General features: G+C 70.4%; 95 protein-coding genes and 2 pseudogenes. 53 read left to right on the top strand and 44 right to left on the bottom strand.

All coding sequences use genetic code 11. The features are described 5' to 3' along the window. Nucleotides 1-471 precede the first annotated feature (471 nt). From ACIQD6_RS13505 to ACIQD6_RS13490, 4 genes are all read right to left on the bottom strand, one after another. The gene (locus ACIQD6_RS13505) at nt 472-1,161 is read right to left on the bottom strand and encodes a response regulator (protein WP_401881534.1); all 690 of its coding nucleotides are present in this window, start codon (nt 1,159-1,161) and stop codon (nt 472-474) included. Continuing rightward, entirely contained in the window at nt 1,158-2,477 is a 1,320-nt protein-coding gene (locus ACIQD6_RS13500) for a sensor histidine kinase (RefSeq protein ID WP_401881532.1), read from the bottom strand. Before ACIQD6_RS13500 ends, ACIQD6_RS13505 begins: the two co-directional genes overlap by 4 nt. A gap of 423 nt (nt 2,478-2,900) precedes the next feature. Beyond that, complete coding sequence (locus ACIQD6_RS13495) at nt 2,901-3,182, bottom strand: hypothetical protein (protein WP_401881530.1); 282 nt, start codon at nt 3,180-3,182, stop codon at nt 2,901-2,903. 9 nt (nt 3,183-3,191) lie between these two features. Beyond that, on the bottom strand, nt 3,192-3,980 hold the full coding sequence (locus tag ACIQD6_RS13490; protein ID WP_401881528.1) for a PspA/IM30 family protein: 789 nt from the start codon (nt 3,978-3,980) through the stop codon (nt 3,192-3,194). Between the two features lie 294 nt (nt 3,981-4,274). Here ACIQD6_RS13490 and ACIQD6_RS13485 point away from each other — a divergent pair, with 294 nt between their 5' ends. The 4 genes from ACIQD6_RS13485 (at nt 4,275) to ACIQD6_RS13470 (ending at nt 8,880) form a co-directional block, all read left to right on the top strand. Continuing rightward, a complete protein-coding gene (locus ACIQD6_RS13485) occupies nt 4,275-4,871 on the top strand; it encodes a DUF3043 domain-containing protein (RefSeq protein ID WP_401881526.1) in 597 nt (198 codons plus the stop codon). A gap of 41 nt (nt 4,872-4,912) precedes the next feature. Further along, nucleotides 4,913-5,665: a class I SAM-dependent methyltransferase gene (locus ACIQD6_RS13480; protein WP_401881742.1), complete on the top strand. Its 753-nt coding sequence runs from the start codon at nt 4,913-4,915 to the stop codon at nt 5,663-5,665. 247 nt (nt 5,666-5,912) lie between these two features. After that, a complete protein-coding gene (locus ACIQD6_RS13475; RefSeq protein ID WP_401881740.1) occupies nt 5,913-7,643 on the top strand; it encodes an ABC transporter ATP-binding protein in 1,731 nt (576 codons plus the stop codon). Between the two features lie 121 nt (nt 7,644-7,764). Continuing rightward, nucleotides 7,765-8,880, top strand: a complete 1,116-nt coding sequence (locus tag ACIQD6_RS13470) for a S1C family serine protease (RefSeq protein WP_401881738.1) — start codon at nt 7,765-7,767, stop codon at nt 8,878-8,880. Between the two features lie 305 nt (nt 8,881-9,185). Here the strand turns inward: ACIQD6_RS13470 and ACIQD6_RS13465 are convergent, their stop codons facing one another. After that, complete coding sequence (locus ACIQD6_RS13465) at nt 9,186-9,395, bottom strand: hypothetical protein (protein ID WP_401881524.1); 210 nt, start codon at nt 9,393-9,395, stop codon at nt 9,186-9,188. Between the two features lie 92 nt (nt 9,396-9,487). On the opposite strand from ACIQD6_RS13465, the gene ACIQD6_RS13460 reads away from it, so the two are divergent. From ACIQD6_RS13460 to ACIQD6_RS13450, 3 genes are all read left to right on the top strand, one after another. Continuing rightward, nucleotides 9,488-10,825 carry a bifunctional adenosylcobinamide kinase/adenosylcobinamide-phosphate guanylyltransferase gene (locus tag ACIQD6_RS13460; protein ID WP_401881522.1) on the top strand — a complete coding sequence of 446 codons (1,338 nt, stop codon included), beginning with the start codon at nt 9,488-9,490 and terminating at the stop codon, nt 10,823-10,825. A gap of 88 nt (nt 10,826-10,913) precedes the next feature. Beyond that, on the top strand, nt 10,914-12,068 hold the full coding sequence (cobT, locus tag ACIQD6_RS13455) for a nicotinate-nucleotide--dimethylbenzimidazole phosphoribosyltransferase (protein ID WP_401881521.1): 1,155 nt from the start codon (nt 10,914-10,916) through the stop codon (nt 12,066-12,068). Nucleotides 12,069-12,169: 101 nt separating this feature from the next. Further along, nucleotides 12,170-13,939 (top strand): phosphatidylglycerol lysyltransferase domain-containing protein, encoded by a 1,770-nt coding sequence (locus tag ACIQD6_RS13450; protein WP_401881519.1) that lies wholly within the window; start codon nt 12,170-12,172, stop codon nt 13,937-13,939. Between the two features lie 74 nt (nt 13,940-14,013). On the opposite strand, the gene ACIQD6_RS13445 is transcribed toward ACIQD6_RS13450, so the two are convergent. Next, on the bottom strand, nt 14,014-14,766 hold the full coding sequence (locus ACIQD6_RS13445) for a hypothetical protein (RefSeq protein WP_401881517.1): 753 nt from the start codon (nt 14,764-14,766) through the stop codon (nt 14,014-14,016). 138 nt (nt 14,767-14,904) lie between these two features. Here ACIQD6_RS13445 and ACIQD6_RS13440 point away from each other — a divergent pair, with 138 nt between their 5' ends. The 8 genes from ACIQD6_RS13440 (at nt 14,905) to ACIQD6_RS13405 (ending at nt 27,306) form a co-directional block, all read left to right on the top strand. After that, nucleotides 14,905-15,717, top strand: a complete 813-nt coding sequence (locus ACIQD6_RS13440; protein ID WP_401881515.1) for an adenosylcobinamide-GDP ribazoletransferase — start codon at nt 14,905-14,907, stop codon at nt 15,715-15,717. Between the two features lie 182 nt (nt 15,718-15,899). Continuing rightward, the gene (locus ACIQD6_RS13435) at nt 15,900-17,432 is read left to right on the top strand and encodes a leucyl aminopeptidase (RefSeq protein ID WP_401881513.1); all 1,533 of its coding nucleotides are present in this window, start codon (nt 15,900-15,902) and stop codon (nt 17,430-17,432) included. Between the two features lie 618 nt (nt 17,433-18,050). Then, complete coding sequence (gene lpdA / locus ACIQD6_RS13430) at nt 18,051-19,439, top strand: dihydrolipoyl dehydrogenase (protein ID WP_401881511.1); 1,389 nt, start codon at nt 18,051-18,053, stop codon at nt 19,437-19,439. 54 nt (nt 19,440-19,493) lie between these two features. After that, nucleotides 19,494-21,266: a 2-oxoglutarate dehydrogenase, E2 component, dihydrolipoamide succinyltransferase gene (gene sucB, locus ACIQD6_RS13425; protein WP_401881509.1), complete on the top strand. Its 1,773-nt coding sequence runs from the start codon at nt 19,494-19,496 to the stop codon at nt 21,264-21,266. Between the two features lie 385 nt (nt 21,267-21,651). Further along, on the top strand, nt 21,652-22,275 hold the full coding sequence (locus tag ACIQD6_RS13420; RefSeq protein WP_401881507.1) for a GntR family transcriptional regulator: 624 nt from the start codon (nt 21,652-21,654) through the stop codon (nt 22,273-22,275). 216 nt (nt 22,276-22,491) lie between these two features. Next, complete coding sequence (aceE, locus tag ACIQD6_RS13415; protein WP_401881506.1) at nt 22,492-25,164, top strand: pyruvate dehydrogenase (acetyl-transferring), homodimeric type; 2,673 nt, start codon at nt 22,492-22,494, stop codon at nt 25,162-25,164. A 101-nt stretch (nt 25,165-25,265) separates the two neighbouring features. Next, entirely contained in the window at nt 25,266-26,231 is a 966-nt protein-coding gene (locus ACIQD6_RS13410; protein WP_401881504.1) for a helix-turn-helix transcriptional regulator, read from the top strand. Between the two features lie 115 nt (nt 26,232-26,346). Continuing rightward, entirely contained in the window at nt 26,347-27,306 is a 960-nt protein-coding gene (locus ACIQD6_RS13405) for a winged helix-turn-helix domain-containing protein (RefSeq protein ID WP_401881503.1), read from the top strand. A gap of 45 nt (nt 27,307-27,351) precedes the next feature. Here ACIQD6_RS13405 and ACIQD6_RS13400 read toward each other — a convergent pair whose 3' ends face one another. After that, entirely contained in the window at nt 27,352-27,567 is a 216-nt protein-coding gene (locus ACIQD6_RS13400; protein WP_401881502.1) for a hypothetical protein, read from the bottom strand. 263 nt (nt 27,568-27,830) lie between these two features. Here ACIQD6_RS13400 and ACIQD6_RS13395 point away from each other — a divergent pair, with 263 nt between their 5' ends. Continuing rightward, nucleotides 27,831-28,697, top strand: a complete 867-nt coding sequence (locus ACIQD6_RS13395) for a winged helix-turn-helix domain-containing protein (RefSeq protein ID WP_401881737.1) — start codon at nt 27,831-27,833, stop codon at nt 28,695-28,697. 86 nt (nt 28,698-28,783) lie between these two features. Beyond that, complete coding sequence (locus ACIQD6_RS13390; RefSeq protein WP_401881736.1) at nt 28,784-29,305, top strand: DUF4240 domain-containing protein; 522 nt, start codon at nt 28,784-28,786, stop codon at nt 29,303-29,305. A 24-nt stretch (nt 29,306-29,329) separates the two neighbouring features. On the opposite strand, the gene ACIQD6_RS13385 is transcribed toward ACIQD6_RS13390, so the two are convergent. After that, nucleotides 29,330-29,827 carry a GNAT family N-acetyltransferase gene (locus tag ACIQD6_RS13385; RefSeq protein WP_401881500.1) on the bottom strand — a complete coding sequence of 166 codons (498 nt, stop codon included), beginning with the start codon at nt 29,825-29,827 and terminating at the stop codon, nt 29,330-29,332. Between the two features lie 35 nt (nt 29,828-29,862). Here ACIQD6_RS13385 and ACIQD6_RS13380 point away from each other — a divergent pair, with 35 nt between their 5' ends. Then, a complete protein-coding gene (locus tag ACIQD6_RS13380) occupies nt 29,863-30,756 on the top strand; it encodes a TIGR01777 family oxidoreductase (RefSeq protein WP_401881498.1) in 894 nt (297 codons plus the stop codon). A gap of 864 nt (nt 30,757-31,620) precedes the next feature. Then, entirely contained in the window at nt 31,621-33,012 is a 1,392-nt protein-coding gene (locus ACIQD6_RS13375) for an NAD(P)/FAD-dependent oxidoreductase (RefSeq protein WP_401881496.1), read from the top strand. A gap of 125 nt (nt 33,013-33,137) precedes the next feature. Here ACIQD6_RS13375 and ACIQD6_RS13370 read toward each other — a convergent pair whose 3' ends face one another. Further along, nucleotides 33,138-34,709, bottom strand: a complete 1,572-nt coding sequence (locus ACIQD6_RS13370) for a regulator (protein WP_401881494.1) — start codon at nt 34,707-34,709, stop codon at nt 33,138-33,140. Nucleotides 34,710-35,006: 297 nt separating this feature from the next. Between ACIQD6_RS13370 and lipB the strand changes: the two genes are divergently transcribed. The 4 genes from lipB (at nt 35,007) to ACIQD6_RS13350 (ending at nt 38,318) form a co-directional block, all read left to right on the top strand. Continuing rightward, a complete protein-coding gene (lipB, locus tag ACIQD6_RS13365) occupies nt 35,007-35,834 on the top strand; it encodes a lipoyl(octanoyl) transferase LipB (RefSeq protein WP_401881492.1) in 828 nt (275 codons plus the stop codon). Between the two features lie 174 nt (nt 35,835-36,008). Further along, nucleotides 36,009-36,977, top strand: a complete 969-nt coding sequence (gene lipA, locus ACIQD6_RS13360) for a lipoyl synthase (protein WP_401881490.1) — start codon at nt 36,009-36,011, stop codon at nt 36,975-36,977. Between the two features lie 419 nt (nt 36,978-37,396). Next, a complete protein-coding gene (locus ACIQD6_RS13355) occupies nt 37,397-37,609 on the top strand; it encodes a hypothetical protein (RefSeq protein ID WP_401881735.1) in 213 nt (70 codons plus the stop codon). A gap of 10 nt (nt 37,610-37,619) precedes the next feature. Continuing rightward, the gene (locus ACIQD6_RS13350; RefSeq protein WP_401881488.1) at nt 37,620-38,318 is read left to right on the top strand and encodes a DUF4191 domain-containing protein; all 699 of its coding nucleotides are present in this window, start codon (nt 37,620-37,622) and stop codon (nt 38,316-38,318) included. 188 nt (nt 38,319-38,506) lie between these two features. Here ACIQD6_RS13350 and ACIQD6_RS13345 read toward each other — a convergent pair whose 3' ends face one another. Then, nucleotides 38,507-38,974: an RDD family protein gene (locus ACIQD6_RS13345; RefSeq protein ID WP_401881486.1), complete on the bottom strand. Its 468-nt coding sequence runs from the start codon at nt 38,972-38,974 to the stop codon at nt 38,507-38,509. 267 nt (nt 38,975-39,241) lie between these two features. Between ACIQD6_RS13345 and glnA the strand changes: the two genes are divergently transcribed. Beyond that, entirely contained in the window at nt 39,242-40,651 is a 1,410-nt protein-coding gene (gene glnA / locus ACIQD6_RS13340) for a type I glutamate--ammonia ligase (RefSeq protein ID WP_401881484.1), read from the top strand. 111 nt (nt 40,652-40,762) lie between these two features. On the opposite strand, the gene ACIQD6_RS13335 is transcribed toward glnA, so the two are convergent. The 3 genes from ACIQD6_RS13335 to ACIQD6_RS13325 form a co-directional block, all read right to left on the bottom strand. Beyond that, nucleotides 40,763-42,487, bottom strand: a complete 1,725-nt coding sequence (locus ACIQD6_RS13335) for an alpha-L-fucosidase (protein WP_401881482.1) — start codon at nt 42,485-42,487, stop codon at nt 40,763-40,765. Nucleotides 42,488-42,509: 22 nt separating this feature from the next. Continuing rightward, the gene (locus ACIQD6_RS13330; protein ID WP_401881480.1) at nt 42,510-44,486 is read right to left on the bottom strand and encodes a family 20 glycosylhydrolase; all 1,977 of its coding nucleotides are present in this window, start codon (nt 44,484-44,486) and stop codon (nt 42,510-42,512) included. Between the two features lie 273 nt (nt 44,487-44,759). After that, a complete protein-coding gene (locus tag ACIQD6_RS13325; RefSeq protein ID WP_401881478.1) occupies nt 44,760-45,035 on the bottom strand; it encodes a hypothetical protein in 276 nt (91 codons plus the stop codon). Nucleotides 45,036-45,190: 155 nt separating this feature from the next. Between ACIQD6_RS13325 and ACIQD6_RS13320 the strand changes: the two genes are divergently transcribed. Beyond that, entirely contained in the window at nt 45,191-45,556 is a 366-nt protein-coding gene (locus tag ACIQD6_RS13320) for an arsenate reductase family protein (RefSeq protein WP_401881476.1), read from the top strand. Between the two features lie 262 nt (nt 45,557-45,818). Then, the gene (locus ACIQD6_RS13315) at nt 45,819-46,577 is read left to right on the top strand and encodes a hypothetical protein (RefSeq protein WP_401881474.1); all 759 of its coding nucleotides are present in this window, start codon (nt 45,819-45,821) and stop codon (nt 46,575-46,577) included. A 65-nt stretch (nt 46,578-46,642) separates the two neighbouring features. Here the strand turns inward: ACIQD6_RS13315 and ACIQD6_RS13310 are convergent, their stop codons facing one another. Continuing rightward, nucleotides 46,643-47,536, bottom strand: coding sequence for a Gfo/Idh/MocA family protein (locus ACIQD6_RS13310; protein WP_401881472.1), 894 nt, complete (start codon nt 47,534-47,536; stop codon nt 46,643-46,645). Between the two features lie 218 nt (nt 47,537-47,754). Here ACIQD6_RS13310 and glnII point away from each other — a divergent pair, with 218 nt between their 5' ends. The 3 genes from glnII to ACIQD6_RS13295 all read left to right on the top strand — a co-directional run bounded on the left by glnII (nt 47,755) and on the right by ACIQD6_RS13295 (nt 51,023). Then, on the top strand, nt 47,755-48,774 hold the full coding sequence (glnII, locus tag ACIQD6_RS13305; RefSeq protein WP_401881470.1) for a glutamine synthetase: 1,020 nt from the start codon (nt 47,755-47,757) through the stop codon (nt 48,772-48,774). A gap of 108 nt (nt 48,775-48,882) precedes the next feature. Then, complete coding sequence (locus ACIQD6_RS13300) at nt 48,883-49,812, top strand: DUF6891 domain-containing protein (RefSeq protein ID WP_401881468.1); 930 nt, start codon at nt 48,883-48,885, stop codon at nt 49,810-49,812. Nucleotides 49,813-50,258: 446 nt separating this feature from the next. Next, nucleotides 50,259-51,023: a winged helix-turn-helix domain-containing protein gene (locus tag ACIQD6_RS13295; RefSeq protein WP_401881466.1), complete on the top strand. Its 765-nt coding sequence runs from the start codon at nt 50,259-50,261 to the stop codon at nt 51,021-51,023. A 103-nt stretch (nt 51,024-51,126) separates the two neighbouring features. On the opposite strand, the gene ACIQD6_RS13290 is transcribed toward ACIQD6_RS13295, so the two are convergent. Together ACIQD6_RS13290 and ACIQD6_RS13285 are read right to left on the bottom strand one after the other, a co-directional pair. After that, nucleotides 51,127-52,761: a PepSY-associated TM helix domain-containing protein gene (locus tag ACIQD6_RS13290; protein ID WP_401881464.1), complete on the bottom strand. Its 1,635-nt coding sequence runs from the start codon at nt 52,759-52,761 to the stop codon at nt 51,127-51,129. Between the two features lie 66 nt (nt 52,762-52,827). Further along, on the bottom strand, nt 52,828-53,673 hold the full coding sequence (locus ACIQD6_RS13285; protein ID WP_401881462.1) for a hypothetical protein: 846 nt from the start codon (nt 53,671-53,673) through the stop codon (nt 52,828-52,830). A gap of 115 nt (nt 53,674-53,788) precedes the next feature. Here ACIQD6_RS13285 and ACIQD6_RS13280 point away from each other — a divergent pair. Then, nucleotides 53,789-54,776: pseudogene (locus ACIQD6_RS13280) on the top strand (NAD-dependent epimerase/dehydratase family protein). 55 nt (nt 54,777-54,831) lie between these two features. Here ACIQD6_RS13280 and ACIQD6_RS13275 read toward each other — a convergent pair. Further along, complete coding sequence (locus ACIQD6_RS13275) at nt 54,832-55,290, bottom strand: DUF4259 domain-containing protein (RefSeq protein ID WP_401881460.1); 459 nt, start codon at nt 55,288-55,290, stop codon at nt 54,832-54,834. Nucleotides 55,291-55,704: 414 nt separating this feature from the next. On the opposite strand from ACIQD6_RS13275, the gene ACIQD6_RS13270 reads away from it, so the two are divergent. Next, nucleotides 55,705-57,276, top strand: a complete 1,572-nt coding sequence (locus ACIQD6_RS13270; protein WP_401881459.1) for a DUF1996 domain-containing protein — start codon at nt 55,705-55,707, stop codon at nt 57,274-57,276. A gap of 126 nt (nt 57,277-57,402) precedes the next feature. On the opposite strand, the gene ACIQD6_RS13265 is transcribed toward ACIQD6_RS13270, so the two are convergent. Beyond that, the gene (locus ACIQD6_RS13265) at nt 57,403-57,873 is read right to left on the bottom strand and encodes a hypothetical protein (RefSeq protein WP_401881458.1); all 471 of its coding nucleotides are present in this window, start codon (nt 57,871-57,873) and stop codon (nt 57,403-57,405) included. Between the two features lie 182 nt (nt 57,874-58,055). On the opposite strand from ACIQD6_RS13265, the gene ACIQD6_RS13260 reads away from it, so the two are divergent. Beyond that, nucleotides 58,056-60,308: a hypothetical protein gene (locus tag ACIQD6_RS13260; protein ID WP_401881456.1), complete on the top strand. Its 2,253-nt coding sequence runs from the start codon at nt 58,056-58,058 to the stop codon at nt 60,306-60,308. Nucleotides 60,309-60,376: 68 nt separating this feature from the next. On the opposite strand, the gene ACIQD6_RS13255 is transcribed toward ACIQD6_RS13260, so the two are convergent. Continuing rightward, nucleotides 60,377-60,691 (bottom strand): hypothetical protein, encoded by a 315-nt coding sequence (locus ACIQD6_RS13255; protein WP_401881454.1) that lies wholly within the window; start codon nt 60,689-60,691, stop codon nt 60,377-60,379. 52 nt (nt 60,692-60,743) lie between these two features. Between ACIQD6_RS13255 and ACIQD6_RS13250 the strand changes: the two genes are divergently transcribed. Next, nucleotides 60,744-61,523, top strand: a complete 780-nt coding sequence (locus ACIQD6_RS13250; protein WP_401881452.1) for a TetR/AcrR family transcriptional regulator — start codon at nt 60,744-60,746, stop codon at nt 61,521-61,523. Nucleotide 61,524: 1 nt separating this feature from the next. On the opposite strand, the gene ACIQD6_RS13245 is transcribed toward ACIQD6_RS13250, so the two are convergent. The 6 genes and pseudogenes from ACIQD6_RS13245 to ACIQD6_RS13220 all read right to left on the bottom strand — a co-directional run bounded on the left by ACIQD6_RS13245 (nt 61,525) and on the right by ACIQD6_RS13220 (nt 70,962). Continuing rightward, nucleotides 61,525-62,211, bottom strand: a complete 687-nt coding sequence (locus ACIQD6_RS13245; RefSeq protein ID WP_401881451.1) for a DUF4230 domain-containing protein — start codon at nt 62,209-62,211, stop codon at nt 61,525-61,527. 142 nt (nt 62,212-62,353) lie between these two features. Beyond that, entirely contained in the window at nt 62,354-64,786 is a 2,433-nt protein-coding gene (locus tag ACIQD6_RS13240) for an ATP-binding protein (protein ID WP_401881449.1), read from the bottom strand. Between the two features lie 115 nt (nt 64,787-64,901). Next, nucleotides 64,902-67,571, bottom strand: coding sequence for a pullulanase-type alpha-1,6-glucosidase (gene pulA / locus ACIQD6_RS13235; RefSeq protein ID WP_401881733.1), 2,670 nt, complete (start codon nt 67,569-67,571; stop codon nt 64,902-64,904). A 23-nt stretch (nt 67,572-67,594) separates the two neighbouring features. Beyond that, nucleotides 67,595-68,995: pseudogene (locus ACIQD6_RS13230) on the bottom strand (alpha-amylase family protein); the annotation flags it as partial. A gap of 90 nt (nt 68,996-69,085) precedes the next feature. Beyond that, nucleotides 69,086-69,247: a hypothetical protein gene (locus ACIQD6_RS13225; protein ID WP_401881448.1), complete on the bottom strand. Its 162-nt coding sequence runs from the start codon at nt 69,245-69,247 to the stop codon at nt 69,086-69,088. Beyond that, a complete protein-coding gene (locus ACIQD6_RS13220; RefSeq protein WP_401881446.1) occupies nt 69,235-70,962 on the bottom strand; it encodes an alpha-amylase family glycosyl hydrolase in 1,728 nt (575 codons plus the stop codon). The genes ACIQD6_RS13225 and ACIQD6_RS13220 overlap by 13 nt, the downstream gene beginning before the upstream one ends. A 12-nt stretch (nt 70,963-70,974) precedes the next feature. Here ACIQD6_RS13220 and ACIQD6_RS13215 point away from each other — a divergent pair, with 12 nt between their 5' ends. Then, nucleotides 70,975-71,154, top strand: coding sequence for a hypothetical protein (locus ACIQD6_RS13215; RefSeq protein WP_401881444.1), 180 nt, complete (start codon nt 70,975-70,977; stop codon nt 71,152-71,154). A gap of 184 nt (nt 71,155-71,338) precedes the next feature. On the opposite strand, the gene ACIQD6_RS13210 is transcribed toward ACIQD6_RS13215, so the two are convergent. From ACIQD6_RS13210 to ACIQD6_RS13200, 3 genes are read right to left on the bottom strand one after another with little or no spacing between them, the layout of a single operon-like run. Further along, complete coding sequence (locus tag ACIQD6_RS13210; protein WP_401881442.1) at nt 71,339-72,244, bottom strand: sugar ABC transporter permease; 906 nt, start codon at nt 72,242-72,244, stop codon at nt 71,339-71,341. A 22-nt stretch (nt 72,245-72,266) separates the two neighbouring features. After that, entirely contained in the window at nt 72,267-73,331 is a 1,065-nt protein-coding gene (locus ACIQD6_RS13205; protein WP_401881440.1) for a carbohydrate ABC transporter permease, read from the bottom strand. A gap of 55 nt (nt 73,332-73,386) precedes the next feature. After that, the gene (locus tag ACIQD6_RS13200) at nt 73,387-74,664 is read right to left on the bottom strand and encodes an extracellular solute-binding protein (protein ID WP_401881438.1); all 1,278 of its coding nucleotides are present in this window, start codon (nt 74,662-74,664) and stop codon (nt 73,387-73,389) included. Nucleotides 74,665-75,022: 358 nt separating this feature from the next. Here ACIQD6_RS13200 and ACIQD6_RS13195 point away from each other — a divergent pair, with 358 nt between their 5' ends. The 3 genes from ACIQD6_RS13195 (at nt 75,023) to ACIQD6_RS13185 (ending at nt 77,457) form a co-directional block, all read left to right on the top strand. After that, nucleotides 75,023-76,054 (top strand): LacI family DNA-binding transcriptional regulator, encoded by a 1,032-nt coding sequence (locus ACIQD6_RS13195; RefSeq protein WP_401881436.1) that lies wholly within the window; start codon nt 75,023-75,025, stop codon nt 76,052-76,054. A 166-nt stretch (nt 76,055-76,220) separates the two neighbouring features. Further along, on the top strand, nt 76,221-77,261 hold the full coding sequence (locus tag ACIQD6_RS13190; protein ID WP_401881434.1) for a phosphatase PAP2 family protein: 1,041 nt from the start codon (nt 76,221-76,223) through the stop codon (nt 77,259-77,261). A gap of 28 nt (nt 77,262-77,289) precedes the next feature. Then, nucleotides 77,290-77,457, top strand: coding sequence for a hypothetical protein (locus ACIQD6_RS13185; RefSeq protein ID WP_401881433.1), 168 nt, complete (start codon nt 77,290-77,292; stop codon nt 77,455-77,457). Between the two features lie 289 nt (nt 77,458-77,746). Here the strand turns inward: ACIQD6_RS13185 and ACIQD6_RS13180 are convergent, their stop codons facing one another. Together ACIQD6_RS13180 and ACIQD6_RS13175 are read right to left on the bottom strand one after the other, a co-directional pair. Next, nucleotides 77,747-78,316: a hypothetical protein gene (locus tag ACIQD6_RS13180; protein ID WP_401881432.1), complete on the bottom strand. Its 570-nt coding sequence runs from the start codon at nt 78,314-78,316 to the stop codon at nt 77,747-77,749. A gap of 138 nt (nt 78,317-78,454) precedes the next feature. Beyond that, nucleotides 78,455-79,684, bottom strand: coding sequence for a helix-turn-helix domain-containing protein (locus ACIQD6_RS13175; protein ID WP_401881430.1), 1,230 nt, complete (start codon nt 79,682-79,684; stop codon nt 78,455-78,457). Between the two features lie 161 nt (nt 79,685-79,845). Here ACIQD6_RS13175 and ACIQD6_RS13170 point away from each other — a divergent pair, with 161 nt between their 5' ends. After that, a complete protein-coding gene (locus ACIQD6_RS13170; protein ID WP_401881428.1) occupies nt 79,846-80,778 on the top strand; it encodes a glutaminase in 933 nt (310 codons plus the stop codon). Nucleotides 80,779-80,864: 86 nt separating this feature from the next. Here ACIQD6_RS13170 and ACIQD6_RS13165 read toward each other — a convergent pair whose 3' ends face one another. The 3 genes from ACIQD6_RS13165 to ACIQD6_RS13155 all read right to left on the bottom strand — a co-directional run bounded on the left by ACIQD6_RS13165 (nt 80,865) and on the right by ACIQD6_RS13155 (nt 86,439). Further along, nucleotides 80,865-83,903 (bottom strand): bifunctional [glutamine synthetase] adenylyltransferase/[glutamine synthetase]-adenylyl-L-tyrosine phosphorylase, encoded by a 3,039-nt coding sequence (locus ACIQD6_RS13165; protein WP_401881426.1) that lies wholly within the window; start codon nt 83,901-83,903, stop codon nt 80,865-80,867. Nucleotides 83,904-84,179: 276 nt separating this feature from the next. Beyond that, nucleotides 84,180-85,541 (bottom strand): glutamine synthetase family protein, encoded by a 1,362-nt coding sequence (locus tag ACIQD6_RS13160; protein WP_401881424.1) that lies wholly within the window; start codon nt 85,539-85,541, stop codon nt 84,180-84,182. A 313-nt stretch (nt 85,542-85,854) separates the two neighbouring features. After that, nucleotides 85,855-86,439, bottom strand: a complete 585-nt coding sequence (locus tag ACIQD6_RS13155; protein WP_401881422.1) for a MarR family winged helix-turn-helix transcriptional regulator — start codon at nt 86,437-86,439, stop codon at nt 85,855-85,857. 146 nt (nt 86,440-86,585) lie between these two features. Between ACIQD6_RS13155 and ACIQD6_RS13150 the strand changes: the two genes are divergently transcribed. The 5 genes from ACIQD6_RS13150 to ACIQD6_RS13130 all read left to right on the top strand — a co-directional run bounded on the left by ACIQD6_RS13150 (nt 86,586) and on the right by ACIQD6_RS13130 (nt 91,289). Beyond that, a complete protein-coding gene (locus ACIQD6_RS13150) occupies nt 86,586-87,047 on the top strand; it encodes a hypothetical protein (RefSeq protein WP_401881420.1) in 462 nt (153 codons plus the stop codon). Between the two features lie 93 nt (nt 87,048-87,140). Next, complete coding sequence (locus ACIQD6_RS13145; RefSeq protein WP_401881419.1) at nt 87,141-87,788, top strand: DUF3105 domain-containing protein; 648 nt, start codon at nt 87,141-87,143, stop codon at nt 87,786-87,788. 74 nt (nt 87,789-87,862) lie between these two features. Then, complete coding sequence (locus ACIQD6_RS13140) at nt 87,863-88,591, top strand: DUF305 domain-containing protein (protein ID WP_401881731.1); 729 nt, start codon at nt 87,863-87,865, stop codon at nt 88,589-88,591. Nucleotides 88,592-88,797: 206 nt separating this feature from the next. Beyond that, nucleotides 88,798-89,235, top strand: coding sequence for a CBS domain-containing protein (locus ACIQD6_RS13135; RefSeq protein ID WP_401881417.1), 438 nt, complete (start codon nt 88,798-88,800; stop codon nt 89,233-89,235). 290 nt (nt 89,236-89,525) lie between these two features. Continuing rightward, nucleotides 89,526-91,289 (top strand): NAD+ synthase, encoded by a 1,764-nt coding sequence (locus tag ACIQD6_RS13130; protein ID WP_401881415.1) that lies wholly within the window; start codon nt 89,526-89,528, stop codon nt 91,287-91,289. A gap of 150 nt (nt 91,290-91,439) precedes the next feature. Here ACIQD6_RS13130 and ACIQD6_RS13125 read toward each other — a convergent pair whose 3' ends face one another. The 4 genes from ACIQD6_RS13125 to ACIQD6_RS13110 all read right to left on the bottom strand — a co-directional run bounded on the left by ACIQD6_RS13125 (nt 91,440) and on the right by ACIQD6_RS13110 (nt 96,803). After that, entirely contained in the window at nt 91,440-92,663 is a 1,224-nt protein-coding gene (locus ACIQD6_RS13125; protein WP_401881413.1) for an MFS transporter, read from the bottom strand. Between the two features lie 253 nt (nt 92,664-92,916). Continuing rightward, nucleotides 92,917-93,876 (bottom strand): endonuclease/exonuclease/phosphatase family protein, encoded by a 960-nt coding sequence (locus ACIQD6_RS13120; RefSeq protein WP_401881729.1) that lies wholly within the window; start codon nt 93,874-93,876, stop codon nt 92,917-92,919. 396 nt (nt 93,877-94,272) lie between these two features. Next, nucleotides 94,273-94,962: a TetR/AcrR family transcriptional regulator gene (locus ACIQD6_RS13115; RefSeq protein WP_401881412.1), complete on the bottom strand. Its 690-nt coding sequence runs from the start codon at nt 94,960-94,962 to the stop codon at nt 94,273-94,275. 218 nt (nt 94,963-95,180) lie between these two features. Beyond that, entirely contained in the window at nt 95,181-96,803 is a 1,623-nt protein-coding gene (locus ACIQD6_RS13110; protein WP_401881410.1) for an MFS transporter, read from the bottom strand. A 261-nt stretch (nt 96,804-97,064) separates the two neighbouring features. Between ACIQD6_RS13110 and panB the strand changes: the two genes are divergently transcribed. Further along, nucleotides 97,065-97,970, top strand: coding sequence for a 3-methyl-2-oxobutanoate hydroxymethyltransferase (panB, locus tag ACIQD6_RS13105; protein WP_401881409.1), 906 nt, complete (start codon nt 97,065-97,067; stop codon nt 97,968-97,970). A gap of 210 nt (nt 97,971-98,180) precedes the next feature. Here panB and ACIQD6_RS13100 read toward each other — a convergent pair whose 3' ends face one another. Continuing rightward, nucleotides 98,181-98,942, bottom strand: a complete 762-nt coding sequence (locus ACIQD6_RS13100) for a TioE family transcriptional regulator (protein ID WP_401881407.1) — start codon at nt 98,940-98,942, stop codon at nt 98,181-98,183. A 58-nt stretch (nt 98,943-99,000) separates the two neighbouring features. Between ACIQD6_RS13100 and ACIQD6_RS13095 the strand changes: the two genes are divergently transcribed. The 3 genes from ACIQD6_RS13095 (at nt 99,001) to ACIQD6_RS13085 (ending at nt 102,270) form a co-directional block, all read left to right on the top strand. Next, complete coding sequence (locus tag ACIQD6_RS13095; protein WP_401881405.1) at nt 99,001-100,218, top strand: erythromycin esterase family protein; 1,218 nt, start codon at nt 99,001-99,003, stop codon at nt 100,216-100,218. A gap of 82 nt (nt 100,219-100,300) precedes the next feature. Further along, on the top strand, nt 100,301-101,329 hold the full coding sequence (locus ACIQD6_RS13090; protein ID WP_401881403.1) for an ATP-binding cassette domain-containing protein: 1,029 nt from the start codon (nt 100,301-100,303) through the stop codon (nt 101,327-101,329). Further along, nucleotides 101,326-102,270: an ABC transporter permease gene (locus ACIQD6_RS13085; RefSeq protein ID WP_401881402.1), complete on the top strand. Its 945-nt coding sequence runs from the start codon at nt 101,326-101,328 to the stop codon at nt 102,268-102,270. The genes ACIQD6_RS13090 and ACIQD6_RS13085 overlap by 4 nt, the downstream gene beginning before the upstream one ends. A 33-nt stretch (nt 102,271-102,303) precedes the next feature. Here the strand turns inward: ACIQD6_RS13085 and ACIQD6_RS13080 are convergent, their stop codons facing one another. Continuing rightward, nucleotides 102,304-105,894, bottom strand: coding sequence for an AfsR/SARP family transcriptional regulator (locus ACIQD6_RS13080; RefSeq protein WP_401881400.1), 3,591 nt, complete (start codon nt 105,892-105,894; stop codon nt 102,304-102,306). Between the two features lie 159 nt (nt 105,895-106,053). Here ACIQD6_RS13080 and ACIQD6_RS13075 point away from each other — a divergent pair, with 159 nt between their 5' ends. Continuing rightward, on the top strand, nt 106,054-106,857 hold the full coding sequence (locus ACIQD6_RS13075) for a site-2 protease family protein (protein ID WP_401881398.1): 804 nt from the start codon (nt 106,054-106,056) through the stop codon (nt 106,855-106,857). A 69-nt stretch (nt 106,858-106,926) separates the two neighbouring features. On the opposite strand, the gene ACIQD6_RS13070 is transcribed toward ACIQD6_RS13075, so the two are convergent. Together ACIQD6_RS13070 and ACIQD6_RS13065 are read right to left on the bottom strand one after the other, a co-directional pair. Then, a complete protein-coding gene (locus ACIQD6_RS13070) occupies nt 106,927-107,127 on the bottom strand; it encodes a ferredoxin (RefSeq protein ID WP_401881396.1) in 201 nt (66 codons plus the stop codon). Between the two features lie 142 nt (nt 107,128-107,269). Then, nucleotides 107,270-108,523, bottom strand: coding sequence for a cytochrome P450 (locus tag ACIQD6_RS13065; protein ID WP_401881394.1), 1,254 nt, complete (start codon nt 108,521-108,523; stop codon nt 107,270-107,272). A 171-nt stretch (nt 108,524-108,694) separates the two neighbouring features. Here ACIQD6_RS13065 and ACIQD6_RS13060 point away from each other — a divergent pair, with 171 nt between their 5' ends. Then, nucleotides 108,695-109,153, top strand: coding sequence for a MarR family winged helix-turn-helix transcriptional regulator (locus ACIQD6_RS13060; RefSeq protein WP_401881393.1), 459 nt, complete (start codon nt 108,695-108,697; stop codon nt 109,151-109,153). Between the two features lie 43 nt (nt 109,154-109,196). Here the strand turns inward: ACIQD6_RS13060 and ACIQD6_RS13055 are convergent, their stop codons facing one another. Both ACIQD6_RS13055 and npdG read right to left on the bottom strand, forming a co-directional pair. After that, nucleotides 109,197-109,397 (bottom strand): hypothetical protein, encoded by a 201-nt coding sequence (locus ACIQD6_RS13055; protein WP_401881391.1) that lies wholly within the window; start codon nt 109,395-109,397, stop codon nt 109,197-109,199. 181 nt (nt 109,398-109,578) lie between these two features. After that, entirely contained in the window at nt 109,579-110,295 is a 717-nt protein-coding gene (npdG, locus tag ACIQD6_RS13050; protein ID WP_401881389.1) for an NADPH-dependent F420 reductase, read from the bottom strand. Between the two features lie 94 nt (nt 110,296-110,389). Here npdG and ACIQD6_RS13045 point away from each other — a divergent pair, with 94 nt between their 5' ends. Beyond that, nucleotides 110,390-111,109 carry a hypothetical protein gene (locus ACIQD6_RS13045; RefSeq protein WP_401881387.1) on the top strand — a complete coding sequence of 240 codons (720 nt, stop codon included), beginning with the start codon at nt 110,390-110,392 and terminating at the stop codon, nt 111,107-111,109. Between the two features lie 107 nt (nt 111,110-111,216). Continuing rightward, the gene (locus tag ACIQD6_RS13040; RefSeq protein ID WP_401881385.1) at nt 111,217-112,566 is read left to right on the top strand and encodes an MFS transporter; all 1,350 of its coding nucleotides are present in this window, start codon (nt 111,217-111,219) and stop codon (nt 112,564-112,566) included. A gap of 215 nt (nt 112,567-112,781) precedes the next feature. Here ACIQD6_RS13040 and ACIQD6_RS13035 read toward each other — a convergent pair whose 3' ends face one another. Further along, entirely contained in the window at nt 112,782-113,042 is a 261-nt protein-coding gene (locus tag ACIQD6_RS13035) for a hypothetical protein (protein ID WP_401881727.1), read from the bottom strand. Between the two features lie 82 nt (nt 113,043-113,124). On the opposite strand from ACIQD6_RS13035, the gene map reads away from it, so the two are divergent. Together map and ACIQD6_RS13025 are read left to right on the top strand one after the other, a co-directional pair. Then, nucleotides 113,125-113,982: a type I methionyl aminopeptidase gene (map, locus tag ACIQD6_RS13030; RefSeq protein ID WP_401881383.1), complete on the top strand. Its 858-nt coding sequence runs from the start codon at nt 113,125-113,127 to the stop codon at nt 113,980-113,982. A gap of 189 nt (nt 113,983-114,171) precedes the next feature. Further along, nucleotides 114,172-114,843, top strand: a complete 672-nt coding sequence (locus ACIQD6_RS13025) for a heme oxygenase (biliverdin-producing) (protein WP_401881381.1) — start codon at nt 114,172-114,174, stop codon at nt 114,841-114,843. The last annotated feature ends 80 nt before the right edge of the window (nt 114,844-114,923 follow it).

Genomic DNA, 114,923 nt, shown 5'->3' with positions numbered 1-114,923 from the left:
AGGCTTTGGTGGTGTACGCGGCAGGTGGGCGCGGTGGCCCGGTCGCGGGCGGGCCGCGGTGGTCGGGTCCGCGGTGGTCGGGTCCGCGAGTGGTCCGGACCGCAAGTGGTCCGGACCGCAGGTAGTCAGGTCCGCAAGTGGTCAGGTCCGCAAGTGGTCAGGTCCGCAAGTGGTCAGGTTCGCGGGTGATCCGGACCGCACGTGGTCCGGACCGCAGGTGATGAAGTCCGCAGGTGATGAGGTCCGCAGATGGTCTTTCGGTACGGAACGCCCCCGGTCGGCCCATGGGGGGGCCGACCGTCTCGGGTCTGTCCGTCGCAGAGTTTCCCCGTTACGGATGACCCGTTGGTGGAACGGAGGGGAACAAACGCCCCTCTATACGATCAGCCATCCGAGGCGGCCGAATCGTAGGTCCCAGGTCCAGTTCCTTATACGCCGCATACCGCGCCTGTAGTACGTGAGGGCGGGCCTTCACTCCACCCTTGGACGTACCAGGCCCGATTCGTACGCGATTACCACCAATTGGGCGCGATCACGGGCGCCGAGTTTCGCCATCGCACGGTTCACATGGGTCTTGACGGTCAGCGGACTGACCGCCAGACGCTCCGCGATCCCGTCGTTCGAGTGGCCGCCGGCGACCTGGACGAGGACCTCGCGCTCCCGCACGGTGAGGGCCGCCAGCCGCTCGGAGTGCCTCGCCGCCCCGGAGCCGTCTTCGGCCGAACCGCCGCCCTGGGCCAGGAAAGTGGCGATGAGACCCTTCGTCGCGACGGGCGACAGCAGCGCCTCGCCGGCCGCGGCGATCCGGATGGCGTTGAGCAGTTCCTCCGGCTCCGCGCCCTTGCCCAGGAAGCCGGAGGCCCCCGCGCGCAGCGACTGCACCACGTACTCGTCGACCTCGAACGTCGTCAGCATGACGACCCGTACCCCGGCGAGATCCGGATCCGCGCTGATCATGCGGGTGGCGGCGAGGCCGTCCGTACCGGGCATCCGGATGTCCATCAGGACGACATCCGCGCGGGCGGAACGGGCGATGTCCACGGCCTGCGCGCCGTCGGCTGCCTCCCCGACGACCTCCATGTCGGGCTCCGAGTCCACCAGCACGCGGAACGCGCTGCGCAGCAGCGTCTGGTCGTCGGCGAGCACCACCCTGATCGTCATGTGTCCTCCCCCGTACGGGTCTTGACCGGCACCGGCAGTATCGCCTGGACACGGAAGCCGCCGCCGAAGCGGGGTCCCGCGGTGAGGGTGCCGCCGAGGGCGCCGACGCGCTCGCGCATGCCGATGAGGCCGTGGCCGCCGCCTTCGGTGTGGTCGGTGTGGTCGGTGTGGGCCGCGGTCGCTCCGAGGGGGGCGGGCCCGCCCGCGCCGGTGTCCAGGACCGTTATCTCGACCGTTGTGCCGACCCGTACGACACTGACCTCGGCCTTCGCCGAGGGACCCGCGTGCTTGCGCACATTGGTCAGCGCCTCCTGGATGATCCGGTACGCGGCGAGGTCGACAGCCGCGGGAAGCCGGCGAGCGGTATCCGCCGCCTCGTCCACGGTCCCGTCCGCGGTCTCGTCCGCCGTCTCGTCCACGGCGAAGTCCACGGGCAGTCCCGCGTTACGGAACGTGTCGAGGAGCCCGTCCAGATGCGCCAGCCCGGGCGCCGGTTCGGTGGGTGCCTCCGGGTCGCCGGACTGACGCAACAGCCCGACGGTGGCGCGCAGTTCGTTCAGCGCCGAACGGCTCGCCTCCCGGACGTGGGCCAGGGCCTCCTTGGCCTGGTCCGGCCGCTTGTCCATCACATGGGAGGCCACCCCGGCCTGGACGTTGACCAGGGCGATGTGGTGCGCGACGACATCGTGCAGATCGCGCGCTATCCGCAACCGCTCCTCGGCGACCCGGCGCCGGGCCTCCTCCTCACGGGTGCGTTCGGCGCGTTCGGCACGTTCACGTATGGCGTGGACGAAGGCCCGGCGACTGCGTACGGCATCACCCGCGGCGCTCGCCATACCGGTCCAGGCGAAGATCCCCAGATTCTCCTGCGCGTACCAGGGCCCCGGGCTGAACCCCATCGGGATCACGGACAGCACGGTCACGGTCGCGAAACCGACGCGCCAGGTGGTCGGGCGGTCGGTGTGCCCGGCGACGGTGTAGAGCGCGATGGCGGCGGTGAAGACGACGGGGGCGGGCGGATAGCCCGTGAGGAGCTCGGTGAGGGTCAGCCCGCTGGCGCAGAACAGTACGGGCATCGGGGCACGGCGACGGAAGACCAGCGAGGCGGCTCCGAGCACCATGAGTACGACGCTGAGGGTGCTGGGGGTATGGGAGCCGAAGGACGGGCCGGGGCGGTGGGGACCTTCGCCGTGACCGCTGAACGATCCCCCGAGCATGCAGGCGAGGACGACTACGGCCATGGCCGCGTCGGCCGCGAGGGGGTGCGTGCGCACGGTGTGGCGGGTGCGGGCGAACGCGGTTCCTAGGGGGGTCACGTCTGGCAACGGTACGGTGTCGCCGTCCGGCGGGGGTGCGGGGCGCCGTCCGGCGGGGGCGGGGCGGGCGCGGGGTGCGGTGTCGCCGTCCGGCGGGGTGCGGGGGCGGGGCGTGCCGTTGTGGGTGCGGGGGCCGGGGGCTCCGGAGGCGCATGTCCGGACTGCATGATTTACGCCGCGTGCGGGTTTCGTGGTCGGCTTACGGGCCGGTGTGCGGCACAAATCACGCTCTACGTCCGGACACGTCACTTCCTGCGCCCCCGTCCCCCTACCGCCGGTCACCCGACTGCGGGCCGCCTCTCGGTTCTGTACGGCCGCATCCCGGGTGGGGGGTGGGGTGATCTCTTCGTATGCGGGCGGACACAAGCAACCCCCCGCCTGTGGCGGGGGGTTGCTTGTGGAGTGGTGGGCGTCGGGAGCGCGTCAGATCGAGGGGATCAGGCCCTCGTCGTTCAGCAGCTCGCGGACTTCCTCAAGGGTGGCGTCCGGAGCGGGCAGGATCAGTTCGGACGGCTCCAGGGAGTCGTCCGGCAGCGGCTCGCCGAGTTCGCGCACCTTGGCCAGGAGCGCGTGGAAAGTACGGCGGAAGCCGTCCCCGTCCCCACCCCTGACTTCGGCCAGCAGCTCGTCGTCGAGCTTGTTCAGGTCGGCGAAGTGGCTGTCGGCCAGCTTCACCTGGCCCTCCCCCATGATCCGTACGATCATGACGAGTCCCTACTGTTTGTCGAATTTGTGCTGGCTCGGCGGTGCGTCCTGGGTGTCGGACTGACCGCCCTCGATCGCCTGCTTCGAGGACTCGCCGCCCGCCAGCTCCGCCTTCATACGCTGGAGTTCCAGCTCGACATCCGTACCGCCGGAGATCCGGTCCAGCTCGGCGGCGATGTCGTCCTTCGCCATCCCGGACTGGTCGTCCAGGGCGCCGGAGGCGAGGAGCTCGTCGATCGCGCCGGCCCGTGCCTGGAGCTGCGCGGTCTTGTCCTCCGCCCGCTGGATCGCCATGCCGACGTCGCCCATCTCCTCGGAGATGCCCGAGAAGGCCTCCCCGATCCGGGTCTGCGCCTGCGCGGCGGTGTAGGTGGCCTTGATCGTCTCCTTCTTCGTACGGAAGGCGTCGACCTTGGTCTGGAGGCGCTGCGCGGCGAGCGTGAGCTTCTCCTCCTCGCCCTGGAGGGTCTGGTGCTGCGTCTCCAGGTCGGTGACCTGCTGCTGAAGCGCCGCGCGGCGGGAGAGCGCTTCTCGCGCCAGGTCCTCCCGGCCGAGCGCCAGTGCCTTGCGGCCCTGCTCCTCCAGCTTGGACGACTGGCCCTGCAGCTGGTTCAGCTGCAACTCCAGCCGCTTGCGCGACGTCGCCACATCGGCGACACCGCGGCGTACCTTCTGCAGCAGTTCGAGCTGCTTCTGGTACGAGTAGTCGAGGGTCTCGCGCGGATCCTCAGCCCGGTCAAGGGCCTTGTTTGCCTTCGCGCGGAAGATCATTCCCATACGTTTCATGACACCGCTCATGGGCTTCGCGCGCCCCCTTCTGACGGACTCCAGCTCCAGCACTCCAACAGAACCCACAGTACGGGCCCTGCCTCTATTACCGCACTGTTCCAGCTCGGATGCGCTCCTCCCCAAGGACGACTGCGATGCCTCCGTGATCCGGCGCAGGGAGTAGATGACCATCAGGGAAAGGGGCGGCGACGTCCCCGTCTGTCCGGGGTGGACACACGGTGTCCGGATAAAGGCACAGGCCGTTGCGGGATCGTTCCCGGCGGGGGTGGGGTCCAACCGCGGCACCCCGTATCCTTGGGCTTTGTGTTCCGTAGCCGTTCCAAAGAAGAGAAGGCCGCCGCCACCTCGGTGAGTGCGGACCTCTCCACGCAGCCCCGCAATCCGCAGGCCCCCAAGGGCCGCCCGACCCCCAAGCGCAGTGAGGCGCAGACGCAGCGGCGTCGCGCCTCCACGACGCCGACCGACCGCAAGACGGCCATGAAGCGCCAGCGTGAGGCACGCCGCGCGGACATGGCCAAGCAGCGCGAGGCGCTGGCGAGCGGCGACGAGCGCTATCTGCCCGTCCGCGACAAGGGGCCGGTGCGCCGCTTCGTCCGCGATTACGTCGACTCCCGCTTCTGCATCGCGGAGTTCTTCCTGCCGCTCGCGGTGGTGATCCTGGTGCTCAGCATGGTCAGGGTGGGCCAGCTCCAGAACATCGCGCTGTTGCTCTGGCTCGGTGTGATCGTGCTGATCGTCGTCGACTCGATCGGCATCTTCATCCGGCTGAGGAAGCAGCTCGCCGAGCGCTTCCCGGACTCTCCCAAGCGCGGTGCTGTGGCGTACGGCCTGATGCGTACGCTCCAGATGCGTCGGCTGCGACTGCCCAAGCCGCAGGTCAAGCGCGGAGAGCGGCCCTGAGCACGGACGTCTCCGGTTTCGCGGGCGGCTCGGCCACCTGGCTGGCCGGTCTCGGCGGACTGCGCAATGTCGTACGTCAGGAGCTCGTCGCGCGCCAGCTCGACGAGCAGATAGCCGGTCGCTTCCCGGTCGGGCAGCGGCTGCGCGTCCTGGATGTCGGCATGGGGCAGGGCACCCAGGCCCTGCGGCTGGCCCGGGGCGGGCACGCGGTGACCGGGCTGGAGTCCGACGCCGGGATGCTCGCCACGGCCCGCGAGGCGCTCGCCACCGAGCCCGCGGGCATACGCGAGCGGGTCCGCCTGATCGAGGGCGACGGCCTGGAGACCGGCGTGCACTTCCTGCCCGGAAGCTTCGACGTGGTCCTCTGCCACGGCGTACTGATGTACGTCAGGGAGCCGGACGCGCTCCTCGCGGGCCTGGCCAGGATGCTGGCGCCGGGCGGCCTGCTGTCGCTGCTCGTACGGAACGCGGACACGCTGGCCCTGCGGCCCGGCCTGAACGGGGACTGGGCGGGGTCGCTGAGCGCCTTCGACACGGACACGTACACCAACCGGCTGGGGCTGCGGGTACGAGCCGACCGGCTGGACACGCTCACCTCGACGATGGCGGGCATCGCCGCGCCCCTGCACACCTGGTACGGCGTGCGCGTCTTCACGGACGGCGCCGCCGACGGCGCGGAGCCGCCGGCCGGGGACGAGCTGGAACAGCTGCTGACGGCCGAGGACCGGGCGGGGCGGACGGAGCCGTACCGCAGGGTCGCGGCGCTGCTGCATCTGTTCGGGGTCCGCGGCTGAGGCTGCCGAAACATTGAGTTGACGGGCCGGGTGGGAGGCGGAAGCCGATTCCCGCCCGGCCCGTGTCAGATCCCACGCGGCCCGTGTCAGATTCCACCCGGCCCGTGTCAGGTGGCCGGCCTCCGTATGCGTCCCCTCCGTCGTGAGCAGAAGAGAGACCGACGGCAGCGGTGGCAGTGGCGACAGACCCGACGGCGGGCGGAACGGTGCGCCACGTGCGCGGGAGAGCGCCCGGCAAACGCCCAAACTGTCCGCCCGGGAGACCTGGCAGGCGCTGTACCTGCATTTCCGGCCGCATCGCGGGACGGTCGCCCTCGGCGCGTTCCTCGCCCTGATCGGCGCCGCGAGCGGGCTGGCCCAGCCGCTCGCCGCCAAGGCCCTGGTCGACCGGCTCGACGAGGACGGTTCGATCGCCGGAATCCTGCTGCTGCTCACCGGTCTGGTGCTGTTCGGTACGGCGATCGAGGCGGTCGCCTCGTACCTCCTGGAGCGGACCGCCGAATCCGTCGTCCTCGCCGCCCGCCGCACCCTGATCGGGCGGCTGCTGCGGTTGCGGCTGCCCGAGGTCGAGCGGACCCAGCCGGGCGATCTGATGTCCCGGGTCACCTCGGACACCACCCTGCTGCGCGCGGTGACGACCCAGTCGATCGTCTCGGCGGGCACCGGAAGTCTCGCGTTCCTCGCGACGATCGTGCTGATGGGCGTGATGGACCCGGTGCTGCTCGGGGTCACGCTCGGTGTGATCGTGCTGATCGGTGGCGCTGTCGCCCTGGTGATGCCCAGGATCTCGGAGGCGACGAAGCGCTCGCAGGAGGCGGTGGGTCATATGTCCACCGTGCTGGAGCGGGCCTTCGGAGCGTTCCGTACGGTCAAGGCCTCGGGCGCCGAGGAACGGGAGACCGCGGTCGTGGAAGCGGCGGCCCTGGACGCGTGGCGGCACGGGGTGAAGGCCGCGAAATGGCAGTCGCTGGCCGGGACTTCGGTCGGACTCGCCGTACAGGTGTCGTTCCTGGCGGTGCTGGGGATCGGCGGGGCGCGGGTGGCCTCGGGGGCCATCTCCGTATCGACGCTCGTCGCCTTCCTGCTGTTCCTGTTCTATCTGATCGACCCGGTGTCGAAGCTGGTGGAGGCGGTGACGCAGTACCAGGTGGGGACGGCGGCCGTCGCCCGGATCGCGGAGGCGGAGCGGCTGGAGACGGAGACGCTGGGGGCGGAGACGGACGGGACCGGTGGTGGTCCCGCGTCCGTGGTCTTCGAGGACGTCACCTTCCGGTACCGCGAGGAGCTTCCGTACATCCATCACGGCGTCTCCTTCGAGGTGCCGGGGCCCGGGATGACGGCCTTCGTCGGGCCGTCGGGCGCGGGCAAGACGACCGTCTTCGGGCTGCTGGAACGGTTCTACGAGGCCGTCGGCGGCCGGATCCTGGTCGACGGCAAGGACATACGCGACTGGCCGCTCACCGAACTGCGCGCCGCCATCGGCTACGTCGAGCAGGACGCGCCCGTACTGGCCGGGACGCTGCGCGAGAATCTGGTCTTCGCCGCCCCGGGCGCCACCGACGAGGAGATCCGGGAGGTCCTCGTACGGGCCAGGCTCGACGCGCTCGTGGAGCGGCTGCCGGACGGGCTGGAGACCCTGGTCGGCCATCGCGGTTCCAAGCTCTCGGGCGGGGAGCGGCAGCGCGTGGCGATCGCGCGGGCGCTGCTGCGCAAGCCCCGGCTGCTGCTCCTGGACGAGGCGACGTCCCAGCTGGACGCGGTCAACGAGATGGCGCTGCGGGACGTGGTGGCGGAGGTGGCCGGGGAGGTGACGGTCCTGGTGGTGGCGCACCGGCTGTCGACGGTGACGCTCGCCGACCGGATCGTGGTGATGGACGCGGGTGTGGTGCGGACGGTCGGGACGCACGACGAACTGGTGGCGAACGACCCGCTGTACGGGGAGCTCGCGGCGACCCAGTTCCTGGCGGCCGCGCGCTGAGCCGGATGCCTGCCGGCGATGGGTTTGTGCCGCACCGCCGATCAGGGGCGGGGCACCCTGATCGGCGGTGCAGCACAGGCCATACCAGTACGACAAAAGGGATACTCCGGCCATGGATGCCATGGATGCCTCCCTTCCCCGCCGCCGGACGCGCCGCCCGCTGCTGTCCCTGTCGGCCGGAATCTGCGCCATCGCCCTGATCGGCGGCTGCTCCGGCGCGGGCTTCGGCGCGTCACACTCCGGCATCGGCGGCTTCGGCACCACGGGGTCGGAGATGTCCGACGCGGCGGCACAGGCCGCCGCACGGCGCTCCGTCAACGACCTGCAGACGGACTACGAGACGGTGATCAAGAACGTACTGCCGTCGGTCGTCCAGATCGAAGCCGGCGACAGCCTGGGTTCGGGCATCGTCTACGACGGGCGGGGCGACATCGTCACCAACGCCCATGTGATCGGACACCACAAGACCTTCTCGGTGACCGTCGCAACCGGCGAACAGCCGCTCCGGGCCAAGCTCGTCTCCAGCTACCCGCAGCAGGATCTCGCCGTCATCAAGCTGGAGAAGGTCCCGAAGGGCCTGAAGGCCGCGGTTTTCGGCGACACGTCCAAGGTCGCGGTCGGCCAGATCGTACTGGCCATGGGCTCTCCACTCGGCCTGTCGAGCAGCGTCACCCAGGGCATCGTCTCGGCGGTCGGCCGGACCGTCAGCGAGAGCCAGGCGGGCGGCGGGACGGGCGCCACGATCGCCAACATGGTGCAGACCTCCGCCGCGATCAACCCGGGCAACAGCGGTGGCGCGCTGGTCAATCTGAACAGCGAGGTGATCGGCATCCCGACCCTGGCCGCGACCGACTCGCAGATGGGCAACAGCGCCGCGCCCGGCATCGGCTTCGCGATCCCCGCGTCGATGGTGAAGACCGTCGCCGACCAGATCATCAAGTACGGGAAGGTCACCGACTCGGGCCGGGCGGCCCTGGGCATCACCGGCCGTACGGTGCTCGACCACAACCTCCGGCCGGCCGGGGTCGCGGTCGTCTCGACCAAGAAGGGTGGCGCGGCGGCCGACGCGGGGATCAAGGCCGGAGACATCATCACCCGGCTCGGCCGCACGCCGGTCACCACGATCGCCTCACTGACGGAGGCCATCGCGACGAACAAGCCGGGGCAGAAGACCAAGCTGACGTATGTGCGGGACGGGGCGAAGAAGACGGTGGAGATCACGTTCGGCGAGATGTGAAACGCGCCCCCAACCACCACCGGCGCGCAGGCGGGCAACCGTCGGGAGGGGGACGGGGGCGCAGGAGGTGACGTGTCCGGACGTAGAGCGTGATTTGTGCCGCACACCGGCCCGCACTCGACCACGAGACCCGCAGGCGGCGTAAATCATGCAGTCCGGACATGCGCCTCCGGAGCCACCGGCCCCCGCACCCACCACACACCGCGCACCCCGCGCCCGCCCCGCCGCACGGCGACACCGCACCCCGCCGGACGGCGACAAGGCGCCCACGGAACCGTTCCGTGGGCGCCTCGCCTCGCGTACGGTCAGCTCCCGTCGGCCCGCAGACTCATCGGCCCGTAGATCTTGCTGCCGTCGTCGTACAGCGAGACCTGCTCCGCGCCTCCGTCCAGGAGTTCCTTCCACACCTCGCCGACCCAGGACTCCGCGTCCCCCTGCGTGGTGAACTCCTCCGGCTCCACCGCGGGTGGAACCTCCGTCCCGTCAGCCTTCTCGAACCGCCACATCCACGCCATGTGCGCCTCCCGGGTCCTACGGACTGATCAATTTCCTGCCCGCAGCGTAGCCGGACGCGCACCGTACGCGGCGGCGCGGGAGGATCGTCTCCGTGGAACTGACTCTGCTCGGCACCGGAGCCCCCTCCGGACTCCCCCGCCCCCACTGCCCCTGCGCCGCGTGCGCCACCGCTCGCGGCGACCAGGCCCGCGCCGCGACCTCACTGCTGGTCGACGGCGTTCTGCTGCTGGACCTGACACCCGGGGCCGCACTCGCCGCGGCCCGTGCGGGGCACACCCTCACGGGCGTACGACAGGTGCTGCTCACCCATCCGCACGACGGACCCGCGGTGGAACTCCCGGCGGGGCTGCCCCCGGCGGGGAGGGTGGCGGACGGGCGGGTACTGACGCTGCTCAGCGGGCACCGGGTGCGGGCGGTGGCGATGGACGCGCCGGGCACGGGGTACGAGGTGACGGCGCCGGGGGGTGAGCGGCTGCTCTACCTGCCACCGGGGGGCGCCCCGGCCGGGGTCTCCGCAGGGGTGTTCGCGCCTGCCGGAGACTCATCCGGGAAGCCCTCCGGGGTGTCCGCCGACACCGGCCGGACGGCCCCGTCGACCTCGTCCGGCGCGTCCGCCTCGTCCGCCTCGTCCGCCCCGTCCACCGCGCTCGCCTCTCCGGCGAAGGCTCCGTACGACATGGTGGCCGCCGACGTCACCGGACGGCCCGACGCGGTGGCGCGGCTCCGGGCGGCCGGGGCGATCGGCGTCTCCACCGACATCGTCGCCGTCCACCTCGACCACGACGTACCGCCCGGCGCCGAACTGGACCGCCGGCTCGCGGCGGCGGGCGCACGGGCCGTTCCCGACGGTACGACGCTGACGGTCGGCGCCTACCACCCCGTACCGGACGTACCCCGGCGCACGCTGGTGACGGGCGGGGCGCGCTCGGGCAAGTCCTGGGAGGCCGAGCGGCGGCTGGAGGCGTTCCCCGGGGTGCTGTACGTGGCGACCGGCGGCACCCGCGAGGGCGACCCGGAGTGGGACGCCCGGGTCCGCACCCACCGCGACCGCCGGCCCGGCTCCTGGCGTACCGCCGAGACCTGCGACCTCGTGCCCCTGCTCGCGGCCGAGGGGCCCCCGCTGCTGATCGACTGCCTGTCGCTGTGGCTGACGGACGCGATGGACCGGGTGAACGCCTGGGACGACGCGGCGTGGGCGGGGGGCGGCGAGAAGGCGCTGCGGGAGCGGATGTCGGAGCTGGCCGAGGCGGTACGGGGCACGCGGCGCACGGTGGTCGCGGTGACGAACGAAGTGGGGTCGGGCGTGGTGCCGGCGACGGCGTCGGGACGGCGGTTCCGGGACGAGCTGGGGCGGCTGAACTCGGCGGTGGCGGCGGAGTGCGAGCGGGTGCTGCTGGTGGTGGCGGGGCAGGCGGTGACGCTGCGGTAGTCGCGGCGCGGCTTCCGCTGGGCCCCGTCCGGGGGTCGATCTCGCTCCCGTCGGGAAGGCGGGGCCTGCGGGAAGTTAGTGTCTGCGGATGAGCTCGCTTAATCTCGATGACTTCTCCGATCTGATCGAGCGCCCCGACAGCGGTACGCGGCGTGATGCCGAGGAACGCCGGGAGCGGCTGACCGTGTTGCCCGGGGCTCTCGGGCGCCTCGACGAGCTGGGCGAATGGCTCTCCGCCGCGCAGGGCTCCGTACCGGTCAAGCCTCTTCGACAACCGCGCGTGGTGCTGTTCGCCGGTGATCACGGGGTGGCCGCTCTCGATGTCTCGGGGCGGCCGGCCGGCAGTGCGCATCAGCTGGTCCGGGCCGTGCTGGAGGGGGCGAGCCCCGTCGCCGTGCTGGCCCGGCGGGCGGAGGTGCCGGTGCGGATCGTGGACGCCGGTCTCGACTGTGCACCGGAACTGCTGCCCGACGAGGTCGTACGCCACCGGGTGCGGCGCGGCAGCGGGCGTATCGACATCGAGGACGCGCTGACCGCGGAGGAGGCCGAGCGGGCCGTACGGCTCGGGATGGCGATCGCCGACGAGGAGGCGGACTCCGGTACGGATCTGGTCGTGCTCGGCGATCTGAGCGTCGGCGGCACCACCTCGGCGGCCACGCTGATCGCCGCGCTGTGCGGCACGGACGCGTCCGTGGTCACCGGGCGCGGCGGCGTGGGCATCGACGACCTGGCGTGGATGCGTAAGTGCGCGGCCGTACGGGACGCGTTGCGGCGGGCGCGGCCGGTGCTCGGCGACCAGTTGGAGCTGCTGGCGGCGGTGGGCGGCGCGGACATGGCCGCGATGACCGGGTTCCTGCTCCAGAGCGCGGTGCGGCGGATGCCGGTGATCCTGGACGGTGTGGTGTCGGCGGCCTGCGCGCTGGTGGGCCAGCGGGCGGCGTTCCGGGCTCCCGACTGGTGGCTGGCGGGGCAGTTGAGCGGGGAGCCCGCGCAGGCGAAGGCGCTGGACCGGATGGCGCTCAATCCGCTGCTGGACCAGGGGGTCACCGTCGGCGAGGGGGCCGGGGCGCTGCTCGCGCTGCCGCTCGTCCAGGCCGCGGCCGCTCTCGCGGCGGAGCTGCCGGAGCGTCCGGAGCCGGAGGAGGACGTGGCGGACGAGGCGGACGAGGCGGACGAGGCGGACGGAGCGGCGGCCGTGGAGGAGCCGGTGGCTGCCGAGGAGACGGTGGGCAAGAGCGTTTAGCTCGGTTTGCGAGACGCACGCGCCGTCCGCCCGAGGGCGGGTGGCGCGTGCGTGGTCATGACCGGCGGGCAGGGAGCTTTGCGACCCATATGATCCCTTTTATGGGAGAAGCCCGTTTGGCTGCCGTTCGTGCGAGCCGTGGTACCGACCGCTCGCGCCGTAGTGCGGCCTTCGCCGTCTGGTATTTGCGCGCCGTCGCGTTCATCAACTTCCTGAGTGCCGTCTGGGTCTCCCTCGGCCAGGATCTGCGTCGGCACAACATCGACAACTACTTCACCCCGTACCTGCTCACCGCGGGCTTCGCCTCCGGCGCCTTCACGCTCTTCCTGGCGGTCACCATGCGCCGCCGCAAGCGTGCCGCCTGGATTCTCAATCTCGTCCTCGCCGGGCTCTTCCTGCTGCTGTTCGCGTTCGTGATGACCTTTCCCGAGATCAGGCGGTATCCGCAGAACTGGATCTCGCTGGTTCTCACCGCCCTGTTCGTGTGCGCGCTGCTGCTGGGGCGGCGGGAGTTCTACGCGAAGGGCGACCGCGCCAACCCGAGGCTCGCCGCGGCCGTGGCGGCCGGGGGACTGCTGGTCGCCTCGTTGCTGGCGGCACTGCTCGTCACCGTCACCAACACCGCGCCCGGCGACTCGGCCTTCACCGAGCGCTGGCGTTACGGGACGATGCGGCTGGTCTCGCTGACCGCCGACGGCGCCCGCTTCCCCGGGATCGCGCCCCCGGGCTGGGTCGATGTGGCCGTCAACGTGCTGTCCACCCTGTTGCTGCTCGCCGTGCTGTACGCGGCGTTCCGGTCGCGCCGCGCCGTGGATCCGCTCACCGACGGGGACGAGGAGAGGCTACGGGTCCTCCTCGACCGGTACGGCGAGCGCGACTCGCTGGGCTACTTCGCGCTGCGCCGGGAGAAGAGCGTCATGTGGTCCCCGACGGGGAAGGCCGCCGTCACCTATCGGGTCGTCGGCGGGGTCTCGCTGGCCTCGGGCGATCCGATCGGCGATCCGGAGGCCTGGCCGGGGGCGATCGGGCCCTGGCTGGCACAGGCGCGCGAGCACGGCTGGATCCCGGCCGTCATGGGGGCGGGCGAGGAGGCCGGGACGATCTACGCCCGGCAGGGGCTGGACGCGCTGGAGCTGGGCGACGAGGCGATCGTGGAGACCGCCGACTTCACCCTGGACGGGCGCGCGATGCGGACGGTACGGCAGGCGTACAACCGGGTCGCGCGGGCCGGTTACCGGGTCCGCGTCCGGCGCCACGAGGACATCCCCGCCGACGAGATGGCCGAACTGCTGCGCCGTGCCGACGACTGGCGCGACGGCGCGACCGAGCGCGGCTTCTCGATGGCGCTGGGGCGGCTCGGCGATCCGGGGGACGGGCGCTGCGTCATGCTCGAATGCCGGGACGCGGGCGGCGAGTTGAGGGCTGTGCTGAGCTTTGTGCCGTGGGGACCCAAGGGGCTCTCGCTCGATCTGATGCGCCGTGACCGGGCCGGCGAGAACGGTCTGATGGAGTTCATGGTGATCGCGCTCCTCCAGCGCGCCGGGGAGATCGGCATCGCTCACGTCTCACTCAACTTCGCGCTGTTCCGGTCGGTTTTCGAACGTGGCGGGAAGCTCGGCGCGGGGCCCGTCCTGCGGCTGTGGCGTTCGCTGCTCAGTTTCTTCTCCCGCTGGTGGCAGATCGAGTCGCTCTACCGTGCCAACGCCAAGTACCGGCCGGTCTGGGTGCCCCGCTTCCTGCTCTTCGAGAAGAGCGCCGACCTGCCGCGCATCGCTCTCGCGGCGGGCCGCGCCGAGGGTTTTCTGGCGGCTCCTGGGCTGCCCGGCCGGCTGCGTCGGGGGCGGCTGGAGTCCCGGCGGCCGGAAGCGTGAGGCGTGAGGCGTGCGGCATGAGGCGTGCGGCGTGCGGCGTGCGGCGTGCGGCGTCATCAGGATGCGAACGGCCTTCAGGAGTGCGGGCGTTCGTCGTCCGGGGCTCCGCCGATCCAGTCCTGGATCCGGCGGCGCGGGCCAGCCCAGCGGACGTCCCGGCGGTAGGCGCGCAGGGCGGACCTCGCCCGCGCCTTGGGGCGCCCGCGGTAGAAGCGCCGGGCCCACGGCGAATCCGGCCGGGCCAGCCGGATCGCGGCGATGAGCGCCACGAAGGGCACCAGTGCGCCGATCAGCGCAAGACGCAGCTTCCCCTTGAAGAGCGTGACGAGCACGAAGAGGAAGTTGAACAGGAGCGTCGCGATCACCGAACCGCGACCCTGTTCCTGCTCCGGCGTCAGGGAGTTGACGTCGAGCGGCGAGAACCCACTGAGTACCAGCAGTGCCAGCGCGGCGGCCAGGACCACGACCTCCACGCTCTGGCGGCCCTGCTCGGTCCAGTAGACGTCGTGGAGATGCAGGATCAGCGCGAACTCGTCGAGTACGAGCCCGGCGCCGAGCCCGAAGATCACCGCGCAGACCGAGGCCGTGACGCCGTGCCGGCCGCTGCCGACCGCGCCGAAGCCGCCGATCACGGTCAGGACGACCCCCGGGACCACATGGTGGATGTGCGTACCACCCGTCGAGATGTTCCGGAACGGCCCCTTCCCGGCCCGGATGAGCCGGGTGACCGTACGGGTCAGCGCGAAGGTCAGCACGAACGAGGCGAGGGCGAGCAGCGTGGGGAGCTTGCCGGGCTCGACGATGTTCCGGCTGAACCAGTGCCCCATGCCGCCCGCTCCCCTGCCCCGTATAAAGCTGTCCCGTACAAAGCTGCCCCGTACAAAGCTGTCCCGTATAAAGCGATATGGGCAATTTAGCCCCTTCGGTTTCCGTCTGTCGGTGCAGTCCGGGCTAGCCTTCGCGCGATGACCTCCCCAGACGGCATACCTGCGAACAGCGGACGCGCTCCGGTGGCCGACGGCGTACGTTTCGCCTTCGGCACCCTCACCGTGCTTCCGGTCCGCGTGACGCGCTGGGACCGCCCGGCCGCCCGTACGGGCATGCTCTGCGCCCCGGCCGCCGGACTCGTCGTGGGGCTGGGCGCCGCGGCCCTCGGCGGTCTGCTGCTCCTCGCCGGAGCCGCGCCCCTGCTCGCCGCGGTGGCCTCGGTCGCCGTCCCCGCCGTCCTCACCCGCGGCCTGCATCTCGACGGCCTCGCGGACACGGCGGACGGCCTCGGCAGCGGCAAACCGGCCGACGACGCGCTGCGGATCATGAAGCAGTCGGACATCGGGCCGTTCGGGGTGATCACGCTGCTGCTGGTGCTGCTGGCCCAGGTCGCGGCGGTGGCCGAGCTGTACGGGGAGAGCTGGGCGCGCGGTGCGGTGGCCGTCGTCCTGGCCGGGGTCACCGCCCGGCTCGCGCTCACCCTCGCCTGCCGTACGGGCGTGCCTCCGGCCCGGCCCGACGGGCTGGGAGCGGCGGTCGCGGGCGCGGTCCCCGTACGGGCGGCGGCGGTCACGGGCCTGTCCGTCACGGCGGCCTGCGCGGTGGCGGGCACGGGCTTCGGGACCGTGGGCGCCGCGCACCACGCGCTGGCGGTCCTGGCCGGGCTGGGCGCCGCCCAGGCGCTGCTGCACCACTGCGTACGGCGCTTCGGCGGCGTCACCGGGGATGTCTTCGGGGGCCTCGCGGAGACGGCCGCGACCGTCGCGCTGGTCGCGCTGACGCTGGGCTGACAGGCGGGCGTACAGGCGGTTCACGTACGTGCGCACGAGTGCGCCGCCGCCCCTGTGAGCGACGTACATCACTGAGCGTAGGCTCATTCTCGCCGCGTTTCGGGCCGAATGACGATGCGGCGGGCACGGTCGGTCCACCGCTCGACCGCCCAGGAACTCAACGGAAGCGAGATTTCACCACCGTGACTGCTCTCACTCTCAGCACTGCCGGTGCGGCGACGCTGCGCGCCGACGTGATCGTCGTCGGCGTCGCCAAGGGCGCCAAGGGACCGGTCGTGGCGCCGGGCGCCGAGGCCGTTGAAAAGGCGTTCGACGGAAAGCTCGGCACCGTACTGGAGACCCTCGGTGCCGCCGGTGGCGAGGGCGAGGTGACCAAGCTCCCCGCGCCCTCGGGCCTGAAGACACCGGTCGTCCTCGCGGTCGGGCTGGGCGCGGCCCCGGGCAAGGGCGAGACGTACGGCTCCGAGGCGCTGCGCCGCGCCGCCGGTGTCGCCGCGCGCGCCCTCCCGGGCGTCAAGAAGGCCGGGTTCGCGCTGCCCGTGGAGTCGTCCGAGGGTGTCGCGGCCGTCGCCGAGGGCGCCCTGCTCGGCGCGTACGCGTTCACCGTCTACCAGGGCGGCGAGAAGAAGGCCAAGCGGGGCGACCGGGGTCCGAAGCAGCCGCTCGCCGAGATCGCGCTCCTCGGTACGAAGCCGCGCGACAAGGCCCACAAGGCCGCGGCCGAGCGTGCGATCGCGCTGACCGAGGAGCTCAACCGCGCCCGCGACCTGGTCAACACCCCGCCGAACGACCTCACCCCCGAGGCCTTCGCCGCGGTGGCCACCGCCGCCGGCAAGGACCACGGCATCAAGGTGCAGGTCCTCGACGAGAAGGCGCTCGCCAAGGGCGGCTACGGCGGCATCCTCGGCGTCGGCAAGGGCTCCGAGAACCCGCCGCGGCTGGTGAAGCTCGCCTACACCCACTCCGACGCGAAGAAGACACTCGCGCTCGTCGGCAAGGGCATCACGTACGACTCGGGCGGCATCTCGCTGAAGCCCGCCGGTCACAACGAGACCATGAAGTGCGACATGAGCGGCGCCGCCGCGGTGTTCGCCGCCGTCGTCACGGCCGCGCGCCTCGGCCTGCGCGTCAATGTCACCGGCTGGCTGGCCCTCGCGGAGAACATGCCGTCCGGCTCGGCCACCCGGCCGGGTGACGTCCTGCGCATGTACAGCGGCAAGACCGTCGAGGTCCTCAACACCGACGCCGAGGGCCGCCTGGTCCTGGCCGACGCGCTGACCCGCGCCTCGGAGGAGAACCCGGACGCGATCGTGGACGTGGCGACCCTGACCGGCGCGATGATGCTGGCGCTGGGCAGCCGTACGTTCGGGATCATGGCGAACGACGACGCGTTCCGTACGTCCGTCCACGAGATCGCGGAAGAGGTCGGCGAGGCGTCCTGGCCGATGCCGCTCCCCGCCGACCTGCGCAAGGGCATGGACTCCCCCACGGCCGACATCGCGAACATGGGCGAGCGGATGGGCGGCGGGCTGGTCGCCGGGCTCTTCCTGAAGGAATTCGTCGGCGAGGGCATCACGTGGGCCCACCTGGACATCGCGGGTCCGGCGTTCCACGAGGGGGCGCCGTACGGCTACACCCCCAAGGGCGGCACGGGGTCCTCGGTGCGGACGCTGGTGAGGCTGGCGGAGCGTACGGCGTCGGGCGACCTGGGGTAGCTGTCTCGGGGGCCGGGGTGCGGGGCGCCGCCCGGCGGGTGCGGGGCGGGTTTGTGGTGGGTGCGGGGGCCGCGGCCTCCGGAGGCGCATGTCCGGACTGCATGATTTACGCCGCGTGCGGGTGTGCTTTTCGGGTGCGGGTTCGCGAGCGGCACAAATCACGCTCTACGTCCGGACACGTCACCTCCTGCGGCCCCGTCCCCCTCCCGCCGGTCGCCCGTCCGCGGCCCGGTGGGGTGAGGGGTGGTCCGGGACGGGCGGTGAGTGGGTCGTGCAGGGGGTGCGTCCGGGACGTGGAGCGTGATTTACGGCACACCTCGACCGGTCGCCCGAGAGCCGGTCCGTACGGTGCCGTAATCATGCGGTCCGGGACGCACCCCCGGAACGACGCCCGGCGACAACCTGTACGGGAATCACCGGGCCCCATCCACCGCCCACCCGCGACCACCGCCCCCGTCGGACGGCGAACCCGCACCGTCGTCGGCTCGCGCACCGTGCAAAGATGGGTTACCGGCAGGACAGGGCCCCCACCACAGGGCCGGAAGACAAGCGGCCGAATACCAGCCGCCGCCCGGTCATCGGAGACCGCGCTCGGCGCACATGCATGGAGGACGTGACGTGGCGAACGACGCCAGCACCGTTTTCGACCTAGTGATCCTCGGCGGCGGTAGCGGCGGTTATGCCGCGGCGCTGCGCGGAGCGCAGCTGGGCCTGGACGTCGCCCTGATCGAGAAGAACAAGCTCGGCGGCACCTGCCTGCACAACGGCTGCATTCCCACGAAGGCCCTGCTGCACGCCGGTGAGATCGCCGACCAGGCGCGCGAGGCCGACCAGTTCGGTGTCAAGGCCACCTTCGAGGGCATCGACATCGCGGGTGTGCACAAGTACAAGGACGAGGTCGTCTCGGGCCTGTACAAGGGCCTTCAGGGCCTTGTCGCCTCCCGCAAGGTGACGTACATCGAGGGCGAGGGACGGCTCTCCTCCCCCACCTCCGTCGATGTGAACGGCCAGCGTGTCCAGGGCCGCCACGTCCTCCTCGCGACCGGCTCCGTGCCGAAGTCGCTGCCGGGCCTGGAGATCGACGGCGACCGCATCATCTCCTCGGACCACGCGCTGACGCTGAACCGCGTCCCGAAGTCCGCGATCATCCTGGGCGGCGGCGTCATCGGCGTCGAGTTCGCCTCGGCCTGGAAGTCCTTCGGCTCCGAGGTCACGGTCGTCGAGGGCCTCAAGCACCTCGTCCCCGTCGAGGACGAGAACAGCTCCAAGCTGCTGGAGCGCGCCTTCCGCAAGCGCGGCATCAAGTTCAACCTCGGCACGTTCTTCGAGAAGGCCGAGTACACGCAGGACGGCGTCCGCGTGACGCTGGCCGACGGCAAGACCTTCGAGGCGGAGGTGCTGCTGGTCGCGATCGGCCGCGGCCCGGTCTCGCAGGGGCTCGGCTACGAGGAGCAGGGCGTCACGATCGACCGCGGCTATGTCGTCGTGGACGAGTACATGCGTACCAACGTGGAGACGATCTCGGCGGTCGGTGACCTCGTCCCGACCCTCCAGCTCGCGCACGTCGGTTTCGCCGAGGGCATCCTGGTGGCCGAGCGGCTGGCCGGTCTGAAGACCGTCCCGATCGACTACGACGGTGTGCCGCGCGTCACGTACTGCCACCCCGAGGTCGCCTCCGTCGGTATCACCGAGGCCAAGGCCAAGGAGATCTACGGTGCGGACAAGGTCGTCGCCCTGAAGTACAACCTCGCGGGCAACGGCAAGAGCAAGATCCTCAAGACCACGGGCGAGATCAAGCTCGTGCAGGTCAAGGACGGCGCCGTCGTCGGCGTCCACATGGTCGGTGACCGTATGGGCGAGCAGGTCGGCGAGGCTCAGCTGGTCTACAACTGGGAGGCTCTGCCGGCCGAGGTCGCGCAGCTCATCCACGCGCACCCGACCCAGAACGAGGCGCTCGGCGAGGCCCACCTGGCCCTGGCCGGCAAGCCCCTCCACTCCCACGACTGATCCAGTCCGGGCTCGACGACCACTACCGCACATTCGATAGGAGCACCTGAAACCATGGCGGTTTCCGTAACCCTGCCGGCGCTCGGCGAGAGCGTCACCGAGGGCACTGTCACCCGCTGGCTGAAGGCCGAGGGCGAGCGCGTCGAGGCCGACGAGCCGTTGCTCGAGGTCTCCACCGACAAGGTCGACACCGAGATCCCGGCCCCGGCCGCCGGCGTGCTGGCGTCCATCAAGGTCGCCGAGGACGAGACGGTGGAGGTCGGCGCCGAGCTGGCCGTCATCGACGACGGCACGGGCGCGCCCGCTGCCGAACCGGCGCCCGCCGCCGAGGCGGCTCCCGCGCCCGCCCCGGCGCAGGAGGCCCCGAAGGCGGAGGCCCCGGCCCCCGCCGCCGCGCCCGAGCCCGCCGCCGCCCCGGCCGGTGGCGCCTCCGGTACCGACGTCACGCTGCCCGCGCTGGGCGAGTCGGTCACCGAGGGCACCGTCACCCGCTGGCTGAAGGAGATCGGCGACTCGGTCGAGGAGGACGAGCCGCTGCTCGAGGTCTCCACCGACAAGGTCGACACCGAGATCCCCGCTCCGGCCGCCGGTGTGCTGCTGGAGATCGTGGTGGCCGAGGACGAGACCGCCGAGGTCGGCGCCAAGCTCGGCGTCATCGGTGCCGCGGGTGCCGCTCCGGCCCCCGCCGCGGCTCCGGCCGCTCCCGCGCCCGCCCCGGCGCAGGAGGCCCCGAAGGCCGAGGCACCCGCCCCGGCCCCGGCCCCGGCCCCGGCTCCCGCGCCTGCCGCTCCGGCACCGGCCCCCGCGCCGGTCCAGGCCGCCCCCGCGGCTGCCGCTCCGGCTCCGGCTCCGGTCCAGCCCGCCGCCCCGGCCCCGGCTCCCGCCGCGACCGCCGGTGACGACGGTGCGTACGTCACGCCGCTGGTCCGCAAGCTCGCCGCCGAGAATGGCGTCGACCTGGGCTCCGTCAAGGGCACCGGCGTCGGCGGCCGTATCCGTAAGCAGGACGTCACCGCCGCCGCGGAGGCCGCCAAGGCCGCCGCTCCGGCTCCGGCCGCCGCTCCCGCCCCCGCGGCGAAGGCGCCGAAGCTGGAGGCGTCCCCGCTGCGCGGTCAGACCGTCAAGATGACCCGCATGCGCAAGGTCATCGGCGACAACATGATGAAGGCGCTGCACACGCAGGCTCAGCTGACCTCCGTGGTCGAGGTGGACATCACCAAGCTGATGCGTCTGCGCGCGCAGGCGAAGGACTCGTTCGCCGCCCGTGAGGGCGTCAAGCTGTCCCCGATGCCGTTCTTCGTGAAGGCGGCGGCCCAGGCGCTGAAGGCCCACCCGGTCATCAACGCCCGGATCAACGAGGACGAGGGCACGATCTCGTACTTCGACTCGGAGAACATCGGTATCGCGGTGGACTCGGAGAAGGGTCTGATGACCCCGGTCATCAAGGGTGCGGGCGACCTGAACATCGCCGGTATCTCCAAGAAGACCGCGGAGCTCGCGGGCGCGGTGCGCGCCGGCAAGATCACCCCGGACGACCTGGCCGGCGCGACCTTCACGATCAGCAACACCGGTTCGCGCGGGGCGCTGTTCGACACGATCATCGTGCCGCCGAACCAGGTCGCCATCCTGGGCATCGGTGCCACCGTCAAGCGTCCGGTGGTCATCAACCACCCGGACCTGGGCGAGACCATCGCGGTGCGCGACATGACGTACGTCGCGCTCTCCTACGACCACCGTCTGGTGGACGGCGCGGACGCCGCCCGCTACCTGACCGCGGTCAAGGCGATCCTGGAAGCCGGCGAGTTCGAGGTCGAACTCGGCCTGTAAGGCTCAAGGCGAGTGAGCCGAAGGGGCGCGCCGCTGTCGTAAGGGAGAGCGCGCGCAGGTTTGTGAGGTACGAGCAAACCGAGCACGGTCGACCGTCGACAGTGGCTTGCAGCGCCCCGGAGGCGAACCGAGCCCCAAAAAAGAGGCGAGTGAGCCGAAGGGGCGCGCCGCTGTCGTAAGGGAGAGCGCGCGCAGGTTTGTGAGGTACGAGCAAACCGAGCACGGTCGACCGTCGACAGGGGCTCAAAGCGCCCCGGAGGCGAACCGAGCCCTCAAAAGAACACGCAGGCAACGGTGCCCCCGTCCGGATCTCTCCGGACGGGGGCACCGTCGTATGCCGCCGCCGTATCGTTCACCCATCGACCGCTGCCCCCAGGAGCGTTTCATGACCCAGCCCGTCATCCACTCGCTGCGCGAACAGATCCGCGAGCACATCGTGGAGGGGATCGTCAGCGGCCGCTGGAAGCCCGGCGAGCGGATCGTGGAGCGGCGGATCGCGACCGAACTGCAGGTCAGCCAGACGCCCGTGCGGGAGGCGCTGCGTGAGCTGGAGAGTCTGCGGCTGATCGAGTCGGCGCCCAACAAGGGCGTACGGGTGCGGAATCTGACCGCGGCCGATCTGGAGGAGAGCTATCCGGTACGGGCGGGGCTTGAGCAGATCGCCGCGGAACTGGCCGCCGGGCGCCTCGCGGTGGACTGCTCGGCGCTGGAGCCGCACGTGACGGCGCTGTACGAGGCGGACCGCCGGGCCGACGGTACGGCGCAGGTGCGGCACACGGTGGGTTTCCACCGGGAGCTGGTGCGCGCGGCCGGTAACAGCGTGTTGCTGCACACCTGGGAGGGGCTGGGCATCGAGGTCTTCACCGCGCTGTCGATCCGCTGGCTGGGGACCGTGCAGAAGTCGTACGCCGAGGAGCACCAGGAGCTGGTCGAAGCGTTCCGGCGGCGGGATCCGGGCATTGGCTCACTGGTGAAGGACCATGTGCTCGGATGCGCACCGCGCGCCTGATTTGCCCCTTCCGTCAGGATTACTCACCGTCACTCGGTGCCCTGTCTCGCGGCACGGAATGCCAACTTTCTCCATATCGGGAAGTTTTACCCTTCAACCCTTTGATCGATCATCGATCAGCAACCTAGAGTCGACGACGGGCTGCACCCAGCCCTTCGCCCTGTCCTGCCAGACAAGGCTTTTCTCCACCCCCCTCCTGTCCGGAAGGCGGCGTCCATGACTGACCCCGTTGGCAAACTCCCGAGTGAGCTCGACCAGCTCCCGGACCGTGATACCGAGGAGACCGCCGAATGGGCGGCCTCGCTCGACGCCGTCACCGAGCACGCAGGATCGCACCGTGCCGCGTACCTGATGCGGCGCACCCTCCAGCACGCGGGAACGGCCGGGGTCCCGGTGCCCGAGCTGCTGGAGAGCGACTACGTCAACACCATCCCCACCGCCGCCGAGCCCGCCTTCGAGGGCGACGAGGCGATGGAATCCCGGATCGCCGGCTGGAACCGCTGGAACGCGGCCGCGATGGTCACCCGTGGCTCCCGCTTCGGCGTCGGCGGCCACATCGCCACGTTCGCCTCGGCGGCCTGGCTGTACGAGACGGGCTTCAACCACTTCTTCCGCGGCAAGGAGGGGGACGGCTCCGGCGACCAGCTCTACATCCAGGGCCACGCCTCCCCCGGCATCTACGCCCGCGCCTTCCTCGACGGACGGCTGAGCGAGCAGGACCTGGACAACTTCCGCCAGGAGGCGGGCGGCAAGGGCCTGCCCTCGTACCCGCACCCGCGGCGGCTGCCCTGGCTCTGGGAGTTCCCCACCGTCTCGATGGGCCTCGGCCCGCTCTCCGCGATCTACCAGGCGCGCTTCAACCGCTACCTGACCAACCGCGGCATCAAGGACACCTCCGCCTCGCACGTGTGGGCGTTCCTCGGTGACGGCGAGATGGACGAGCCGGAGTCGACGGCCGCCCTCGCCCTCGCGTCCCGTGAGCGGCTGGACAACCTGACCTTCGTCGTCAACTGCAACCTCCAGCGTCTCGACGGCCCGGTCCGCGCGAACTTCAAGATCGTGCAGGAGCTTGAGGCCCAGTTCCGCGGCGCCGGCTGGAACGTCATCAAGTCGCTGTGGGGCTCCGCCTGGGACGAGCTGTTCGCCCTGGACACCACGGGCGCGCTGGTACGCCGGCTGCGCCAGGTACCGGACGCGCAGTTCCAGACGTACGCGACCCGCGACGTCGCCTACATCCGTGAGCACTTCTTCGGCGCCGAGCCAGCCCTCGTCGAGCTGGCGAAGCTGCTGCCCGACGCGAAGATCGCCGAGTGTTTCTTCACCTCGCGCGGCGGCCACGAGGCCCGCAAGGTGTACGCGGCCTACCGTGCGGCCGTGGCCCACGAGGGCGCGCCGACCGTGATCCTCGCGCAGACCGTGAAGGGCTACACGCTCGGCTCCGGTTTCGAGTCGCGCAACGCCAACCACCAGATGAAGAAGCTCTCGGGCGAGCAGTTCCGCACCATGCGGGACCTGCTGGAACTCCCCATCCCGGACTCGAAGCTGGACGACAGCCTCGTACCGTACGGGCACCCCGGCGCCGACTCCCCCGAGGTCCGCTACCTCCAGGAGCGGCGCGCGGAGCTGGGCGGCCCCGCCCCGGCCCGTCGGGTGCACCCCGTCGCGCCGCTGCCCGAGCCGTCCGAGAAGGCGTTCCAGTCGGTCTACAAGGGTTCGGGCAAGCAGTCCGTGGCGACCACCATGGCGTTCGTCCGGCTGATGAAGGACCTGATGCGGGACAAGGAGACCGGCAAGCGCTGGGTCCCGATCGTCCCGGACGAGGCCCGCACCTTCGGTATGGAGGCGCTGTTCCCGTCGGCCGGCATCTACTCGCCGATGGGCCAGACGTACGACCCGGTCGACCGCGACCAGATCATGTACTACAAGGAAGCCAAGGACGGCCAGATCCTCAACGAGGGGATCACCGAGGCCGGTTCGATGGCCGACTTCATCGCCGCCGCGACGTCGTACTCGACGCACGGCGAGACGATGATCCCGTTCTACATCTTCTACTCGATGTTCGGCTGGCAGCGCACGGGCGACCAGATGTGGCAGCTCGCCGACCAGCTCGGCAAGGGCTTCATCGTCGGCGCCACCGCCGGCCGTACGACCCTGACGGGCGAGGGACTCCAGCACGCGGACGGCCATTCGCACCTGATCGCGGCCACCAACCCGGCCTCGCTCAACTACGACCCGGCCTTCGCGTACGAGGTCGCGGTGATCGTCAAGGACGGTCTGCGGCGGATGTACGGCCCCGACGCCGAGAACGTCTTCTACTACCTGACGGTCTACAACGAGCCGATGCCGCAGCCCGCGATGCCCGAGGGCGTCGAGGAGGGCATCGTCAAGGGCCTGTACCGCTTCAAGGAGGGCACCCCGGCGGCGGCCGACGCCCCCCGCACCCAGCTGCTGGCGTCCGGTACGGCGATCCACTGGGCCCTGGAGGCCCAGGAGCTGCTCGCCGCCGACTGGGGAGTCACCGCCGACGTCTGGTCCGCCACCTCCTGGGGCGAGCTGCGCCGGGACGCGCTGGCGGCCGACGAGGCGCTGCTGCACGGCGAGGAGCGGGTGCCGTACGTGACCCGCGCGCTGGCCGGCGCACCGGGCCCGGTCCTCGCGGTGAGCGACTGGATGCGTCAGGTTCCGGACCAGATCAGCCAGTGGGTCGAGCAGGACTACACGTCGCTCGGTACGGACGGCTTCGGCCTGTCCGACACCCGCGAGGCGGCCCGCCGTCACTTCGGTGTCGACGCGCGGTCGATCGTGGTCGCGGCGCTGGCGCAGCTGGCCCGCCGGGGCGAGGTCAAGCCGGAGCGGATCGTCGAGGCACGGGAGCGCTACGGCCTCTGAGCGATGTGCCGGTCGTCCGGCCGACCTGATGTGGTCATCCGGTAACCGCTTTCGGGAGCCCCTGTCACGATGTGGCGGGGGCTTCCCTGCAAAATGGAGTCATGCGCGCTGCCCGGCTGATCAAGATGGTGCTCCTGCTCCAGTCCAGGCCGTCCATGACCGCCGGTGAGCTGGCCCGGGAGCTGGAGGTCTCGGAGCGGACCATCACCCGGGACGCCCAGGCGCTCTCCGAGGCCGGCATCCCGGTGTACGCGGACCGGGGCAGGACGGGCGGCTACCGGCTGGTCGGCGGCTACCGCACCCGGCTGACCGGCCTCGCGCGCGGTGAGGCCGAGGCGCTGTTCCTCTCCGGTGTGCCGGGCGCGCTGCGCGAGATGGGCCTGGACGATGTGTCCTCCGCCGCCCGGCTGAAGGTGTCGGCGGCGCTGCTGCCGTCGCTGCGGGACGCGTCGGACACGGCGGCGCAGCGCTTCCATCTCGACGCGCCGGGCTGGTACCAGGAGCCGGAGACGCCCGAGTTGCTGCCCGTCGTCGCCGAGGCGGTCTGGGGCGACCAACTGCTCTGCGCGCGCTACCGGCGCAAGGACGCCGAGGTGGAGCGGGAGCTGGCTCCGTACGGTCTCGTGCTCAAGGCGGGCGTCTGGTATCTGTGCGCCCGTGCCGAGGAGACGTTCCGGGTCTACCGGATAGACCGGTTCGCCACGGCGGAGCCCTTGAAGAAACGTTTTTCTCGTGACGAGTCCTTCGATCTGCCGGGCTTCTGGGAGGAGCGGGCGGCGGAGTTCACGCGCTCGCTGCTGCGTACGGAAACCGTGGTGCGGCTCTCGCCCGACGGCGCCCGCCAACTGCCGTACGTGGTGGACCGGGCGGCGGCGTACGAGGCGATCGAGGCGGCGGGCCCGGCGGACGCGGAGGGCCGGCTGACGGTCACACTGCCGGTGGAGTCGGAGGAGGTCGCGTACTCCCAGCTGCTCGGGCTGGGCGCGGAGGTGGAGATCCTGGAACCGGCCACGCTGCGAAGCCGGTTCGCTCGGACGGCGGAGGCGATGCGCGCGCTGTACGAGTGAGCCCGGGCCCTTCCCCTCCTCCCCGACCGCGTTTCAATGGCAGGGACTTGGCAGGGGGCAAAGAGCCCTCTTCCGGCAACTCTCCTTCATTGGCAGGCTGTTGTAGAGTGCGGCTGTGCCTGGAGACAGCGCCATGACCGACGGACACCAGCACCCCCGGGATGCGGCCGACGGACACCAGCGCCCGCGGGATGTGGTCGCGGACGCGCTGCGTCACCACATCTCCCTGGGGGAACTCCCCGTCGGCGAGCGGATTCCGACGCAGGCGGAGCTGAGCGAGCGCTACGGCGTCCCGCGCGGTGCCGTCCGCCGGGCCCTGGAGATCCTGGAGCGGGAGGGCCTGATCAAACGGGCCCAGCAGGGCACGCCCCCGACGGTCGCCAGGACCGCACCCGCCCCTCTCCCCCTCCGTTCGTCCGCCGACACCGGTGACGTACCCGCGCCACGACGCCATCCGCCCCGCCCGGCCGGGGTGTTCCTGGGCGAGCGTGTCGCCCAGTGCTTCCGGCAGCGCCGGGTGACCATCGACGCGTACTGCCTGAACGGCGAGACCCTCGCCTCGGCCCTCGCGGGTCCGCTGGTCGCCCTCGGCACCGCCGGCGTACGCAGTCCCGAGCGGATCACCGTACGGATTCTCCTGCCGAACACCGACGGCCCGCTGGCGCTCCCCCAGGTCATCGGGGAACCGGCGAACACCCGGCCGCGCGAGCGGCTCGGGGAGACCACCAGCCATATCTACGGCTCGATACGGCACTCGCTGCGCATGCTCAAGGTCCGCGGCCTGGTCCCCGAGGTCACGGTCGAGGCCCGGCGGGTGTCGATCACACCGACCCAGAAGGTCTACATCCTCAACGGCGAGGAGGTGCTGGCGGGCCACTACCAGGTGCAGTCCCGCCGGGTGGATCTCGACCGGGACGACCCGATCGAGATCTACGACATGCTCGGCGTGGAAGGCATGCTCTTCCGGCACACGGCGGTCGACGACGACCATGTCACGGCCGCCTATGTCGACCAGACACAGAAGTGGTTCGACTCGCTGTGGGACACCGTCGCGGAGCCGTGGGACTCTTTCTGAGACCCCCCGGGCCCGTCGTCAGCGGACAGCGACGGCCGGGGCCCCTCAGCCCGAGGCGACGAGCAGCAGCACCAGCAGCACCGAGGCCGCGCACAGCAGATTGACGGTCAGGTCCCCGTCGTCCCGTGCCACTCGCGCCGCCCGGACGAGCAGGAAGCAGAGCAGCACGCCCAGCGTCCCCTCGGGCCCGACCGCCGCCGCCAACTGCGGCACTTGGGCGAGGAGTTCTACGAGCAGTTCCGTACGAGTCAGTGCCCCCATGGCATCTCTCCGATTCAGTTTCGGCCCTACCGGGCGGGACACCCTGCGGTTGGCACCCCGTTGGCAGATAAATGCTGCGGAGAGAAGGCCAATGGTCGGGTATCGGTTCTCATCCTCATACCCCCTGGTAATGGCAGCCATTGTGGTGCAGCCCGGGCAGCATGACCGGCCGTCCGGTCATGTCACCGGCCAACAGGGCGACTTGACCGGTAGTTGCAGCTCCCTGTCCTACCGGGAACGGGAGTTGTAGCCTCGGCGATGTGATGCCCAGTGATCAGGGAGGGGGCGAGGAACTCCCCCAGTACCGTTCCGTCGCGGACGATCTACGCAGCCAGATCCTGGAGGGTCGGTGGTCTGCGGGGGACGCGCTGCCCAAGCAGCACCAGCTCCAGCGCCGCTACGGAGTCGGGCGCGGCACCATCCAGAGCGCCCAGCAGATGCTGCGCGAGGAGGGGCTCCTGGAGGAAGGGGCCCCCGGCCGGGCCGCCCGGGTTGCCAATCGGACGACCAACCTCCAGCCATTGGCACACCACATCACCCGGGCCTTCGCCGCCAGGCATGTCACCCTCGACGTCTGGTCACTCACCACCGAACAACTCAGCAAGGCGGTCCAGAACCAGGTCGAGGCCATCATGGAGGGCCGCCGGCGCCCGCCGGAGTCGATCACCGTACGGGTCCTGCTGCCCGACCTGGTGACCTCCCATCCGTACCCACGCCACGTCGACGACCCGGCGGACCCCCGGCCGCTGCAAAGGCTGCGGCATGTCATCCGTACGTACGCGGGGGCGCTGGAGCACTCGCTGACCCTGCTGGCCGAGCGCGGTCTGGTCGAACACGTCTCGGTGGCCATCCGGGGGCTGCCGACGATCCCCGGCGAGAAGCGTTATCTGATCAACGGCACGGAGATGCTGACCGGGTACTACTGGCTGGAGCGCGGCCAGATGCAGAACAACCCGGACGGCGCCTCACTCGATGTGCTGGAACTGCGCAGCGGCGACCTGTTCGCGTCCTCGCTGGCCGCCGAGAGCGCCAGCGCGCTGGAGCGGGCACGGTTCGAGCAGGTCAGGCGCTGGTTCGAGTCGCGCTGGGACCAGGTCGCGCTGCCGCTGACGCTCGGAGACCAGGGGTGACCTGGCAGACACTCCACGAAATCACCCGGATTTCAACAGCCCCACCACGTGCAAGGCCCCCCGCCAAGGTCGATGCTGGACCCGTGATGGACGAGACGGAGTTCTGGGAGATCATCGACAGCACCCGCGAGGGCGCCGAAGGCGACCCCGACGACCATGCCGATCTTCTGGTCGAGCGTCTGCTGACGCTCGATCCGGACTCCGTGCTGGACTTCGCGCGGCACTTCGAGGCCCGCTACAACCGCGCGTACAACTGGGACCTGTGGGGCGCGGCCACCGTCCTGCTCAGCGGTGCGAGCGACGACGCCTTCGACTACTTCCGCTGCTGGCTCATCGGCCAGGGCCGGGAGATCTTCGAGGGCGGGGTCCACGACCCGGACAGCCTGGCCGAACTGCTGGACGAGTTCGACGAGGATCTCGACGGGGACGGCGAGGAGCTGGGGTACGCGGCGGACGAGGCGTACGAGCAGCTGACCGGGGTCGTGGCGCCCGACCTGGGCATCGCGGCGCAGCCGGCCGAGCCGGAGGGCACACCGCTGGACTTCGAGAGCGACACGGCGCTGGCGGAGCGGTTCCCCCGGCTCTGGGAGCGCTTCGGGCGCGAGTGAGCGGGCGGGCCGGGCCGACCGGTCTCAACCGGTCAGCGAGCGCCCCATGAAGACGTCGTCGACGAACTCGCCGTCCAGACGGAACTCCCCCGGCAGGATCCCCTCGACGGCATAGCCCTCCGCCTCGTAGAGCCTGCGGGCCGGGACGTTGTGCCCCAGCACCCGCAGCGTCAGCCGCGACGCCCCCTGGTTGCGCGCGTGCAGGGCCCCCGCGCGCAACAAGGCGCGTGCCACCCCCTGTCCGCGAGCCGATTCGTGGACCGCGAGCCCCTGTATCTGCCGTACATGCGCGTTGCTGGCGAGCGGCGTGGGCCGCGCCACCCGGATGTACCCGACGATCCGGTCCTCGGCATCCTCGGCGACCAGATAGTCCTCAGGCCTGTGCAGCGAGTCGAAGAACGGCCCGAAGGGCGGCTGCGGCCTCGGCGTCACGGCGTGCAGCGGCGACCAGGTCTGCCGCTCCAACTCGGCCAGGGCCCCGTCGTCCGACCGGGCGGCGGGGCGGATCTGCGGTTCGGACATGGCGCAACTGTGCCATGCGGGTTTCCAGGGGCAGGATGGGAACCATGAAGATCGCTGTCACCGGCTCCACCGGGCTCATCGGTTCGGCTCTCGTCCAGTCCCTGCGCACGGACGGCCACGAGGTGGTGCGCCTGGTACGGCACCCCTCCCGGTCGGCCGACGAGGTCGAGTGGGACCCCGCACGGCAGTACGTCGACGCACGCGGCCTGCTCGGCTGCGAGGCCGTCGTCCACCTGGCCGGAGCGGGAATCGCGGACCACCGCTGGACCGAGGCGTACAAGCGGGAGATCCGGGAGAGCCGGATCCTCGGCACTGCCGCGATCGCGGAAGCCGTCGCCTCGCTCCACACCCCGCCCCGGGTACTCGTCTGCGGATCCGCCATCGGCTTCTACGGCGACACCGGGGACCGAGCCGTGGACGAGAACGCGCCTCCCGGAGACGGCTTCCTCCCGTCGCTCTGCGTGGACTGGGAGGAATCGGCCTCGGCGGCCGAAGAAGCAGGCGTACGCACGGTGTTCGCCCGTACCGGCCTCGTCGTCTCCCGCAAGGGCGGCGCCTGGGGCCGGCTCTTCCCGCTCTTCCGCGCCGGCCTGGGCGGCCGACTGGGCACGGGCCGCCAGTACTGGAGCTTCATCGCGCTGCACGACGAGGTGGCGGCGCTGCGACACCTGATCGACGCGGAATCCGTAGAAGGCCCTGTGAACCTCACCGCCCCCACCCCGGTCACCAACCGCGAGGTCACAGCCGCGATGGGCCGAGTCCTGCACCGCCCGACCCCCTTCCCGGTCCCGACGGCAGCACTACGCGCGGTACTGGGCGACCTGTCGGAGGACGTCCTGAGCAGCCAACGGGTCCTACCGACACAACTCCTGGAAACGGGCTTCACGTTCGCGTTCCCCACGATCGAAGAGGCGATCCGCTCTGCCTAGTTTTGAGGCTCGGTTCGCCTCCGGGGCCGGGTGGGACGGACTGGGCTGAGGTTCAACAGACTCGGTGCGAAGGCAGACGTTTGGGCACCGACGCGCGCTGCCTTCTTTTTTGGGCTCGGTTCGCCTCCGGGGCGCTGCAAGCCACTGTCGACGGTCGACCGTGCTCGGTTTGCTCGTACCTCACAAACCTGCGCGCGCTCTCCCTTACGACAGCGGCGCGCCCCTTCGGCTCACTCGCCGCCGGACGACACCACCAGAACGCCCAGGCACCCCAACCCCAGACCGGACCCCACACCCCAACCTCAGCCCCCACCGCACCCCACCAGCCCGGGGCGGCGAGAGACGACATCAGCCCCCACCCACCCCCAATCCCCACCAGGGGCGGCCGTACGGAACCGAGAGCCGACTCGCAGACGAGGAACCGGCGGGAGGGGGACGGGGGCGCAGGAGGTGACGTGTCCGGACGTAAAGCGTGATTTGTGCCGCACACCGGCCCGTAAGCCGACCACGAAACCCGCACGCGGCGTAAATCATGCAGTCCGGACATGCGCCTCCGGAGCCCCCGGCCCCCGCACCACCCACACACCGCACCCCCACCCGCACCCGCGCCCCGCCGGACGGCGCCCCGCACCCACGACCACGCCCCCGCCGGACGGCGCACCGCACCGACCACAGCCCCCGCCGGACGGCGCCCCGCGCACAAGCAAGGCGCACACCCGCCCGCCCCCATGCATCGGTGACCCCTCCCACGCGCGTCCGCGACACCCCCCTCCCCTCCCTACTCTCGACCCGAACCCGCGCATTCCAGGGGCCTGATGCGGGCATCAGCCCCCACCCAGCCGCGCCGACCTCGGGGAGGGGCACGTGCTCAGCAGCGCACACCGTACGACCGCACAGGACACCGCACAGGACGCGGACGTCGTCATCATCGGAGCCGGTATCGCAGGTCTGGCGGCGGCTCACCATCTCACCAGCGCAGGTGTAACAGTCAGCGTCCTGGAGGCCGCCCCTTACGTGGGCGGACGCATGGCTACCGACAGGGTGGACGGCTTCCTGCTCGACCGGGGCGGGCAGTTGCTCACCACGTCGTATCCGGAGCTGCTCCGTACGCCGGGCCTGGAGGGTGCCGCTCTGCGGATGTTCTCGCCGGGCGTGCTCGTGCACAGCGACGGCCGGAGTTACCGTTCCGGCGCGGTCGGCAGCGCACGGAACACGCGGAGTTCGCGAAGTGCGCTCAGGACCGGTGCCGTGGGGAGCGCACGGAGCGCACTGACCGCGGCACGCGCCCTGGCGAGCGCCCCCCGTCCCCAGCTCGGCGGTGCGGTCGATCAGGCCCGGCTGGGCGCGGCCCTCGGCCGCCTCGCGTCGACGCCGATACCGCGCCTGATGTCGCGTCCCGAACTCACCGCGCTGGAGGCCCTGTCCGCCCGCGGGCTGCCGTCCCGTACCGTCAGCGGCTTCATACGCCCGCTGCTGTCCGCGCTGCTCTGCGATCCGGATCTCGGCACGTCCAGCCGCTGCGCCGACCTCGCGCTGCGCGCGTTCGCCCGGGGCCGGCTGTGTGTCACCGCGGGCGGCGCTTCCGCGCTGCCCGAGCTGCTGGCGCGGACGCTGCCGACGGGCGTCGTCCGTACGGATGTTCAGGTCACGGACACGTCGATCAACTACGTCACCACGAAGGAGCACGGCGAGATCGCCTGCCGCTCGCTCGTGCTGGCGACCGGGGCGTCGGCGGCGGCCGAGTTGCTGCCGGGGCTGCGGGTCCCGGAGTTCCATGCCGTGACGGTTCTCCACCACACGGCGCCCGTTGCTCCGATGACCGATCCGGCGCTGCTCCTGGACGCGGACCGGAGCGGACCGGTGGCGCACACCGCCGTGATGAGCGCGGTCGACCCGTCGCGCGCCCCGGACGGCCGGACGCTGATCTCGTCGACGGTGCTCGGCACGCCTCCCCCGGCCGCCGAGCTGGACCGTACGGTCCGTGCGCACCTCGCGCGGCTGTACGGGACACCGACCGACGACTGGGAGTTGCTGGCCGTCCACCACAACCCGGAGGCGGTGCCCGCCATGCCGCCGCCGCACGATCTGCGGCGCCCGGTCCGGCTGCTGTCCGGTCTGTACGTGTGCGGCGACCACCGCGACACGAACACCGTCCAGGGCGCGCTGTTCTCCGGCCGCCGCGCCGCCCACGCGGTCCTGCGCGACCTGGGCGTACAGCCCTCGTACGGCACGGCGCCGCTGCCGGCGGTGGCGTAACGCGCGCAGGCACAACACGCGCAGGCGCAACGCGCGCACAAGCTCCGGTCCCGTCCGGCGTCGACCACCCGGGCGGGACCGGTTTCCAACAACCTTCGGCAAACCAGGCCACGACGGCCGCCCGCTCAGCCCAGCGCCGCCACCCGGTCGCGATAGTTCCGTACCGCCGCCGCGTCCCGGTACGGCTCCAGGCGCCGCTCGAAGTCCCGTACGTACTCCACCGCCCGCGCCGACCGCATCTCGGTCGCCTGCTGGGCCGCCTCCGCGCCCAGCAGGCACGCCTGGTCGAGCTCCCCGAGGCCCAGCCGGGCGCAGGCGAGCACCACCCGGCAGAAGAGCCGGCTGCGCGCGTACTGGGGCGCGCGCAGTTGCAGGGAGCGCTCCGCGTGCTGCACGGCCGCGCGGTACTGCTGCAAGTCCCGGTGGCAGTGCCCGAATTCGTCCGCGAGCTGGGCCTCGTCGAAGAAGCGGGCCCAGTGCGGTACGTCGTCGCCGGGCCGTACGGTCTCCAGCGCGCGTTCCGACCGGACGAGCGAGGCGGTGCACGCCCGTACCTCGCCGAGCACGCCGTGTCCGCGCGCCTCGGCGGCGTGCAGCAGCGCCTGGACGACCGGGGGCGCCGAGGCGCCGACGCCCTGCTGGGCGACGCGTGCCAGCTGGACGGCTTCCCGGCCGTGGCCGAGGTAGACGGCCTGGCGGCTCATGGTGGTCAGGACGTACGAGCCGTAGGCCCGGTCCCCGGCCGCCTGGGAGAGGCGCAGGGCCTGGACGAAGTAGCGCTGGGCGAGGCCGTGGGCCGCGATGTCGTACGAGGTCCAGCCCGCCAGCCGGGTCAGATCGGCGGCAGCGGCGAAGAGCCTGCGCCCGGTGGTCTCCCCGTACAGACCGCGCAGCATGGGCTCGGCTTCGTGTTCCAGGTACCGGACGAGGGCCTGGCGTGCGTGGCCGCCGCCGTAGGCCTGGTCCAGGGTGCCGAACAGGTCGCTGACCGAACGCAGGGCGGCGACGTCTCCTTCGGTCACCTTCTGGCCGGCCGCGCGTTCGGTGCGCTGCCGGGGGAGGCTGCCTGGTGGTCTGACGGGGGTGCCGGGACGAAGCGGCCCGGCGGGCCGCACCGGTACCCCGCCCGGCCCCTGCACACCGCCCGGCCGCTGCGGGACGCCGGTCCGCGTCTGGACGGGGACCGGGACGACGGCGGATACGGGGACGGGCAGGCGCGTGCCGTTCGGCGGGACGAGGCCGGGGTGGCCGACCCGCTCGTCGGGGCGTCCGATCAGCCAGTCGCGGCTGGGGACGACGAGGCCCGCCGGGGTGAACGCGATCTTGCGCAGTTCGGTGTGGCTGCCGGAGTCCTTGCGCCACAGTCCGCCGACGATGTCGACGGCCTCCTCGGGGGTGGACGCGAATTCGAGGCCCGCATAGACGGGCGCACAGGCGTCCAGGCCCAGATCCTGCGCGGACAAGCGGCGGCCGAGCCTGCGGGTGAAGACCTCGGCGATCAGTGCGGGGGTGGTGCCGCGGGGCTGCTGTCCGCGCAGCCAACGCGTCACGGATGTCTTGTCGTACCGCAGGTCGAGGCCGTGTTCGAGGCCGAGTTGATCCACTCGGCGGGCGAGGCCCGCGTGGGAAAATCCGGCTTCCGAGATGAGTGCGGCGAGCTGGCGGTTGGGGATGCGCTGCGGAGGTCGTTCCGACATCAGCTGTACGGTCTCCTGCCTTCCGGGCCCGAGAGCAGCCCACATGGAACGGCGCGAATTTAGCGGCCGGGAACGGCGTGACCACCACCTTCGCCCCATATTCATCCGTTCGTGTGAGGATCGACGGCGTTGATGACCACACCGGTCCGGGCCCGCTTCGAGACCCGCTTCGAGACCCGCTTCCGGGCCTTCCCCGGGGCGGGCCCCGGAGCACCTGCCCGGCCGTCGCGCGGGGAGCCGCCGTACAGTGGCGAGGGCGCGACACGCGCACGTTGAGGGTTCTAAGGAGGCTCGGCCGTGAGTGAGCTGCGGTACATCCGTCTGGGGTTCGGCGAAGAATCCGTCGAGTACCAGGAGGCATGGCAGGAGCAGCGCCGCGTCCACGCCGCCCGCTTCGCGGACGAGATTCCCGACACCTGTCTGCTGCTGGAGCATCTGCCGGTCTATACGGCCGGACGGCGTACGGCGGACGCTGAGCGCCCGCTGGACGGCACCCCGGTCGTCGATGTGGACCGGGGCGGGAAGATCACCTGGCACGGTCCCGGCCAGCTCGTGGGCTACCCGATCCTCAAGCTGCCGCGCCCCGTGGATGTCGTCGCGCATGTGCGCCGGCTGGAGGACGCCCTGATCCGTACGGCCGCCGAGTTCGGGCTGGAGACATCCCGGATCGAGGGCCGCAGCGGGGTGTGGGTGCTGGGAGATCCGGTGCACGAGCGGCCCGCGCCGGGCGGGCTCTCGCTGGACTTCGATCCCCGGGTGGCGGACGAGGAGTTCGACGCGCGGCTGAACGGCCCGGAGTACGCCCCGTCCAACGCCGGCCAGCGCCGGGAGGACCGCAAGCTCGCGGCGATCGGTATCCGGGTGGCCAAGGGTGTGACGATGCACGGCTTCTCGTTCAACGTGAATCCGGACAACACCTGGTTCGACCGGATCGTGCCGTGCGGGATCCGGGACGCGGGTGTGACCTCGCTCGCGTACGAACTGGGCCGGGAGATCACGATCGGGGATGTCCTCCCGGTGGTGGAGAGGCATCTGCGGGACGTGCTGGAGCGCGCGGAGCCGAAGCCGCGCGAGGTGGAGCGTACGGCCGGGGCCGGGCGTGAGGTCGAGCACGTGACCGTATAGGCGTAACGGGGCCCTACGGGGCCTTGTGAGCCCCTGGGGCCGCTCAACCGGCCGTCCGGGGGAATGCGCCCCTTTGGCCACGGGTTGGCCTGACGTAATGCCGCGCAAATAACGGGCGTAACCTGGTGTTCGCCGAAGAATCGAATGCCGCGCCAGCAGAGAGAGGTGCCGGACGTGTCCGCTGTCGCACCCGACGGACGCAAGATGCTGCGCCTGGAGGTCCGGAACAGCCAGACCCCCATCGAGCGCAAGCCCGAGTGGATCAAGACCCGGGCGAAAATGGGCCCCGAGTACCAACAGCTGCAGAAACTCGTGAAGAGCGAGGGCCTGCACACGGTCTGCCAGGAGGCCGGCTGTCCCAACATCTTCGAGTGCTGGGAGGACCGCGAGGCGACCTTCCTCATCGGCGGTGACCAGTGCACGCGGCGTTGTGACTTCTGCCAGATCGACACGGGCAAGCCGGCGGACCTGGACCGTGACGAGCCGCGCCGGGTGGGTGAGTCCGTCGTCACGATGGACCTGAACTACGCGACGATCACCGGCGTCGCCCGCGACGACCTGGAGGACGGCGGCGCCTGGCTGTACGCGGAGACCGTGCGCCAGATCCACTCGATGACGGCGGAGCGCGAGGCGGGCGGCACGAAGGTCGAGCTGCTGATCCCCGACTTCAACGCGGTGCCCGAGCAGTTGGCCGAGGTCTTCTCCTCCCGGCCCGAGGTGCTCGCGCACAACGTCGAGACGGTGCCGAGGATCTTCAAGCGGATCCGTCCCGGCTTCCGGTACGAGCGCTCCCTCGAAGTGATCACGCGCGCCCGCGAGGCAGGCCTGATCACGAAGTCCAACCTCATCCTGGGCATGGGCGAGACTCGCGAGGAGGTCAGCGAGGCGCTGCGGCATCTGCACGAGGCCGGCTGCGAGTTGATCACGATCACGCAGTACCTGCGTCCGTCGGTGCGGCACCACCCCGTCGAACGCTGGGTGAAGCCGCACGAGTTCGTGGAACTGAAGGACGAGGCCGACCAGATCGGCTTCTCCGGAGTGATGTCGGGACCGCTGGTGCGCTCTTCGTACCGCGCCGGCCGGTTGTTCCAGCAGGCGATGGAGCGACGCGAGACGGAAGCGACGGTCGGCCAGGCCGTGTGAATCGGCGCACAAGTGACTACTCGCCGGTAGAGGCGTTGGCGACGCGGCCCGTACTCTCTCCCGCAGGTCGGGAGTGGAGCAGGGGCCGCGTTGTCGCTTCCGGGGTCACGTATCAGGGTTTCATCCGCGTTTGACCGGTCGGTCACGCCCTGGTAACACCAGTGAGTGACGCTGGCTCTACGCACCGCGCACATCCGTTCTTCTCGCGTAAGCCCGTTCCCCCTGATCTTCCGCCGCACAAGCCGCTCTCCCGCTCTCCCGCACAGCGCACATCCGTCATCGCCTTCAGCTCTCCACCCGCTCCTGAGGGGATCGCCATCATGCAGGTCGCGCCGGTACGACACATCACCGAAGCCAAGGCGGCAGCCACCACCGCCCGCGCCACCGGCTCCACACGCGCCACCACCACCCGCGCCGCCATCGCCCCGCATGCCCTGCCCGTGCTGCCCGCCCTGCCCTCCGTCGCCGGCGCGCTGCGTGCCGTGGAGTCCCTGCTCCTGAGCAGCGGCCAGCGCACGGCCCGCCGCAACGCCTGGACAGCGGTCCTGGAGGACCGGCGCCGGGCCAAGGACCGGGTCGAGACGCAGCATGTACTGGAGGCGGTGTCGGACCGCTCCTCCCAGGCCACGTAAACTTCTGGACATGGCGAGGAAGGAAAACGCAGACACTGCTGCGAACCCGGGGCGACTGAAGCAGATCGCCCTTACCTACAAGATGACCAGGCGGGCTGACTCCAAGGTCGGTCTTGTCCTCGCGGGTGTGGGAATCGTCACCTTCGGTGTCTTCCTCGCGATCGGCTTCTTGATCAACCACCCCATCTATCTGGGCATCCTGGGCTTCATCCTGGCGTTCCTCGCGATGGCGATCGTCTTCGGCCGCCGGGCCGAGCGGGCCGCCTTCGGGCAGATGGAAGGCCAGCCGGGAGCGGCGGCGGCCGTCCTGGAGAACGTCGGCCGTGGCTGGACCACGACCCCGGCGGTCGCGATGAACCGCAGCCAGGACGTCGTCCACCGGGCCGTCGGCAAGGCGGGCATCGTGCTGGTGGGCGAGGGCAACCCGAACCGGGTGAAGAGCCTGCTGGCGGCCGAGAAGAAGAAGATGGCGCGCATCGTGGTGGATGTGCCGGTGCACGACATCATCGTCGGCGACGGCGAGGGCCAGGTGCCGCTGAAGAAGGTCCGTACGACCATGCTGAAGCTGCCGCGCGTGCTGGCGGGCCCGCAGGTGACGGCGACCAACGACCGACTGCGGGCGATGGGCGACCTGATGAGCAACATGCCGCTGCCGAAGGGGCCGATGCCGAAGGGGATGCGGATGCCGCGCGGCGGAAAGACGCGCTGACCGCACACGTACAGGCAGTACACACATGAGGGCGGCCCGGAACGAGAGTTCCGGACCGCCCTTTCAAGTTGTTCCGGGCGCATAGCCTTCGGGCGCATGACCCCGCGACGGGCCGGGGCGCCCGCCGCGCCCCGCACGCGGGGCGAACTACATCCGTACGTACTTGCGGCGACCTACATCCGTACCTGCTACATCCGTACCTGTACGGCGCGGGCGAGCCGGTCGTGCAGTCCGCGTCGGTCGCGGTCCCAGACGAGCGCGGGGATGGCGAGGCAGAGCAGCACGGTACGTACGAGAACGCGGCCGAAACCGAGCCTGCCGCCGTTCTCGGCGATGACGCGCAGCCCGAACAGGCGCTTGCCGGGGGTGAAGCCGACCGTACCGACGGTCAGAAGGCTCAGTACGAGAAGGACGCCGAGCGCCCAGTTCCCCGTCGTCTGGCCGTCACGCCCGGCGAGCAGCCCGTATGCGATCAGCATGCAGAGGGCCCAGTCGACGAAAAGAGCGCCGACGCGCCGCCCGAGCGGGGCGACCGAGCCCGGCCCCTGTTCCGGCAGACCGAGCCGCTGGCCTCGGTAACCGAAGTCGACGCCCATACTCTCGGCGGCCGCACGCGGCCCGGACAGCCACGATCCGATTGCTTGCCTGTTGTCCACCCGTCCACGGTACTGCGACCGGCTCCGCCCCCTCTGGACGGGGGTGCGCCGCCGCCCTGAACGAGCGTGCGCCGACGGCCTGAACGGGGGTGCGCCACCGCCGTACGCCCCGGCGCGCACCCGGGCCGGTTAACTTAGGCGAAACAAATGGGTCATGCTTGAGAAATCCTGGATACCTATGGTCGGCTCCAGCGTGTGCCACCGCACTGGCCGCACGACCGAGCGATAACCCCCGCCCCTCCCCGGGTCGGGAGGAGGAGGAGCTGGATGTTCCAGAACGCCGACGAGGCCAAGAAGTTCATCGCGGACGAGGACGTCAAGTTCGTCGACGTCCGCTTCTGCGACCTGCCTGGCGTGATGCAGCACTTCACGATCCCGGCGAAGGCGTTCGACCCGAACGAGGAGCTGGCCTTCGACGGCTCCTCGATCCGTGGTTTCCAGGCCATCCACGAGTCGGACATGGCGCTGCGCGCGGATCTGTCGACCGCGCGGGTGGACCCGTTCCGCCGTGACAAGACAGTGAACATCAACTTCTTCATCCACGACCCGATCACGGGCGAGCAGTACAGCCGCGACCCGCGCAACATCGCCAAGAAGGCCGAGGCCTACCTCGCCTCCACCGGCATCGCGGACACCGCGTTCTTCGGCCCCGAGGCCGAGTTCTACGTCTTCGACAGCGTGCGCTTCAACACCACCGCCAACGAGGGCTTCTACCACATCGACTCCGAGGCCGGCGCCTGGAACACCGGTGCGGTCGAGGACAACCGCGGCTACAAGGTCCGCTACAAGGGCGGCTACTTCCCGGCCCCGCCGGTCGACCACTTCGCCGACCTGCGCGCCGAGATCTCCCTGGAGCTGGAGGCGTCCGGCCTCCAGGTCGAGCGCCAGCACCACGAGGTCGGCACCGCCGGCCAGGCCGAGATCAACTACAAGTTCAACACGCTGCTCGCCGCGGCCGACGACCTGATGCTCTTCAAGTACATCGTGAAGAACGTCGCCTGGCGCAACGGCAAGACCGCGACCTTCATGCCCAAGCCGATCTTCGGTGACAACGGCTCCGGCATGCACGTCCACCAGTCCCTGTGGCAGGGCGGCACGCCGCTCTTCTACGACGAGCAGGGCTACGCGGGCCTCTCGGACACCGCCCGCTACTACATCGGCGGCATCCTCAAGCACGCCCCGTCGCTGCTGGCCTTCACCAACCCGACGGTGAACTCGTACCACCGCCTGGTCCCCGGCTTCGAGGCCCCGGTCAACATGGTCTACTCGCAGCGCAACCGCTCCGCGGCGATGCGTATCCCGATCACGGGCTCGAACCCGAAGGCCAAGCGCGTCGAATTCCGCGCCCCGGACCCGTCCTCGAACCCGTACCTGGCCTTCTCGGCCCTCCTCCTCGCGGGCCTGGACGGCATCAAGAACAAGATCGAGCCGGCCGAGCCGATCGACAAGGACCTCTACGAACTGGCCCCCGAGGAGCACGCGGGAGTCGCCCAGGTCCCGACCTCCCTCCCGGCCGTCCTGGACGCCCTGGAAGCGGACCACGAGTACCTGCTCGCGGGCGGCGTCTTCACGCCGGACCTGATCGAGACGTGGATCGACTACAAGCGCACCAAGGAAATCGCCCCGCTCCAGCTGCGCCCGCACCCGCACGAGTTCGAGCTGTACTTCGACATCTAAAGATGTCTCTCGTGTACCGCGTGTGCACCGCTCGACCAGTTCTCTGACTTGGTGTCAGTAACAGTGAGGGCCGCCACCCCGCCCGGGTGGCGGCCCTCACTCGTCGTGTCGTCAGGGGTGTTCTGAGCGGTAGAGGCCGAACTGCGCTATGTGGGCCGGTTGTCGCGAGGTCAGGATTCGTAGGCGCCAGCGGCGGGCTGTTGTCGGGGTCGGCAGGAGCAGGATGCGGCTGGCGCCGATCGTGGTTGTTTCGGTGATTTGGGTCCAGCCCTCGGGCGTTTCCGCTTCTATCGTGGCCCGTTCGACCTGTTGGCCGTGGCGGATGTCTTCCGCCAGGCGGATGCGGTCCACCTGGTGCGGGTGGCCCAGGTCCAGGGTGAGGGTGCCTCGGGAGGGAGCCGGGGCGGTCCAGGAGGTGTCCGGGTTTCCGTCGGTCGCTCGGGTGGGGTGGTGGCCGTCGGAGTGGGCTCGGGAGTCGCGGGCCAGGTCCTTGGGCAGTTCGCGGCGTATCCGGTCGTCGAAGGCGCGCAGCGCCGCCACGTCGGGGGCGGGGAGTCTGCCCTGCTGGTCGGGTGGGATGTTCAGCAGCAGGACGGCGTTACGGCCGACCGATTTCAGGTAGAGATCGGTGAGTTGCTCGGGGGTCTTGGGCCGTTCCTCCTCGTGGAAGAACCAGCCGGGGCGGATGGAGACATCGCACTCGGCCGGCCACCACTGGAGGTAGTCGGTGCTGGGCTGGGCCCTGACCAGGGCCTCGCGGCTGCCTTGGTCAGGGGTGTCGTAGGAGAGCGCGAAGTCGGTGCGTCCGTTGTCCGTCTCCTTGACGGGGACGGTGCTCCATTCGTTCTCGCGGGCCGAACCGCCCTCGTTGCCGACCCAGCGCACATCGGGACCGGAGACGGCGATGGTGGCCTCCGGGGCCAGGGCGCGGATCAGCGCGTACCAGCTGTCCCAGTCGTAGACCTCGACCTGGTCGGGCGGGATCCGGCCCTGGGCGCCGTCGAACCAGACCTCGTCCACCGGGCCGTACTCGGTGAGTATCTCGTAGAGCTGGTTGAGCATGTGGGCGCCGTAGTCGGTGGCGGGGAGGCGGAAGTGGGGGGTGTGGGCGGGCCACCCGTGCTTCTGCGCTGGGTCGTTGGGCCTCTGTGCCCGGTCGTCCGGCTTGTTTGTCCGGGGGTCGGCCGGGGCCGGTGTGGGGATCGTACGAGTCGTGCGGGCGCTGCCGTTGGCGTAGACGCCGTGCAGGTACTGGTTCTCGTCGGCCGGGGAAATGTAGACACCGACCTTGATCCCGTGGCGGCGCATGGAGCGGGTGAAGGAGCGCAGCACATCGCCTCGGCCTCCCTCCCACGTGCTGGAGGCGACACTGTGGCCGGTGTAGCGGGTCGGGTAGAGGACGAAGCCGTCGTGGTGTTTGACGGTGAGGATGGCGAGGGTGAATCCGCCGTCGCGCAAGGCGCGCGCCCACTGGTCGGTGTCGAGCCCGGTCGGCTGGAAGACGTCGGGGTCCTCGTCGCCCGTCCCCCATTCGAGGCCGGTGAAGGTGTTGACCCCGAAGTGCAGGAAGGCCGTTCGTTCCAGGCGTTGCCAGGCGATCTGGCGTTCTGTCGGGCGCAGTCGCGCCGCCTTGGCCACCAGTTGGTCCGGGGTGTCGTCGGGGCCGACCGGGATGCGGGACGTTGTTTCCGGCTCGGTTCCGGCGGGGGTGAGCGTGGTTACAGGGGTGGGTACCGGCGCGTTTCCGGGGGTGACGGCGGACGCGTGTCCGGGCGTGTAGGCGGACAGGGCCGGGACTGCCAGTCCCGTGACGAACAGACGCCTGTTGATGGCCATGTGCCTTTGTCCTCCCGGGACTTCAGTGGGTGGTACCGGCCGGTTGGGACGTGAGCGTCCAGACCGCCGGAGGTCGTTGGTCCGGCGGGTACTGCACCAGTCGGCCGTCCTCGACGACATGCACGGTCATCCGCGTGATCGCGTTGGTGAGGTGGTATCCGCCGCGTACGCGGGTCAACTGCCAGCGCTGCAAGGTGTTGGCGGCGGAGCAGGTCTCCTCGGTGACCGGAGTGCCCGGCTCCAGGGGGGTGTTGAGGGTGAGCCGGCCGCCACGGATCTCCGCGCAGCGGCCGGTGGAGGTGTTCCTGAGCGTGGCGTAGCCGTCGGAGGTGCGGGTGATACGCCAGTCCCTGGCGGGCAGTTGTCCCTCGGCGTCGCGAAGGGTGTACGTACCGTCCGGAACCGGTACGCGCGTGAGGTCGTGCCGTCCCGGGGCGTGGCCGGCAAGCTCGGCTCGGGCGGCGAAGGCCGCGTAGGTCGGATCGGGATGCGGTACGCCCCAGGTGGTCTGGGCGATGAAGCGCAGCGGCAGGAACATCGCCGCGTCGACCTCGTTCTCGGTCTCGCCCCGGCCGTTGTCGGGCCAGAGGCTGATCTTCGCGCCCGTAATGCCGGTGGCTCCGGTCGTGCTGGTGGCGCTGGTACTGGCCGGGACCTTCTCGCCCTCGAAGCTTCGCGGGTCCCACCGCTGCTCGTACAGCGACTCGGTGTTCATATGAAAGCCGCCACGCACCAGGTAGAGGGAGTACGAGGCGTTCATCAGCGGATGGCCCTGGGCGAGGATGTCGGTGGGCTTGGTCGTGACGCCGAGCCAGTGCTCGACGGTCGTGCCCGCTCTGACGGGGATGGTGTTGTCACCGGTGAGGCCGTCGTTCCAGATGCGGAGCCGCTTGCCCTTGCTCGTCGCGTAGTCGTGGACGCGGTTGACGAAGTCGATGAAGGCGTCCTGTGGCGTGGCGTCGGGACCGTACGTCCGGCGGGCGTACTCCAGGATGTGCGGGTACTTCGCGAAGTCGGAGCCGAGCATGTACTCGTCAGCGCCCATGTGCCAGTCGGACGCGGTGAAGACCTCGGCGTACTCGTCCATGAGGCTGGTGTAGTAGGAGAAGGCCGAGGGGCTGGTGATGTCGAGGCGCGAGGGCTGGGGCTTACCGTCGGAGTCGGTGAGCTGGAGGTCCGGGCGGTGTTCGAGCCAGGGGTCCATATGTCCCGGGGAGTTGATCTCCGGGATGATGGTGACGTGGTACCGGGCGCCGAGGGCGACGAGCCGCCTGATCTCGTCCTTTGTGTAGTAGCCCCAGGAGTTGGCCTCGGGGTGCCGGTCGCTCTTCACCTTCAGCTCCAGCAGCAGCTGGTTGAGCTTGAGGTACGACATGTCGCGCACGAGGTTCTCCAGCCACTGCGGAGTGACGTGGATGTAGCAGGCGCAGACGCCCACGCCTCGCTCGCGGTAGGCCGGGATGTCGACGGTGCGGCCGGAGGGGATGCGGTCACGGTCACCGGTGTCACCGGCGGTGTCGAGGAGCTGGAGCAGGGTGCGGGTGCCGTAGAAGGCGCCGGTGCCGGTGCCGCCGGTGATACGGACGCGGTCGCCGACGCGGAGTTCGTAGCCTTCGCGGCCCAGCTCCTTCGACCGTCGGGGGGCGGTGGCGATGACGATGTCGCCCGGGTGGGCCGTGCCGTGTGCTGTCGGTACGGTGCCCCGGCCCGCTGCCCGCAGATCCTGGGCGAGGGTGCTGGCGGCCCGGCGCGCGCCGGGGTCGTGGGGATCGACGACCAGGCGCGTACGGCGGGTGAAGGTGAAACTCCCCTTCTCCGCAGTCCAGTTGGTGAGGGCGGGGAGTGTGCTGGGCGCTCCCCCGTCGGGCCCCGGGGCTGTCGGGGCAGCCGGGGCGGTGGGGGCCAGGCCCGTGACCAGCAGCAGGGCGGCCACCAATACCCCGGTGAGCCGGCTCGTACGAGTGTCTCGCAACGCGGCGAACCGTCTTCGCCGCACCATTCCTCGGATCTCTGACGATTGAGATGTAGATGGTGCGCGTCGAAGCATCGTCCGGACACCTCCAGAGGATCAAGTCATCCGATGTGTATCCTCCTCTCCCGCTTGCCGTTCGAGCCGGGCCATCGTGAAAAGTCCATACATCCGTACGGAAAATCCAGGCGGCGTCATGGCGGCGCCCCGCCCCGGCCCTCCCCTGAACGGGAGCCGGAGCGGGGCGCGGTGTTGCAGGTGTGTCGGGTGTGTCGGGTGCAGCAGATGTGGCAGGGCACTCGGTCAGCGGCTGTAGCGGATCAAGGCGCGCACCATACGGCAGGTGGTGTCGGACGGCGGGTGGATCCCGATCCGCGACGCCTCGCTCCGTATCCGGCGATTGCTCGCGCTCGCCGCCTCGTACACCCCCCTGTCGAGCAGGGCGATGGCGAGGCGCATGGCCTTGAGCCGGCGGTTGTGGGTCTCGTACCACTCACGCGGCCGCCCTGCGGGCAGCGGCTTGCGAACGGTGGTTGGCAGTGTCTCGAAGGGTTTCGTCCTGATTGTGGCAACGGCCATCGGCGACCTCCCGGCACAGTGGTTGGACCCTCACGAACTACCTCTATTTTACTGCCCACCACTGACAATCGCCCCTGGCCAGAGGCACTTTGAGGAGGCGATTGCGGGAGTCTGCGAGGCCGTTCCGGCGCGGGTCCGGCGATTACGATGACGGCATGGAAATCTGGATCAATCCCGCGTGTTCCAAGTGCCGTGGCGCGCTGACACTGCTCGACGAGGAGGGCGCCTCGTACACCGTCCGGCGCTACCTGGAGGACGTACCGTCCGAGGACGAGATCCGGGAGGTGCTCGGCCGGCTCGGCCTGGAGCCGTGGGACATCACGCGGACCGGGGAAGCCGTCGCCTTGGAGTTGGGCGTCAACGAGTGGGCGCGGGACGCCGGTTCGCGGGAGCGCTGGATCGCGGCGCTCGCGAAGCATCCGAAGCTAATCCAGCGGCCGATCATCACGGCGGACGACGGTACGGCCGTGGTGGCGCGCACGGACGACGCGGTACGGGACGCCCTCGGCCGGTCGTCATAGGGCGGTCCCCGGCCTCTCCGGGCGGTCCCCTCACTGGGCGGTCCTCGTAGGGCGGTCCCCTCGCTGGGCGGTCCTCGTAGGCAGGTCTCGGCCGATGCCTGCCGGTTCGGTCCGCTGCCACCTGGACGAACTCGCCTTCAGCCGACTGGAGTTACCAATGTGGCGGGTGAGTGAGTGGAATGGCCGAATCGCTCGTATGTAACGGCACACGGATACCCAGCCGGCCCCGTTCCTTCGCGGCCGGGGACAGGAGCCCCCACACGTGTCCCGTAAGAAGACCCTGAGCCGTAAGAAGACGATTTCCCTGCTCGTCGGCGCGGCAGCGCTGGTGGGCGGTACGGCGGTGGCGATGACCGGTACGAGTCAGGCGTCAGTGGCCTGCGACGGGCTGGCCACCGCCCTGAGCAACAACGAGAGCTTCATCGCCGCGCAGCGCGCCGCCCCGGACGCGCAGTCCGAGGCCCGGATCGCGAACCGTGTCGCCGTCATCGAGGAGATCAAGCGGAAGCAGGCGGCGTCCGGCTGCGAGGTGGGCGAGGGCAGCAGCGGTGCCGGTGCCGGTGCCGCCGATGAGGCGGGTTCCGGGGCAGCGGCGGGAGGAGCAGCTGAAGCGGGCGGCGAGGCGGACGCGGGCAGTGGGGCGGACGCGGGCGGCGCCGCTGGTGCCGGAGACGCTGGTGCCGGAGACGCCGGTGCCGGAGACGCCGGTGCCGGAGACGCCGGGGATGCCGCAGGTGCCGGGAACGCCGGTGACGCCGCAGGCCAGGTCGTGTGCGCCGGATCCACCGTCACTCTCTCCGGCGAGGCCGGCGCCCCGGCCGCCTCCAGCAATCAGTTCCCCATCGGTACCACGCTCCGCGTGACCAACCTCGACAACGACAAGTCCACGACGGTGAAGATCACTTCGACGTCCGGCAGCTGCGCCCTGCTGAACAACGAGGCGTTCGAGCAGGTCCGCGAGCCGGGCAAGTTCCTGATCCGTAACGCCAGGATCGAACAGGTCCAGAGCGCCAACCAGTAGGGATCTTCCAGGTGGTGTCCGGCGGAACTTCGCCGGACACCACTCCTGTCCGCGCGCGCCTTCGCTCAGGTCTGTGCTTCCGCCTCCGCCAGGATCTCCGTCAGCCGCAGCCCGAACCGTACGTCGCAGTCGTGCGGCTGTCCCGTACGGGCCGCCTCCAGCAGCGCGTCCAGCGCCGCCCCGAACGACGCGACCGGGTGGCCCCAATTCTCCGGCAGCACCGCCGTGCCGTGCTCGCCCCGGAGCTCCAGCCCCGTGCCCGCGCCCTCCTTCGGCGCGCTCAGGCTCAGCGCCACGGAGCTGGCCGCCCCGGACACATGCCGTAGCACCAGGTGGGTGAGGTCCGGCTCGGTGCGTACGGCGGTCACGTCCGTCACATCGCCGAGCACCGGGATCAGCGCGGACAGCGCGTGCGGGCCGACATCCCACAGGCCGCCCTTCTCGCGACGCCACGGCGAGTCGGCGTACGGGCTGCCCGCGCCGCGACCGTACAGGGCACCGAGCCAGTACGCGTGAGCGCTGAACCAGCCGCCCCTCGCGGCCTGTTCGCCCACCCAGCTCGCCGTACCCGCCGCGAACCGCAGCGTGCAGAAGACCACGGACGCGACCCCGGCGCTCGCCGCCGCGTCCGCCACCTCGCGGGCCCCCGCCACGGTCGTCGCGACCGGCTTGTCCATCAGCAGATGGCATCCGGCGGCCGCGGCCCGTGCCGCCAGCGGCGCCTGGACGTCCGGCGGCAGGGCGAAGGCGACGGCGTCACACTCGGCGAACAGCGCGTCCAGGCCGGCCTCGCCGGAGTGGGCGGTGATGTCGTGGGCGGCGGCGAGCGCGGCGGCGGCCTCCGGGCGCCGCCCCCAGACGCCGCGGAATTCGAGTCCCGGGTGGGCGGCAAGCGCGGGGGCGTGCGTACGCTCCGCCCAGGGGCCGGTGCCGAGGAGTCCGATACGTGGCTTGCTCATGCTCATGACGGTCAGTGTGCCGGGTGGGAGGCGGTACGGGGAGGTGGCCGGAGGCGTCGGCGGTACGGGGAGCCCTCTGAGCCGGCCAGGTTTCCCGAGTCGGCCGGGTTTCCCGAGCCACCCGAGTTACGCGTGGTTCACGGACGAGCAACAGCCGGGAAATCACATATTGCCAAGCTGCGGGGCATACCTGCTGCACCCGCAAAGGATGAGGCCCCGTGACCTTCAAGGCTGAGTACATCTGGATCGACGGCACCGAGCCGACAGCCAAGCTGCGCTCGAAGACGAAGATCCTCAACGACGGGGCCGAGCTGCCCATCTGGGGTTTCGACGGGTCGAGCACCAATCAGGCCGAGGGCCACGCGTCCGACCGAGTGCTGAAGCCGGTCTTCTCCTGTCCCGACCCGATCCGCGGCGGGGGCGATGTCCTCGTCATGTGCGAGGTCCTGAACATCGACTTGACGCCGCACGTGTCCAACACGCGTGCGCAACTGACCGAGGTCGCGGAGCGGTTCGCGGGCCAGGAGCCGATCTTCGGTATCGAGCAGGAGTACACGTTCTTCAAGGGCGCCCGCCCGCTGGGCTTCCCCGAGGGGGGCTTCCCGGCCGCGCAGGGCGGCTACTACTGCGGCGTCGGCTCCGACGAGATCTTCGGCCGTGACATCGTCGAGGCGCACCTGGACAACTGCCTCAAGGCAGGGCTGGGCATCTCCGGCATCAACGCCGAGGTCATGCCGGGGCAGTGGGAGTTCCAGGTCGGTCCGCTGGCGCCGCTGGAGGTCTCGGACCAGCTGTGGATCGCCCGCTGGCTGCTCTACCGCACCGCCGAGGACTTCGAGGTCTCCGCGACGCTCGACCCGAAGCCGGTGAAGGGCGACTGGAACGGCGCGGGCGCGCACACCAACTTCTCCACGAAGGCGATGCGCGAGGGGTACGAGGCGATCATCACCGCGTGCGAGTCGCTGGGCGAGGGCTCCAAGCCGCTCGACCACGTCAAGAACTACGGCGCGGGCATCGACGACCGGCTGACCGGTCTGCACGAGACCGCCCCGTGGAACGAGTACAGCTACGGCGTCTCCAACCGCGGCGCCTCGGTCCGTATCCCGTGGCAGGTCGAGCAGGACGCCAAGGGCTACATCGAGGACCGCAGGCCGAACGCCAACGTCGACCCGTACGTGGTCACACGGCTGATGGTCGACACCTGCTGCACCGCGCTGGAGAAGGCCGGACAGGTCTGACGCCGGCCCGCATCGCCGCATTGCCGCATCACCACTGTCAGTGAGGGGGCCGGTCGCCGTATGGCGACCGGCCCCCTCACTGACAGTGGTGTCTGTCAGGGTGATCTCATGCTGCCTGTCAAGGTGTTGACGGAGAGCGGGCGGGAGCACGTGCGTGTCTCCTCGGAGCTGCTCGCGGAACTGACCGCGCGGATCGGGGGCCACGGCGACCGTTTCCTGGTGGTCACGTGGATACCGGACCTGCCCGACGTCTTCATCCAGGTCTGGCACGAACAGGGCGGCGGCTACACCCTGGAGCACCGGGACGGATCGCCGGAGCGCCACTTCGGTACGGAGGTGGCGGAGGCGGACCCGGACGCGGTCGCACGGGCCCTGGTGGGCTGGGCGCGCCGGGAGGACGGCTGGGACGCCGGGCTCTCCTGGACGCCGGCCGATCTGGGCGGGCCGGAGCCCGTGCCCGAGCTCGACCCGGAGGTCGAGCAGCGGATCGAGGAGTACGTACGCGGGCTGCTCCGGCAGGGATACGACGGACGGGCCCGGCTCGCCGAGGCCGCCGAGGACTGGCTGGTCGACGGGGACACCCGGCCCGTCTCGCGTCCGCAGGCGTGGCGCGTCGTGAACCGGTTGTGGCGGGAGCGGCTCGATGAGCAGGCGCGGTGGGACGGCGTGACGGATCCCGAGCGGATCACCGCGGTCTTCGCCGCCCTGGACGCCCGGGGAATCACCGCCCGGGAGAATTTCGCCTGCTGCCGGGGCTGCGGGCTCTCGGAGATAGGCGCCGAGCGTTCGGGCCCGGACAAGGAGGCCGAGCGCGGCTTCGTCTTCTTCCACACGCAGTGCACGGAGAGTGTGGCGGCGGGACACGGGCTGACGCTCTACTACGGCGGGTTCGACGACTCGGAAACGACCACGGCGGCCATCGGCCGGGAGGTCACAGCAGCCTTGGCCGAGGCGGGGCTGACCGTGGAGTGGGACGGTTCGCCGGGCACGTCGATCCTGGTGGAGGGGCTCGACTGGCGGAAGCGGCTGACCGGTTGAGCGCACGGCCGGGCGCCAACCGAGCATCGCATCGGCCTGACTTCCGCCAGGCTACCGCCGGGCCTGCGTCGGACTTCCGCCATGGCCCCGGCAGGCTCCGTCCTGGCTCCATCGGACGTCCCTCCGGCCTGCGCCGAGCACCAAGGGGCAGCGGCCGGACGCGGAGAGTCCGTATCGACAGATGAAAGGGGCCTGCTGCGCTCCCCGGGTATCTGCTTCAATGGGGGCATGGCCAGCTTCCAGTACACCGCGACAGGTCGTTTCGACCTTGAGCCGTTCTGGCCGTCCCGGCAGCACCACGACTTCGACCGGGTGTGTTGCCACGCGAGGAACGCGTCGGCCCTCTAAAGCCTCCTGTCAGGCCAGGCCTTCGGCCGCCGCGAGACGTACGTCCCGTCTTTCTCTGTCGACTCGACGACTCCTTCGCGCGAAAGAGCTGACCCCTCATGGCGAACTCCCGTTCCTTCTCCGCCGCGACCACCACAGCGACCGCCACCGCACACGGCCAGCGTCCGGCCGAACCGTCCGGCCGCCGCCACCGGCTCCGGGCCGTCGACCGGGACGAGACCGTCCCGGCTTCCCCGTCCTCCTTCGCACCGCCCTCTTCCCCGGCTTCCTACCCGGCCGGTCACGTCGTGGACTTCCTGCCGCCGGGGGCGACCTGGCTGCCCGCGCCCCAGCACACGCTGCCTTCGCTGCCGGGACAGCCGCCGATGGTCGGCTATCTCGTGCTCGTACCGGCCGACCAGCACGCCGCCGCGCTGGCCGCCTCGGCGCCGTACCTCTCCGCCGACATCAACGCCGGGCTCCACCACGGCGGCAGTACGGACGCGGGCTCGCCCCGGACCGGAACCGGCCCCGGCCCCGGCCCCGGAACAGGATTCGGAATCGGAACCAGTTCTCGGCCCGGCGCGGCGGCCGGAGGCGGACGCGGGCCGGTGTGGATCGACGACGCTCAGCGGACCGCCGTCGTGGACGGGCAGCAGCTGGACCTCACGTATCTCGAATTCGAGCTGCTCTCCCACCTCGTGGCTCATCCCCACCGGGTGCACACCCGCGACCAGTTGGTGACGACCGTCTGGGGCTACGGACATGTGGGCGACGGGCGGACCGTCGATGTCCATGTGGCGCGGCTGCGCCGCAAGCTGGGGGCCGAGCACCGCCACACCATCCGGACCGTACGGCGGGTCGGTTACAAGTACGCGCCCTGACCTGCCCGAGCGGGTGCGGAACACAACGGCTCTGTACGGAACACGACACAGCGCCGTACGGAGCCCTGCCGAACGACGGATCGGCAGGGCTCCTCCCACGTACCTATGGCTGTACGCGACCGGCTCGGGCCGTCCGGGTACGAGACCGCAGCCCCAACCCCAGCCCCAGCGCCCCGTCCACGACGAGGAACACCAGCAGGCTGATGCCCAGCAGCGGAACGAACCAGCCGACCAGAGCGGCGACGGCCGCGACCGGGAGCAGTACGGTCAGCGGTACCTTCCGCCAGGCGCCGCGCGGCATCGGCCGTCCCGCGCTCAGCTTCCGTTCCTTGGTGGGCCTGCGCAGCCACCACATCCGGTAGCCCCAGAAGATGATCGCGATCAGCGCGAGGGCGAGCGCCGCGAGCGCGAGTTGGTTGGCGAGCCCGAGGAAGACACCCATGTGGGCGTCGATACCGAAGCGGGTGAGCTGGGCGAGCACGGGATAGTCGGCGAAGCGCAGTTCGTCCATGACCGCGCCGGTGGCCGGATCGACGGCGACCGAGTCGAGGCGGACGGGGAACTGGTTGTCCGCCTGCGCGACGACATACCCCTTGCCCTCGGTCGGCAGGGTCACCGTGATCGGTCCGTCGAGACCGGCCTGACGCGCGGCGACGACCGCCAGATCGACACCGACGTCCTTACCGTCCATGCCCTCCATACCGTCCATGCCCGGCATGTTCTCCATGCCTTCCATGCCTTCGTGGCCTTCATGGCCGCCGCCACCCGCTCCGCCGGTGCCTCCGTCGAGCGTGGCGGAGACAACAGGTGTGTTGCTGCCGAGCTGGTCCTTGAGCGCGGTGATGTTCTCGCCCGCGTACTTCGACCAGGTCAGACCGGTGGCGGAGAGCAGTACGAGACCGGTCACCGCCCACAGTCCGACGGACCCGTGCAGGGAGAGCGTCCGCCGCCGGCCGGCGGCACCGGCCTCGGGCAGGAGCAGCGCGCGCTTCGAAGAGCTCTTCGACGGACTGTTCAACCCACTCTGCGATTCACGCCGCAACTCACGTTGCGAGGCGCGCCTGCGCGTGACCCAGAGCAGCAGTCCGCCGAGGGCCACCACCCAGAGCCAGCTGGCCGCGAGTTCACTGTAGACACGGCCCGACTCCCCCAGGTGGAGGTGGCGGTGCAGCTCGGAGATCCAGGTGCGCAGCGGGAGGGCGCCCGAGGTGCCGTAGGTGGTCAGCAGTCCCCGTACCTCGGCGGTGTACGGATCGACGAAGACGGCGAGGGACTTGCCCTCCTCGACTTTGGGCGAGGTCATCAGGACCCGGGTGGTGGCGCCGTCCTCGGACGGGAGCCGTACGGAAGTGATCTTGCCGTCCGGGTTGGCGGTCCGGGCGGCGTTGAGCTGGTCGGAGAGCGGGACGGTGCGCTCCCCGACCGGCACCCGCAGCTCATGGCGGTAGACCACCCTCTCCGCCTGGAAGGAGAGCGCGTAGAGGAATCCGCTGGTGGCGGCGACCAGAAGAAGCGGGGCGATCAGAAGTCCCGCGTAGAAGTGCAGGCGCAGCACGAGAGGCCGCAAGGATCTCCAGCCGGACGGGGTGTCGGTACCTGCCTTGCGCTCGGCGGGAGAATCGGGCTCGGCCTTGGGCGAAGGGGCGGGCTCGGCCTTGGGCGCGGGGTCGGGGTCGGGGTCGGTGACGGGTTGGTCGTCGTCGGTCGCTGGGACCTGTATGGAGTCGTCAATGGCCATGACTGTCCTAGGAGTTGGCTTCGGCGTGGGGCATGAGGACATGGGCCCCCGGCCGCCGGCCAACGCTCAGACAGCGGTGATGACAGCAGTGATGACAGCGGCTCTCGGGGCCGTGGCGCGTGCGGTACGGCGCGTGGGCGGGCCGCGCTGCGACAGGGTGTGCGCGAGGAGAACGCCACGGAACCGGTGCGGGGCGGGGGCCCCGGGGCCGGGCCGGATCAGCCGCGGTGCGGCGGGCAGCCGTGTCCCGGTGAACAGCAGCCGGAGCGGGGAGAAGGCCAGGGCCCCGACGGCCTGCGCGAGCCGGAGGAACGCGGCCTCGCCCCGCGCCAGCCACAGCGCGCAGACGACCGCCGCGAGGAGGTGGACGGCGAGCATTCCGGCCGAACCGTCGGTGACAGCTGCCAGCAGGGCGGTCTTCCCCTCGGACCCAAAGCCCGCGCCCGCACCCGTACTCGCACCCGCCGCCGTACCCACATCGACGGCCGTCCCCACATCGACGGCCGTGCTCGCGCCGGAGCCCGTACCCGTCCCCATGCCCCCGTCGGTGGCATGAGGCTCGTGCAAGGACGCGGACGGTCGGAACGGCAGGGCGTCGGCGAAGATCAGGTGCAGGATGCCCTGGACGGTGAGCAGCCCGGCTCCGATCGAGCCGACGCCTCGGCGCCGTCCGCCCGCGAGCCAGGCCACTCCCCCGGTCACTCCGAAGGCGGCCCACAGCGTTCCGGCCGGAATCCCGTGGCCGGACGCGCTGGAAGCGCCGAACGCGCCAGTGACTCCGAACCCGCCAGTGACTCCGGACGCTCCGGGCGCGCCGGCTGCGAACGCATGCCCCAGTGCCGCCAGAGTCACGCATACCGCGGCGAAGGCCACGGCCCGCACGGCGCGTATCGGCGATCGGGCATCTGTCATGGTCCGCACATGTTGCCATCCCGACGGGTGCGCGCGGCAGATACCGGCTGTCCATGATTCACCTGGCAGCGAATTCCGCTGCCCTCCCCTCCGGGGCACGGGCAGAGTCGGTTCCATGAGACTCCTGATCCTCGGTGGTACGGAATTTCGTCGGCCGCGCCGTCACGGAGGCGGCGCTCAGACGTGGTTGGCAGGTGACGGTCTTCCACCGCGGCCGTCATGAGGCACCGGCCGGTGCGACCGTCCTGCTCGGCGACCGCACCACCCCGGACGGCCTGGCGGCCCTCGCCGGCGGCGAGTGGGACGCGGTCGTCGACACCTGGTCGGCCGCCCCGTCCGCGGTGCGTACGGCGGCCCGGCTGCTGGCCGACCGCGCCGGGCGGTACGCGTATGTCTCCAGCCGTTCCGTTTACGCGTATCCCACCCCGGCCGGGCTCGCCGAGGACGGCCCGCTGGTGGCGGGCGCGTCCCAGGACGCCGAGCAGGTCGAATACCCCCTGGACAAGCGGGGTGGTGAGCTGGCGGCCGAGGCGGCCTTCGGCGACCGGGCGCTGCTGGTGCGCGCCGGTCTGATCCTCGGCCCCGGGGAGAACATCGGCCGACTGCCGTGGTGGCTGGGGCGGATCGCGCGGGGCGGGCCCGTACTGGCGCCGGGGCCCCGCGACAACCCGTTGCAGTACATCGACGCGCGCGATCTCGCCGAGTGGACGCTGGACGCGGTACGGACGGGCCTGGCCGGCCCGTACAACCTGGCGAGTCCGCCCGGTCACACCACCATGGGTGAGCTGCTCGACTCCTGTGTCCGCGTCACGCGCTCCGACGCCGAACTGCGCTGGACCGACCCGGACCCGATCCTCGACGCCGGGATCGAGCCCTGGTCGGAGCTGCCGATCTGGCTGCCGCCGGGCGAGCTCCACGACACGATGTACGGCTCCGATGTCACCAAGGCCCTTGCCACGGGCCTGCGTTGCCGCCCGGTGGCGGAGACGGTCGCGGACACCTGGTCCTGGCTCGGCTCGATCGGCGGCGAGGCACCTCAGCGCCCCGATCGCCCGCCGGTGGGCCTGGCACCGGAGTTGGAGGCGAAGGTCCTCGACCGGTGACCGGAGCACCGCATCACCAGGGCGACGCTCCGCCGAGCCCGCGCCGCCGCCATGCCTACTCAGGTGGCGGCGTCGGTGCCGACCGTACGGCCGTCCCTTCCGCCGGTATCGCCGTCACCAGAGCACCCCGCAGCTCCGCGATCCCCTTGTTCCACTCACCGTTCTCACCGTCGGCCTCGACCCAGATGTCCCGAAGCCCGGAGCCGTCCGCGATCACCCGGTCCAGGGCCCGCACCGCGAGACTCCTCAGCTCCTCGGGGAAGCGCGGCAGGGCTTCGTCCGGTCCGTACACGGTCTCCACGGGTGGTCCCCCGGGGCACTGTTCGGCGACCAGCGCGGCCGCCGCGACGGCCACCACCGCGACATCGCTGTCCAGATAGTCGTACGTACCGGCCGCGTCGGCCAGCGCCTTCCGCACGATCTCCGTACGCCGGTCGGCCGACGCCTCGTCCAGGTCGGCGGAGAAGTCCACCGCCGTGTCGCTGTCGAAGTGGCCGGTGTCCCACATGGCCATGATCTGCCCCCCCCCTGTCGCTCTTCGATCACTCTTCTTCCCGCTGTCTCCGATCGTGCCAGGCACCACTGACAATCCACCTCGCGTGCCTGCCTGCTCAGACCTGCTCAGACCTGCTGAGACCTGCTCAATGACCGCGCGCCGACCTGCCCGGCCGCCGACTCCGGGCGGCCTCCACCACCCCGCCGTCCTCAACCACGCCCGCCCATAAGGCCGTTCTTGGACCACTCGGCGACGGTAAGGAACACCTCTCCTCAATCATGCGCATCCGCCCGGTTTGCTGATGGAGGTTCCTATGAATTTCCCGAGCGGCTGAACACCCCGTGCGTAGCGTGCGTATGAATCGGTGCGCTTCGCTTCTCCCCCTGCCGCGATTTTCCCGTAACCGGCAACGAAGCTTGAGGAGTTAGTTCCATGGCACGAACATCGAGAAAACGCTCCACACTGGCAAACCGGGCGATCGCCGCCTCGGCTGCCTTGCTCCTGGGCGGGGGTGGGCTGGTAGCGGTCAATGTCTACGCATCCGCGGGTGAAGGCAAGTCCGGCCAGTCCTCTCCGCGGAGCCAGAACGTCGGGCAGGCATCGACCATCGTCTGCCCCGACGTGGCGAACCAGGACAAACTGGCGGGCGTCCCGGAAGCGGCCCGAGCCGAGGTCGACCGCGAGCTCGCGAAGATGGACACCCAGATCACCGAGGCCTACAAGCGGTTCGCCGACTCGAAGGCGGCGATCGCACAGGACTCCAAGTTCGTCGACAACGCCATCCTCGGCCCGCTGAAGTCCAAGCGGGTAGCCGCCCTCGACCGGATCTCCATCGCGATGGGCAGGTCCGGAGAGCGGCCGCAGGGTCTGGAGAGTCTCTCCGCCTGCTCGATGCAGACGGACAACGCTCTCGCCAAGGGCCGCGGCAAGGGCCGCGGGAACGGCGGCCAGGGCAACGGCCAGAACGGCGGCCAGGGCCAAGGCCAGAACGGCGGTCAGGGTAATGGTCAGAACGGTGGTCAGGGCCAGGGCCAGAACGGCGGTCAGGGTAACGGCCAGGACGGCGGCCAGAATGGTGGCCAGGATGGCGGCAACCAGGGCGGAGGCGGCGGTCAGGCCGGTAACGGCCCCGAGGCCGGCGACTTCGTCGACATCAACAGCGTCCAGCCGAACGTCCAGCAGCCCCAGAACGGTGGCAACGCCTCGACGGGTACCTTCGCGACCAATTGCGGGGTGAACGAGAACGGGCTCTTCAACTCGGACAACGTCATCGTCGCCCCCGGTGTGACCAACGGCGCGCACCACATGCACGACTACGTCGGTAACCAGGGCAACACCGCGTTCGCGACGGACGATTCCCTGGCCGCCGGTGAGACCAGCTGCCAGAACCAGGGCGACAAGTCCACGTATTACTGGCCGGTCCTGCGCCTCCAGAACGGAAAGGCCGAGGCCGACGCCAATGCGGACGGCGGCGGCAAGGAAGGCAACGTCGGAGAGATCCAGACTCCGTCCGAGGTGACGCTGACTTTCGCGGGCAACGCGCAGGCCAAGGTCACCGCCATGCCGCGGTTCCTGCGCATCATCACGGGTGACGCCAAGGCCCTCACCAACGGTGACGCCAACGCCAACGCCTCGTGGAGCTGCACCGGATTCGAGGACCGCCAGCTCAAGGACAAGTACCCGATCTGCCCCGAGGGCAGCCAGGTGGTCCGTAGCTTCAAGTTCCAGAGCTGCTGGGACGGCCAGAACGCCGACAGTGCCAACCACCGCGACCACGTGGCGTTCGCCGACGAGAACGGCAACTGCCAGAACGGCTTCCAGGCGATCCCGCAGCTCCAGCAGCGCATCGTCTACGACGTGCCGCCGGGCCCCGGCTTCGCTCTCGACTCCTTCCCGGAGCAGCTGCACAAGCCCATCACCGACCACGGTGACTTCATCAACGTCTTCGACGAGGGCGTGATGAACGAGGTGGTCAGCTGCATCAACGACGGTAAGAAGTGCTAGTGCCCCTCCCGGCAACAGTGAGGCACCGCCCCACCGTCTGAGCAACCACCGGGCCTCTCGGCCCCGTTCCCCCGCATCTCCCACGGCCCACATCCGCACCTCGCGGGTGTGGGCCGTGGCACGCGGTCAGCTCATGTCGTGACCCGAGTGCTCCTCGTTCCCCCCGCTCCCCCCGTTGCCTTCCTTCCCTTCGTTGCCTTCGTTGCCTTCCTTCCCTCCGTCATCGCTGCCTCCGGAGTGGTGGGTCGCACCGGTCTCCACCGTCCCGCCGAGCCGGCCGCGCAGGGTCGCGACCACCTTGTCGTCGCCGACCGCGACCCATTTCCTGCCGACGAGGTAGGAACCGCCGTAGTCCTTGGCCTCGTTGATCCACTCGCGCAGGCCGCGGTCGGTGGCGAAGGTCGCCAGCACATACTTGCCGTCTCCTGTCGTGCAGTTGGCCTGCCGTATCTCTTCCGCGTCCGTCTGTATGTTCGGTTCACACTTCGCCTGTGAGGCGATGTGTTCGAGGCTTCCGGTCGCCGTTTTCGGCTCCTTGGGAGCCTCTTCGTCGTTCGCCGCACAGCCCGCTGTCAGAGCCAGGGCCAGGGCTGCCATTACCACTAGAGGTCGCTCCGTACGCATGTGTCCATCGTGCCCCGCGGCCGTACCACCGCGTGGGGGAACGGACGGGATGACGGCGGGATACGGACGCGGCGACAGCCGGGCCAAGGTGACGCCGGGCCGAGGTGACAGCTGGGCCGAGGTGACCATCGGACCAATCGCTCGTTCTGCTCAACGTGCCCCCAGACAACGCCGTCACCGCCCCCGCCACCCCTGACGCACCTGCCGCCGCCACACCCGCCGACGCACCCACCGGCGCATCCGCCGCCGCACCCGTCGGCGTCGAACAGGCCGAGGCGGCCCTCGTAGAGCACTATCCGCGTCTCGTGCGGATCGCCTATCTGGTCCTGCCACCGTCACTCGGCCGCAACCGGCGCGTGTTGACCGCCCACGCGCTGGTGCAGCGTTCGCTGCCCCGCGGCCGTACGGCGGCCGGGCCGTCCGGGCTCACCGCGCCGCGCCACACGGCGGGGACCGTGGCCGCGCGGAATCCCGGCTATCTGTACGTACGTGAGCGGGTGCTCCGCCAGGCGCTCGACGCCGGGCGTCCGCTGCGCCGGCTCGCCCGGCCCAGGCGGGCCCAACTGCCGCCGCTACTGCCGCACGTATGGGGGCTGCGGCTGTTCCCGCGCTCGGGCGGGGCCGACGAACTCGCCCTGGACCAGCGGCTGTCCCGGATGTCCGGCCCGGCCCGCGCGGCGCTCGTCCTGCGCGGCCTCGACGAACTGTCCGCCGAGGAGGTACGGCACGTACTCGGCGCGATCGCGGCCGACGGAGAAGACCTGGACGTGGATGCCGCGCTCGCCGAGGCGGACAGCATCCTGACGGCGGAGACACCCGGGACGGCTGGGGCACCCGGGGCGGCCGGGACGGCTGGGGCTGCCGACGCACCCGGGGCGGCTGGGGAGCCATGGGCTGCTGGAGCCAATGGGGCTACTGGAGCTGCTGGAGCTGAGGCCACCGAAGCAACGCGCACGGCCGGCCACATGGACGCTGTCGCGCTGCTGCGCTCGCCCGAGTTCGATCCGTGCTCGCTCCAGGCCAGACCCACCGACCTGATGAACCGCCGCCGGCGCGCCAAGGCCACGGTCGCCGCCGCCGCGGCCGTCCTTCTCTGCGGCACGCTCCTCGGACTGCCGGGCGGCGGCTGGGGCCCGGACGGCGCGGCGGCGCCCGCGTACGCCCAGAACCCGGCGGCCCGATCGGCCCTCGACCCGGGCCAGGTACGGCGGATCGCGCCCGCCGCGTGGCGGACCTCCTCCCGTACGGACTTCTCCGTCTGGCCCACCCGTGGACCGCTGGCCGACGACCGCGCCCTGCTGCGCCGCGCGCTGGCCGTCTGGGCCAGGCCCGGCGCGTCGGTGCAGGTGTCCGCGACTCCCGCCACCCCGTCGGGACCCCCGATGGGACCGCCGCAGCTGCTGTACGCGGGCACGGTCGACGGGGCGTCCGTCGTGCTCTTCCACGACGGCCTGCGGGTCGTCCGGTACGCGGAATCCGCCGACGGAGGCGACGGAGGCAAGGCCGCGGCCCTGGACTTCGCGCGGGTCGACGGTGCGGACGCCACGGCCTCGGACGCGCTGGTCGTGGGTCGCTCCGACGGCAACGTCCGTTATCTGACGGCCCCTTGGGTGCGTCGTACCGCCGTACGGGACCTCCTCGCCCCGACAGCGCCCGCGCGCCCGCTGCGCCGCGACGCGGACGGGGTGACGGAACCTCTCGCGAGTCCGGCGATGGCACGGGACTGCCGGTCCTGGAACACGCTGGAGGTACCCGGCGGGAGCAACAAGGACAGCGAGGACAAGGGCAACAGCGAGAGCGAGGGCAACAGCGGGGGCAAGGGCAGCGGCGGCAACAGCGGTACGGCCCGGCTGCTCACCGACCTCGGCGAACTGGCCCCGGCGCGGCTGACGTCCGGACCGCCGTCCGCCCCGACGGACGTGACCGACGCGGCCGACCGCACGGCCTGGGCGCGGACGGCCTGCCTGCTGCCGACAGTACGGTCGCACGGCGTCCGGTCCGTGAACTCCTGGCAGTACGCCACCCAGTCCCTGCCCGAGTCCAACGGCACCGCTGCCTGGCTGTGCACCCGGGCCGAGACCTGGCGCGGCACAGGAAGCCGGGTGCTGGCCCAGTTCCAGGCACCGTCGCGGAAGGCGGCGCCGGGAGCGATCGCGGCGCGGGCGGAGGACTCACCGGCCTGCGGGGTCCGCGATCCCCGGGTCCTGGCGGGTGTGTTGTGGAAGTCGCGGGGCGGGCAGTGGTACGTACTGGCGGCGGGCAACGAGCGGTTGAAGTCGCTGGAGCTGTCGGGCGGGCTGAAGGGAAGCGCGCACGGCAACGTCCTGGCGGCGCGGGCGAGGCAGGGCGCCCACGCCGAGTTGTCCGGACGGGAGGCGGACGGTACGAGGGTGAACACACTGCGCTGACACCCTCACGCCCCGCAACCCCGCAACCTCGCCACCTCACACTCACACTCACACTCACACTCACACGATCAGGGCAGCAGCAGCCAGTCCGCGCCCAACGCCGCGGCCAGGCCCGCTCCCAGCAACCACGTCCCCAGCCTCGTACGCCCGTGCCTGCTCAGTTCGATCACCACACCGCACAGGATCATCGCCAGCCCGTACACCCCCACCACCAGAACCGACGTGCGCTCCGCCAGCCTCACCATCAGCAGCGCCGCCAGCGCCGCCAGCAGTACCGAGGCCAACACGATCCGCACGAGTCTTGCCTGACGGGGCGTCAGACCGCCGCCGTCCGGCTCCGGGATCGGTATACCGACGGACTCGTCCTGGTCAGATGCGCTCATGGATCGGGAGCGTAACGGACATCCTGAGGAAGCGGCCGGTTAGGCTGTTGGTATGACCACCGGGGTGCGCCGCAGGATGGGCGTCGAAGAGCGGAAGCAACAGCTGATCGGTGTAGCGCTGGAGCTGTTCAGCCACCGCTCCCCCGACGATGTCTCGATCGACGAGATCGCGGCGGCGGCCGGTATCTCGCGGCCGCTCGTCTACCACTACTTCCCCGGCAAACAGAGCCTGTACGAGGCCGCCCTGCGCCGGGCCGCCGACGACTTGGCGACCAGGTTCCTGGAGCCACGCGAAGGCCCGCTCGGGGCGCGGCTGCACCGCGTCATGAAACGGTTCTTCGACTTCGTCGACGAACACGGCGCCGGTTTCTTCGCGCTGATGCGGGGCGGACCGGCCGTCGGTGCGTCCACCGCGACCGCGATGATGGGCGAGGTGCGGCAGGCCGCGTACGAACAGATCGTGGCCCATCTCGGGGTCGGGCAGCCGCCCGCGCGGCTGGAGTTGGTCGTCCGTTCCTGGGTGTCGCTGGCCGAGTCGACGGCGCTGATCTGGCTCGACGGCCGGCGGATCCCCCGCGCCGAGCTGGAGTGGCAGCTGGTGCACGACTTCGCCGCGCTGGCCGCCGTGAGCGCGGCGTACGACGAGGAGATGGCCGCGATCCTGCTGCGCGTCCTCGCGGAAGAACCGGCCGACGGCCCGTACGGGGACCTGGTCGGCCGACTCACCCGGATGGGCGCGGAACTGGCGGAGTCGACCGGGGCGGCGAAACCGGCGGAATCGCCGGAATCGCCGGAATCGCCGGAACTACCCGGTCAGCGCGTTCACGTGTAGATCACGCACCGTAGATCACGCGCACCTCGGTGAAGCCCAGAGAGCGCAGCAGCCCCTCCAGCATGCTCGTGGTGTTCTTCTCGGCGCGGGTGACGAGTTCGCTCTCCTTGGCCGCTTCCCCGATGTGCCGTGCGGCCAGTTTGTTCACGGCCCGCTCGTCGGCCGGGTTGTCGGAGAAGAGGTCCCCGAGCCGGTCGAGCAGCCCGCGCTCCTTGGACACGGCGTACGAACGGTCCGGGTCCAGCGCCGGCTTGCCCAGCCGCGCGTGCGGCAGCCGGATCGTCGCCGAGGTGCGCTCCTTGTCGGTCTGGACGCTGCCCTCCCCGACGCCGCCGAAGTCGACGTACGAACCGACCGTGCCGGCCCCCACGTAGAGGGTCCGGGTGCCCCGGATCGCGTCCGGCAGATACTTGGCGTCCTTCTCCAGGTCGACCACGACCTGGAAATTGCCCGAGGCCGCCTCGTACCGGTCCAGATCCTGGATGGATTTGAGCAGAGTCGGTCCCGTACGGTCGTTGGTCTCCTCTCCGAAAACGTCGCCGAATCCGGGCATCAGGTCGAGCCGGCTGCCGGCGAAGAGCAGGGCGGCCACGACAACAAGGGCGATGGGCAGCTTGCCCCACCAGGGCAGACGCGATTCGCGCCGCTGGTTCCGGCTGTCTTCCGGTTTCACGTCTGTGGACGTCATACCTACCGGATGTCCCGCCGAGCCCGGTTCACACGGTCGCCCCGGGTTCACATGATCGCCCCCGGGGTTCACACGGTCACATGGCCGATGCGAGTGAACGGGGGACGGGCCTCGGCCCGACTCCCCTGTCCTGTACGGCTGTTCAGAAGTCCGGTGGCAGATGGCCCCGGAGCGCGCGGGCCAGCCCGCTCTCCCCGTCGTCCACCAGGCCGCGGTGGAACGCGTCCTCGTACGCCGGGCTCCCGGCCGCCTCCCGCGCCTGCCGTTCGCACTCCTCGCGGACCGGGGCGAGCTCCGGGGTGCCCCGCAGGGGATGGCCGACCATGCGCCAGAAGGCCTGCCCGGTGCCGTACGCGTGCGCGGCCCGTTCGCCGTCGCCCTGCGCGGCGACGGCCGCCGCCAGCAGATCGAGGCCGAGGGCGATACCGAAGCTGTCGCGCAGTTGCTCCCTGCCGCCGACCATCGAGCGGGCGTGGGCCTCGGCCTCGTACGGACGGTTCTGGAGCAGGTGCACCAGGGCGAGTTGGTAGTCGGCGTAGGACCGGGTCCAGCACTCGCCGTGCTCCAGGCAGACCTTCCGCAGCTCCGTGGCTTCCTCGCGCGCCTCGTCGAGCCGGTCCAGGGCGGTGAGCGCGAAGATCCGGACCATGCGGCAGCGCAACTGCGACGCGGAGTCGAAGGGGGCACCCGGATGGGACCGCAGCGCCTGGTCGGACACGGCGTGGGCGGCCTGCGGGCGGCCTGTCATCAGACAGGTGAGGCTGGTCAGATAGGCCGCGGCCAGCATGGCGTCGGGGTCCTGGTCGCGCCACGCGGCCATGCCGCAGCGCTCGCCGAGCCGGTGCGCGCCCTCGTGGTCGCCCTGGAGCATGGCGGTGATACCGAGGGCCCAGAGCGCGCGGGTGCGGTCCGGCCCGGGGGTGTGCCCGGGGGTGCGGTCCGGCCCGGGTGTGTGCCCGGGGGTGTGTCCAGGAGTGTGCCCCGGTGTGCGCCCGGGGGTGTGGTCCGCCGGAAGGGCGTCGTGTGCGCTCAGGGCGCGTTCCAGGTAGATCCGGGCCTCGTGCAGATGGCCGCGGCAGCTCCAGAAGAAACCCACACGGCCCGCCATCTCCACGGCCGCTCCCGGGTCGGCTCCGAGGAGATGGTCGAGCGCGCCGCACAGGTCCGCGTGGGCGTCGCCGATCCGCGCGTACCAGGCGACCTGGTCGGGTCCGGCCCAGCCGGTGTCGGCCTGCCGGACCAGGCCGGCGAAGTGGGTGGCGTGCCGGCCGGCGAGCAGATGTTCCTCACCGAGCTCCCCCAGCCACATGGCGCCGTACTCCCGGAGGGTGTCGAGCATCCGGTAGCGGTCGCCGTCCTGTCGCAGGACGGACTGGGCCACGAGCCCGGCCAGGGCTTCGGTGACGCCGTCGGCGGAGAGCGGGCCGCCCGCGCAGACCGCCCGCGCGTCCGCCTCTCCGAACTCGCCGCGGAAGACGGAGAGCCGGGCCCACAACAGCCGTTCGAGCGGGGCGCACAGCTCGTGGCTCCAGCCGATGGCGGTGCGCAGGGCGCGGTGGCGCTGGGGCCATACGTTCTCGTTGGTGAGGACGTCGAGGCGGGTCGTGAACCGGGAGGTGAGCAGGGCGGCGATCTGCTCGACGGAGTTCTCGTCGAGCCGGGCGCAGGCGAGTTCGACCGCGAGCGGGATGCCTTCGAGCCGGTGGCAGATCCGGGCGGCGGCCTCGGCGGTCACCGGGTCGTCCAGGGACACCCGGGGCGCGGCGTGGGCGGCGCGGTCGCGGAAGAGCTGGAGGATCTCGTCGTCGCCGGCCGCACCGTCCAGCGGCAGGGGCGGTACGTCGATGCGGTGTTCGCCCTTGGTTCCCAGGGACTGCCGGCTGGTGGTCAGGACGGTGAGCCCGGGGGCGGCGGTGAGTAACTCGCCGACCAGGTGCCCGCAGGCGGGCACCAGCCGTTCGCAGGAGTCGAGGACGAGCAGGAGCCGCCGGTCCGCGAGCCATTCGCAGAGGGCCTCGACGGGGCGGCGCAGGGAGTGGTCGGAGAGTCCGACGGCGTCGGAGACCGTACTGAGCAGCAGCCGGTCGTCGTAGAGCGGTGACAGGTCGACCCACCACACTCCGTCGGGATGGCGCCCGCGCGGACCGCCTTCCCGCGCACGGCCGTCTCTCGGGCCGCCTTCCCGCGTGCCGCTTCCCCGCGAGCCGCCTCGCCGTGAGGACTCTCCCGCCGAGGCGCTGTCCCCGGTCCGTGCTCCCAGGCCCCCGGCCCGGGTGCTGCCCGGCCGCACATGCGCGCAGCCGCGCCGTATGCCCGGAAGCAGGTCCGGGAGCCCGCCCGGCGGCCCGGCGGGCAGGCCCGCCGCGCGCCGCGCCGCGCGTTCGGCGGCGCGCAGCGCCAGTCTGCTCTTGCCCACACCTCCACTACCGGTGAGTGTGATCAGCCGGTGCTCGTCGAGTGCGCGTTCCAGGAGGACCAGTTCGGTCCTGCGCCCTACGAAACTGGTCTTCTCTTCGGGAATGTTCCCCACCACGGGGACAGTCTGGACCAGTTGAGGTCCAGGTCTGGCATGCATGATGCGAAACAGACAGAAACGACCGGGAGTTGCCCCTGCGCGGTCGGTTCACATCACCAACCAGCCTCTCCCGCCCCACGTCCGTCCCCGTACAACTCACTCACCATTAACGCGATCAACGCGACGCGAAGACCGCCACCGTCCGCGCGGGCACGGTGAAGGTGCCGGAACTCCGTTCGTAGGACGACCCCTTGACCGTAGGGTCAGCTCCCTGGGCCTGGATCCGGTGCAGCCCGTACGGCCGCCCCGCGAGTTCCGCCACCCGCTGACTCCCCGTCGCCGGGGTCGCGTTGAACACGACCACCAGTCCGCCGAGCCGCATGGTGATGACCCCCGGTGTCTCGTCGGGCCCGGACAGCGGGAAGGACAGCGCGGACTGGACCGCGTCCGTAGAGGTGAGGCTGAAGGCCCGCTCCGTGGTGCGGATCCGCAGCAGGTCCCGGTACGCGGCGGACGCCCCGGTGATCTCGGGGCAGCCGACCGTGAGCGCCGGGGCCGTCAACAGGGGTGTCGCGTAAGGCCACTTGTCCTGGTTGTCGGCGGCCGGTGGCAGACCCCGTCCGAAGCCGTTGCCGTCCAGGCAGTTCCAGTGGATCGCGTTGAACCAGTCACCGCTGTCGTACGAGTTGCGGTCGAGCGACTTGGAACGCAGCAGGTCCGTACCGGCCTGGGAGAGCGACGGCCCCTGCGAGAGGGTGGCGGTGGCGAGGGCGAGTACCTGCATACGGGAACGGTCGGCGGCCGTCGCCGTCGGCGGCAGTTTGAAGGCGAGCGCGTCGTACAGCGACTCGTTGTCGTGCGCGTCCGCGTAGGCGAGCGCGTCGCCGGGAGCCGCCGCGTAACCGGCCGGTGCGCCGTTGTAGTCGACCTCCGAGCCCCGGACCGTACGCCCGGCGGTGTCGGTGAAGGAGTAGCCGGCGAGGCTGCCGGTCAGCCCCACCTTGATCAGGTCCTGGTAGTGCAGCAGCCGGGCCCTCTGCTCGGCCGGAGTGCCGTTGGCGGAAGTGGAGTTGGGGTCGGTGTAGAGGCCGGAGGCGAAGCCCTGGACGCCCGGATCGGCGTCGAAGGGACCGCCACCGCGCACCGCGTCGCGGGCCCGGTCGGAGAAGGTCGCGATACCGGTACCGGCCATGTTCCGCTGGGTGGCCTGGACGAAGCGGGCGTCGTCGGCGATCTCGCCGAAGTTCCACCCCTCGCCGTAGAGGACGATCTTCTTGCCGTCGACACCGTCCTCGGCGAGGGTCAGCGCGTCCAGCGCCTTCCGTACAGCGAGGATGTTGGCCTTCGGATGGTGGCCCATCAGGTCGAAGCGGAAGCCGTCGACCTTGTACTCCCGCGCCCAGGTGACGATCGAGTCGACCACGAGCTTGCCCATCATCGCGTTCTCGGGCGCGGTGTCGGCGCAGCAGGTGGAGGTGTCGACGGAGCCGTCCGCCCGCAGCCGCTGGTAGTAGCCGGGCACGATCCGGTCGAGGACGGACTTCTCGTCCTGGCCGGAGGCCACGGTGTGGTTGTAGACCACGTCCATGACGGTGCGCAGCCCGGCGCCGTTGAGCGCGCGCACCATCTGCCGGAACTCGACCGTACGGCGCGTCCCCTCCGGGTCGGAGGCGTACGAACCCTCGGGCACGGTGTAGTGGAGCGGGTCGTACCCCCAGTTGTACGCGTCCTTCGCGGCGGTCCTCGCGACGCAGGCCTGCTGCTCGGCCGAGTCGGGTGCGTACACGCTCAAGTCGCAGGCCGGCGTGGCCTGTTCGGAGGCGCGCTCGGGGATGGTGCCGATGTCGAAGGCCGGCAGGAGATGGACGTACGAGGTGCCGGAGGCGGCGAGTCGCCGCAGATGGCTCATGCCGTCGGAGCCGGTGTCCGTGAAGGCCAGGTACGTGCCGGGGTGGCGGGAGGTGGGGTCAGCGACGGAGAAGTCGCGGATGTGCAGCTCCTGGATCTGCGCGTCGCGCAGCGGTACGGCGGCGGGCTTGCGCAGGGTGGACCAGCCCTTGGGCGCCAGCGCGGGGTCGGCCAGGTCCACGACGAGGCTGCGCGCCGAGTCCGTGGTGAGGGCCGTGGAGTACGGGTCGGTGACCTTGTTGGTGACGGTCTCGCGGACGCTGGGCGCCCAGACCGTCACGGCGTACCGGTACGGCTTGCCCGCCCAGCTCTCCGGGCCGCTCACCGACCAGACGCCGGAGGCGGCGTCGCGCGCCATGGGGACGGTACGGCCGTCGAGTTCGAGGGAGACGGTACGGGCGGTGGGCGCCCAGAGGGAGAGGGTCGGGCGGCCGTGCGCGAACACCGGGCCGAGCGACGCCTTGACCGCCCGCGCGCTGTACAGATCGTCGAGGACGCCCTGCGTCTGTACGCCGGTCGTGGCGAGCAGTGTGCCGTCGGCGGCCCGCTGGGTGACGGCCAGCTGCCCGCGCAGTGATTCACGGACCCGCGAGTGGTCCCGTACATCCGTAGCAAAGGCCGGATAGTCCTTGAGATGCGGGTACTTCGCCTTCTGCGCGTCGGTGAGCGCGGACGGTACGAGGGGCAGCCGGCCGCCTTCGTACTCCACCCACTGGGTGGTCGCGGCACTCGCCACCACCTTCCAGACGACGGTGTCCGCGTCGATCCACTGGGCCTCGGACGTGACGGGTGCGGACGCGGACACCGTTTCAGGCGCGGACGCGCTCGATGCCTCGGGCGCGGACGCGGGCTCGGTGGCAGCGGCCGAAGGCGCCGGCGTCGCACACAGCAGGACGGCAAGGACGGCGGTCGTGGCTCGTGGCCGGATCGGGCGTATCACGCGGGATCCTCGGACAGTCGCGGTGAGGTGGCAGAGGCCGCCGAACAGGTACGGGCGCTCGCGTGCAGAGCGACCGCCGTGTTCGAGCCGAGTGTGGCCGTGAACTGGCCCGAACCGTTCACCGTCACCGCCTTGCCGGTCTGCACGTCGCAGTAGACACCGCCGGGCAGCGACGTCTGGAACGTACGGGTCAGCGCGGAGCTCTCGTGGTTGATGGCCACATAACCCTTGGAGCCCCGGCCGAAGGCGATCTGGTCGGCGCCGTTGTCCCACCAATTGGTGACGGCCTCGCCCCGGGTGGCGTTCCGGAAGCCGACCATGGACGAGATCTCGCGCCAGGCGTGCTGGCACTTCCAGCCGTCGCTGTAACAGGCGTTGACCGTACCGCCGTTGGGCGGGCCCGCGTCCCGGTCGGTGAACTCGTACCCGGAGTGCACGTCGGGCGAGCCGTACGGCCAGGCCAGCATGAAGACGTTGGCGAGTGTGTAGTTCGCGCCGTCCTTGTAGCTGAGAGTGTCGCCGCCGCGCTCGGTGTCGTGGTTGTCGACGAAGACGGCGGACTTGCCCGACTCCATGTAGCCCCAGCCCTCGCCGTAGTTCTTCAGGTAGGCGAGGTTCTCGTTGTTGAAGACCCGCTTCAGGTCGCGGGCGTACCGGAACTCCTGGACGTCGCCGGTGCCGAGGTACTCGCTCGGCGACACGGCCTCACCCGCGCCGTAGATGGCCTCCTGCTTCCAGTAGGCACCCGGACTGCTCAGCCTGCTCTTGATGTTGGCGAGGTCGCCGGCCGGCATGTGTTTGGCCGCGTCGATCCGGAAGCCGTCGACGCCGAGGGAGAGCAGGTCGTTCAGGTACGACGCGATCCGGCCGCGTACGTAGTCCTCGCCGGTGTCCAGATCGGCGAGGCCGACCAGTTCGCAGTTCTGGACGTTGGCACGGTCGTTGTAGTTGTTGATCGACGACCGGCAGTCGTCCATGTCGGCGCCCGAGTAGATGCCGGGGTAGGTGTACTTGGTGTACGAGGAGCCGCCGGTGCCGGTGCCGTCCCCGGCCGCCATGTGGTTGATGACGCTGTCGGCGACGACCTTGACGCCCGCCGAGTGGCAGGCGCTGATCATGTTCGAGAAGGCGGCGCGGTCACCGAGCCGCCCGGCGATCCTGTAGCTGACGGGCTGGTACGAGGTCCACCACTGGCCGCCCTGGATGTGCTCCTGGGGCGGCGAGACCTGCACGTAGCCGTAACCGGCCGGGCCGAGGGTGTCCTTGCACGCCTTGGCTATGGAGTCGAACCTCCACTCGAACAGCACGGCGGTGACGTCTTTGCTGCCGGGCGGCGCCGCCTGTGCGGTCCCGGCGGGAACCGTGAGGGCGGCGGCGCCGGCCACGAGGGCGAGAGCGGCTGCCAGGGATCTGCGAGCCATGATTCCTCCAACAACGCTGGTGGGGGATGTGCGGGTGTACGGCGGTACGGGTGGCGCTGTGCCTCGGAAACGTGCTGTGCCTCGGAAATGTCAGGACGTCTGTTCCGTACGGACCCCGGCGGTGGAGCCGCGTACGACGGGCCCGGCGGTGGAGCCGCGTACGACGAGCCCGGACGGGAAGACGAAGACGATGCCGCCGCCTCCCACGCCCGCGCCCATGTCCTCCGGTAGGTGGGTCGTCAGCCCGTCCACCACGCGGTGGTGTCGGCGGGCAGTACGGCCTCCGCGCCGTCGGTCGTCACGGGCGCGCTCGCCAGCAGCAGCGCGCCGCGCGCAGGGATCCGTACCGCCCTGCCCGTCGTGTTGACCGTGCAGACGAAGCCGGGCCGGGCGAACACCAGCACCCCCTCGGGCGCGTCCAGCCACTCCACCGCGCTGCCCGCGCCCAGCCCCGGGTGCTCCGCGCGCACCCTCAGCGCCGTCCGGTACAGCTCCAGGGTGGAGCCGGGGTCGCCGGTCTGCGCCTCGACACTCAGCGCGCCCCAGCTGTCCGGCTGCGGAAGCCAGCTGCCGCCGCTGCCGAAACCGTACGAACTCCCTTTCCGCGCCCAGGGGATGGGCACCCGGCAGCCGTCGCGGAAGCCGTCCTGGCCGTCCGCGCGGAAGTACGACGGGTCCTGCCGGGCCTCGTCGGGCAGGTCGGTGACGTCGGGCAGACCGAGTTCCTCGCCCTGGTAGATGTACGCGGAGCCCGGCAGCGCCAGCATCAGCAGCGTCGCCGCGCGGGCCCGCCGCAGACCGAGCTCCCGGTCCCCGGCCTCCCGGGTCTGGGTGCCGCAGCCGGGCGGCCCCGCGAACCGGGTGGCGTGCCGGGTCACGTCGTGGTTGGACAGCACCCAGGTGGCGGGGGCGCCGACGGGGCGCATCGCGGCCAGCGAGACCTCGATGACCTCGCGCAGCGCCGGCCCGTCCCACGAGGTGCTCAGATACTGGAAGTTGAAGGCCTGGTGCAGTTCGTCGGGGCGCACGTAGTGTGCCGTGCGCTCGACGGTCGGGGTCCAGGCCTCGGCGACGGCGATCCGGTCCCCCGGGTACTCGTCGAGGATCGTGCGCCACTGCCGGTAGATCGCGTGCACACCGTCCTGGTCGAAGAACGGTGTGGCGCCGTCGCCGCCGCCGAGCAGCCTGACCTGTCCCGCCGGGCCGAGGTCGGGCAGTCCCGGCGCCTTGACCAGGCCGTGCGCGACATCGACGCGGAAGCCGTCCACGCCCATGTCCAGCCAGAAGCGCAGGATCGAGCGGAACTCGTCGGCGACGGCCGGGTGGTCCCAGTTGAAGTCGGGCTGCTCGGGGGCGAAGAGATGCAGGTACCAGTCGCCGGGGGTGCCGTCCGGGTCGGTGGTCCTGGTCCAGGCGGGGCCGCCGAAGATGGACTCCCAGTCGTTGGGCGGGAGTTCGCCGTCGGCGCCCTGTCCGGGCCGGAAGTGGTAGCGCTCGCGCAGCGCGGATCCCGGGCCTTCCCGCAGCGCCCGCTTGAACCACTCGTGTTCCTCGGACGAGTGGTTGGGCACCAGGTCCACGATGATGCGCAGGCCGAGTTCGTGGGCGTCACGGATCAGCGCGTCGGCGTCCAGGAGCGTGCCGAACATCGGGTCGATGGCACGGTAGTCGGCCACGTCGTAGCCCGCGTCGGCCTGCGGGGAGGCGTAGAACGGGCTGAGCCAGACGGCGTCGACGCCCAGGTCCCTGAGGTACGGGAGCCGGCGGCGCACTCCGTCGAGATCGCCCATTCCGTCGCCGTCGCCGTCGGCGAAACTGCGCGGATAGACCTGGTAGATCACCGCGTCCTGCCACCAGCCCGAACGGGGGTGGCCCGGGGCGTCGTCGTACGTGGCCGGGGCGCCTTCGGGCGTGCCCGGGGCGTCGTCGTACGTGCCGGTGAGAGGGGCAGCGAGGTGCTGGGTCATGTCGTCCCTGGAGTGTCTGGGTGCGGGAAGCGGAGCCGGGCCCGGTGGGTCCTGGCCTCCGCCGTCGTCATCGCCGTCGTCATCGGCGTCGTCATCGGCGTGGTCGTCGCCGTGGTCGTCAGCGTGGTCATCGCCGTGGTCATCGGCGTCGTACGAACTCGGTGGTACGGGCAAGAGCCGCTCAGCCTTTAGGGGTTCTGGTGGAATGGGAGGACTAGGGTCTTTCGTTTGGATCAGGCCGGATCAGGGAGCGGGGTCTGGTGCCGTGGATCGCAAGGCGGAGGAGTGAGGCGACGCGGAGCGTCGTGGAGTGACGACAACGCGGCGAGGCGCGGTGCCAGGGCACGCGAGCCCGGCAAGATCCAAACGAGAGGCCCTAACCCTTGACGGCACCGGCGGACATGCCGGTGACCAGATGGCGCTGGGCGAAGAGGAACACGAGCGCGGCGGGGATGGCGATGAGCACGGACGCGGCGGTCATCGGGCCCCACTGGGCGCCGTACTGGTTGACGAATTTCTGGAGCCCGCCGGCGAGCGTGAGGTTCTCGTCGCCGACCATGAAGGCGGAGGCGTACGCGACTTCGCCCCAGGCGGTGATGAACGAGTAGAACGCGGTCACCGCGAGCCCCGGCTTGGCGAGCGGCAGGATCAGCCGGAAGAAGGTGCCGAACGGTGTCAGCCCGTCCACCATGCCGGACTCGTCGATCTCCCGGGGGATGGTGTCGAAGAACCCCTTCATCATCCAGGCGCAGAACGGCACGGCGATCGTGAGGTACGTGATCACCAGTCCGGCGGACCGGTTGAGCAGCCCGAGGCCCGCCATGATGTTGTAGATCGGCACGATGAGGACGGCGACCGGGAACATCTGGGTGATGAGCAGCGTCCACATCAGCCCGCGTTTTCCGGGGAAGCGGAAGCGGCTGACGGCGTAGCCGGTGGTGGCGGCCACGAACACCCCGAGCAGGGTGGTGAGACCCGCGATGAGCAGCGAGTTGCCGAACCAGGTGAGGAACGGGGTGTCGCGCAGGAGGTTGGTGTAGTTCTCGAACGTGGTGTCTTTGAAGAAGTCCGTGGTGGTCGCGTAGCTCGCGGGTTTGAGCGAGGTCAGGAAGACCCACAGCACCGGGAAGACCGCGATCAGGGACGCGACGACGAGCGTGCTGTGCAGCGCGACGGAGGCGAGCGGTGAACGGCGGCCACGGCGTGGGGTGTTGACCGTGGGCCGGCCGGTGGCGGTGTCGGTGGGAGCGGCCGTGTCGGGACCGGCGGTGGTGGCGGTCACCACGTACCTCCTTGCTGGGTGGTCACCACGTGTCTCCCTGCTGGCGGAGGACACGCCGGTAGACGGCGGCGAAGAGCATGAGGAGGACGAGGATCAGCACGCCCCAGGTGGAGGACTGGGCGAAGTCGCGCGGGCTGATCTCGAAGGAGAATTTGTACGCCTGGGTGACCAGGATCTGGGTGGCCTCGCCGGGTCCGCCGCGGGTCAGCAGGAAGATCACCGGGAACATGTTGAACGTCCAGATGGTGGAGAGCAGGATCACGGTCGTACTGACCGGGCGCAGCCCCGGCATGGTGATGTGGCGGAACCGCTGCCAGGCGCCCGCGCCGTCCATCTCGGCCGCTTCGTACATCTCGCCCGGGATGGACTGGAGTCCGCCGAGCAGCGCGACCATCATGAAGGGCACGCCGAGCCAGATGTTGACGGCGATGACCGAGAATTTCGCCCAGGTCGGGTCGTTGAGCCAGGGCACGGCGTCGATGCCGCCGCCCGCCAGCAGCTTGTTGAGGAAGCCGCGGTCCTCGTTGTAGAGGAAGCGCCAGGCGAAGACGGACACGAAGCCCGGTACGGCCCAGGGCAGGATCAGCAGCATCCGGTAGAAGGAGCGGCCGGCGATACGGCGGTTGAGGATGTTCGCCAGGGCCAGCCCCAGCCCGAAGGTCACACTGACGCAGAGAGCCGTCCACACCAGCGTCCAGCCGAGCGTGGACAGAAACTGACCACCCGTCAGGGCTTCGGTGTAGTTGTCGAGTCCGACGAACTCGTAGGTGGCGGGCAGGTGGTTGACGCCGATGCTGCGCTCGACGTTGCGTTCGTTGGCGTCGGTGAGCGAGAGGTAGACGCCGCGGACCAGCGGGTAGCCGATGATCACGCCGATCACGGCCACCACCGGGGCGACCATGGTCCAGGCGTACCAGTGGGTCGCCAGACCCCGCCGGAGCCGCTCGGACGCGCGGAGCGGGCCCGGCGGACCGCCGCTCGCCCCGCCCGTTGCTTTGCCCGTCGCTTCGCCAGTGCCGCGTCCCTGGCCTCGGGCGAGGTCGTCGCCCGCGGCCGGCGCCCCCGACTGGCCGGTGTGCACAGCCATCAGCCGCCCCGCCTTTCCGATCTTTCCGTTGCTTCCGCTACGTGCGTTACTGCCGTTACTTCCAGCCCTTGAGCAGCTTGCGGTACGAGTCGCCGGTCCCCTTGACACCCTTCTCCGGGGTGGTCTGGCCGGTGAGCACCTTGGTGTACTCGGTCACCAGCGGCGCGAACAGGCTGCCGGTCTCCGGGATCCAGGGCCGCTCGATGGCCTTGTCGACCACGGGCTTGAAGAAGCCGACGATCTCGTTGTCCGCGACGCCCGGCATGGAGTAGACGGAAGTGCGGGTCGGGAGCAGGCTCAACTCCTTGGCGGCGGTGGCCTGGCTCTCGGCGGACGTCATGTACTCGGTGAACGCGTAGGAGGCGTCGAGGTTCTTGGAGCCCGCGTACACCGCGAGGTTGTGACCGCCCTGCGGCGCGCCCTGTTCGACGGATCCGGCCGGTACGGGCGCGATGCCCAGGTTGGCCTTGTCGTTCTTGAACTGCGCCCCGGTGTACGTGTCGGCGACGGCCCACGGACCGTTGATCATCATCGCGACCTTGCCGTCCCGGAACGACGACTGCATGTTCTCCCAGCCGTCGGTGGCGTCGGTCTTGGCGGCACCGGAGTCGACCAGGTCCTTGACCACGGTCATGGCCTTGACGCCGGCCGCGTTGTCGACGGTGACGGTCTTGCTCTGGGCGTCGACCAGGTTGCCGCCCTCGCCGTACAGGAACGACAGGAACCAGTAGGCGTCGTCACCGCGCAGATACAGGCCGGTCTTCCCTGTCTTGTCCTTGATCTTCTTCGATACGGTCTTCAACTCGCCCACGGTCTTGGGGACTTCGACGCCCGCGTCCTTGAAGATCTTCTTGTTGTAGAAGATGCCCATGGAGTCGATGACCTGCGGCACGGCATAGGTCTTGTCGTTGTACTTGGTCGAGGCGGCGGCCTGCCCCAGGAAGTCCTTCTCGTTCGTGAGCGCGGGGGTGCCGTCCAGCGGCGCGAGGTAGCCGAGATCGGCGAATTCGGGGGTCCAGGCGACCTCGGAGCGAATCACGTCGGGGGCGCCGGAGCCGGACTGCGCGGCGTTCTTGAACTTGTTCTGGGCCTCGCCGAAGGGCACGTTCACATAGCTGACCTTGACCTTCGGGTGCTTCTTCGTGAAGCCCTCGGCGAGCTTCTTGAAGACCTTGTCCTCGCTGCCGACGGTCGAGGTGTCCCACCACGTGACCGTGCCGGAGAGCTCGCCGCCCGAGCTCTTGCCGCCGCCTGACTCGTCGTCACTGCCGCAGGCGGTCGCCGCGAGGGCCAGGATCGCGGCCAGGGCGGTGGCCGTTATGCCACGTCGCATCCGAACTCCTTCAACTGCCGTACCGCTCCGTCGCGGCGCCGGGTCGGACGTGAAAGTAACAGCGATGCAAGATGGCCGAAAGACCTTGCGGAAGATTTCTGCAAGGATCGTGGATCGTTACCGCCGCGTGTCCCGTCGATTACGGTTCACACTCCAGCCGTACGGCCAAGTCGGCCCCCAAGTTGACGCCGAGGCCGACGTCCAGGGCCGGACAGTGCGGGTGGACGCCGTATGCACCCCGTACGCGACCCGGTGGCGAGGCGAGCAGGAAGGTTTCGCAAGATCTTGCAAAAGCTTGCACCGGAAGGGCCCCCCGCGCGGTGTGCAATCCGACAGACGCCCGGTACAGTCCACTCCCATGACCGCACGGCTTGCCGATATCGCAACTCAGGCGGGGGTCAGCGAAGCGACGGTCAGCCGCGTTCTGAACGGCAAACCGGGGGTTGCGACGACCACCCGCGAGTCCGTACTCGCCGCGCTCGACGTCCTCGGCTACGAACGCCCCGTACGGCTCCGCCGCCGCAGCGCCGGACTGGTCGGCCTGATCACCCCGGAGCTGGACAACCCCATCTTCCCGGCCCTGGCCCAGGTCATCGGCCAGGCACTGACCCGGCAGGGCTACACCCCCGTACTGGCGACGCAGACCCCCGGCGGATCGACGGAGGACGAGCTGACGGAGATGCTCGTCGAACGGGACGTCTCCGGGATCATCTTCGTCTCCGGCCTGCACGCGGACACGTCCGCGGACATGCGGCGGTACGAGAAACTGCGCGCCCAGGGCGTGCCGTTCGTGCTGGTGGACGGCTTCTCGCCGAAGGTCCAGGCACCCTTCATCTCACCCGACGACCGCGCGGCCATGAGGCTCGCGGTGACCCATCTGGTCTCACTGGGCCACCAGCGGATCGGCCTGGCCGTCGGCCCCAAGCGCTTCGTTCCCGTACTCCGCAAGATCGAGGGCTTCCGTGCCACGGTGACGGAGCTGCTGGGCCTGCCGCCGGAGGAGACCGAGGAACTGATCCAGCAGTCGCTGTTCACCCTGGAGGGCGGCCAGGCCGCGGCCTCCGCGCTGATAGAACGCGGCTGTACGGCGGTGGTGTGCGCGAGCGACATGATGGCGCTCGGCGCGATCAGGGCCGCGCGCAGGTCGGGCCTGGAGGTGCCGCGCGACCTGTCGGTGGTCGGCTTCGACGACTCACCCCTCATAGCGTTCACGGACCCGCCCCTGACGACGATCCGCAAGCCGGTGCCGTCGATGGGCCAGGCAGCGGTCCGCACACTTCTGGAGGAAATCGGCGGCACACCCGCGCCGCACAGCGAGTTCGTCTTCATGCCGGAGCTGGTGGTACGAGGTTCAACCGCTTCGGGGCCATCTCAGGGCCAGACCCCCTGACCGCTCCCCTGATCGACCCCCGGACCACCCCTCGGCCCCCCTCGGCCCCCCTCGGCCCCCAGGAATATCAGGGTCGCGGAGTCGTCCCTGAGGCGTAGCGAATGCGGGAGGAACCCGTCGCTGGGATGATCGGCCAGGAGACGGAAATCTGGCAGACTCTCGCACTATGGGTGAATCTACCGTGAAGATGCAGGCAGGCCGGACGGCCCCCCCGTCACCCTTCGCCGACGAGGCGGCAATGGTGACGGATGCGCACACGGAGGAACGCGGGGACGCGCACATCGACACGGATACGGCTGCGGGTACGACCGCCGGGCCCACTCACACGACGGACACGGCCGGCGCCACTGTTGACGCGCCCGTCGAACCCACCCAGCCCGTCACGGACACCCCCACCTGGCTGAGCAGACTCCAGTCCCTCAGATCACCCCGCCGCCCGCGTATCTGGTTCGAGATCCTGCTGATCGCGGTGAGCTACTGGACGTACTCCCTCATCCGCAACGCGGTCCCGGAGCAGAAGACCAAAGCCCTGGAGAACGCCGACTGGATCTGGCGGATGGAACACCATCTGGGCATCGCGGTCGAGCAGTCCGTCAACCACGCGCTGAATTCGGTGACATGGCTGATCGTGGGCATGAACTACTACTACGCGACACTGCACTTCATCGTCACGATCGGCGTCCTGATCTGGCTCTTCCGCCGCCACCCCGGCCGCTACGCCGCCGCGCGTCTGGTGCTCTTCGCGACCACGGCGGTGGCCCTGGTCGGCTACTACTTCTATCCCCTGGCACCGCCACGCCTGATGACCGGGGGGCATTTCATCGACACGGTGGTCCACCACCAGACCTGGGGCTCGATGGCCTCGGGCAACCTCAAGAGCATGTCGAACCAGTACGCGGCCATGCCGTCGATGCACATCGGCTGGTCGCTCTGGTGCGGCCTCATCATCTTCGCGCTGGCCAAGGCCCCTTGGGCAAAGATCCTCGGCCTGCTCTACCCGGCGGCCACCCTGCTGGTCATCGTCGCCACCGCGAACCACTTCTGGCTGGACGCGGTGGGCGGCATGATCTGCCTGACCTTCGGCTTCGCGGTCTCGTACGCCTGGTACGGAGCCCTGCCACACCGCTTGCCGCGCCGGGTCGAACGCCCGGAACCGACCGCCCGAGTCATCGCCTCTCCCGCATCCGATAAGGGCTGCTCTCGTTGAACCAGCCATGAAAAAGATGATGACCGTCATGTCATTCGTAGTGACCTTCAGTGCTGTGGCCGCGGGAACAGCAGTCGCGGACGGCAACGGGACCGCGCAGGGACTCACGCTCGTCAGCATCGGGCAGATCGACGATCCGATGGAAGACGTGCTGGAACATTTCGCTGTCTTCGGAGGCTCGGACATCCAGAACTAGGGCCTGCCCGCGCAGCCGGGGCGGTGGTGCCCCGCTCTCCACGAGTGAACAGCGGCGAGCGGGAGTCGAGGTCAGCGGCGGGGCCTCACGAGTACCAACCCCAAGCTGTCGGCCGGGTGCTCGGCCAGGGGGACCAGGCGGCGCGAGGTGCAGCAGGACCGGCAGGCACGTATGGTCCGCCCGGGGCCGCTCGCCGAGTGGACGACGCCGACAACGGTGAGAGCGTCCTGGACGTGGCCGCAGTAGTCACACGGGAGCGCCGGGTTGGGGGCGGCGGGCCGGATGCTGTTCACGGCCGGGCCGTCCGTACCGCTTCGCGCAGCCGTGTGCCGACAGTGCACGTGGAGGGTGTAGCGGTGGTGGCCGTGGCGCACGCAGTGCACTCCTCGGCATGCTCCAGGACCGCGATGTACGCCGCCGAATGCTCCCGCCCCTCGCACCGTTCACGGCCGACGTGCAGCAGTTCGGCCACCGCCGCCGGCGAGCACAGCCGGTCGATCCGCTCGACGGCGACGGCCCAGTACGGGTCCACCGACGCGGGCTCCGTACGGTCCACTCTCGGGACACCGAGCCACCCGCCCCGGCCACGCACGGCGGCACACGGGGACATCCAGATCTCACACGTCCCAGCGGGTACCAGCGCGTAAAACCACGCGCCCGGGTGACACACCACAGGACCGTCGAGCACCTCCGCCAGGGCACGAGCGACCTCGACCGGGACGGTGCTCCGGACAGCGGCGTGCACCAGTTGCATGGGCATGCGGACGGCGTCGTACAGAATGCCCGTCCGAAGGATGGCCGGGCGGCCCTCCGCCCAGTCCTGTTCGGCGATTTCGGGATGGCGGGTGGTGGACGTCAACCACCGCGCAATGGCTGTATCGGCACGTACTGCATCGGGTAGCTCGGACATCGGCCCCTCAATCCATAGCTGTGATCTGCACCACTGACGCTACGCACTGAGGGGTGACGGATGGGCTACAGAACGTAGCCCTTTTCGCTAGACGACACCCAGCCGGATACCCAACTCGGCCACGGCACCCCGTTTCTGAGTGCGGATCATCGTTCCCACGGTCTCCCGGACACCCGCGTGCATCCGGGTCGCCTGCGGGGCCAGGCGCTCCGCCGTGAGGAACGCGCCGAGAGCTTCCTCCCGCTGCCCGTTGTAGTAGTGGGCGCGGCCCACATCGATGAAGTGATGCGAGCGTCGCTCGGGTGAGTACTGCTCCGGCAGCTTGACCTTCTCCGCGCGCTCTACCGCCAGGCGCCCCTTCCCCATCTCGACCGGCAGGGACACGCCCCAGATCGCCAAGTTCGTCGGGCCGAAGTGCAGTTGGAAGTCGTTCCGGTCCTCGCCGAGCTGTTCCGCCGTCCTGCCCGCGCGCTTCCACTGCTGCTCTGCCGACTTGCCGTCCGCCGCGCGGGCGTAGTTGAGAGAGGCCTTCAGCTCGAACGCTCCCTTCAGCGAGACGGCCTCGGGCCCGGGGCTCTTGATTCTGCCGAGTTCGGTGAGCGCGCCATCGATGATGGAGCCGGCCTCCTCGTGCTCACCGATGGACAGGAACTCCCCGGCGTCGTACCAGTGCGTAGCCAGGATGCGCAACGGATCGTCTGTCTCCCGCGCGGACCAGACCACACGTTCGGTGGCGAGTGTCGCGTCGCTGACGTGCCCGAGCTTGTACAGGTACTGCATCGCGCATTCGTATGCCGAGGTGAGCAGCCCGAAAGCCGTTCGCCGGTCGTCGCCCTCGCACACCTCGGCAGCCACCTGGAGATCGCGGAGTAGCGCGGGCAGGGTTCCGCTGGCCTTCGAGAACGATGCGGCGGACCGCTGTTGGTTGGCCTCGGCGGTCCGCTTGCGCAGGTCCAGGAGGTCAACCTCGCCGACCTCCAACTCGGTTGGGCGGGCGGGGCGTCCATGGCGCAGAATCGCACGGCGTACGGCGGCCACGCCCGCGACGGCCTCCTGCCCTTCGTGGTCACTCTGTGGCGGGACGACCGGTCCACCGGTGATCTCGGTGGGGTGGCAGCCGAGAGCCCGGCAGAGGGTGAGGATCACGGCAGGGCGGTCGAGTGAACGGCGGCCCTGCTCAAAGGCTTTCACCGCGGCGAGGGAGTACCCGGTCTCGGTGGCGAGGTGCTGTTGTGTCCAACGACGGCGCATACGCAGGCGGGACAGCCGCTGTCCGTTGCTGTCCGCGCCCCCCTGGATATCGCTGTAGTGGGGCATATCGGCTCCATTCCTGGCGTCCACTAGGGAATGTACCCCTGTCGCACGGCCGGGCTACGTGGAAGAACCTTGCGGATCTGTGACCGTGAGGCCCTTGATCGAACTGGATGACGACGATCCCGGCCCCTGGACGTACCCGGCCCTTCTGAGAGGATCCGGACATGCAGATGACGTCCGGCCCGACCGACTACCAGGAACTCCTGCACACCGCGATGGCCGCGGCGGAAAGAACCGCAGGCCAGGGACGCGTCGCCGACTACATACCGGCGCTCGCCACGGCGGATCCGAACGCGTTCGGCATGGCCCTCGCGACGGTCGACGGTGATCTGCACGGCGTCGGCGACTGGGAACAGTCGTTCTCCGTCCAGAGCGTGTCCAAGCTGTTCAGCCTCGCGCTGGTCCTCACGCACCGCGAGCACCAGCTCTGGCGTGGTGTGGGGCGCGAGCCGTCCGGCAACCCGTTCAATTCGCTGGTTCAGCTGGAGAAGGAGAACGGCATCCCGCGCAACCCGTTCATAAACGCCGGCGCGCTCGTGGTCACCGACCGGCTCCAGAGCCTGACCGGTGACGCCGCCGGGGCCGTGCGCGACTTCCTCCGTCAGGAGTCCGGCAATCCGTTGCTCGACACGGATCCGGTGGTGGCCGCGTCGGAGGCCGAGCACGGTCACCGCAACGCCGCGCTCGCCCACTTCATCGCCAGCCACGGCAATCTGGAGAACCCGGTCGAGACCGTCCTGGACCGCTACTACGCGCAGTGCTCCATCGCCGCGAGCTGCCGCGATCTCGCCCTGGCCGGGCGCTTCCTGGCCCGGCACGGGCTGCGCGCAGACGGGTCCCGGCTGATGCCGGGCAGCGACGCCAAGAGGATCAACGCCGTTCTGCTCACCTGCGGGGCCTACGACGCGGCGGGCGAGTTCGCCTTCCGGGTCGGGCTGCCCGGCAAGAGCGGGGTGGGCGGCGGCATCGTGGCCATCCTGCCCGGCCGCGCCGCGGTGTGCGCGTGGGGTCCGAGTCTCGACAAGGTCGGGAACTCCGTCGCGGCGGTCGCCGCGCTGGACGCGTTCACCACGGCCTCCGGCTGGTCGGTGTTCTGACCGTTCTGACCGCACGTCGTCCCCGTAAGCGCGGGGCCCGTAAGCACGAGGGCTCCCCGTAAGCGCGGGGACGACGTCACGCCCCGTCACACCGCCCCGTAGAACAGCTCCTCCATCACCGCCCGCGCCCGCCGCGTCGTCCGCCGGTAGTCGTCCAGCATGTCGCCCACGTGGCCCGGCCCGTAGCCCAAGTACCGTCCCATCGCGCCCAGTTCGCGCCCGTCCGACGGGAAGGTGTCGCCCGGCCTGCCCCGTACCAGCATCGCGCCGTTGCGGACCCGGGTCGCCAGGACCCAGGCCTCGTCCAGGATCTGGGCGTCCTCCGTGGAGATCAGGCCCGCCGACCGGGCCGCCGCCAGGGCCACGCGGGTGCCGGGGGTGCGCAGGCCCGGTTCGGCCCAGCCGTGCCGCATCTGGAGCAGCTGAACCGTCCACTCGACGTCGGAGAGGCCGCCGCGGCCCAGCTTGGTGTGGAGGGTCGGGTCGGCGCCGCGTGGCAGGCGTTCCGTTTCCATCCGGGCCTTGAGGCGGCGGATTTCGCGTACCGCGTCCTCGCCCAGGCCCTCGGCCGGATACCGCAGCCGGTCGATCAGTTCGATGAAGCGCCGGCCCAGGTCCGCGTCGCCCGCCATCGGTACCGCGCGCAGCAGCGCCTGGCTCTCCCAGACCAGCGACCAGCGCCGGTAGTACGCCGCGTAGGAGGCGAGTGTGCGTACCACCGGGCCGCTCTTGCCCTCCGGCCGCAGGTCCGCGTCGATCATCAACGGCGGCTCGGAGGTGGGTACTTGGAGGAGCCGCCGCATCTCGGCGACCACCTCGTTCGCGGCGCGTGCCGCTTCCTGGTCGGTGACGCCGTCACGCGGCTCGTGGACGAAGAGCACGTCCGCGTCGGAGCCGTAACCCAGTTCGTGGCCGCCGAACCGGCCCATGCCGATGACCGCGAACCGGGTCGGCAGTGTGTCGCCGTAGCGCTCGCCCACGACGGCCCGCAGGGCTCCGGCGAGTGTCGCGGCGTTCAGGTCGGTGAGGGCGTTCCCGACGCGGTCGACCAGCGCCCCGGGGTCCTCCTCGGCGGGGCTCTCCTCCGTACCGTACGAGCCGATCAGGTCCGCCGCCGTCGTACGGAACAGCTCCCGCCTGCGCACCCCGCGCGCCACGGCGACCGCGCCCGTCGCGGTGTCCGCGCGTCCGACGGCCGCGAGGATCTCCTGTTCCAGGTGGTCGCGGCCGCGCGGGGCGAGTCCGCCCCGGTCGCCGAGGATCGAGACGGCCTCGGGGGCGCGCAGCAGCAGGTCGGGGGCGAAGCGTCCGGCCGACAGCACGCGCGCCAGGTTCTCGGCCGCCGCGCCCTCGTCGCGCAGCAGCCGTAGGTACCACGGCGTCTTGCCGAGCGCGTCGGACACCTTGCGGAAGCCGAGCAGCCCGGCATCGGGGTCGGCCGAGTCGGCGAACCAGCCGAGCAGCACCGGCAGCAGCGTCCGCTGGATCGCCGCCTTGCGGCTCACCCCGGACGACAGCGCCTCCAGATGCCGCAACGCCGCTGCCGGGTCGGCGTATCCGAGTGCTTCGAGCCGCTGCTTGGCCGCCTTCGGGCTGAGCCGGATCTCTCCGGGGGCGAGTTGCGCGACCGCGTCGAGCAGCGGCCGGTAGAAGAGCTTCTCGTGCAGTCGCCGGACCACCGAAGCGTGCCGCCGCCAGGCCCTGTTGAGCTCGGCGACCGGGTCGCCCCGCAGCCCGAGCGAGCGGCCCAGGCGGCGCAGGTCGGCCTCGTCCTCCGGTACCAGATGGGTGCGCCGCAGCCGGTAGAGCTGGATACGGTGCTCCATCGCGCGCAGGAAGCGGTACGACTCGTCCAGCTGCTTGGCGTCCTGCCGGCCCACATAACCGCCCGCCGCGAGGGCGTTCAGGGCTTCGAGGGTGGAGCTGCCGCGCAGCGAGGCATCGCTGCGACCATGCACCAACTGGAGGAGCTGTACGGCGAATTCGACGTCCCGCAGCCCGCCGGGACCGAGCTTCAGCTCGCGCTCGACCTGCCCAGGGGGGATGTTGTCGACGACCCGGCGGCGCATCTTCTGTACGTCGGGGACGAAGTGTTCGCGCTCGGCGACCTGCCATACGAGCGGTGAGACGGCGTCGATGTACTCGGCGCCGAGCGCCGGGTCCCCGGCCACCGCGCGGGCCTTGAGCAGGGCCTGGAACTCCCAGGTCTTGGCCCAGCGTTGGTAGTACGCGAGGTGGCTGCTCAGTGTCCGTACGAGCGGCCCGTTGCGCCCTTCGGGGCGAAGGTTGGCGTCCACGGGCCAGATGCTGCCCTCTATGGTCGTCTCGGAGCAGATCCGCATGAGATGGGACGCGAGGCGGGTCGCGGCCTGGATGGCCTTGCCTTCGCCGCCGTTGTTTCCTCCGTTAGCGCCGTTGGCTTCTGCTCCCCCACCGCCCGGTGCGTCCGCCGCTTCTCCGACGAAGATCACGTCCACGTCCGAGACATAGTTCAGCTCGTGGCCGCCGCACTTGCCCATCGCGATCACCGCGAGCCGGCACGCGGCGGCGTCCTCGGGCGCGGCGGCCTTGGCGATCGCGAGGGCGGCGCGCAGGGTCGCGGTCGCCAGGTCGGCCAGCTCGGCGGCGGTCTGGGCGAGGTCGGCCGTACCGCAGACGTCCCTGGCCGCGATGGCCAGCAGGCAGCGGCGGTAGGCGATCCGCAGCGAGACCGGATCGTCGGCATCGGCCAGACCCTCCTCGAACTCCTCCACCCCCGGGTGCAGATCGGACAGCTCGTACGTGACCAGGGCGTGCCAGTCCTCGGGGTGCCTGGCCAGATGATCACCGAGCGCCTCGGACGCGCCGAGCACACCGAGCAGCCGGTCCCGCAGCGGCTTCGCCGTGACCAGGGTGTCCAGCAGGACCATCCGCTCGTCGGGCTCCTGCGACTCCACGAGGCGGACCAGACCGCGCAGGGCGAGATCGGGATCGGCGGTCGCTCCGAGCGCGTCGAGCAGCAGCGAGTCGGACCGTACGGTCGTCATCTCGGGAGCCTTGAGCAGCCGCTCGGCGGCGGAGGGGTCGGTGAAGCCGTGCCGCAGCAGCCGGATGTGCGTACTGCTCCTGCGTCCCGACACCGTCATCTGGCCGTCTCCTGTCCACGTCCCCGACCGGCCGGAGAACCATCCGGCCCGGTCATGCCCAACCAACCTGCCGCGCCCGCCGGTCCGGTCTTGCCCACCGTCTGTCATGGCCACTCGATCATGCCCAGGATTCGAGCCTAGTCCCAGGTCTTCGAGGTCACTCCTTGACTGTACGGCCGCGCGGGGCACTGATCAGGGGCGCGGGGATCGGGGTGCAAAAGGATCCGGGCCGGCGGTACGAAGCCCCGCCGGCCCGGATCACGTACTGCCGCGTCCTTACAGCACCGGGAGGTTCTTCTTCAGCTCGAAGGCCGTGACCTCGCTGCGGTACTCCTCCCACTCCTGCTTCTTGTTGCGGAGGAAGAAGTCGAAGACGTGCTCGCCCAGCGTCTCGGCGACCAGTTCGCTGCGCTCCATCAGGGCGATCGCCTCGCCCAGGTTCTGGGGGAGCGGCTCGATGCCCATCGCGCGGCGCTCCGCGTCGGAGAGGGCCCAGACGTCGTCGTCGGCGCCGGCCGGGAGTTCGTACCCCTCCTCCACGCCCTTGAGGCCCGCGGCGAGCAGCACCGCGTACGTCAGGTAGGGGTTGGCGCCGGAGTCGATCGAGCGGACCTCGACCCGGGCGGAGCCGGTCTTGCCGGGCTTGTACATCGGGACGCGGATCAGCGCCGAGCGGTTGTTGTGGCCCCAGCAGATGTACGAGGGTGCCTCGCCGCCCGAGCCCGCGATACGGGTCGAGCCGCCCCAGATGCGCTTGTACGAGTTGACCCACTGGTTGGTGACGGCCGCGATCTCGGCCGCGTGCTTCAGCAGACCGGCGATGAACGAGCGCCCCACCTTGGAGAGTTGGTACTCGGCACCCGACTCGTAGAAGGCGTTGCGGTCTCCCTCGAAGAGGGAGAGGTGGGTGTGCATGCCCGAGCCCGGGTACTCCGAGAACGGCTTCGGCATGAAGGTCGCCTGCACGCCCTGCTCCAGCGCGACCTGCTTCATGACCAGGCGGAACGTCATGATGTTGTCGGCGGTGGAGAGCGCGTCCGCGTACCGGAGGTCGATCTCCTGCTGTCCGGGGGCGCCCTCGTGGTGGCTGAACTCCACCGAGATGCCCATGGACTCCAGCATCGTGATCGCCTGGCGCCGGAAGTCCATGCCGACGTTCTGCGGGGTGTGATCGAAGTAACCCGAGCTGTCGGCGGGGGTCGGGCGGGTGCCGTCGACCGGCTTGTCCTTCAGCAGGAAGAACTCGATCTCGGGGTGGGTGTAGAAGGTGAAGCCCAGGTCCGAGGTCTTGGCGAGGATCCGCTTCAGGACATAGCGCGGGTCCGCGAAGGACGGCGAACCGTCGGGCATCAGGATGTCGCAGAACATCCGGGCCGTGCCGGGTGCCTCCGCGCGCCAGGGCAGGATCTGGAAGGTCGCCGGGTCGGGCTTGGCGATCATGTCGGACTCGTAGACGCGGGCGAAGCCCTCGATCGCGGAGCCGTCGAAGCCCATGCCCTCGTCGAAGGCCTGTTCCAGCTCCGCGGGGGCGACGGCGACCGACTTCAGGAAGCCGAGCACGTCGGTGAACCAGAGACGCACGAAGCGAATGTCGCGCTCCTCGAGCGTGCGGAGCACGAATTCCTGCTGCTTATCCATTTCCACCCATCCTTGCTGGTCAGGCCACCTGCTCCCGTGCCGCGGGGCATGTTGCGGCATCCGAGCATCCCACCACACGATTTCCGGCGCGTTGCGAACCCTCGTACAACGCTCCGCGTCATGTGTGTGTACGGGCTCACTGCCCATAGTGCCTGGAATATCTGTAGATCCGCTGCCCGGGTCACCGGCGATCGCCATCCCCGGCGCTGAAGATCGTTTCCGGCCCCGGCCAGCCTACGGCGTCAGAAGCGGCGGCTTGCGCGGCGGGCTGCCCGGGAACGGGGCGGCGGGCAGCGGGCACCCTCGCGCGGAGTCAGTTGGTGCCGTGGCGGGCGTGGGTGTCCGACCAGCCCAGCGGGTACGGCTCCGAGTCGTCCCCCGGATGCGCGGGCTCCCCGCCCGCCTCCGTGAACGCGGTCAGCGCGCTGACCAGGGCCGAACGCTGTTCGGGGGTGAGCCGCTCGACGATCGCGGAGATCTCGCGGTGGCGGACGGCGCTGACCTCGTCGACCAGCGTCCGGCCGTCGGCGGTCAGCCGCAGCATCGTCTCGCGGCGATTGTCGGGGTTGCTCTGCCGGGTCGCCAGGCCCGCGGCGATCAGCCGGTCCAGCATGCGCATGGCCGTCGAGGGATTCACACCGAGCCGCTCGGCGACCTCCACCAGCTTGGCGTCACCGTGGGTGGCGAGGACGACCAGGAGGCGGAACTGCGGCAGGGTGACCCGTTCCGCCACGGCCGCGAGGGAACGGGCGGACACGTCGACCAGCAGCCGCGAGGCGGTCAGTACGGCGTGGGCCACGGCATCGACGCCGGCCGCACCCTTCGAGGACGAAGGCGGCGCAGCCGGACTCGGCGGTACGGATACGGGTGGGTGCGGCGGCTCTGTCTGCTCGGCCATGCCTCTTTGTACCGCGCCGATGACCGATTCATGCCGTATCGGAGACCACGTCGGAGACCATGGACAGCCTGGTTCCGACTGGATCCGATCGCTGAACCGGCTCCTCACTGCTGCGACCGGGGGTGTACGCATTACGATTTGCGCCCATGGGGGGACCGCGGCCCAGTCATATACGCATCACGCGTCCCACGGCGCTGCTGAGTGCCGTGGCGACGCTGTTCGCCGCGCTCTTCATCTGTCTGACACCGGGCGCCGCCGATCCGGCCGAGGCTCACCACCGCGACGCCTCCCCGAACCGCGACGCCTCCCCGACCGCGCGGGCGGAAGGCACACAAGCCACGCAGAGCGCACGGGCCACATCGATGGCGACTCACGACGTACCGGTCCCGGCCGAGGCCCGCTACACCTGTCCGTACGAGAAGGACAACTGCGGGCTCTTCCCGCACCGCAGCCCGGCCGTGCTGACCGTGCCGCCGCCGACCGCCGCGCTCACCGGCGACGCAGCGCTTCCGCACCTCGAACCGCCGTACCCCACCGGCCAGGTGCCCCGCTCCGGAACGCTCGCCCGCGCGCCGGACCTCCACGTCCTTCAAGTGCTGCGGACGTAGGGCCTCTCGTTTGGATCTGGCCGGACCCACACCCGCACCGGGTTCCCGAATATCCCGACCGACCCCGCAGTTATCGCAGAAGGACACACACTCATGGCTTCCAAGACCCAGTCCGCCGAGCGCAAGGCCCGAATAGAAGAGATGCGCCGCGCCGAGCGGGCCCGCGAGCGGCGCAGTCGCATCATCACGATCTCGGCGAGCGCCCTGGTGGTCGCGGCCCTCATCGGCTCCGGCGTCTACCTCCTCAACAAGGAGTCCGACAAGAAGGAGGCCCGGGAGGCGGCGGCCAAGGCTCCCGTCAAGGACGAGAAGTCCTGGGACGCGAAGAAGCTGGGCCGTAACCACGTCACCGAGACGGTCTCGTACCCGATGACACCGCCCGTGGGCGGCGACCACAACCAGGTCTGGATGAACTGCGACGGGGACGTCTACAAGGAAGAGATCCCGAAGGTGAACGCGGTCCACTCGCTGGAGCACGGCGCGGTCTGGGTCACGTACAACGACAAGGCCGGCGACGCCGATGTGAAGGCGCTCGGCGAGAAGGTCGGGAAGACCCCGTACTCGCTGATGAGCCCGTTGAAGGACCAGAAGGGCGCGCTCATGCTGAGCGCGTGGGGCAAGCAGATCACCGTGGACAGCGCCACCGACCCGCGCGTGGACCAGTTCTTCACGAAGTACGTGCAGGGCTCGCAGACCCCCGAGCCCGGCGCGGCCTGCACGGGCGGAATGGGCACGCAGTGAGCGCGGCGAGCGAGCCCGACGGGACGCCCGCAGGCGGGACGTCCGCAGGCGGGACGTCCGGCGGGTCGCGCCGGGTGACGCGTACGCAGTGGGCGGCGATCACGGCGGTGGTACTGGCGCTGCTCTTCACCGGTACGACGGCGGTGATCGCCGCCGGGCGGGACGACGACCCTGACGCGCCCCGTACCCCGTCGTCGGACTCGGCTGACGCGGGCTTCGCCCGTGACATGTCGGTCCACCATCAGCAGGCGGTCGAGATGTCCTTCATCGTGCGGGACAGCACGGACGACGAGGAGGTGCGCCGGCTGGCGTACGACATCGCCAACACCCAGGCGAACCAGCGCGGGATGATGCTGGGCTGGCTGGACATGTGGGGGCTGCCGAAGGTGGAGTCGGGCCGGGAGCCGATGGCCTGGATGACGGCGGACGCGGCGGATGCTTCGAATACAGCGGACACCGCGGACTCGGCGGGCATGGACCACGGCTCGATGGACGGCATGGAGATGGATCACGGGACGTCGGGGCACGAGGCCCATGACGGTTCCCTGATGCCGGGCATGGCCACGAAGACGGAGCTGGACCAGCTCCGCAAGGCCCGTGGCAAGCAGGCCGAGGTGCTCTATCTCCAGCTGATGACCGACCACCACAAGGGCGGTGTCTCGATGGCGCGGGGCTGCGTCCAGATGTGCGCGGACTCCACGGAGAAGGACCTCGCCGAGGGCATGGTCGCGGCGCAGCAGTCGGAGCTGGGCCTGATGGCGGACCTGCTGAAGGCCCGGGGCGCGAAGCCGCGCACCGGCTGAGGCCGAGGCTCACGGGCGCGGGCCGCCGGCCCCCGGTACGTACGCACACGCGTACGCACAGGGACCCGGCGGCCTGGCGCAGGCGCCGGCGTCGGCGCCTGCGGTCGCGTCACCCGAACGGGTGCACGATGATGGGTTCAGCTCGGGGTGGCCCGCACCGCACCGCAGGCCGGCGCGGTGCATCGCGCTCAGGAGGCATGATCCCCATGACCACGGCCAAAGGCACGATCACCGCGAAAGACATCATGCACCGCGGGGCCCAGTGGCTCCCCGCGCACGAAACCCTCGACCGCGCCGCCCAGTTGATGCGCGAACTGGATGTGGGCGCGCTTCCCATCGCGGACTCGGCCGAGCGGCTGACCGGCATACTCACCGACCGCGACATCGTCATCGGCTGTGTGGCGATGGGCCATGACCCGGCGCAGACCACGGCGGGCGAGATGACCCACGGCACACCCCGCTGGATCGACTCGGGCGCGGACGTGGACGAGGTGCTGCGGGAGATGAAGAGCCACCGGATCCGTCGGCTCCCGGTGATCGAGGACAGGCGTCTCGTCGGGATGATCAGCGAGTCCGATCTGGCGCACCACCTCTCCGAGGGGCAGATCGCCGGGTGGGCCGAAGAGGTCTACACACAGACCTGATCCGCGCACGTCGGTAAACAGTCAGGGCAGGGCGTGCGGTGCATGCGGGGCGGTACGCGGTCCGGCCCCGTAGGCGGTACGCGGTCCGGCCCGTAGGCGGTACGCGGCCCGGACTCGTAAGCGGTACGCGGTCCGGCCCCGTAAACGGACAAGACCGTAAACGGACAGGACCGTACGGTCCTCCCGACCGGCCACGGTCCCGGCCGCCGCCCCCTCCCCACCGTCCCGAGTGGGCCGCCCCACACGTCCACCCGAAGACATCGCGTCAGTCAGACGATTACACTGGGCCCGTGCCTCAACTACGCCTCGCTCTGAATCAGATCGACTCGACCGTCGGCGATCTCGCCGCGAACGCCGAGGCGGTCGTGCACTGGACCCGGCACGCCGCCGAGCAGGGAGCGCATGTGGTCGCGTTCCCCGAGATGGTGCTGACCGGTTACCCCGTCGAGGACCTCGCGCTGCGGTCGTCCTTCGTCGAGGCGTCCCGGGCCGCCGTGCGCGCGCTCGCGGTCCGGCTCGACGAGGAGGGCTTCGGGGAGCTGCCCGTCATCGTCGGCTACCTCGACCGTTCCGAGAGCGCCCAGCCCCGGTACGGCCAGCCCGCCGGCGCCCCGCGCAACGCCGCCGCCGTCCTGCACCGCGGCGCGGTCGCGCTGAACTTCGCCAAGCACCATCTGCCGAACTACGGCGTCTTCGACGAGTTCCGCTACTTCGTGCCGGGCGACACCATGCCCGTCGTCCGTATCCACGGCATCGACGTCGCGCTCGCGATCTGCGAGGACCTCTGGCAGGAGGGCGGCCGCGTTCCGGCCGCCCGGTCCGCCGGGGCCGGGCTGCTGATCTCCATCAACGCCTCGCCGTACGAGCGGGAGAAGGACGACACCCGCCTCGACCTGGTGCGCAAGCGCGCCCAGGAGGCCGGCTGCACCACCGCGTATCTCGCGATGATCGGCGGCCAGGACGAGCTGGTCTTCGACGGTGACTCGATCGTGGTCGACAGGAGCGGCGAAGTCATCGCGCGTGCGCCCCAGTTCGCGGAGGGCTGCGTGGTCCTGGACCTCGACCTGCCGGCCGCGGCGGCCGAGCCCGCCTCGGGGGTCGTGGACGACGGGCTGCGCATCGACCACGTCATTCTCTCCGAGGACCCCCTCCCCGCCTACGAGCCCGAGCTGGCCGGCGGCTACGCCGACCGCCTGGAGGACGACGAGGAGGTCTACTCTGCACTGGTCGTGGGCCTACGCGCGTACGCCGCCAAGAACGGCTTCCGGTCCGTCCTCATCGGGCTCTCCGGCGGCATCGACTCCGCGCTCGTCGCCGCCATCGCCTGCGACGCGCTCGGCGCGCAGAACGTGTACGGCGTCTCCATGCCGTCCAAGTACTCCTCCGACCACTCCAGAGGCGACGCGGCCGAGCTGGCCCGCCGTACGGGGCTCAACTTCCGTACGCACGCGATCGAGCCGATGTTCGACGCGTACATGGAGTCGCTCGGGCTGACCGGACTCGCGGAGGAGAACCTCCAGTCCCGGCTGCGCGGCACGATGTTGATGGCCCTCTCCAACCAGGAGGGCCAGATCGTGCTCGCGCCGGGCAACAAGTCCGAGCTGGCGGTGGGGTATTCGACGCTGTACGGCGACTCCGTCGGCGCGTACGGACCGATCAAGGACGTCTACAAGACGGCGGTCTTCCGGCTCGCCCGGTGGCGCAACCGCGCCGCCGAGGAGCGCGGCCAGACCCCGCCGATCCCGGAGGCGTCCATCTCCAAGCCGCCGAGCGCCGAGCTGCGGCCGGACCAGCTCGACACGGACTCGCTGCCGGACTACGACGTACTGGACCGGATCCTGGAGCTGTACGTCGACCGCGACCAGGGCAAGGACGCGATCGTCGCGGCGGGCTTCGACGACGAGGTGGTCACGAAGACGCTGCGGATGGTGGACACGGCGGAGTACAAGCGGCGCCAGTACCCGCCGGGCACCAAGATCTCCGCGAAGGGCTTCGGCAAGGACCGGCGGCTGCCGATCACGAACCGCTGGCGCGAGACGCCTTCGCACAGCTAGGGCGTCTCCGGCGGACGGCCGGAGCGTGGTCCTGTCCGCCCGGCGGCTGTGGCGCTGACGTATGGCGTACGTGCGTCAGCGCCCCCATCAGCGCGTATGACGTACGTCATACGGCATACGCGCTGACGTATGACGTACGCAGCGCCCCCGTCAGTGCACCCGCTCCGTCTCCGTCGCTTCGGCCGCCGTGCCGCCCGTGGCCGAGGCGACGATCCGGGACTGGCCCGTCGTACGGTCGCGGTCCAGCAGTCCGGCCGTCACCGCGATCGCCAGGCCGACGACCGCGAGCACCGAGCCGACCAGGGCCGGGGACATCCAGCCCCAGCCCGAGGCGATCGCCACGCCGCCGACCCAGGCGCCGCCCGCGTTGGCGAGGTTGAACGCCGAGTGGTTCGAGGCGGAGGCGAGCGTGGGGGCGTCCTTGGCCTTCCGCATCACGAGCATCTGGAGCGGGGTGGTCGTCATGAACCCGACCGCGCCCAGCACCACGACCGTCGCCAGCGCCGCCCACTGCACATGCACGGTGAAGCGGAAGGCGACCAGCACCACGGCGAGGGCGCCGAGCGAGGTGTACAGCGTGGGCCGCAGCGCCCGGTCGGTCAGCGGACCGGCCGCCAGCGCGCCCAGGGTCATGCCGATGCCGAAGAGCGCGAGGACAAGCGTCACGGACGACTCGCCGAAGCCCATGACCTCGGTGGTGATCGAGGCCAGGTACGAGTAGACGGCGAAGACCCCGGCGAAGCCGAAGACGGCGGTCGCGAGCCCGAGCAGCACCTGACGGTTGCCGAGGGCGCGCAGCTCGCGGCCCACGCTCTGGTGCGCGTCGACGGGGACGTACGGAACGAGCCGGGCGAGCGCCGCCAGCGCGACCACGCCGATCAGCGTGACGACCAGGAAGGTCGCGCGCCAGCCGAGGTTCTGGCCGAGCAGGGTGGCCGCGGGGACACCGACGATGTTCGCGACGGTCAGGCCGAGGAACATGGTCGCGACGGCCCGCGCCTGCCGCCCCTCGCTCACCAGCCGGGCGGCGACGACCGCGCCGACGCCGAAGAACGCGCCGTGCGGGAGCCCCGCGAGGACCCGGCCCGCCATCAGCCAGCCGAAGCCGGGGGCGAGCGCGGAGGCGAGGTTGCCGACGATGAAGAGCCCCATCAGCAGCACGAGCATCCGCTTGCGCGGTATGCGGGAGCCGACGGCGGTGAGCAGCGGGGCGCCGATGACGACGCCGATCGCGTACGCCGACACGAGGTAGCCGGCGGTGGGCACGGACGTTCCCAGATCGTCCGCGACATTGGGCAGCAGGCCCATCATCACAAACTCGGTAGTACCGATGCCGAAGGCGCTCACAGCAAGCGCGAGCAGGGCCAGGGGCATGAAGAAAAACCTTTCCACAGTGAGGCTCGGGTGCACGTACCTCTTCAGACCGACCGGTCTTAAGTACCTCTGCGGAACAAAGTCTCTCAGCCCTGGTATTCCGGAAGATGAACTCCGGATTGCGACTGACGTGTCGAACAGATCACACCCCGTGACACGCGCCACACCACCGGCCGGGCAGGGCCGGGCCGGTGGGCCCGGGGGGGCGGGGGGGGGGCGGGGGCCAGGATCCCGGCCCCGACCCCCGGCCGGATCAGCGCAGCTCGACCCGTGCCGCTATCGGCAGATGGTCGCTGTCGGTCCGGGGAAGGGTCCACGACGAGGTCGGTTCGACGCCCTTCACCATGATCTGGTCGATCCGCGCCAGCGGGAACGCCGCCGGCCAGCTGAACCCGTTCCCGTGCCCCGCCGCGCCCTGGGTCGAGCGCATCTGGGCGGTGACGCCTTCGAGCGCGCGGTCGTTCATCGTGCCGTTCAGGTCGCCGAGCAGGACCACCTGGGGGAGCTGCTCGTCGGCGATGGCCTCGCCCAGCGCGTCCGCGCTCTTGTCACGCTGGTTGGCGGTGAAGCCCGCGTGCAGCTTGACCCGTACGGAGGGGAGGTGCGCCACGTAGACGGCGACCTCGCCGTGGGCCGTGGTGACCGTGGAGCGCATGGCGCGGACCCAGCCCAGCTTGATGTCCACCGGCTTGGTGCCGCTCAGTGGGTACTTGCTCCACAGCCCGACCGTGCCCTGCACCGAGTGGTACTTGTACGTCCCTTTCATCGCCGCCTCGTACACCGGTACGGCCTTGGCCGTCAGCTCCTCCAGGGCGACGACGTCCGCGCCGGAGGCCACCATCTTGCCGGCGGTGCCCTCGGGGTCGGGGTTGTCCGCGTTGACGTTGTGGGTGACGACGGTGAGTTCACCGGCGTCGCGCGCCGGGTCGGTCTTGTCGGTGAAGAGCCCGCCGAAGAGGTTCACCCAGACCACGGCGGGCAGCAGCACCGCGATCAGGGCGACGGCGGAGCGTCGCACCAGCGCCAGGAGGAAAATCAGCGGAACGAACAGACCGAACCAGGGCAGGAACGTCTCGGTGAGACTGCCCAGGTTGCCGATCGTGTTCGGCAGCTGGGCGTGAAAGATCATCAGCAGGGTGACCAGTACGGCGAGAATCGCCAGCACGATGCCGCGCCGCCAGATCCCGGGGTCATGTCGCCAGCGGTCGATCATGGTTCTGACGCGGGATCCGGTTCGGTGCTGCTCCCCGTCCGCCGTCACCGATTCCGCCGTGTACTCCTGCGTCATGTCCGCTGCCCTCACTGCCTTGCCGTGCACGCCCGCCCCCGACCCTAGGCGATATTCGTGCCCTTTCCTCGCCGCCCGGGAGCAGCCGTACCGCCACGGAGACGAAGGTGGCCGGTCCACAGGTTCCGACCACGGACGAACGGCAGGGGGGTGTGACAGAACACGCATGCTCACGACGGCGTTTCGCCGTTTCGCCTGCCGCGCGTGTCAGCCGCGCGCCTCAAACCTCACGGCTCAAATTCGTGCCTCGGTCGCGCGCCTCAGCCGTGTCTCGGCCGCGTGTCTCAGCCGCGTGTCTCAGCCGCGTGCCTCAGCCATGTCTCAGTCACGTGCCTCAGCCATGTCCTCGGTCGCACGGTTCGATCGTGGGCTCAAGCCCTGGAGCGCCGTACGGATGATCTGATCGGCGAGGTCCTCCTCCAGCGGCGCGGCGGGCCGGTGCAGGGTGCGCATGAGCATGGGGCCGACCAGCAGGTCGTTCATCAGCTCCTCGTCCAGGTCGTCACGGAATTCACCGGAGGCGATACCGCGGCGGATCGCGGCCAGCGTGGCCTGGTGCCGTGGTTCGACGACCGTCCGGCGGTACTCCTCCCAGAGCTTGGGCTGACTCTTCATCTCCACAACGACGTTGTGGAGCATGGCGGAGGAGCGCTGAGCCATCCCCCGTCGGCGCATCGACTCCAGCAGGACCGTCAGATCGTCGGTCGCCGAGGTGCCGGGGAGGGCGGGTTCGGGCGGTTCGATCTCCCGCAGAATGTCCAGAAAAAGCTCCCCCTTGCCGTGCCAGCGCCGGTAGATGGTGGCCTTGCCGACACCGGCCGTACGGGCGATGCGCTCGATGGAGAGGGCACCCAGCGGCACTCCGTCCTCCAGCAGGCTCACGACGGCGTCCAGGATCGCCCGTTCGGCGGCCTCACTGCGTGGCCTCCCGCGCCGGTGCTCCTTCTCGGGCTCGCACGCCTGCTTCTCGTGCTCGCCATGCCCGCCGTGCTCGTGACCCTGCTCCCGCACGTGTCCCACCTCTCACCGTTGGGACCCAATTCTCGTACACGGCAGGGCCCGACGGCTCACGGCCGACAACACCGGCCGGCACCGGCCCCCGTCGTCCGACGACACCGTCCTCGCCGCCCGGCGACACCGGCCCGTACATACCCCGTACATACGGCCGTACGGCGACACCGGCCCCGTACGTACGGCGAGACCAGCGCCGCCGGACGGCGCACCGCCGGTCACCGACCGGTCATGGCCCCCACTGTCGGCGCCTCATCGGGCTCGCTCCCCGCCGGCTTCTCCGCCGGCGGCCGGCCCGGCAGGAACAACCCGACCACCACCGCCCCGATCAGCGCGACCCCCGCCGAACAGAGGGCCGTGACATGCATCGCGTCCAGGAACGCGTCGTACGCCGAACCGATCAGCGGCCTGCCTGCCGGGCCGAGCTTCTCCGCGATGCCGATGGTCGCCTCGATCGACTCCCCCGCCGCGTCCCGTGCCGCCGCCGGTACGGCGCCGAGGTGTCCCTCGATCCGGCCCCGGTAGGTCGCGGACAGCACCGAGCCGAGGACCGCGATGCCCAGGGCCCCGCCGACCTGCCGGAAGGTGTTGTTGATCGCCGAGCCGGAACCCGCCTTCTCGCGGGGCAGCGCCTGCATGACCGCCACGGTCACCGGCGGCATGATGTGGGCCATTCCGCTGCCCTGGACGAAGAAGACCACGCACAGCACCCAGACCGGGGTGCCGGTGCCGAAGAACGCGAACGCCGCGAGCCCGCCCGCGACCAGCAGCATGCCGCCCGTGCAGACCGCGCGGGCGCCGAACCGGTCCACGACCAGCCGGGCGCGTGGCGCGAAGATCATCTGGGCGGCGGCCAGCGGCAGGATCAGCAGCCCGGACTGGAGCGCGCTGTAGCCGCGCACGCTCTGGAGGTAGAAGGCCGAGAAGAAGGTCACGCCCATCAGCGCGAAGAAGACCAGCGCGATGGCGGCGACGGCGGCGGCGAAGGCCGGCTTCTTGAAGTACGCGATGTCTATGGACGGGTGGCTGCTGCGCTTCTCGTGGTAGACGAAGCCCGTCAGTACGGCCAGCCCGCCCAGCAGCGACGCCAGCACGGTCGGCTCGGTGAAGTCGGCCAGCTCGCCGCCGCGGATGATCCCGTACACGAGCAGGACGAGTCCGACGATGGAGAGCGCGACGCCCAGCGGGTCGACCCGGCCCGGCCTGGGGTCCTTCGAGTCCGGCACCAGCAGCACCATGGCGATCAGCGCGACGACCGCCACCGGGACGTTGACCAGGAAGATGGAGCCCCACCAGAAGTGCTCCAGCAGCAGACCGCCGGTGATCGGCCCTATGGCGATGCCGAGGCCCACACTGCCCGCCCAGATCCCTATGGCCTTGGGCTGCTCCTCGCGCTCGAAGACGTTCATCAGGACGGCGAGGGTGGCAGGCATCACGAAGGCGGCGCCGAAGCCCATCAGGGCGCGGTAGCCGATGAGTTCGGCGGGAGATCCGGACATGGCGGCGAGCGCGGATCCGGCGCCGAACACGGAGATGCCGAAGAGCAGCACCTTCTTGCGGCCGATGCGGTCGCCGAGGAGGCCCGAGGTGAAGAGCAGCCCGGCGAAGACGAGCGTGTAGGAGTTGATCGCCCACTCCAGCTCGCTCTGGGTGGCGCCGATTCCGGTGGGTTCGGGGGCGGCGATCGTCTTGACCGCCACGTTCAGGATCGAGTTGTCCAGCACCACGATGAGCAGGCTGAACATGAGCACGCCCAGGATGGCCCAGCGGCGACGGTGGACGGATTCGGGAATCTCGGACATACGAGGTGCGGCGGTGGGGCCGCCGGACGGTGAGGACATGGCACACAGGCTAAGGCATTTTCGATACGAGACCGTCTCGTATTGGAAAGTTTTTACCGTGCGGACCCTCAGGGGCACCGCGGACGTTCCCGGGCACGGGGACAGGGGCGGAGTCGGAGTCGGGGTCGGAGTCCGCGGGAGGTGGCAGGAGGTCGCGGGAGGTGAGGGACACACTTCCCGGGAGCGGCCTCGGGATGCCACCATGGGTGTGGTCCGGGGACGCCGTCAGGGTGCCTCGAGATGACGAAAGGGCCATTGGCCATGACTGTTCAGGCTGTTCCGGCTGAGCCGAAGCCGCCCGCGGGTACGGGACTCCCCGACGCCGCTGCCGGGCGCGACAGCGCCAAGGCGCTGTACGGGGGCCGGAGTTCCCGCCGTATCACCGTCCATGACATCGCCGCAGCCAAGGAGCGCGGCGAGAAGTGGCCCATGCTCACCGCGTACGACGCGATGACGGCCTCCGTGTTCGACGAGGCCGGTATCCCGGTCATGCTCGTCGGCGACTCCATGGGCAACTGCCATCTCGGCTACGAGACCACCGTCCCGGTCACGCTGGACGAGATGACGATGCTCTCCGCCGCCGTCGTACGGGGCACGAAGCGCGCCCTGATCGTCGGCGACCTCCCCTTCGGCTCGTACCAGGAAGGCCCGGTCCAGGCCCTGCGCAGCGCCACCCGCCTGGTGAAGGACGCGGGCGTCGGAGCGGTCAAGCTGGAGGGCGGCGAGCGCTCCCACAGCCAGATCGAGCTGCTCGTACAGTCCGGCATCCCGGTGATGGCCCACATCGGGCTCACCCCGCAGTCCGTCAACTCGATGGGTTACCGGGTACAGGGCCGCGGCGAGGAGGCCGCCCAGCAACTGCTGCGCGACGCCAAGGCGGTGCAGGACGCGGGCGCCTTCGCGGTCGTGCTCGAACTGGTGCCGGCCGAGATCGCCGCCGAGGTCACACGCGTCCTGCACATCCCGACGATCGGTATCGGTGCCGGGCCCGAGACGGACGCGCAGGTGCTCGTCTACACGGACATGGCCGGCCTGACAGGCGGCAGGGTGCCGCGCTTCACCAAGCAGTACGCCAACCTCCGGCAGACGCTCGGTGATGCGGCGAAGGCGTTCGCCGACGAGGTCGTTGGAGGAACGTTCCCGCAGGAGGAGCACACCTTCCACTAGGCCCTGTCGCAGAGGTCCTGTCGCAGAGGTCCTGTCGCAGAGGTCCTGTCGCAGAGGTCCTGTCACATCGCGCAACACGGCTCAACACCCTGAAAACCACTGCCCGCACGAACGACAGCCCGCCGATCTTCCCCCGTCGGCGGGCTGTCGGCTGTCCGGGAGCGGTCCGGTGGCGGAGAGCGGTCCGGTGGCGCTCAGAGGGCGGCCGTCTCATCCGCGCTCGCGGAGGTACGCCTCCAGTTCGGCGGCCCCGGTCAGCATCGCCCGCCCTCGGGCGGACAGCCTGCCGTGCCAGTCGCGCAGGGCGGCTCCCAGCGGCTCCAGCCCGCCGGCCGCCCGCACTTGGGCGATCAGCGGGGCGATCTGCTCCAACAGGTAGCCGCCGCGCCTGAGTTGGTGGGTCAGCCGGGCATCCCGTACGTCGGACTCGTCGTAGACGCGGTACCCGGTCCTCGGGTCGCGGCGCGGGCGCACCAGCCCGGCGCGTTCCCATTTGCGCAGCGTCGCGGGCCGGATCCCGAGCTTCCCTGCCAGCGGCCCGATGAACGTACCGCCGGACCCAGCCCCGGACCCGGACACCGCAGTCGGCTCGTACTCCGCGCCGGGCTCGGACGCCGTGGTGGGCGCCAGGTCGCGGAGGGCGCTCTCCACGGCCCGGAGCGTCCGCCGGTCCTCAAGGAGTTGGGCGTGGCTCTCGTCGATGAGGCGGAACGCCTCCTCGGCCGCGTCCTCGTTCACCGCCCGCATGATCGACGTCGCCGTCCCGTGGCCGTGGCCGGGTGCCAGGGCGAGGAACGCGCGCAGGGCCGCCGCGTGCAGCGCGGTATAGGTGCGGTAGCCGTGGGGCGTGCGCCCGGCGGCCGGAAGGATGCCGGCCTCCTCGTAGTTCCTGATCGCCTGCGTGGACAGACCGTGTCCACGCGCCAGGTCGATCGGCCTGAGCTGTCCACCGTTTTGAAGGTTTCTCTTCATGAGCCTGCCGATATCGCGAAAAAGTCTCAACCGTTGGTTCAACGATACCGTTTAAGGCATGGCTACTGACATCAAGGAAACCGTCCATGCCGTCGAGGCCGCCGCCGTCATGAGGCTGCTCCCGGGCCGGCCACGACTGCTCGCCGTGGGCGAGCCCACCCACGGCGAGGACCCTCTCCTCGACCTGCGCAACGAGCTCTTCCAGCAGCTCGTCGAGCAGGAGGGCTACCGGACGATCACGATCGAGAGCGACTGCCTGATGGGCCTGGTCGTGGACGACTACGTCACCTCGGGCACGGGCACCCTCGACGAGGTCATGGAGCGCGGATTCAGCCACGGGTTCGGCGCGTCCGCCGCCAACCGCGAACTCGTGCGCTGGATGCGCGCGTACAACGTCCGCGCCGACAGCGACGGCCGGCCCGCGTCCGAGCGGCTCCGCTTCGCCGGTTTCGACGGCCCGCTGGAGATCACCGGCGCCGCGAGCCCCCGGCAGGCCCTCACCGCACTCCACGGCTACCTCGCGGACCGGGTGGACACGGACCTGCTCCCCTGCGCCGGGGAAACGCTGGACCGCCTGCTCGGTGCCGACGACCGGTGGACCGATCCCGACGCGATGATGGACCCGGCCAAGTCCGTGGGACAGTCGGCCGAGGCCAAGGAACTGCGCCTGCTGGCCGACGACCTGGTGGCGCTGCTCGACGCGCAGACGCCGCACCTGATCGCGTCGACCTCGCGGGACGCCTGGGACCGGGCGTGCCTGTACGGACGTACCGCGATCGGCCTGCTGCGCTACCACTACTGGATGGCCGACACCTCACCGGCCCGCATGACGCGGCTGTGCGGGCTGCGGGATCTGATGATGGCCGACAACCTCCTCGCGGTCGCGGCTCGGGGCCCGGCACTCATCCACGCCCACAACTCCCATCTCCAGCGGGAGAAGAGCTCGATGAGGATGTGGCAGGGGCCGGTGGAGTGGTGGAGCGCCGGTGCGCTCGTGAGCGCACAGCTCGGCGAGGAGTACGCCTTCGTCGCCACGGCCCTCGGCACGATCCGGCACCAGGGAGTGGACACGCCGCCGCCGGACACCGTCGAAGGAGTCCTGTACGCGCTCCCGGAGGACCGCTGCGTCGTCGACGCCCGCCGGCTGGCCGACGCCCTCGGGGAGACACTGCCCGCGCCCCGCGTATCCCCCTGGTTCGGCTACGCCCCGCTGGACCCGGCCCACCTGGCGGACAGCGACGGCATCGTGTTCGTCAAGGACGTCCCGCAGATCTAGCACCCCCTCCCGACAGCGGCCCGAAAGCCCCCTGTAGGCGGCTTGTCGGTCGATTGTCGGTGGCGGCTGTTCCTATAGGAGCATGATGCGAAACGACAAGAACCCCAACGGCAGCCGCACGGGCAACGCCGTCGAGGTGCGGGGGCTGGTCAAGCAGTACGGCGGGCCCCAGGGCACCCGGGCGCTCGACGGAGTCGACCTCGATGTGCGCGAAGGCACCGTCCTCGGGGTGCTCGGGCCCAACGGCGCCGGCAAGACAACGCTCGTCCGTATCCTCTCCACTCTCGTCCAGCCGGACGCCGGGACCGCGATGGTCGCCGGGTACGACGTGCTGCGCCAGCCCCGCCAGCTGCGCCGCACCATCGGCCTCACCGGCCAGTACGCCTCGGTCGACGAGAAGCTGTCCGGCTGGGAGAACCTCTACATGATCGGCCGGCTCCTCGATCTGTCCCGCAAGGACGCCCGCCGCCGGGCCGACGATCTGCTGGAGCGCTTCTCGCTCACCGACGCGGCCAAGAAGCCCGCGGTGCAGTACTCGGGCGGTATGCGGCGGCGGCTCGACCTGGCCGCTTCTATGATCGGCCGGCCGTCCGTGCTGTATCTGGACGAGCCGACGACGGGGCTCGACCCTCGTACGCGCAACGAGGTCTGGACCGAGGTGCAGCGGATGGTCGCGGAGGGCTCGACCGTCCTGCTCACCACCCAGTACATGGAAGAGGCCGAGAAGCTGGCGAGCGAGCTGACGGTCATCGACCGCGGCCGGGTCATCGCCAACGGCGGGGTCGACGAGCTGAAGGCGAAGGTCGGCGGCCGTACCCTCCAGATCCGGCCGACGGATCCGGCTCAACTCTCCGCGATGGCACAGGCGATCGCGGAGACCGGACTCGACGGCCTGTCCGGTACCCAGGCAGTTCAGGACGAGGGGCTGCTGTACGTCCCGATCCTCACCGACGAGCAACTGACAGCGGTCGTCGGCCTGTTGGGGGAACGCGGCTTCGGCATCGCCCACATCGGCACCCATCTGCCCAGCCTGGACGAGGTGTTCCTGGCCATCACCGGCCAGAAGACGACCTCCACGTCCGACAGCGCCCCCGAGGAGATCGCGGCATGAGCGGCACCACGAGTACGACCGGTACCACGAGTACCACGAGTACCACGAGCACGACTGGCACCGCCAGTACGACTGGAAACACGGGTACGGCCTCTCAGCCCGCCTCCGCTCCGCCGTCGACACCGGCGCCCGCACCGTCCCGCGCCCCCGCCGACGAGGGCCGGATCGGTCTGCGCGCCAATGTCCGGCACATCGGGGCGCTGGTGCGCCGTAACGCCCTCCAGATCAAGGCGGATCCGGAGTCGATGTTCGACGTCCTGCTGATGCCGATCATCTTCACGCTGCTGTTCGTGTACGTCTTCGGCGGCTCCGTGGGCGCGAGCCTGGGCGGCAGCCGCGACGACTACGTGAACTATGTGGTGCCCGGTCTGATGGCGATGATGGGCATGAACATCTCCATGGCGGTCGGCACCGGCGTGAACGACGACTTCCGCAAGGGAGTCATGGACCGGTTCCGTACGATGCCGATCGCCCGGTCCTCCGTGCTGATAGCCAAGATCGTGGTGGAGATAGGCCGGATGCTGGTCGCCACCACCATTCTGCTCGGCATGGGCTTTCTGCTCGGCATGGAGATCAAGACCTCGGTGCTGGAGCTCCTCGGAGCGGTCGGCCTCTCCCTTGTGTTCGGCGCTTCGCTGATGTGGATCTTCATCCTGCTGGGACTCGCCATGAGGACGGCGCAGGCCGTCCAGGGGGTGGCCATGCTCGTACTGATGCCCTTGCAGTTCGGTTCGTCCATCTTCGCCCCGACGTCCACGATGCCGGGCTGGCTCCAGGCCTTCACCGACTACAACCCGCTCTCCAACCTGGCCGACGCGGCGCGGTCACTGATAAACGGCGGCCCGGTCGCCCACTCGGTGTGGATCACGCTGGCCTGGTCGGCGGGCATCACGCTGGTGTCGGCGCCGCTGGCGGTGGCCAAGTTCCGCAAGAAGTCCTGAGGCTCTGGAGGGGGGAGACGCGGGATCAGTGGGTCAGACGAGGGCGGCGGCCTCCTCCATGGTGAGGTCACCGCCCTCTGCGTGCGCCGCCTCGAACGCCGCGTCACCGAGGACGGACTTAGCGGCCTCTCGCGCCTTCGCGAGGACCTCCCGCTCGATATGGGCCCGGAAGTGCCCGCCGGGCAGCAGCACGTCGTACGCGCCGATCAGCCGGGCGGCATCCCGTGCCCGACCGGGGCCATCCCCCGTCGCGTCGCCGGCGCCCGCCTGCCCTGCCTGCCCCGCCAGCGCCCATGCGGCCGTCACCAGATGAATGGGGGCCATCTCCGGGGCGACCATCCGCGACAGGGGCGACAGCGCGTACTCCAGGGCCACGCGGCACTGCTCCAGCGCATCGGCGTAACGGCCGTCCCCACAGTCCAGCCAGGCGACGATCCCCCTCACCAGGCCCTCGAAGATGATCAGCGTCTTGCTGTTGAACCTTTCGATCAGCAGGTCCAGTTGTTCCCGGGCCTCGTCCCCACGTCCGGTACGGCCCAGCCACACCGCGAGAAAGACCCGGCCCGCGAGTGCCACCTCGGCTCCCGAGTCCCGGGCCTTGGCCAGCACCTCACGGAGGATGCGCTCCCCCTGCTCGCCCTGGCCCGTCTCGAACATCGTCATTGCCAGCCGGGCCCGCAACACGCCGACCTGGCCCTGCGCGCCGAGCCCCTCGGCGCGGCCGATGGCCGCCGCGTAGTCCTCGCCGGCGAGGGCGAACTCGCCTGCCTTCTCCCTGGCCTCACCCCGGGCCGAGAGCGCCTCCGCCGTGCCCCAGATGTCGCCGAGCCGCTCGTAGATCGCCAGGCTGCGGTCGGCGTCGCGGCGCGCGTCCCCCGTCCACTCGCTGCGGTTCGCGAGGGCGTTGGCCCGTACATGAAGCGTGGCGGCCAACTCCCACTCGTAACCGAACGCCTCACAGGCCTCCACGGTCTCGTCCATGACCTGCCTGAGCCGGTCGGTGTCCCCGGTGAGCATGATCGCGTAGATCCAGAGGGCGCCGGGGAACCGGCAGGTCTGCGGCAGGCCCGGCCGGTAGACGGTGGTCACCGCTTCCGTCCACTGCCGTTTCTCGGGCGAGGTCCAGTCCTCCGTCTCGTGGTTCATGCTGACCATCCCGATCAGCCGCACCTGGCGCCGGGCCTCCTGGAGCACGTCCGGCGCCATGGGCGGGGGCGCGTCCGTACACCGCTGCGGGATCGGCGACGCGGGTCGCGCGGGCGGGGCGAACGGATCGGGCCCGAGGTCCGTGGCCGCCCTCGACCACTGGCGGATGTCGGCGCGCAGATCGAGCATCTGCCAGAACCAGGAGATGGAGAGTACGAGACAGAGCATTTCCTGCTCGTCACGGGCGGCGGCGGCCCGGCGCAGCGCGGTCCGCAGGTTCTCGTACTCCAGCTGGAACCGGGCGATCGCGGCACGCTGGCCGAAGCCGCGCAGCAACGGGTCGGTGGTACGGGCCAGTTCGCGGTGGTACACGAGGTGCCGACGCTCGACGGCGGCCCGTTCGCCGGCCTGGTCGAGGCGCTCGGCGGCGTACTCCGCGACGGTTTCCAGCAGCCGGTAGCGCATGTCGCCGTCCGGCGAAGGGGCGGCGACGACAAGGGACTTGTCGATGAGCGAGCCGAGGAGCGCGGCGACATCGCGGGATGCGACGGCGCCGTCGTCCGAGGGACCGCCCACCGAGAGACCGCCGGCCGAGGGACCGCCGGCCGTGGGACCGTCAGCCGTGGGACCGCCCGCCGAGAGACCGTCGGCCGTGGGACCGCTGCCCTGGACGCTCCCGTGCAAGGTTTCTCCGTCACCGCCGTCCTGCTCGGTGTCGGCGCACACGCTCTCGGCGGCCGTCAGCCCGCAGCCGCCCGCGAAGACGGACAGCCGCCGCAGCACCGCGCGTTCGGGCGCGTCCAGCAGGTCCCAGGACCAATCGACCACGGCGCGCAGGGTCTGCTGGCGCGGCAGTACGGTCCTGCTCCCGCTGGTCAGCAAGCGGAAACGATCATCCAGACGGTCCGCGATCTGGCGCGGGGTGAGCATCCGCAGCCGGGCCGCCCCCAGCTCGATCGCGAGCGGCAGCCCGTCCAGCCGCCGGCAGATCTCCGCCACGGAGGCCGGGTCGCCGGCGGGATCGAATCCGGGGCGTACGGCACGGGCCCGCTCCGCGAACAGCCGGTGCGCCGGATCGGGCGGCAGCGGCTCCACCGGACGGACGACTTCACCGGGCACCCCGAGCGGCTCCCGGCTGGTCGCCAGGACGGTCAGTCCCGGGCAGCGTGCGAGCAGCTCCTCGGCGAGGCCGGCGGCGGCCTCGACCACATGCTCGCAGTTGTCGAGCAGCAGGAGCATGCGACGGCGCGCGCAGTGATCGGCCAGTCGTACGAGCGGCTCGTCGCCGTGCCGGTCGGCGGCCCGCAGCTCCTCCGCGCCCACCCCGCGCAGTACGGTCGCGCGGGCGCCGACCGCGTTCAGGACGGCCTCGGCCACATTCTCCGGGTCGTCCACGGGCGCCAGTTCGGCGAGCCACACCCCGTCCGGCCAGTTCCCGGACACCCGCTCGGCGGCCTCCTGCGAGAGCCGCGTCTTGCCCGCGCCGCCGGGCCCCAGCAGGGTGACGAGCCGGGCCCGCCCGAGATCGCCGCGAATGGCCTCGATATCGCCTTCGCGCCCCACGAAACTGGTGAGGCGGGCGCGGAGGTTGCCGGGAGGAGCGGCGGCGGGACGGTTCGAGCCGAGGCCGGTGCCGACGCCGATACCCGTGCCGGTCCCGTGGCCCGCCCCCGCGCCCCCGTCAGCACCCACACCCACACTCGCACTCGCACTCGCACTCGCACCGGCACTGGCACTGGCACTGGCACTGGCACTCACGCTGACGTCGAGCAACTCGCGGTGCAGCGAACGCAGTTCAGGCCCCGGGTCCGTACCCAGCCGGTCCGCCAGAGCGCGGCGGACACGCTCGTACGCCGCCAGCGCCTCCGCCGGGCGGGACGCGTCGCGGAGGGCACGTATGCGCAGTGCCTGGAGAGGCTCGTCCAAGGGGAACTCGCGGCAGAGCGCGGCCAGTTCGGGCAGGGCTTCCTTCGCCCGGCCGAGGGCGAGCATGGCGGTCAGCCGGGCCCGGCAGGCCTCCAGGCGCCAGGTCTCCCAGCGGGCCGCCTCGGCCGTACGGTCGGGGAGGTCGGCCAGTACGGAACCCCGCCAGAGCGCGAGCGCGTCATCGAGCAGGTCGGCCGCCTTGGCCGCGTCGCCCTCCTCCAGAGCACGCGTGCCCTCGCCCGCGAGAGCGCCGAAACGATGGAGATCCACGTCCTCCTCGTCGGCGCACAGCCGGTACCCACCGTCCGTCGAGGCCACGGCCGTGGCGCCGAGCGCCCGTCGCAACCGTCCGACCAGGGCCTGAAGCGCCGCGACCGCGTCCGAGGGCGGGTCGCCGTCCCAGACTTCGTCGACGAGCACGCCGACCGGGACCGTACGCCCGGGGCGCAGCGCGAGCACCGTCAGCAGCGCACGCAGCCGTGCTCCACCGAGGGCGACGGGGGTGCCGTCGTCGTGGAATGCCCGAGTGGTGCCGAGGACGCGGTAGCGCATGCGCCCATTGTCGGTGACGGCCATCAGGTCGGTCCCCCCACATCTCATGTGGGACCAGCTTCCTGGAACTCACATCCGGTGGCGAGACGTTTTCACCTCGCCCGCTGTACGGTCGGGCTGGCCCGACCGCCCGTACCACCCTCCCGGGGAGCCCCGCCGATGACCACCGCCTCCACCCGTACCAGCGATCGACGGGTCTCCCCCGTCTTCCTGGGGATCGCCGCCGTCACAGCCGTCGCGGGCTGGGCCGTGTGGACGGACTTCGCGGCGGAGATCGGAGTCGCGGTCTTCCTGTTCGTCACGGGCGCCTGGATCGTCTCGCTCTGCCTCCACGAGTACGCGCACGCCCGCACCGCGCTGCACAGCGGCGACATCTCGATCGGCGCGAAGGGCTATCTCACCCTCAACCCGCTCAAATACACCCACGCGCTGCTGAGCATCGTCCTCCCCGTGATCTTTGTGATCATGGGCGGCATCGGCCTGCCGGGCGGGGCGGTCTTCATCGAGCGGAACCGCATCCGGGGCCGCTGGAAGCACAGCCTGATCTCGGCGGCGGGCCCGCTGACGAACGTACTGTTCGCGATAGTCTGCACGGCGCCCTTCTGGCTGGGCGCCCTGGACGGAGTGCCCCCGGCCTTCCGCTACGCACTGGGCTTCCTCGCCCTGCTCCAGGTCACGGCGGCGATCCTGAACTTCCTGCCGGTGCCGGGCCTGGACGGCTACGGGATCATCGAGCCCTGGCTGTCGCACAAGTTCCGCAGGCAGGTGGAACCGTTCGCGCCGTTCGGGCTGCTCGCGGTCTTCGTCATCATCTTCATCCCCGAGGTGAACACGGCGTTCTTCGACGCGATCCACGCGATCCTGCGAGGGCTGGGCGTCACGGATGTGGACGCGTACTGCGGGCAGAACCTGTTCCGCTTCTGGACCGACCGGAACGAATACTTCTGCGGGATCAACTCGTAGCGTCGCCGGGATCCATGGCGCGCAGAGGCCGGCCCGGCCGGTGAGGCCGGGCCGGCCGTCAGGTGCGGCCTACGCGCCGTCGGTGACGTCGATGGCCGCAGCGGGGCAGACGGCGGCGGCCTCGGCGACCGCCGCGTGCTGCTCCTGCGGCGGGCGCGCGTCGAGCAGGACGACGATGCCGTCATCGTCGCGCTGGTCGAACACCTCCGGAGCGATCAGTACGCACTGGCCGGCGCCGCAGCATTTGTCCTCGTCAACGGTGACGTTCATGCGAGGCTCCCTTTCTTCGTGACGGATCGTCGTAACTGATCGTCGTGGTGACTGATCGTCGTGACGAATCTTCGTGACAGATCTTCGTGATCGTTGTTCGCGAGGGTTCTCGTGACCATGGTGATGGATGGGGTGGGCGGGGTCACCAGCGGACGGGGACTTCGCGCAGGCCGCCGACCAGCAGCCCTTCCACCCTTTCCAAGTCTTCGGTGGGCACGGCCAGTTCGAGGGTGGGCAGTTTGCGCAGCAGGGCTTCCAGTACGACCTGGAGTTCGGTGCGGGCGAGTGCCTGCCCCAGGCAGGAGTGGGGCCCGGCGCCGAAGATGAGGTGAGGGTTGGGACTGCGGCTGAGGTTCATGTCCTCGGCGTCGGCGAAGACTTCCTCGTCGCGGTTGGCGGCCGGCATGCTGCAGATCACGGTGGTGCCGCGCGGCACCGTCTCTCCGCCGATCTCCGTGTCCTCGCTGATGTAGCGCCTGAGGCCGAATCCGAGGTTGGTGTCGAAGCGGAGGGCCTCCTCGACGGCCGTGCGCACCAGGGAGGGGTCGGCGAGCAGCTGTTCCCACCGGCTGCGGTCGGCCAGGAGCATGGCGATCATCTTGCCGATCATGTTCGCGGTGGTCTCGTGCCCGGCGACCAGCAGCCCCATCGCGGTCACCAGGAGTTCCTTGTCGGAGAGACCCTGGCCTTGGCCCTGGCCTTCGCCCTCGCCTTCGCCCTCGCCTTCGCCTTCGGCGTCCTTGATGAGCATGCTGAGCAGGTCATCGGCCGGCTCTTCACGCTTGGCGGCGATGTGTCCGGACATGTACTCGACGAACTCGGCCTGGGCCCTGTCGATCTCCTCCTTGCTGAACCGGGTGACGCTGAGGAACGCGTCGGACCAGTGGGAGAGGCGGTCCCGGTCGTCGGCGGGCACACCGAGCATGTCGCAGATCACATACACCGGCAGGAGAAAGCCCAGGCGAGCCTTGAGGTCGGCAGGCCCGCCGCCTTCGACCATCTCGTCGATGAGCCGCTCGGCGGTCGCGGTCATCCGGGGGCGCAGGGCCGTCATGCGCTTGGCGGTGAACCACTTGCCCACCTGGCGCCGCCATCGCTGGTGCGGCTCTCCCTTGGCGGCCAGGGTGAGTTCCGTGCTGCCGGTGGCGGCGACTCCGCCCGCTCCCTCGGGCGCGAGCCGGGCCGAGTCGTCCTGAGCGGTCGGGCGGGCGAAGCGCGGGTCGGACAGCAGGCCTTTGACGTGCGCGTGACGGGTGAGCAGTGTCGCCCGGTCGCCACTGGGCAGTTCGATCGCGGCCACCGGACACTGCTGACGCAGCCGCTCCCACTCGGCAGGGGCTTCGAGTGCTCCCTCGTACGGCAGTGGGTAGCGCACGGCCTCTTCGCTCTGACTCATGTGAATTCTCCCTACCGGAGTGCGCCGTGGGCGCGGAAGCAATCCTGGCGTCGCACGCTACAGGCGAATTGCATCATGCATAAAGAGTGCATGATGCTTTTGGCGAGCATGATGCACATCCGGCTGGCGTAGTGTGCGCCTGTGCAGATGCGCGATCCGGAGGTAGTCGAAATGGATGCCCAGCAGGCAGGGGAGCAGATCGAGCGGGAGATGCTGATTCTCACGAGGCACCGCGAAATGGCCTCGCCTCGCCGACTGGGCGGCAGCGAGGCCCTGGACCGCAGCGCCTACGTGCTCCTCAGCCGGATCGAGGTGCAGGGCCCCATGTCGGTGGCCGACTTCGTCGACGCCTTCGGCCTGGCCGCCTCCACCTTCAACCGGCAGACGACCGCCCTCCTCAAGGAGGGGCTCGTCGAGCGGACGCTCGATCCCGACGGCGGAGTGGCCCGCAAATTCCGCATCACGCGGAAGGGTCGGGAACGGCTGAAAGCCGACCGCGACAGAATCGTCAACGGACTGTCCGAAGTGATCGCCGGCTGGGCACCCGAACGTCTCGACAATTTCGTCGCCGACCTCCAGCAGTTCAACGAGGACATCGAACGGCTCACCGGCCGCCCCTGGCCTCGCTAGTGCCGGTCGCGGCACTGGGGCGTGTCCGGCGCATCGTCGCGGATCAGCTTGCCGCCGTTGTCGTGTCGGCCTCGGCCGCACGCTCGGCCTTCGCCTTGCGCAGGTAGTACCAGGCCATGTTGGACGAGAGCCCGGCGAGCAGCACCCAGACGATGCCGATCAGGTTGCCCCGGGCGAACGAGACCACGGCCGCGATGACGGTCAGGGCGCAGACGGCGAGGGCGTACAGAGCGAGGCGGGGCATGGGGCGCTACTCCTGTCGGGGCTTCCGGTCGTACGCGTTCCAGTGTCCCCCATGCCCTGGAAGGCATGGACCTGACCCGGTAACGCTCACCGGCCGGTGTGGTGCGTACGGGACCTGGCCCTGGCCCGTACACACCGCACCCGTCGGTGTCGGTCAGTCGGCGTAGGTCAGTCGATGACCATCAGACGTCCGTCACGCGCAGTCCGGCGTGCGCCTTGTAACGGCGGTTCACCGAGATCAGGTTGGCCACCAGCGACTCCACCTGATGGGCATTGCGCAGCCGGCCCGCGAAGATCCCGCGCATGCCAGGGATACGGCCCGCCAGCGCCTGCACGATGTCGGTGTCCGCACGCGTCTCGCCCAGCACCATCACATCGGTGTCGATCCGCTCGACCGCCGGGTCCTGGAGAAGCACCGCCGACAGATGGTGGAAGGCGGCGGTCACCCGGGATTCCGGCAGCAGGGCGGCGGCCTGTTCGGCGGCGCTGCCCTCCTCGGGCTTCAGGGCGTACGCACCCTTCTTGTCGAAGCCGAGCGGGTTGACGCAGTCGATGACGAGCTTGCCCGCCAGTTCCTGGGTGAGGGACGCCAGGGTCTTGGCGTGCCCGTCCCACGGCACGGCCACGATGACCACATCGCTGCGCCGCGCGCACTCCGCGTTGTCCGCGCCCTCGACACCCGCCACGCCGAGCCCGGCAGCCGCCGCCTCGGCGCGCTCGGCCGCCCGCGAACCGATGATCACTTTCTGTCCGGCCCTGGCCAGCCGGTAGGCGAGTCCACGCCCCTGGTCGCCGGTGCCGCCGAGCACCCCGACGACGAGACCCGCGACATCGGGGAGGTCCCAGGGGTCCTTGGCGGGGGGCTTGGGCGATGTGCTGCCACTGTCCGTTGAAGTCATGTCCCCGACCCTACTGGGCAGTAGACGATCACGTTCGGGTGAGCCGCCGACTACCGCCCGCGCCACGCGCCGCGCTGCGGCAGGATGCGGGGCCATGGATGCCGTACGTGTCGCGCTGCTGCGTGAAGTCCTCGCCGGGACGGAATGGCCCGCCGCGACGCGCCGGTTCGCGGGAAGCCTGCGGTCCTCCGTCGTGCCGCACGGCGGCGGGCTGCTGCTGGTCGGGACCGAGGAGTACGAGCCGTGGCATCTGGCCGCGCATCTGGTGGACGAGGCCGCGTGGTCAGGGCAGCCGGAGCTGACTCCCACGCTCGTACGGCACCGGGTGCGGCCCGGGGACCCGGCACATCTGGCGGTCGGCCTCGGCCGGTTGGAGGCGGCGGGCCGGGGCGAGACACTGCTGGTGGTGGCACCGGAGCGGCCGGACGCCGGGCTGCTGGAGCGGGTGCACGACGCGCGGCGGGCCGGGGCGACGGTGCTGTCGCTGGACGGCGGGGACGCGGAGGTACGTGCGCTGTCCCACGACGCGCTGACGGTACGGGCGCCCGGTGCCGGGCCCGGCACGGAACGCGGCACGCGAGGCGGCACCGAACGGGCCACGCAGCGCGGCTCGGTGCCCGGCGGAGGGGACGGGGCGGGAGACCCCGTGAGAGACAGTGCGGGAGACGGCGTGGATCTCGACACCGTGCAGCACCTGGTGAGCGCCGCCGCCGGGGAGAACAGCCTTCCCGGGCCGCGCGGACGACGCCGGTTCCGGGACCGACTGTCGTGGCTGGCGGACCAGTTGACGGCGCCGCCCCCGGTCCGTTGGTAGCCCGTTGCCCGACCGCCGAGGTGTCTCCGGCCGACGAGGTCCATACGACTGTCCGTACGGCTGACGCGGTTGCCTGTGCGTGCCCTCAGCACTCAAGATGGCCCCTCGTGACCAGAAAGCTCGGCACCGGAAGGCTCGGCACGATCCTTCCGGACCTCTCCCCCTTCCGTTCCTCCCGGGATTTCCGGCTGCTCTGGGTGCAGGGGCTGGTGACGAACTTCGGCAGCTTCATGGCGATGATCGCCCTGCCGCTCCAGATCAAGGACCTCACGAACTCACCGCTCGCCGTCGGCGCCATGGGCGCGGTGGAACTGGTGCCGCTCATCGTCTTCGGCCTGTACGGCGGGGCCCTCGCCGACGCCGTCGACCGGCGCAAAGTCATCCTCCTTACGGAGGCGGGACTTGGGCTGCTCGCCGTCGTACTGCTGGTCAACTCCGCCCTGCCGCAACCACTGCTGTGGCCGCTGTACGTGGTGGCGGCGGGAGTGTCCGCGCTGGCCGGTCTCCAACGTCCGGCGCTGGACTCGCTGATGGCCCGGATCGTCCCGCACGACCAGCTCACGGCCGCCGCCGCGCTCAACTCCGTGCGCTGGCAGCTCGGGGCGATCGCGGGGCCGTCACTGGCCGGTCTTGTCGTCGCGTACGCCGGTCACGCCACGGCCTACGGCGTCACCGTCCTGGGCTTCTTCGCCTCCGTACTGATGTGTCTGCGGCTGGCGTCGGCGCCCGCCGCGCACGACGCGGAGAAACCGTCGCTGCGTGCCATAGCCGAGGGCGCGCGTTACGCGTGGAGCCGGCCGGTGCTGCTGGGGACGTACGCGATCGATCTGGCCGCGATGTTCTTCGCCTTCCCGAACACGATTTTTCCCTTCCTCGCGGACGATCTGGACGCGGAGTGGTCACTGGGACTGATGTACGCGGCGGGGTCGGTCGGCTCGGTGGTGCTCAGCCTGACCAGCGGCTGGACCTCGCGGGTACGCCGGCACGGGCTCTTCGTGGTGTTCGGCGCGGCGGGGTGGGGGCTGGCGATCACGGCGGCCGGGTGGTTCTCCGACATCCGGGTGGTGCTGGTGTGCCTGGCGTTCGCGGGCGCGGGCGACATGCTCAGCGGCCTGGGCCGCTCGACCATCTGGAACCAGACGATCCCGGAGGAGCTGCGCGGCCGTCTCGCGGGCATCGAGGTGCTCTCGTACAGCATCGGCCCCCAGCTCGGCCAGGTCCGCGCCGGTGCGATGGCGGGCTGGACGGGGACGCGGCCGGCGATCTGGGGCGGCGGGGTCGCCTGCGTGGCCTCGGTGGGGCTGCTGGCGACGGTACTGCCGAAGCTGCTGACGTACGACGCGGCCACGGACGAGGACGCGCTGCGCCGCCGCGCGCAGAAGGAACAGCGGGAACAGAGCGAACAGAGCGAACAGAGCGAACAGAAGGAAGCTTCGGGGGAGGCCGCGACGACGTAGGACGGCGGGCGGGGCGTCCCGGGCCGTGGTCCGTACGGTACGGGCGTCCTGGCGCGGTTGACCGTACGGACCGCTCGGGCCCGTACGGTCCGGAACAGGTCCGTAGGGTCCGAGCGGCCGAACCGAACCGGACCGGACCGCCCAAGCCCTACGAACTGGTCGGACCGTACGGCGGGACCCGTAGCCCTACGGACCGTACGGCCGGACCCGTGCCGTCAGGCGGGCGTGCCCTTGCCCCCGCTGCCGCTTCCGTTCCCGTCCCCGCCCTTCGTCACGTCGTGCCAGCGCGGGTCCGTCTCCCACTCCAGGTTGCGCTCCCTCGCCGTCTGCATCGCGTGTTCCGCCTCCTGGCGGTTCGCGTACGGCCCGAAGCGGTCCTTGGCCGGGCACTCGGGGCCCTCCTCGACCTTCTGGTCGCGCAGGCAGTAGTACCACTCGCCGGGCTTACCAACCGTGCGCTTCTTGAACAGGGCCATCATCGGCTCCTCCCTCTCGTCAGCGCCTCTTCACGGCCTCTTACGCCATGCTGCCCCACACCCCCTGGTTAGACTCGCTGGCATGTCTGGCCAGTCGCTGCTCGTACCAGGGGAGCTCTCTCCCGTCCGTTCCGTACCCGGAAAGATCCGGCGCCCCGAATATGTCGGGAAGCCCGCGCCCACGCCGTACACCGGGCCGGAAGTCCAGTCCGCCGAGACGATCGAGCTGATGCGGATCGCCGGGAGGATCGCCGCCCGTGCGATGGAGGAGGCCGCGAAGCACATCGCGCCCGGCGTGACCACGGACGAGCTGGACCGGGTCGCGCACGAGTACATGTGTGATCACGGCGCCTATCCGTCGACGCTCGGCTACCGCGGCTTCCCCAAGTCGCTGTGCACGTCCGTGAACGAGGTGATCTGCCACGGAATCCCGGACTCCACCGTCCTGCGTGACGGGGACATCGTGAACCTGGACGTCACCGCGTACATCAACGGCGTACACGGCGACAACAACGCCACCTACTTCTGCGGGAACGTGGACGAGGAGTCGAAGCTCCTGGTGGAGCGGACCCGCGAGTCACTGAACCGTGCCATCAAGGCCGTACGTCCCGGCCGCCAGATCAATGTGATCGGGCGCGTCATCGAGTCGTACGCGAAGCGCTTCGACTACGGCGTCGTCCGGGACTTCACCGGGCACGGGATCAACTCGTCCTTCCACTCCGGGCTGATCGTCCCGCACTACGACAGCCCGCACGCCACCACCGTCATCGAGCGGGGCATGACCTTCACCATCGAGCCGATGCTCACGCTCGGTACGTACGAGCACGACATGTGGGACGACGGCTGGACCGTGGTGACGAAGGACCGCAAGCGCACCGCGCAGTTCGAGCACACGCTGGTGGTGACGGAGACGGGCGCGGAGATCCTCACGCTGCCCTGAAGATCCCCACGCCGCACTGAAGCCTTCGAGGTTGCACCGGGGCGGGGACGGGGTAGCGTTTTTACCGACACGACGTCGGGAACCGGTTGACTTAGGTAAACCTAAGTAAGAGTATCGGTCCTGGCGGCAGCTCACGCTGCCGGTGCCGGCATCCGCCTGCTCCCGTCCCTCGGTCTCCGGAGGCTCGCCTTGGACGCAACCGCCACCGCCACACCCACCCCGTTCTCCACGCTCCTCCGTGTCGCCACGCACGAACAGCACGCCCAGGGGCAGACCTCGACGTTCATGGGCGATCTGCTGGGCGGCCGGCACGAGGTGGACGCGTACGCGCGCTACACGGAGCAGCTGTGGTTCGTGTACCGCGCGCTGGAAAGCGCCGGGGAGACGCTCACGACCGACCCGGTCGCCGGGCCGTTCATCCAGCCGGAGCTGGCGCGCACTGCCGAGCTGGAGCGCGATCTGGTCCATCTGTGCGGGCCGGACTGGCGTACGGGACTTGAGCCGCTGCCCGCGACCACCGCGTACGTCGCGCGGATCGAGGAGTGCGCGCGCACCTGGCCCGGCGGCTATGTGGCGCACCACTACACGCGCTATCTCGGGGATCTCTCCGGCGGCCAGATCGTCCGCGACATGGCGGAGAAGACCTGGGGCTTCGCCCGCAAGGGAGACGGCGTCCGGTTCTACGTCTTCGAGTCGATCCCCAACCCGGCCGCGTTCAAGCGGGGTTACCGCGAGCTGCTGGACCAGATGCCGGCGGACGACCTGGAGAAGCAACGGGTCATAGACGAGTGCAAGCGCGCGTTCGACGACAATGTGGCGGTGCTCCGGGAGCTGGCGGCACGGTTCCCGCTGAGCGCGTAACGCCTCTGGCGGGGTGTGGGGCGGGGCGCCACCCAAACGCCCCCACCCCCCCCCCCCCGGGGGCGGGTTAGCGGGGGACA

It is taken from the genome of Streptomyces sp. NPDC088400, from assembly GCF_044753355.1.
Lineage (GTDB): Bacteria > Actinomycetota > Actinomycetes > Streptomycetales > Streptomycetaceae > Streptomyces.
The sequence above is the reverse complement of the archived record's forward strand: the minus strand, read 5'-3'. Positions and strand labels throughout refer to the sequence as shown.

Coding starts and splice junctions, on each gene's coding strand:
- ACIQD6_RS13450 (WP_401881519.1), top strand. CDS start 12,170: ATGGGAGAAGCCCGTTTGGCTGCCGTTCGTGCGAGCCGTGGTACCGAC.
- ACIQD6_RS13190 (WP_401881434.1), top strand. CDS start 76,221: ATGGGTGAATCTACCGTGAAGATGCAGGCAGGCCGGACGGCCCCCCCG.
- ACIQD6_RS13065 (WP_401881394.1), bottom strand. CDS start 108,523: ATGAGTCAGAGCGAAGAGGCCGTGCGCTACCCACTGCCGTACGAGGGA.
- ACIQD6_RS13120 (WP_401881729.1), bottom strand. CDS start 93,876: ATGATCGACCGCTGGCGACATGACCCCGGGATCTGGCGGCGCGGCATC.
- ACIQD6_RS13275 (WP_401881460.1), bottom strand. CDS start 55,290: ATGGCCATGTGGGACACCGGCCACTTCGACAGCGACACGGCGGTGGAC.
- ACIQD6_RS13505 (WP_401881534.1), bottom strand. CDS start 1,161: ATGACGATCAGGGTGGTGCTCGCCGACGACCAGACGCTGCTGCGCAGC.
- ACIQD6_RS13220 (WP_401881446.1), bottom strand. CDS start 70,962: ATGACCCAGCACCTCGCTGCCCCTCTCACCGGCACGTACGACGACGCC.
- ACIQD6_RS13310 (WP_401881472.1), bottom strand. CDS start 47,536: ATGAGCAAGCCACGTATCGGACTCCTCGGCACCGGCCCCTGGGCGGAG.
- ACIQD6_RS13070 (WP_401881396.1), bottom strand. CDS start 107,127: ATGAACGTCACCGTTGACGAGGACAAATGCTGCGGCGCCGGCCAGTGC.
- sucB (WP_401881509.1), top strand. CDS start 19,494: ATGGCGGTTTCCGTAACCCTGCCGGCGCTCGGCGAGAGCGTCACCGAG.
- ACIQD6_RS13385 (WP_401881500.1), bottom strand. CDS start 29,827: ATGTCCGAACCGCAGATCCGCCCCGCCGCCCGGTCGGACGACGGGGCC.
- ACIQD6_RS13200 (WP_401881438.1), bottom strand. CDS start 74,664: ATGCGACGTGGCATAACGGCCACCGCCCTGGCCGCGATCCTGGCCCTC.
- ACIQD6_RS13265 (WP_401881458.1), bottom strand. CDS start 57,873: ATGGCAGCCCTGGCCCTGGCTCTGACAGCGGGCTGTGCGGCGAACGAC.
- ACIQD6_RS13295 (WP_401881466.1), top strand. CDS start 50,259: ATGGCGAACTCCCGTTCCTTCTCCGCCGCGACCACCACAGCGACCGCC.
- ACIQD6_RS13095 (WP_401881405.1), top strand. CDS start 99,001: ATGGCTACTGACATCAAGGAAACCGTCCATGCCGTCGAGGCCGCCGCC.
- ACIQD6_RS13390 (WP_401881736.1), top strand. CDS start 28,784: ATGGACGAGACGGAGTTCTGGGAGATCATCGACAGCACCCGCGAGGGC.
- ACIQD6_RS13165 (WP_401881426.1), bottom strand. CDS start 83,903: ATGACGGTGTCGGGACGCAGGAGCAGTACGCACATCCGGCTGCTGCGG.
- ACIQD6_RS13170 (WP_401881428.1), top strand. CDS start 79,846: ATGCAGATGACGTCCGGCCCGACCGACTACCAGGAACTCCTGCACACC.
- ACIQD6_RS13150 (WP_401881420.1), top strand. CDS start 86,586: ATGGGGGGACCGCGGCCCAGTCATATACGCATCACGCGTCCCACGGCG.
- ACIQD6_RS13270 (WP_401881459.1), top strand. CDS start 55,705: ATGGCACGAACATCGAGAAAACGCTCCACACTGGCAAACCGGGCGATC.
- ACIQD6_RS13080 (WP_401881400.1), bottom strand. CDS start 105,894: ATGCGCTACCGCGTCCTCGGCACCACTCGGGCATTCCACGACGACGGC.
- ACIQD6_RS13495 (WP_401881530.1), bottom strand. CDS start 3,182: ATGATCGTACGGATCATGGGGGAGGGCCAGGTGAAGCTGGCCGACAGC.
- ACIQD6_RS13420 (WP_401881507.1), top strand. CDS start 21,652: ATGACCCAGCCCGTCATCCACTCGCTGCGCGAACAGATCCGCGAGCAC.
- glnA (WP_401881484.1), top strand. CDS start 39,242: ATGTTCCAGAACGCCGACGAGGCCAAGAAGTTCATCGCGGACGAGGAC.
- ACIQD6_RS13350 (WP_401881488.1), top strand. CDS start 37,620: ATGGCGAGGAAGGAAAACGCAGACACTGCTGCGAACCCGGGGCGACTG.
- map (WP_401881383.1), top strand. CDS start 113,125: ATGTCTGGCCAGTCGCTGCTCGTACCAGGGGAGCTCTCTCCCGTCCGT.
- ACIQD6_RS13285 (WP_401881462.1), bottom strand. CDS start 53,673: ATGACAGATGCCCGATCGCCGATACGCGCCGTGCGGGCCGTGGCCTTC.
- ACIQD6_RS13380 (WP_401881498.1), top strand. CDS start 29,863: ATGGGAACCATGAAGATCGCTGTCACCGGCTCCACCGGGCTCATCGGT.
- ACIQD6_RS13445 (WP_401881517.1), bottom strand. CDS start 14,766: ATGGGGCACTGGTTCAGCCGGAACATCGTCGAGCCCGGCAAGCTCCCC.
- ACIQD6_RS13160 (WP_401881424.1), bottom strand. CDS start 85,541: ATGGATAAGCAGCAGGAATTCGTGCTCCGCACGCTCGAGGAGCGCGAC.
- ACIQD6_RS13440 (WP_401881515.1), top strand. CDS start 14,905: ATGACCTCCCCAGACGGCATACCTGCGAACAGCGGACGCGCTCCGGTG.
- ACIQD6_RS13195 (WP_401881436.1), top strand. CDS start 75,023: ATGACCGCACGGCTTGCCGATATCGCAACTCAGGCGGGGGTCAGCGAA.
- aceE (WP_401881506.1), top strand. CDS start 22,492: ATGACTGACCCCGTTGGCAAACTCCCGAGTGAGCTCGACCAGCTCCCG.
- ACIQD6_RS13465 (WP_401881524.1), bottom strand. CDS start 9,395: ATGGCGTGGATGTGGCGGTTCGAGAAGGCTGACGGGACGGAGGTTCCA.
- ACIQD6_RS13090 (WP_401881403.1), top strand. CDS start 100,301: ATGATGCGAAACGACAAGAACCCCAACGGCAGCCGCACGGGCAACGCC.
- ACIQD6_RS13185 (WP_401881433.1), top strand. CDS start 77,290: ATGTCATTCGTAGTGACCTTCAGTGCTGTGGCCGCGGGAACAGCAGTC.
- ACIQD6_RS13335 (WP_401881482.1), bottom strand. CDS start 42,487: ATGGCCATCAACAGGCGTCTGTTCGTCACGGGACTGGCAGTCCCGGCC.
- ACIQD6_RS13110 (WP_401881410.1), bottom strand. CDS start 96,803: ATGTCCTCACCGTCCGGCGGCCCCACCGCCGCACCTCGTATGTCCGAG.
- ACIQD6_RS13255 (WP_401881454.1), bottom strand. CDS start 60,691: ATGAGCGCATCTGACCAGGACGAGTCCGTCGGTATACCGATCCCGGAG.
- ACIQD6_RS13395 (WP_401881737.1), top strand. CDS start 27,831: ATGCCCAGTGATCAGGGAGGGGGCGAGGAACTCCCCCAGTACCGTTCC.
- ACIQD6_RS13205 (WP_401881440.1), bottom strand. CDS start 73,331: ATGGCTGTGCACACCGGCCAGTCGGGGGCGCCGGCCGCGGGCGACGAC.
- ACIQD6_RS13320 (WP_401881476.1), top strand. CDS start 45,191: ATGGAAATCTGGATCAATCCCGCGTGTTCCAAGTGCCGTGGCGCGCTG.
- cobT (WP_401881521.1), top strand. CDS start 10,914: ATGAGCTCGCTTAATCTCGATGACTTCTCCGATCTGATCGAGCGCCCC.
- ACIQD6_RS13125 (WP_401881413.1), bottom strand. CDS start 92,663: ATGCCCCTGGCCCTGCTCGCGCTTGCTGTGAGCGCCTTCGGCATCGGT.
- ACIQD6_RS13400 (WP_401881502.1), bottom strand. CDS start 27,567: ATGGGGGCACTGACTCGTACGGAACTGCTCGTAGAACTCCTCGCCCAA.
- ACIQD6_RS13175 (WP_401881430.1), bottom strand. CDS start 79,684: ATGCCCCACTACAGCGATATCCAGGGGGGCGCGGACAGCAACGGACAG.
- ACIQD6_RS13035 (WP_401881727.1), bottom strand. CDS start 113,042: ATGGCCCTGTTCAAGAAGCGCACGGTTGGTAAGCCCGGCGAGTGGTAC.
- ACIQD6_RS13490 (WP_401881528.1), bottom strand. CDS start 3,980: ATGAGCGGTGTCATGAAACGTATGGGAATGATCTTCCGCGCGAAGGCA.
- ACIQD6_RS13290 (WP_401881464.1), bottom strand. CDS start 52,761: ATGGCCATTGACGACTCCATACAGGTCCCAGCGACCGACGACGACCAA.
- ACIQD6_RS13325 (WP_401881478.1), bottom strand. CDS start 45,035: ATGGCCGTTGCCACAATCAGGACGAAACCCTTCGAGACACTGCCAACC.
- ACIQD6_RS13250 (WP_401881452.1), top strand. CDS start 60,744: ATGACCACCGGGGTGCGCCGCAGGATGGGCGTCGAAGAGCGGAAGCAA.
- ACIQD6_RS13100 (WP_401881407.1), bottom strand. CDS start 98,942: ATGAAGAGAAACCTTCAAAACGGTGGACAGCTCAGGCCGATCGACCTG.
- ACIQD6_RS13145 (WP_401881419.1), top strand. CDS start 87,141: ATGGCTTCCAAGACCCAGTCCGCCGAGCGCAAGGCCCGAATAGAAGAG.
- ACIQD6_RS13055 (WP_401881391.1), bottom strand. CDS start 109,397: ATGCCCCGCCTCGCTCTGTACGCCCTCGCCGTCTGCGCCCTGACCGTC.
- ACIQD6_RS13075 (WP_401881398.1), top strand. CDS start 106,054: ATGACCACCGCCTCCACCCGTACCAGCGATCGACGGGTCTCCCCCGTC.
- npdG (WP_401881389.1), bottom strand. CDS start 110,295: ATGACTTCAACGGACAGTGGCAGCACATCGCCCAAGCCCCCCGCCAAG.
- ACIQD6_RS13470 (WP_401881738.1), top strand. CDS start 7,765: ATGGATGCCTCCCTTCCCCGCCGCCGGACGCGCCGCCCGCTGCTGTCC.
- panB (WP_401881409.1), top strand. CDS start 97,065: ATGACTGTTCAGGCTGTTCCGGCTGAGCCGAAGCCGCCCGCGGGTACG.
- ACIQD6_RS13300 (WP_401881468.1), top strand. CDS start 48,883: ATGCTGCCTGTCAAGGTGTTGACGGAGAGCGGGCGGGAGCACGTGCGT.
- ACIQD6_RS13370 (WP_401881494.1), bottom strand. CDS start 34,709: ATGTCGGAACGACCTCCGCAGCGCATCCCCAACCGCCAGCTCGCCGCA.
- ACIQD6_RS13240 (WP_401881449.1), bottom strand. CDS start 64,786: ATGCATGCCAGACCTGGACCTCAACTGGTCCAGACTGTCCCCGTGGTG.
- ACIQD6_RS13410 (WP_401881504.1), top strand. CDS start 25,266: ATGCGCGCTGCCCGGCTGATCAAGATGGTGCTCCTGCTCCAGTCCAGG.
- ACIQD6_RS13245 (WP_401881451.1), bottom strand. CDS start 62,211: ATGACGTCCACAGACGTGAAACCGGAAGACAGCCGGAACCAGCGGCGC.
- ACIQD6_RS13060 (WP_401881393.1), top strand. CDS start 108,695: ATGGATGCCCAGCAGGCAGGGGAGCAGATCGAGCGGGAGATGCTGATT.
- ACIQD6_RS13135 (WP_401881417.1), top strand. CDS start 88,798: ATGACCACGGCCAAAGGCACGATCACCGCGAAAGACATCATGCACCGC.
- ACIQD6_RS13155 (WP_401881422.1), bottom strand. CDS start 86,439: ATGGCCGAGCAGACAGAGCCGCCGCACCCACCCGTATCCGTACCGCCG.
- ACIQD6_RS13045 (WP_401881387.1), top strand. CDS start 110,390: ATGGATGCCGTACGTGTCGCGCTGCTGCGTGAAGTCCTCGCCGGGACG.
- ACIQD6_RS13330 (WP_401881480.1), bottom strand. CDS start 44,486: ATGGTGCGGCGAAGACGGTTCGCCGCGTTGCGAGACACTCGTACGAGC.
- ACIQD6_RS13085 (WP_401881402.1), top strand. CDS start 101,326: ATGAGCGGCACCACGAGTACGACCGGTACCACGAGTACCACGAGTACC.